This window comes from uncultured Streptococcus sp., assembly GCF_963528215.1.
Classification (GTDB): Bacteria; Bacillota; Bacilli; order Lactobacillales; family Streptococcaceae; genus Streptococcus.
In genome coordinates, this window is record NZ_CAURVL010000003.1 from 57,301 (window position 1) to 148,498 (window position 91,198).

Consider the following 91,198-nt stretch of genomic DNA (forward strand, 5'->3'; position numbering starts at 1 on the left):
CGCGAACTAAACTGCTAAAGCAAGCTCCGAGTGCTCCTCCATCATAGATGAAAGGTTGAGCACGAGGAAATAGCTTTGAGAAGTCCCCTTCAGCAGCTATTGCGGCAAGTATTACCGCTACAGCTACAAATGGGAATAAGTAGTTGGCGATAATTGCCAGTAATACAAGCCCAGTAATACCCAAGGCACTAAGAATTACTTTTGCTTTTAAGGAAAGCTGTAAAAATTTTTTAACCATTTTATTCTCCTTTTTGTTAAAAAGTACAGAGGGGGGATCGAAGAGACTCCCCTCTGTAGAACCATTAAGCGGTGATGACTGCAGCGCCTGCTTTTACAGACAAGGCGGCACGATTTCCGCTCATGTATGAAGTGATTGTGACATTGGTCAGGGTCAATTCCACTTGCTCATCAATCGATGATAGGTAATCCTCAACACTTGCACCAAGCACCTTCACACGTACTAACTGAAATTTACCGTCGGAACGGTAACCGATGTCTAAGGCAACTCCCTCGATACTATTGTTGTCATAGTTCTTCAAGGTGCTTGCTCCTAGTAATAGGACGCCTCTCAAGATTAGTTCAGCAACTTTCACGGCTCTTACCTCCTTTCTAGGACTTCTCTCTATCGTGTCATTGATAGAGGGGTATGAGGACATTTATTGAGCTCAACCTCATGCTTCTATTGTAGCTTTTAGCAAGAACTTAATCACCCTATTCTGTGACAAGGCGTGTTTATGGGGTTCTTTTGCCTTATTTTGTTTTACCCTAAATATTTTTTAGAGTATTGATTTCTTCAAAGAAATCTAGTAAGATGATTAGCAAAAACAGGAGGCAACTTGTATGAAATTAGATATTTCTGATAAGACGTTTTTAGCAATGATTACTGCCAATATGGTGGGACGACTAGAAGACTACCAGACCCAGTATGAAAAGGATACTTGGGATAATCGTAAAAAAATTTTAAGTGGACTATCGTATATAGGTGTAGATACTATAGATAATCTATTGATGGGAAAAAAGGTTTCAAATGATACCTACGAGGCGATATTCCAGAACAAGCAGCTAGAGGAATTGGCTAGGACACTTTCTGAAGAAATTACTGCTGAAAATCCTCACACATTGAAAGAAGTTACAGACTTAATTGAAAATTTAGAAAAACGAGCGTTATTAGATAATGTTAGAGAGATTGAAGTGGATTTCTTAGAAGTAGCGTTAACAAAGCTAAGAAAAGGAGATAAGCGCCGCCTCACAAGAAATGAATTACTCCTAATCTATTTATCACAGGAAGCTAATAAACTATCTGAAGATGAAAATATTGATTTCTTTAGACTGCTTTCCAATCAAGATATGCTGAAAAACATTATGACTTATTTACCGCTACTAGAAACAATATTCCAGTCAGAAGAAGCATTAGAAATTTTTTGCAACGTAGCAGATAGATTGGAACAATTTAGACTTATTCATGAAGCAGAAAAATGGGAAACAATCGACGAAGAGGCGCATAAGATTTCCCAACAATTTGGTATAAATCTATAAAACAAAAAGACAAGCTATTTTATTTTAGCTTGTCTTTTCTATTTTAGGGATTGCAGCAGTATCCTCACGCCTTTTATGAACAATTCCTTTTGCGCCGCTGGTAATTCTTCGATTTCTTCCATCAACTCATAAAGCTCAGGATTTCTGGAATCCGAGGGTGGGAAATTAAAAAATGCGGCAGGGCTGGCATCTAGCGCCTCTATCAATTTATCGATAGTATCTAAGCGAGCATTGAGACGCTTGTTCTCTAGCTTATAAAGGTGGCTGAGGCTGACCGTTTGGCTAAACTCTTAGTAGAGAAGGCTGTAGAGCTTCCTAAGTTGCAGACGGCTATCAAGGGGTATTCTGCTAAGCTTGCGGAGTTGAAAGAAACCCTAGCTCAACAGCTAGCTGACCTTAAACCACTAAAAGCCACCTCTGCTAAAGCTACAGCTCGTTACAACAAGGTTAAGGCTGAGTACGACGAGGTTGTTCGTAAGGAAACCTTGGCTCGTCAGAAGGCTGAGATTGAGCGCCGTGGGGGTACTGCCGTTGAGGTACGTGACGAGTCTGGTAAGGTAGTTGAGTATAAGGGGATTTTTCCTCAATCAGCACCTAAGAAACTCTCTACACCTGTTGTCTACCGAGGCTTATCCGTTTACAAGTCAGCTGAAAGCCAACTCCCATCTACAGGAACAGCAGAAAACGCCATGCTTCCTATGATCTGTCTAGCCCTCGCAGGGGTCGGCATGATGGGACTGAAAAAGAAAGAGGAAGAGGAAGAATAAATGAGCGATGAGAAAATTGTAGTTTATCGATTGATTCCGCAAGATGCAGACGGGGGGATCAACATCTCCGCTGAACAAGTTCTAAAAGCACATTATGAACATGCTCTTACCCATGATGGTAGGGTAGTTTTTACAGCAACTTCTTCAAAATTATACGATAAAGCGAAGCAAATTATACTATTACTGCCTCACTCAGATGTCGCTCTAAAAACCGATATTCATAGCTCAGGCAAGTTTTCAAATGATACATTTGATAGTCAATTTTCTGTTCCTGAAAAATTTCAACAAGAAACATTGGAAGACGAAATAGCTAAGGGAGTTGCTTGGTATCAACTTGAAAATACCCAACTTTTAATTAGAAAAGAGTTAAAAAACCAATATATAGTTGAGAATAACGGCAACGATATTAGTGATTATAAGGGAAATTCTCCGTTCTATGCGATACACCGTTAATAGCGTAAAACTCCGCCCATAATGGCGGAGTTTTTATACATGAACTGTTTTACAATCCAAAAATAGATATTATAATAGATTCACAGACAAGTAAAGACGGTGGCTCTTACTTTATGACTGGAGGTGGTGCGATGGACACAAGAACGTCCATACTGTGCTCAAATCTAGTGGAAAGGAGGAGCAAGACTTTTGACAGTTTATGAAGCATTATCTTTGATGATCGGCTTTGCCACTCTCATTGTAATGCTCATGAACAACAAAAAGAAATAGCCGTCCTCACTTTGGTTAGGTCGACGACTATTTCTTAGTTGTTTTCACCAGCCACCGTCTTAAACGGGTCTGTAGGGAGTTGTTGACGCAACTCCTTTTTCCATTTCTATTGTATCATTTTAAAGAATAAATGCAAGCTCCCAACTTATTATTCCTTAATGACCAATTCGGACTTTGCAGTATGCTTGTTCAAAATTTGTTCAAAAATTTAAAATCCCTTCCTACTCAGTAAATGGTAAAACCTTGATTTATCAGCGTTTTTGTTACTTATTTCTACTTATTTTAACGTCTGAGCGACTGCAGGGGGCATAGAAATAGATAAGAAAAAGCCTTGGTTTACAAGGCTTTTTTGTTTGTACTTTTATTGGTTATTCAAATCTTTCTCAATTTTAAAACGTATATCACAGCTTCCCTTCCTCTATCTCTTTTAAAAATCTTGTCATATAGATCAGGTGTCCTTTATTTGTATGTACATTAGCATCTAGGTATTCCAAGCATTTCCTAGCTCTAGGAGTGACTGAATATAGAGCCTTTACCTTTTCCCTCATTTCTAATGCCTCTAATACCAGATCTTCATCTTTCTTTGCTTCTTCTTGGGATTGCTTCAATTCTGATTGTTTTAGCTCCTTTAATACCTTTACTTTTTCAGCAATATCTGTTAAATTACTCAGCTTTTCTTCATATTCCCTTCTTATACTGTTTCCTTGTTGTTGTAGCCATTTTTTTAATTCTTCAAAGCTCTCATAAAGGTTCTTCCGTTTTAGCAGCTTTATCTCCTCTTCTCTTTGGAGCCGCTCCTCCTCTAATTTCCTTTCCTCTTCTAACTTATTTTTCCGTTCAATTTCCTCTTGTTCCCGCAACCGAGCAAGCCTCTCCTCTTCTTTTTGTTTAGCAACTCTATTCCTCTTCTCAGCCTCCTGCTCCTCTTGCTTCGCCTCCTTCCTCAACTGTTGCAATTTTTCTTTGTAGCTTTCAATATCAAATATTTCATTAAGTTCTGGATGAAGATAATCATTTATGACATAAATGATACGCTCAATCTTATTATACGCCAACTGACGTTCCTCATTTTTTCTGCTTAAAGCCATTTTAAAAAGAATATAATCGTTCCATGGATTAAACTCATTTTCTTTATCCTCTTTAAAATAACCCTTACTATAAAAATCTTCCAGCATCTCTTCATCCATCACTTCACGAAGATCTTCAAACTTTAGATTCTTTTTTAATTTATAAATTTTTTCTGCTCTCTTTATACTTTTAGTTAGTTCTTCATTTTCAAACTTCTCAATACAGGAAGAACCGATTGGAGAAAGCTCTATCCCAGAGCCATCATTCCTAGTAATAGCAAATACTTTCTTGAGGCTTTTATGACCGCATAAACAACTTTGTTTTCTATCAGCATCAATTTTTACAAGTTCGGCTTTTGTCCACTCCATTTTTGCCTCTTCCCAATTATCCGCAATACTCAGTTCAATAACTGTCTCTTTCAATAGTTCCTCTGACATTTTTATATCTCCTTATTCCAAATAATTGTTCCTCAAATTGAGTGAATCTTCTCCTCAGATTTCTAGTACAAGTATAACAGAAAAGAAGATAATTGAAAACGCATATATTTAATCCTCTAGATAATTCCCACACAAAAAATCCCCTTCCTTTAGATACAAGAAAGGAGGAGCATCGTATAGCAAAAACTACGAAAGAAGACTGAAGTAAAATAAGTTTGACGAAAACTTGATAAAGATGATCACACACCGAGCATATTCCTAAGGATGTCTTATAAATTTTTTGGTTTAGGAATTAAGAAAGATTATATATATCAAGTTTTAATGTGCTTCACGCTTACACACCCAAGCGGCCTTCCCCGTAGTTCTGAGCAACTAATCTGTTCTAGGAAACATCTTAGTTGCTTTTTATTTTAAAACAACTATATTACGGAATATCATAGTATTGATTAATAAAAGAATACAAGATAATGACCGATTGTAAAACAAAGCTTGCTTGTTCCTACTTTCTAAAAAACAACAGTTGCTGGTATAGATTTTGCCGATAAAAAATCTCTGTTCCCTTAAGGGAACAGAGATAAAAATTATTTCTTCTTCGCACGGAAGGCAATAAAGCCTACCAATCCTACTAGAGCTACTCCAGCAGCAATCATGATCCAGCTGGCATTCTCACCAGTCTTAGGAAGACCCTTCTTAGTTACAACATTATAGGCATTTCCTCCGCCACTACCATTATCTGATTCGATAATCACATCAGTGCTTCCTGTACTGCTGCTTGAGCTAGAAGTCGTGCTACTGCTACTTGAGCTAGAAGAACTACTGCTGCTGCTCTTAGAACTATTGTCCGAGCTAGGTTTCGGTGGTCTTGGAACTCCTGGAACTGGTGTATTGGTAATGTTCATACCATCAACAGTAGCTGTATAACCATAAACACGGTCTTCAGTAACTGAGTAGACAATATCTTTTCCATCTGTGCCGGTCGCTGGCAAGTCAGTAAACTCATACTTCCACTCACCCTTATCATTTGGACCGACTTCCTTAGAAGCGACTTCAACACCATTAGCATAGAGACGAACCGTAATCTTATCTGGACGTTTGCCATCTTTATCGTTGTCATCATTCCAAGTCTTGGTACCTGAAGCGGTAATCAAGGCCTGACGGTTGGTGAAGTCTTTGTAAATAATACCAGAACCATAATTCTTGAGCTGAGCAGCATTGACCTGAATCTCTTCATCTGAGAGTTGGTAGCCTGCTGGTGCCTTGGTTTCCTTAATCACATAATGCTCTTTAATCAAGTTGCTGAAAGAAGCAATCCCGTTAGCATCACTAGTTGCTTTTTGAACAACAGTCACGCCATCTTCATCGTACAATGTGAATTCAGCACCCGCCAAAGGTTTACCAGCTTCATCTTTCTTAGTCACCTGTACACCATAGACATCCCCATGTGCATATCCGTTCGCACGTTGGTAGCGGACAGCAACTGATGATTTTTGCTCTTCGATATTATCTGCTCGCATAATCGCTTCGTTCGGGAAGACAGTTCCGTCAGCCGGGATTGTTGGGAAATTAACACGGTAGCGGACATAGAAGCCTTCATTAGCACCGATATGTCCCATGTTAATGGTAAAGGAGCGCTTGTCAGCCGCAAGATTAATCGTATAGTTTCCTGTCACATCCTCACGTTGCTGACTTAGTCGGTAAGAGTTATCAGTTGGGTCAACAACCCATGAGCCTTTAAGGATTTGGAAGCTGTTGAGATCTATTTCTCCGGTATTAAAGCCCAGAGTATCTGAAATAAAAACATTATCCAGTTCTTGATTTTGTTGGTTGATATTCAGGCTGTAAGTAATGCTCTTGATATTATCCGCATTATTCCAGCCGTATTTTATGAAAGTATAAGGAGTTGCTTGGCCAGGAAGACCTTTGTAGTCAATTTTCCCATACTCAATGATCTTCTTGCCAACGATAAGTTTCAGAGGGATTGAGCCTTTATCTCGAACCACATTATGGTTAACACGAGCTAAAAGGTGAACTTTTCCTTCAATATGAGAGCGAGTCAGGACATAGTCTGTATAAGTCAGTGTAAGCTGCTTAGAGCTTGCATCAACCACAGCTGTCGCTACGAGATTACCGTCATCATCTTTGACTTCAAAATCAGCTCCCTCCAAGGCAAACTCAACAGGAAGGCCAATGGTAGTAGTATCTCCTGGCTGAACCTTGCCGTAATTGAAGGCAAAGTTTGCGTCAATTTGAAATTTTTCCCAAGGGGAAAGGCCGTCAGTCAGTTCTTCACCCTTCTGATTGTAGACATTGATTGATGTGATAACATCATCTACCGTGTTAGCTCTGGCAGATTGACTGCTAGAAAACAGGCTAAAGAGGAGCACAAAGGCTACTGAGAAAAAGCGCGCAATAGTATGAGATATTCTTTTCATAAACAATCCCTCCAATATTACTTTTTTACCAGAAATGTTGAAATTAGATTAAATCCAGCTTACTTTTCTGGTGTACTACATATATTAGCCTATCATAGGATTTTATATAAGTCAAATATTAGACCGTATTTTTGTACAAAGTTCGGAATTAGTATACAAATTGTCAACTTCTTCTAATATATTTAAGTTTTTACCTATTTTTATATATGAAATTACAATTATTTCCGGGTTTTGCTGAAATTTTAAAGTATATTTATAAAGATAATTTAAAAAGCTAAGAGAAAATCCTTCAAACGTATCTAGACGATGTAGAAAGATTAACAAAAAATTGCCCCAGTCACCATCAGACTGGGGCAATCTTCTATTTTTATCATTTAGCGTTTTGTGACTGTGGTCTACATCATACCGCCCATCATGCCTGGATCCATAGCTGGAGCTGGGCTTGCTGGTTCTGGTTGATTAGCCACTACTGCTTCAGTTGTCAAGATAAGACTGGCTACAGAAGCAGCATTTTGCAAGGCTGAACGGGTTACCTTAACTGGGTCAATGATTCCAGCCTCAATCATGTTAACCCATTCGCCAGTCGCGGCATTGAAGCCTGTACCAGCTTCAGAATTTTTCAGACGGTCAATGACGATTGAACCTTCAAAGCCTGCATTCAAAGCGATTTGACGAACAGGCTCTTCCAAGGCGCGAAGAACGATGTTACGTCCAGTTCCTTCATCCCCTGCCAACTCAAGACCTGCGACAGCGTCCAGAACGTTGATATAGGCAGTACCACCACCGGAAACGATTCCTTCTTCTACCGCTGCACGAGTTGCATTAAGGGCATCTTCGATGCGGAGTTTCATTTCTTTAAGTTCTGTTTCGGTTGCAGCTCCAACCTTAATCACAGCTACACCACCGGACAATTTAGCCAGACGTTCTTGCAGTTTTTCACGGTCAAACTCAGAAGTGCTGCTTTCAATCTGTGACTTAATAACTGCCACACGGTTAGCAATGGCTTCTGGATTGCCGGAGCCTTCCACAATCACAGTGCTGTCCTTATCAACAGTGACTTTAGAAGCTTGTCCAAGCGCTTCAATCGTAGCATCTTTGAGCTCTAGGCCAAGATCATCTGTAATCACTGTACCGCCCGTCAAGATAGCAATGTCTTCCAACATAGCCTTACGACGATCACCAAAGCCTGGTGCCTTGACAGCTACGACATTAAAGGTTCCGCGAATCTTGTTAAGAACAAGTGTTGGCAGAGCTTCTCCGTCAACATCATCTGCAACAATCAAAAGCGGACGGTTGGTTTTCAAGATATTTTCCAATAATGGCAGAATCTCTTGAATGTTAGAAATTTTCTTGTCAGTAATCAAGATGTAAGGATTGTCCAGTTCGGCTACCATTTTTTCATTGTCGGTTACCATATATTGAGACAGGTAGCCACGGTCAAACTGCATACCTTCAACCACATCCAGCTCAGTTTCCATTCCTTTGGACTCTTCGATAGTAATGACACCGTCATTTCCAACTTTTTCCATAGCTTCAGAGATATATTCACCGACTTTCTCGCTGCGGGAAGAAACGGCAGCAACCTGAGCAATAGCTTCCTTGTTAGAAACTGGAACTGAGTTAGATTTCAGGGCTTCAACAGCTGTTGCAACGGCTGCTTCAATCCCGCGGCGGATACCGATTGGATTAGCACCAGCTGTAACATTTTTAATCCCCTCGCGGACGATAGCCTGTGTCAAAACAGTTGCTGTTGTTGTTCCGTCACCAGCGATATCGTTGGTCTTTGAAGCAACTTCTGACACCAGCTTAGCGCCCATGTTTTCAAAATGGTCTTCCAGTTCGATTTCCTTGGCAATGGTTACACCGTCATTGGTGATAAGGGGTGAGCCAAAGGATTTTTCCAAAACGACATTGCGACCTTTAGGACCCAAAGTCACCTTGACAGTATTCGCTAAGATGTCAACACCACGAACCATACTGCTTCTTGCATCTGCTGAAAATTTAATATCTTTTGCCATTTTATTATTCCTCTCTTCTAATCTTACTCGACAACTGCTAGAATATTGGCTTCACTGACTAAGAGATAAGCTTCATCTCCGTCCTTAACTTCCACGCCTGCGTGATTTTCTACGAGAACTTTGTCGCCCTCTTTGACGCTCAGGGCTACCAGCTCACCGTTCAAAGTACGAATGCCTTGACCGACTGCGACAACTTCTGCTGTCTTAGTCGCTGCTTGGCCGTTGCCTGCAATGACAAATCCGCCAACTTTCTGCTCTTTTTCTTCTACTTTCAAGACCACACGGTCTCCTAATGGTTTTAACATGGTTTTCCTCCAAAAATTGAATTTTTAGCACTCTAAACTATCGAGTGCTAATCTATAGTTATTATTTTATCACTTGGTCAGAAATAGTCAAGAAAAAAACCGGCTAGATGAAAGAAAAATTTTATTTTTTTGCTTTACTTGCTCCTAAAGTCAAAAAATAAAAAACAAGTCCGAGCTAAAATCCTCTCAGACTTGTCTTTAGGTGGAAAATGTCTATCTTGCAAGTTGTAGTTTTGCTTCAAAATCATCAATCACTTTTTGCAGATTTAGGCGTCCTCTATAGATGCCATAGCCAAACAAAAGCATGGCTAAGATACCCAGTAGAGCTAGGACGATTCCTGCAATCAGCGCTAGGAGATTAGTCTCATGAAAGAGATAAATCAGAACAAGACCGATGCTGGCAATGGCAAAGAAGAGACTGAACCAGCGTCCTAGATTTTCAATCATATGCTTCTGGTAGTGAATTTCTGTTTCATAGCCTTGAATCAATTCTTGTTCTGTCATGATCTTCTCCTTTTAATATTTCAATCCTGGGTTGAAGAAACCAACTAATACACCAACAAAAGCAACTACAACGAGGATGAGCATAACTTTGATTGGAGAAAAGTTTTTCTTCGCCATCAGCCACCAACAGAAGACGATAAAGAGTGCTGTCAAGAGACCAGGGTAGACACCATCTAACTGATCTTGCATGACCAAAAATGCTTTACCAGATGAATCTTTCAATTGGAAAGCCGTTTTTACTGGAACCCAAGTAGCAGCAACTGCTCCGATAACCATACCACCAACGATAGATACTGATTTACGGATAGCCTGTCCTTGAGGACCTACCAAAAATTCAACAGCCTTATCACCTAATTCATAACCTTTGAAATAGGCAAATTTCATACCTGCATAGGCAAGTAAATTCCATACTACAATGTAGAAGATTGCACCTAGAGGTGAACCGCCATTAGAGAGTCCTAGGGCAATCCCTAGAATAATCGGAATCAAAGTACCAACAATGAGGGAATCACCAATACCTGCAACCGGTCCCATAAGACCAGCCCGCAGTCCATTTATAGTTTCATCATCAACTCCATCAGCACCATTGGCACGTGCTTCTTCAAGACCAGCTGTAATCCCAACAATCAAAGCTCCCAGCTGAGGTTCTGTATTAAAGAAAGCAGTATATGTTTGCATAGCCTTTGCCTGCTCTTCTTTATCCTTATAAAGCTCCTCCACCACTGGCAACATAGAGGCTAAATAACCAAAGGTCTGCATGTGTTCTTGTGAAAAACAGGTTAGATTCCCATAGTACCAATGATGGAAAGATTTGCCTAAAGTTTTTCTCGTTAATTTCACCATCTTAAATATCCTCCTCATCATCGTCTTCAACAAATTCTGCATTTGGTCCTGCAGTAGCTTGCGCTCTTATATTTTTAGCCATTTGAATTTCATAAAACAGAACAGCGAAAATCAGAGAAACAACAGCACAAGAAACAAGATTCAGACCCAGAGAAGCTGCCAATGTAAAACCGACAAAGAAAGGAATGAAATCAACAGCTTTTTCAACAATTTGTTTTAAAAGGATAGCGATTCCGACACATGGAAGCAGTGAGCCAACTGTAAAGAGAGTTTTCATAGGAATTCCATCCAACGGTAGGGCTGATTTCAAAGTTGTTACAGCCTCAGCACCTAGTTTACACATGATGAGTGTAGGCAGGAATGAAAAAACCAAGTGTGAAATCCAAGGGAAACCCCAATCGACTACATATAGCTTTTTAAAATCCTTTTTTTCTACTGCTTTCCAACCAATATGCTGCCAAAGCAGATTCATAGTTGCTGTACCATAGAAGAGTACTGTACCAACTGTTCCTACCAGAGTTCCCATTGATTTTGCAAGGTTTGCTGCATCAGCAGAATCTAAAGTTAAACCTTGTGTCTTAATGGCAACCATAGCGAGTGGAATCCCGATGTAAGAAACAGCTCGCACATCAGCAGAGACAGTACCACCAGGAGTTACCAAAGCGATGTAAACCAATTGCATAGCGACTCCACAAACAATACCAAGCTTAATATCACCTAAGATAAGACCAGATATTAAACCTCCTACTAAGGGACGTCCTAATGTATAGTTACCAATAGATGTACCACCCAAACCAGGCATAGATGACAGACATGCAAATAATCCCAGTAAAGCGGCTTGCAGCCAAGAAATTGTCATAATAGACTCTCCTTTTCATTATTGTAATTAAAAACCAAATTTAGACTTGAAATCGCTCCAGTAACCGATGGAAACATCTGGCAAGAGCTGGAATTTGACTTTGTAGCCAGCTTGTTCAATCGCCTCAATCGCTTCTGCCTCTTCCTGGGTGATGGACTGGTTGTTGCCCAGCTTAACAGCTCCCGGACGGTCATTAGCAGGACCGACGATAATTTCCTTAACATCCCCAGGTACAAAACCTTGGTCTACTAAGATTTCCTTCATGTCCACGGGATTTTTCGTAATGAGGAAATAGCGACTGTCTGACTCGGTGACCTTGCCTGATTTTTCCTTGAAGGCTTCCTTGGTCCAAACAAAAGTCTTCTTGTCAGAAGCTCCCTTGTAGGCCTGAATCAAAACCTTGTTTCCTGCCGCAGCATTATTAACTGCAATCAAGCCATCACATGGGTATTCCTTAGCCCAGCGAGTGACTGTTTGACCGTGGATCATGCGGTCGTCAATCCGTACAAATGATACTGTCATCTTTAAAATCTCCTTTTATCTTTTATAATGTATGCGGAAGCACTAAATATCGTCTTCATCTTCGTCGTCAGCTGCATCGCTTACGACTTCAAATTCCTGCAAAGCAGCTGTGGCCTCGGAAAGGATAGCCTGAGCCAACTCTTTTCCGTCTAAGATGTCTTTCATAACCAAGCCAGTCAGGCCCATGGTCAGGTTCAAACCTCCCAAGATAACTGCTGAGTCGAGTTTACCCATGTCGGCTAAGACGCTAGCTGCTGTCGTCAGAGGACTGCCTCCTACAATATCAGCCAGAACTAAGACACTGTCATCAGCGCTTAAGCCAGCCAAGGCCTGAGTAAAATCAACTGCAAAATCATCAACTGACTTGCCTTCCTGAAGACCAACCGCAATCACCTGGTCCGTCTTGTCTCCGGCAAACATCTTCAAGGAACTCTGCACGCCTGCAGCCAGTCCCCCATGGCTGACCAGTACAAGGTATTTCATCTTTACTGCCTCCTTTATCCTTCAACTTCTTAGCCAAGTCAGGCTTTAGATGACGAAGGATTTATTGATGATTTTATTGTACAAGATTTGTAATCGGTTTCATATTGTCAAATGTCATTTTGCCCAGATGACATTTGTTAGGAAAAATATGACAATTGTCATATTGGTCTAGTCAGCTCTGCTTTTTTCTGACTTAATTGGCAATAAAAAAGAAAGCAGATTATTTTCCGCTTTCTATTTCTCTTTGAATGCTCGGCAAGGCACTGTCAATCTCTTGATTCTGCATAGCATTTTGAATCAGATAGTCCATCCGGTCCATCGTATGACGGTCTACTTCTAGACTGATGTCAATGATAGAGCGATTCATCATGTGGTCTAGCCTCTCAGAAGTCAAGGAATCCAAGCCAAAATCATCTGCCTGTAAGATTTCTCTAGCCTGTTGACTTTTCACCACAGATGGTAAGACAGAGGTCCCCTGCGATTTTTCAAACAAGGCCTGCTGGCTTTCTTTGTCCTGTGACAGCAAGAGCATAAATTCCCAAGCTAACTTTTCTTGCTTACTATTGGAAGACATGGCAAAGAGCGAGGTCTTAACCTGTGTTCCCATCACCTGGCTGTTGGCTGTCGGCATCGGGATACAAGTCCAAGAAAAGCTAGAATACTTGGCAACATGGTATGGGTAGGGCTTGTAGGTCCGATACTGGGCCAGACTCATAGGATAGAAGGCCACCCGCCCCTCATCAAAGTCATTAGAAGTCACCTTATAGTGCTGGCTGAGCATGTCTAGCTTGCTCATAAAGGCCAAGGCTTGGTGCATCTCTGAGCTGTCTACATTGATACCGGATTTATCGGTAAGATGGCCGCCGTAAGCTACCAGAGCCTGCTGCCAAGTGTAATCCGTAATACCGTACTGATCCACCACACCATCGCCATTGGTATCCTTGGTTACTTTCTTGCAAATCTCATAGAAATCCGCCAGGGTCCAACCTGACTCAGGAATGCTAATTCCTTCTTTTTCAAGCAGGTCTTTATTGACACACATCATGATAGGATTGCTCTCAACTGGAAGAGCATAGCTGACTCCCTGATATTGCCCAGCTTCATAAGCCACCGGATAAAAGGCTGTCCGTTCATCATCCGTTAGGAGGGTATCCAAGGATTTAAGCGCGCCAGTCGAAGCCAACATGCTAAAGTCGTTTTCTGGTACCATAAAGAGATCTGGCTGCTCGCCTTTCAAGACTTGCTCTGCCAGCCAGTCAGCATAATCATTCTTGGGAATACCGCTTTCATAAACGACCTTGACATGAGGATGCGTCTTTTCAAATTTTTTAATCAGGCTGTCCAAGACCTTGTTTTCGCGGCTGTTAGGCACATCCCAGCTAGAGCCAGCATAGACCCCGATACGCAGGACTTTTTCCTGAGCTGAAGCCCAAAAGACAAAAGCCAGAGCAACAGATATGATTAGGACAACCAGCAGGGCCAAATGTCTTAGTCTCCACTTCATTTGTCGCTTTCCTTACTAAAATCTCTCTGGGTGGCTCCGGTCTGCACAGCCCAGATAGCCAGCTGGGTTCGGTCGCGCAAGTTGAGCTTGGCTAGGATACCCGACAGGTAATTTCGGACTGTCCCTTCTGATAGAAAGAGTTTGGCTGCAATTTCTTTATTAGAAATTCCAAAGCCAATCTGCTGGATAATCTTCCACTCCGTCCGGCTCATGTCCTCTATATTTTCCTCCGTCACCGTGATAGCAAAGTTGGACTGGGCCATCTGTGAAAAGATTTTGAAGACCTTGGTAGCAATATTGGGATTGATCATGGCTCCGCCCCGATAGACTGTCTGAATGGCTTCGTGAAGCTCTTCTGTCGAAACCCCTTTGAGAATATAACCAGACGCACCGTATTTGAGAGCAGAGAAGATAAATTCATCGTCATCAAAGGTCGTCAGAATGATAATCTTAACATCCGGATACTGCTCTTTGACAGCCTTAGTACAGAGAACACCGTCCATGACTGGCATGCGAATATCCATCAGAATCACATCTGGGCGTACCCGATGAAGCTTTTCCAGCACTTCCTTGCCGTCTCCGACCGTCCCGACCACCTCAATATCTGCGTGGGCTGACAGGATGATTTGCAGAGACTCGCGAATCAAGGCCTGATCGTCTGCTATTAAAACCTTAATCATGTCTTCCTCCTATTTTTGGGATTTCGATATGCGTGTAGAAACCGTCCCGATTTTCAAATCGGACGCTTCCGCCAATAATCATTAGACGCTCCTGCATCTGCTTGAGGCCATAGCCATAGTGGAGTTCATCAAAGCCAACACCATCATCCTGAATGGTCATTACATAGGACTCTTCCTCCAGTAGCTCAATCCAGATAGTCTTGGCATGCCCATGGCGGACAGAGTTGGTAATAGACTCCTGAATCACCCGGAAGACAATGTCTTCCTTGGCAATATCCAAGTCAATATTATCCCATTCGTAGCGGAGATGAATCTCCAAATTGGAGATGGCTTCATACTCACGTATAATCTTAATCAGAGCTTCCTTCAAAGTGTTATTTTCCAGAGCTCCTGGTCGCATCTTATTGAGCGAGCCTCGGACATCACGGATACCGTCTCGAACGACGACTGAAACATTATTGAGCTGCTCCTTAGCCCGATTGGTATCAATATCAACCAAGACCTTGACCGCATCAATACCCGCCGAAATTCCCGTTAGGGCATGGCCCAATGTATCGTGAATCTCTCTTGCAATCCGCTTCCGCTCTCGATCTTCTGCTATTTTTTCGGACAAGGCCAGATAAGAGTTCAACTCGCGATTGGCCTGAGAAGCCATGCGCAGCTCTTCCTCAATCCGATGACGCTCTGTAATAGCCGACAAGATATAGAAGAGCAAGGAAATCATAAAGACAACTATATTGAGGGAGTAGAGAAAGTTCTTGCCAAAAAGCAATAATAGCCGGACGGACTCTGGGTAAAAACGAATATAGGTATCTAGAGAAGGCAGCTTGATAAAGAGCGACATGAGGTCATAGTTGGACAAGAGCAGCATGCCAAAGCTCAAAATAATGAAAGAAAACCAGTACTTCTTGTCCTTGGAAGAATTGAACTCCTTAGAGCCATAGAAAATATCCGCAAACACCAAGAGAATCAAGCCATTGTAGGACGAGTGTAATACGGAAAAGATGACCAGCATGAGCAGGATTTCAATAATGGTCGCCTTGTCATAGACGGACAGCTGATTGGGGTGGCGCTCGCGATAGTACATGACCAAAAGCAGACAGGCATACAGACTAATTGATACCCAGAAAATCAAGCTGGGAGAGCCCGGAATGGCATCCAAGCGCTCTAAAAGCGAGTGACTGAAGCCCTTAGCTGCTACATAGTTGGTCGCAAAGAGATAGATAGAGGCATTATAGACAATGGCAACCAGATTAATGACCATCAGGGCTATTTTGCTGTAAAATATACTTTTTTGAGGTCTCATTATTGCCACCCTGTAACTGTGTATTGACTGATATTATCTCTATTAACCAGATGAACGGGAATCAGGTATTGGCTATCGTAGGATTTCCCCTCCTGCATCAGCTCAATTACCTGCGCCACCTTGCGTCCCATTTGAATGGGCGATTGAGCCACTGTTCCCTCTATGTCGCTAGTCGTAGCCAGAAAATTTTTGATATCTGGTGAACCATCCACGCCATAGATTGAGATTTTCTTATCAAGACCTTGATTTTTAATAGCAGCCAAGGCCCCGATGGCTGCTCGATCATTGAGCGCCATAACCACATTGAAGTCCAAACCTTCGTCTAGAGCCCCTTTGACCTGTGGCATGGTTTCCTCGGTCTGGCCTAGTGTTTCTTTCTGGGAAACAATCTTGTAGCTAGGCTGTTTTTCAATCGTATCAATAAATCCCTGAATCCGGTCCATGGCAGAGACGGCATTGCGGTGCTCTAAAAGGAGAATGTTGGCAGAAGGCAAGCGCTTCATCATGTCCTGGGCAATCAGGACGCCTGCTTGGTAGTTATCAGACACAATGGTCGTATCCACTTTTACATCCTGACTGATAGGCGCATCCACTACGATGATTTTAATACCAGCTTTCTTGGCCTTTTGAAGAGAGGAAATAATACTTGGACTATTGCTTTTCACCGGATTGATAACAATGACATCAACCTTTTCACGGACAAAAAAGTCAATCTGCTGGCTCTGCTTGCCCTCATCCAGCTCAGGATCCCGAACGTAGAGCCTGCTGCCCTGCTGGTTGGTTTTCTTCTCCAGCTCCGCATTTAAGGTCTTGTAAAAGTCATTGTTCATGGTCATGTAGGTCACCCCAATCTTGACCTGCTTCTCATCTGGCAGAACACCCTTGAAATAAACAAAAAGCAAACCCAAGATAAGCAGAATAAAAAGCGGCCAGAGAGCCTTCTTCTGATAATGCTGTATCCGTTTTTTGACCTTAGCTGATACCATTTTTCACCCCCTATGCCGTAAGCGCCTTTATGAAACATATAGGATTATTATATTACAAAGCCTCCAAAAAGCAAAATCTTTCCAGAAACGGCTATAATAAAAGAGGTGAGACAGAATCTAAAAAATCCATGATTTTTGATTCTTGGTCCCACCTCGACAATCATCATTAAACTTTTAAAAGCTGGATAGAAATAGACTTTCAGTCAAACAGATCTTGCATCCTGCAAAACTGAATGATGATTTTTTAGAGCAAGGTCATTTCCCAGTCTTTGCTCCTTGCTTAAAAGGGAAGTTCCTCTTCTTCCAACACCAAATCTGCTAAATCAGCTCCGCTATTATTTTCACGCAGAGCGCGCTGGGCCCGACTTTCCAGGAGCTGGAAGCTATGACAGAGCACTTCTGTCACATAATGAGTCGCCCCCTCCTTCTCATAGCGACGAGTCCGTAGCTCACCATCCAGAGAAATCAAGCTGCCCTTACTTGCATAGCTGGCTAAAGTCTCAGCTAGACGACCCCAGACAACCACATTTACAAAATCCGCCTCACGCTCACCGCTCTGAGATTTATAACGACGATTAACTGCGACCGTTGCACGAGCCACAGATTTTTCATTCGCAGTCTTGTGCAGTTCAGGCATAGCCGTCAGCCGGCCGATTACAATTACTTTATTATACATTTTATATCCTCCTAACTTATCATTCGTAATAGGAGGCAAAAAGTGAAAAAAATGTGGTATAGTAAAGATAAAAAAGAAAGTTGCAGTTTCTGCCCCTTTTCTACTAGATTTGTACGACGGAGGCTCCGATGACCATTAAACATTCGCCTGTGAAAAATATTCTTTTTATCTTAATCTCTCTGTGGTTCGGAGGTTTTTCTGCCTGGGCTGCCGTAGACTACCTGACTAGCTCCAACCCCTACAAAGACACTAGTTTCTTTGTCATTAGTCTGCTGGTTGCTGCTTTCTTCTTACTGCTCCTTATCTTTGCTATTCGCAGGCTAACCATTCATGCGACTATCCTCTCCTTTGACCACGACTATGTGACCTACCACTATAGCGGACTCTTATCAGCTGCCACCTACTGCATTCCTATGCAGCAGATTAGTCATGCTCGCTACAGCCGAGACAGTGAAGAATCCGAGATTAGTCTTTGGATGGAGGACGGCTTCCATGACTTTGCAGCCTTTAACCATCCCCGTCATAAGATTTATGCCTATCCTGACAGCCAGCTCATCGGCATTGTTTTCAAGAGAAAGCGCCTCAAAGCATTGGAAGACCACAACCTAAACAGCCTTATCTACCAATACAAATACAGCACTCCGAGCCAGATTCCCACAGCCACTCCTCAATCATCAACCGACTCGCAAAGCAATAGCGACAGCGTCTTCTTTTGAGACAATGTGAGGAAAAATTTTAAAATACTTACAATCATTACAGCAGTGAAGCAAATGAGAAATTAAGCTCATTTGCTTCACTGCTATTGTTAATTATGCAAATCTTCTGTAGATAAACCTAAAGTTTTCCAAGCAGCTATACCACCAGATAATTCTCTTACTTTGAAATGATTTTCCAACAAGATAATGGAAGCTTTTTTAGCCATATTGCACCAAACATCCCAACAATAAACAACAATTTCCTTATCCTTAGGCAACTCCTCTAAACAGGAAGCTAAGTTATTCAGAGGAATTTCTATCGCTCCTTGAATTTTTTCTTTCTTCAAATGCGGAGGGGCATTTCGCACATCAATTAACATGAACTCTGTTCCTGATTTAGCTTGTGCCAAATAGTCCATCGGACTAATAGTCAACTCTGTTTGCAGTTTTAAAAATTCTAATTTATCCATTGTTCTTCTCCTTTATAAATTGAGCAATATCTAAGATAACCTTCTCTTGAATAGCTGATAAGTCATTCAGCACTTCTTTCTCGACTTCTAGCATTTTTAGCCACATTGTTTCTACAAGTTCTCTACCGCTATCTGTTAGCAACACGATGTTTTGCCGGCGATCCTGTGGATTCCGCTTCCGAAAAATTAGTTCTTTCATTTCCAAGCAATCAATTAATTGTCCAATAGTTGTTCTATCAATTTTAAGCAAATCGCCAACATTTATTTGCGTTAGATCTTCCTTGTTAGATATGGCCAACAGTATCCCATAATCTCTTGAATTTATTTGATATTCTTTCAACAATTCTGAGAAACGCCAATCCATTTCCTGAGCTATTTTGCTTAATTGAAAACCCAACGATTTATTTACATCTATATTAATCACCCTTTCTGATAATCAGTTTAGCTGATTATATAACAAAAATATTCTTTTGTCAAAAAAAGAACCTGCAATTTTGCAGATTCTTATTTATCCCTGCCAATGTTTGGCTGGGTCAAAGGCGGTTCCAACTAGTTCGCTATCGGATAATTCAATGATGCCGCGTTTTTGAGGCGCATTAGGTAACTGAAGTTCCCGTGGGCTGCACATCATCCCAAAACTCTTTTCGCCTCGAAGTTCTCCCGGAAAAATCAAATTCCCTTTCGGCATCATAGCACCTGGCAGCGCTACAATCGTTTTGAGGCCGACTTTGGCATTAGGAGCACCGGCCACGATTTGAACGGTCTTATCAGCAGCTATCTGCACTTGGCAGATATTCAGGTGGTCACTATCTGGATGAGCTACCATCTCAACAATTTCTCCAACCACAAACTTAGGCTGGCTGTCATTAACCAAGTCCGCTGGGAAGCCTTCCTTGCTCAGCTCCTGATTGAGAACGGCCACTTGCTCATCTGTCAAAAAGACCTGTCCGCACTCTGCAATTTCAAAAAGGTCTGACTGCTCAAAAATATTCCAAGCTACTGTCTGGCCATTATCTTCACGGTAAACACGCACTACCCGTCCTTTGCGTTCAGCTGCCAGTTTAGCTCCTTGATTGTCCGCAGCAATAACCATCAGCACGTCGCCGACATATTCTTTATTATAGGTAAAAATCATTTTACGCTCCCTTTTTCTCTTATACTAGCTAAAAATTCATTGATTTGGCCTTTGGTCTTGCGGTCACGATTGACCAGACGGCCAATCTCCTGTCCCTTTTCCAACACTACTAAGCTGGGAATCCCGTAAACGTCCCACTCTTTGGCCAGACCCAAATAGGTATCACGGTCCACTTGGATAAAGCGATAGTCAAGATTTTCAGCTTCTATCTCTGGCAGAAAAGGTTTGATAAATCGGCAATCTCCGCACCAGTCAGCCGTGAAAAAGAAGACAGTCTTCTCCCCATCATTGACATAAGAAGCCAATTCCTCTATATTTACAGGAAAATCATGCTTCTTCCTCGTAGCTTAGCTGACCATTTTCATAGACAAAGGCAAAATGACGGTCGTCCTCTAGGACCAGACCGCCAACCAAGCGGTCATCTGTGGACTCGTAGAGCTTGACATAAAGGCAGGAAATAGTACCCTGACTGGAAAAGAAATCTCGCACAAGCTCGACGATTTCCTCCCGATTACGCAGTCGTTTCTGCTCCTGTACGACTTTGGCTGCCCCAAAAGCCAGCGCTCCAGCCCCCAAAAGGGCGGTTGTGGTTAAAATGATTTTTTTAGCTTTCATGTAGAATATTTTAACACAAAAGAGCAGAGGCGACAAACAATATTCCAGATTTTACTTAGATAAGCTGGATTCTTGAATGGGCAGTCCTGTTGATTCAGGCAAGCTATAAGATTTCCCTACTCATTTACCGTAAAAAGTGATAAAATAGAGGGCAGAAAGAAGGTAAGTTTATGACAACATTATTTTCAAAAATCAAGGAAGTAACAGAGATTTCTGCTATTTCGGGTCACGAGGCACCTGTTCGCAGCTACCTGCGGGAAAAACTCACTCCCCATGTTGATGAGGTCGTCACCGACGGTCTGGGCGGTATCTTTGGGGTTCGCCATGCAGAAGCTGAAAATGCTCCCCGTGTATTGGTAGCGGCTCACATGGACGAGGTTGGCTTTATGGTCAGCGAGATCAAAGCTGACGGAACTTTCCGCGTAGTGGAAATCGGCGGCTGGAACCCGCTGGTCGTTAGCAGCCAACGCTTCAAACTCTTTACCCGTGAAGGTCGGGAAATTCCTGTCATCTCAGGCTCTGTCCCTCCTCATCTGACGCGCGGATCTGGCGGACCAGTTATGCCACAGATTGCAGATATTGTTTTTGACGGTGGCTTTGCGGATAAGGCGGAAGCTGAAAGCTACGGCATCCGTCCAGGAGATACGATCGTGCCAGATAGCTCTGCTATTCTCACAGCTAACGGGAAAAATATCATCTCCAAAGCCTGGGACAATCGCTACGGCGTCCTTATGGTCAGCGAATTAGCTCAAGCCTTGTCTGGTCAACCACTAGACAGCCAACTCTATGTCGGTGCTAATGTTCAAGAAGAAGTTGGCCTGCGTGGTGCCCATGCTTCAACGACAAAATTTGCCCCTGAAGTCTTTCTGGCTGTGGATTGCTCCCCAGCGGGTGACATCTACGGTGGTCAAGGGGCCATCGGCGACGGAACCTTGATTCGCTTCTTTGACCCTGGTCATCTCATGCTACCAGCTATGAAGGACTTCCTCTTGACAACTGCTGAGGAAGCCGGCATCAAGTATCAATACTACTGTGGCAAGGGCGGAACCGATGCTGGTGCTGCCCATCTCCAAAGCGGCGGCGTACCATCTACTACCATTGGTGTCTGCGCCCGCTACATCCATTCCCACCAAACTCTCTATGCCATGGACGATTTCCTACAAGCACAAGCTTTCCTGCAAGCTCTGGTCAAAAAGCTGGATCGCTCAACGGTGGACACGATTACCAACTATTAATTTCAAAAAGCAGCCCGTTCTTCATTCGGGCTGCTATCTCTTTTGCCTAATACTTTCCCTTTCAACTTTCCAATTTGAAGAAAATTTTGTTATAATGCTTAGCAGAGGTGAAAATATACATGAAAAAAATTGCTTTTGATTCTGAGAAATACTTAAACCTGCAGCGCGACCATATCTTGGAGCGCATCAATCAATTTGAGGGCAAACTTTACATGGAATTCGGTGGTAAAATGCTGGAAGACTTCCATGCTGCCCGTGTCCTGCCAGGCTATGAGCCGGACAATAAAATCAGACTTCTCAAAGAGCTCAAGGACCAAGTTGAGATTGTCATTGCCATCAATGCTAATAATATTGAGCACTCTAAGGCGCGTGGCGATTTGGGCATTTCCTATGATCAGGAAGTGCTGCGACTGATTGATACCTTTAACGAGCTGGATATTTATGTAGGCTCAGTGGTCATCACCCAGTATTCCGGCCAGCCAGCAGCTGACCTCTTCCGCAGCCAGCTGGAAAAGAATGGCATCGCTTCCTACATCCACTACCCGATCAAGGGCTATCCGACCGACATGGACCATATCATCTCACCTGAAGGTATGGGGAAAAACGACTACATAAAAACTAGCCGTAATCTAGTCGTAGTAACTGCACCTGGTCCTGGTTCTGGTAAATTGGCTACTTGCCTATCCAACATGTACCACGACCAAATCAATGGCATCAAATCAGGCTACGCCAAGTTTGAAACCTTCCCAGTTTGGAATCTGCCCCTGCACCATCCAGTCAATTTAGCTTATGAGGCAGCGACGGCAGACCTGGACGATGTCAACATGATTGATCCTTTCCACCTGCAAACCTACGGAAAAACCACCGTCAACTACAATCGTGATATTGAAATTTTCCCAGTCCTCAAACGTATGCTGGAGCGCATCCTAGGCAAATCACCTTATGCTTCTCCAACGGATATGGGCGTCAACATGGTTGGCTTTGCCATTGTAGACAACGATGCAGCTATCGAGGCATCTCAACAGGAAATCATCCGTCGCTACTACCAGACCATTCTGGACTTCAAGGCGGAGCGCGTTCCTGAATCTGCTGTCAAGAAAATCGAACTTTTGATGAACGACTTGGGCATCACACCACTAGACCGTAAGGTAACAGTTGTTGCGCGCGATAAAGCTGAAACCACTGGTGAGCCAGCTCTGGCCTTGGAATTGCCAAACGGTGAAATCGTAACCGGTAAGACCTCTGAACTCTTTGGCCCTACGGCAGCTGTATTGATTAATGCCATTAAGAAATTAGCCAATATCGCCAAAGAGACCAAGCTGATCGAGCCTGAGTATGTCAAGCCAATCCAAGGCCTGAAAATCAATCATCTGGGCAGCCGAAATCCGCGACTCCACTCAAACGAAATCTTGATGGCTCTGGCAATCACAGCCATGGAAAATCAAGATGCAGCAAATGCTATGCAGCAACTCGGTAATCTCAAGGGCAGCGAGGCCCACTCCACTGTCACTCTGACTGATGAAGACAAAAACGTCCTGCGCAAACTAGGCATCCATGTGACCATGGATCCCGTTTACCAGTATGATCGACTCTATAGAAAATAAAAACAAGCTCTGTTAAAAGCTTGTTTAGAAAGCTGGCGTCGCCAGCTTTTTTCTTAATAACGCTTAGATAGGAGAAAACGCAAGAGATAGTAAAGTCCCAAAACCAGAATAATGGTCACGGTCAGAAACTGATTGAGACTTAAGATGATTGGAAAAACCATAGACAAAACACTCAAGCACGCTGCCAGCAGCAAAAGAATATTAAAAAGTAGAGTGCGAGTCTTTTCGTCAATCATGCGATTGCGCTCATCAGTCACCAGAATGTAGAGCCGCTCAAAATTTTCCTCCCGTCTTAGGGCAAGATTATACCGAATAGTCATCAAAGAAAGCCCCAGCAGTATGCCGACCATGACTCCTTCCTGCCAATCATTCAGAGAATGAAAGTGGCTCCAGGCCAGTCCTACCAAGATGATTAAGATTAAGATACGCCCCACGATAACTTTTCTTTGAAGTTTTTTTCGAAATTCTTGTTTAGTTAATGTTTCCATGTCAGCCTCCTATTTTTCATACGCTTGAAAAATTTTCAACATCACCACAATCAGGAACATTCCCACAAAAGGCAGGATTTCCTTAGGGATAAAATTGGATTGCAAATGGAGATAAGCTAAGCCAACCACCACCAAAATAGCCAATATCCATTTACACAAATAAATCCATTTCATGATTCATCCTCCTCAAAGAGAAACACTTCTTCAATCCTTAAATTGAAAAAGGATGCAATTTTATGAGCCAAAAGCAACGAGGCATTGTAGCGGCCTTTTTCCAAAGAAATAATCGTTTGTCTCGTGACCTCTAGCTTCTCAGCCAGTTCTTCTTGGCTGAGCTTTTTTCTTTTCCGTAATTCTTGAATTCGATTTTCCAAGGCTGCCTCCTTTTCACAATGTAAAACAAACTTTACTTTTCAAATATAGTATAGCTCACTTTACATATTTTGTCAAGAAGAAAGCGGCAAAAAAAGAGGCTGGGACAAAAGTCCTAGCCTCTCAATTGTCTTTGGATTGTCGAGCAAGACGCAGTGGTTGAGTGGGCTCTACTACGCTGATTTCATCAGCTTTTACAGCCCTACTCAACTGTGCGGAGGTGGGACGACGAAATCGAATTCTAACGAATTACCGATTTCTGTCCCACTCTCTTTTATCATCTTTATTGATTTCCTTTGTTATTTGCTTTCCAAAGCTACAGTCAACTCGACACAGGCTCCTCCTTGGTCTGGATTGAGCAGGGTCAGACGACCACCATGCAAGAGAGCTACCTGCTTAGAAAAGGCTAAGCCGATACCATGATGGGGATTAGCTGAATTGCGGCTTTGGTCACTCTGGTAAAAGAGCTGTTCCGCTCCCAGCAGCATCTCCTCTGAAAATGCAGGGCCATTGTTCCAGATATCAAAAACTAACTGGTCCTGTTGTATTGATACCGTCAACTTCACTTCCTTTTGGCCCTGGTCAGCATGTTCAAGCGCATTCAGTAAGATATTGAGCAAAGCCCGCTTGAGATAGTCCAAATGAATGGACAATCTCAAGCTAAGATCACAATCTTCTTGGAGATAAAAATGATAGCTTTCCTGTTTGCTGAACAGTGCCCAGTCGTCCTGTAAATCAGCCAAAAAGTCCTCCAAGGAAAGCTGACTGAACTGATTAGAATCAATCTGAAAAGTCTTAGCGTAATCAATCAAAGAGCCACAATACTCTTCCATCTTGTGACTAGCCTGCAAAATCTCAGCAGCATAGTCTGCCTGTGGCTGGCCCAACTGCGCCAACTCCAAGAGCTCAGCATTCCCCTTAATCACAGTTAGGGGCGTCTTCAAATCGTGCGATGTCGCTGATAGCTGTAAAATCAACTCCTGATTATGCTGCTGCTCTCTTTCTAGAAGACGAGCATTTTCTTGATGGCTGCTCCGTAAATCGCTATAAACTTCTAGCATTTCCTCGATCCGAAAAAGCTGGCTTTGATTTTCTTCTAAAAGCTTCTCGCTCTTTAGCATTTTTATTTCCCTGTCGATTTTTCGGAGCAATTTCAAAATATGATAAAAAGTAATCAGCAGCAAGCTCCCCGCCCAAAAGAACAAGGTGAAAAGAACGTGATTACTTCCTTGCGTAAATTCATAGCCTATAAGCACAAAAATCAAAACATGAAAAAAGACGATTTTTAAACTGGTTGTCCAGACTAGGCTTTTGAAATTTCGGGTTCTAATTGCCATCTATAGCCTACTCCTCTCACTGTTGCGATTGCTTGCAGCCCTTCTTGTTTGCATTTTTGACGAATCTGATACACGTATTCTGAGATGGAGCGAAGCTGTGTTTCTGAGCTTTCTGGGTAAAGCAAGGTATGCAGGCGTTCAGCTGAAAAGGTCTGCTTGGGATTACTAGCTAGTAAATGCAGCAACTTAAACTCTCGCTCTGAAAATTTCAAGACTTTACCAAAACAGGCAACTTCATAGCGCTCTGGATAAAATTGACAAGAAGCAATCTCAGAATAGCGCTCCTCGCGTCTTTCCTCTCGCCGAAAATGAGCCCTGACACGCGCCAGCAATTCTTTGGTCCCAAAAGGCTTGACAATATAGTCATCTGCTCCACGAAAGAGCCCTTCCACTTTGTCCGCCTCCAACTCCTTGGCCGTCAGAAAGATGATTGGACACGAAAGATGAGGACGAATGTAGGAACACAGCTCAAAACCATTAACAGGCTCCATCATCACATCCAGCAGAATCAAGTCATATCCGACAAAATGCGTCAGCTCTAGCTCTTCTATCCGATCAAGCGTCGTCACATCATAAACATCGAGCTCTAGGACATTTTTCACTAGCTTCAAAATGCTCCGGTCGTCATCAACCACCAAAATACGATACTGTCTCATAATTTCCATTATAGCATACCTCTAGCGAACATCTCGTTTCAAGCTTAAGAATATAGCAGAGCTCCAAACCAAAGCTAGCCAGAACAGCTGTATTCCCAGACCTGATAAATCTATTGAATGCTGAAGCTCTTTATACTCAAAAAGATTTAGCGTAGCCAGATCGGGCAGATATTTTGCTTCTTTGATGAAAGTCGCCAATAAACGGCTGAGACCAATCAAGAGAGGAAAGAGCACCGACACCGGCACAACCCAAGATTGAAATAGCAAAGCGAGGCCAGCAGTTAAAAAAGCCAGAAAAAGATTGCTGAGAAGACCAAAAGAGCTGTAATAGAGGAATTTCCCCAGTAAGGGCCAGCTAAAGTCTAGGTCAAATCGAGCCAGCATAACAAAGAAACAGCTGCCTATCATGACACTGTAGAGAACCAAGAGCAGAACGGCCAGAAAAAGGAATTTCCCAGCCAACCAAGCCTTTCTATTTGATACGGTTAGAAAATTCGTTCGCATCCCAGACTTGACAAACTCCTGGGCAAAATAGAGGGAAGTAAAGATGACGATGACAGGCTGCGCCAGATAGAGAGCATGCAAAGCCTCGCTCAGAGCTTTTGTCTGGCCAACTGCTGTCTGACTATAGTCAAGATTCATCAGAAAAAAAGGAACAGCTACCAGAGCCACCAAGGCTGCACCAAGAGCGAGATAGTAAGAACGGAACTTAATCCATTCACTTCTAAGCAGAGCTTTTATCATCAGTAGCGTCCTCCTAAATCCGTCTTCAAAAAGCGCAGAGAGGTCATACCGCCGATGACTAGGATCCATGCACCAAGTATCAACAGCCCTTGCAAGGGATTGTTGGCATATTGGGAAGTTGGCGTTGCAGCAAACAACTCTCCTGCTGGCTGTGGCAAATAAGCTCCCCAACTCGTGTGAACTGCCAGGTAGTTTCCTAGATTATAGATCTGTGGCACGAGAAAAAGCAGAGGAACCAGCATGGTCCGAGCCAATAAACCTAACAAAAATGAAAGGATTCCTAATAAGGTTAGAGATAAGGTTTTCCACAAAATCAAATTCCAAGCTGCCTGATTGAGCAGAATCGGATTAAGCCCTTCCTTTCCTAAAGCGAGATGCATGACCATATAACTAAAGTAGATTGATAAAAAGCTAGTAGCAAGAGAAAAGCAAGTAAAGGTCATGAGTTTCCCCACAAGCAACTTCAGACGGTTATTACAGGTCAAAAGACTGGTTCTCAAGCTATGAGACTGAAATTCCATAGCTCCCAAAATTCCAGCTAAAATGACCAAAACCATGCCCACCATAGAAGCCCCATTGAGGCCTAGATATTCCAGCGGGTCAATGGCTTCTGCCAGGCCGGGAACCGTCTCAGGCGTGGCATCCAAGCCGACAGATAAATACTGTCGGCCCTCTAGCCAGGATACGGCAGGCACCAATAGCAGCATGAAGGCCATACTCACTTTGAAAGCCTTGGTTGAGCAAATTTTCAACCATTCTGAATGCAATAAGGACATCATTTCTTTCATCTTAAACCTCCTCTGTCAAATCAAAGAAGAGATCTTCTAGACTGTCTGAATCTTGCAGCACCTCTTCCAATGGTCCCTGCTCAATAATTCGCCCATGATGAATCAAGACTACATCATCTGTCACCATTTGCACCTCTGATAGGATATGAGAAGATAGAAGTACCGTTTTCCCTAAATCAGCCTGCTGACGGATGAACTTTCTAAACCACTTAATCCCACTTGGATCCAGTCCATTGGTCGGCTCATCTAATATAAGAAACTGAGGATCTCCCAGCAAAGCTGCTGCCAAACCCAACCGCTGACCTTCCCCCAGAGACAGGCTTGACAAGAGGTCCTTCCTCTTATGAGCGATTCCAGTCATCTCTAAAACTTCATCAATCCGAGACTTGGGAATAGCATTACTCGCTGCAATAATCCTCAAGTGGTCATAGACCTTTCGATTTGGCAGACCGCCAATGCCGTCAAAGGCTGCACCTACCGTTTTGAGCGGATAGGTCATTGACTGATAGGTTTGCCCATCAAAAGTCGCAGTCCCAGACGTCGCCCGATCTAACCCCAAGAGAATCCTCAAGGTCGAACTTTTACCAGCACCATTCGGGCCTAGAAAAGCTGTAATCCGCCCGCTTCTAGCTGTAAAAGAAATATCTTCTAAAATCTGCTTGCTGCCATGCTTTTTGCAGACTCCTTCTATTTTCACCATATGTTCCATATTGAACTCCTTTTGATTTTTCTTTAGTATACAGGGGCAAGTTCAGAAAAAGTTCAGACAATAAAAAAAACTTGCCTTGCGACAAGTTTCTTTTCTCATTTTTCAACCTCATCCCAGAGTTGGCGGATGCTTTTTTTCTGTACTGGATCGACAAAGTGTGGAGCGATTTCCACCAGAGATTGCAAGACAAAAGCCCTCTCAGCTACATAAGGATGAGGAACAATCAAGTCCGGACTGTATAGCTCTTCCTGTCCTATGTAAAGAATATCCAGATCAATCACACGAGGTCCCCATTTGATCTCCCGCACGCGCCCTAGATCCGCTTCGATAGCCAAGAGCGTCTGCATTAATTCCTCAGGATTGAGCCAAGTCTCAATTTCAACAACTTGATTGAGAAACGAATCCTGCTCAACCCCACCCCAAGGCTCCGTCTGGATACGGCTTGATGCCTGCAAAATTCTTATATTTTGCTCTGCCATCTTTTCCAGAGCTGCATCCAGATTGGCAGCTGGGCTGCCTTGATTGCTCCCCAGAGCGATAAATGCTTTCCGCTTTTGACGCACTAGCTTGACTGAGCAGGTCTCTAAAGGCAGCGGAACCGGTGCCCAAGGCTTCTTGACCTCAAAGCTGACCTTTTGCACCAAAGGATGAGTCAGAAAAATCCGATTAATCAGCTTATAAGCCAGCGTCTCAATCAAGTCTTCCTTGCTTTCCTGACACCAGTGGGTCAAATCCTGAGCCAATTCTCCATAGTGGATAGAAGCTGTCAGGTCACCTGTTTTGGCAGCCCAAGTCATATCATAGTCCAAAATAAGATCCAGCACAAAACGCTGGCCCAATTCCTTCTCCGCTCCAAACAGACCGTGATAGGCATACACTTCCAAATCCTTAATGCGTAGCTGATCCATTTTCTTATCCTTTCTGATTCAAGTTTCTGCATTTCATTCTTGATAAAACTATCTAGCCTTTCCTGACATGCTTCACCACTGATATGATCAGTGTCCCATCAGTTTGTAAGCTTCATTTTTTAGGTCCTTGTCCGTCGCTAAAATGCCACGCGCCGCTGTAGTAACCGTTGCAGTGCCAGGCTTTCTGACTCCGCGCATATTCATACACATATGCTCAGCTTCCACCCAGACTAAGGCCCCTTGAGCACCCAGATAGTCCATCAAGGCCTCAGCAATCTCTACGGTCAATCGCTCTTGAATCTGCGGTTTCTTGGCATAGACCTCTACCGTCCGGGCCAGCTTGGACAGGCCTGCTACCCGACCATTAGGCACATAGGCGATGTGAACTTTTCCGTAAAATGGCAGGAAGTGGTGCTCACACATGGAATGAAAGAAAATATCCTTCTCCACTACCATATTATTGTCAATGATTTCAAAAGACTTGGCCAGATGCTCCTCAGCAGTCTCACCCAGCCCAGCAAAGATTTCCTGGTACATTTTAGCAATGCGCTGTGGCGTCTCCTGCAAGCCTTCGCGGCTTCCGTCTTCTCCAACCGCCTCAATAATCTGGGCAACAGCTGCTTCAATTTTCTTCGTGTCCATATATGCTCCTATGTTCATTTTTATTTTTTGATAATTGACTTGACTGAGAAGGACGCTCAGCAAAGTCTAACTTGCTATTCTCAAGGATTGCTTTTCTGACCTGAGCTAGAAAATAAAGAGAACCCGTAATCAGCAAAAGCTCATCTGACTCATGCTCTACTGCTAAATAATCTGCTAAATAATCCGGCCATTCTTTGTAAGACAGGCCTTGCTGCTCAGCCAAGGCTTGCATGCTCTCTTTAGAAAAACTCCGCGGATCAGCAAAGGCTGTCAAGCTTATAGCTGCTTTGGGAATCTTTTGCAGCAGCTCCACCATATCATCCAAGGCCTTGGTTTGGATACAAGCAAATAAAATGTGCTTCTTATAAGTCGGATAATGCTGGTCCAGTGTCGCAGCTAGCAACCGCAGGGCATGGGGATTATGGGCTCCATCCAGAAAGATAAGCGGCTGATCCGATATCCTTTCCAAACGCCCAGGCCACTCGGCAGCAAGCAAAGCCCTCTCAACCTCTTCTTTTGTCAATAAGGGCAGCGACTGTAGCTGACAATATAGGTCACACAAGTGCAGAGCTAGTCCAGCATTGTCCGCCTGATGCAGTCCCATCAGAGCTGTTTGATACGAGTCTTTGGCCCGATAGGCATTCGAAAAGGAAAAGCACTCCCCCTTCTCTGACTCTTGATGTTCCACTTGATAAGCTTGAGACCAAGAAGAGAGCGGAGCATCTTTTTCAGCAGCCTTCTGCTCGACTACAGCTAGAGCCTCTGGCTCCAGCCTACCGGTCACAATGGGAACTCCAAGCTTGATAATACCAGCTTTCTGCTCCGCAATGGCCTCTAGAGTGTCACCCAGCAAGGCCACATGATCCAGACCAACTGTCGTGATAGCAGTCAGTAAGGACTGACAGACATTGGTACTGTCCAAAAGCCCACCCATGCCGACCTCGATAATAGCCACATCCACCTGCTGCTGGACAAAGTAATCATAAGCTAGGGCAGTTACAATTTCAAACTCAGTCACTCCCTGTAAACTAGAGTCAGCCGCATGCTGGGCCAAAAGCTCTTGGTAAATAGAAAGTAATCTCTGAAGGTCTTGGTCGGAGATCTCATTGCCATTAATGGCAATCTGCTCATTGTAGCTGACCAGATAAGGAGAGGTAAAGGTGCCAACACGCAGGTCTCGCACCTCCAAAAGTTGGCGCAGATGGGCAATGGTTGAGCCCTTGCCATTCGTCCCTGCAATATGAATGGCTGGCAGCTGCAAATGCGGATTGCCCCGCAACTCCAGCAAAAGCTCCATCCGCTCCAAGCCAAAATGGGGACTGGCTGTCCGATAGGCTTCCAGCCAACTTAAATCAGGTAATTCTTGTTTTTTCATCTTACTTATATTGACCTAGATTGAGATCTTCTGTCTGCTGAGCTAGACGAATCGCATCGCCAACGGCAGCAGCCATCCGGTGCTTAGCCACCTCGTGCACTCTGACAACTTCAACGCCTCTGCTGGCCGCAAGGCTAGTCAGATGGGCTGAAGCTGTATCTCGGTTTTCAAAGCCTTCCTGAGTATTAGGATTGACCTCAAAGCCGTTTTCTTCTAAGATACTAACGAGAAACCGCTTACGAGAAACCCCAAGAAAAATAGGGAAACCAGCCTGATGGAGACTACCCAGCTCCTGCAAAATGAGAAGATTCTCCCGCTTGGTCAAACCGAAACCAATCCCTGGATCCAGCATGATATTATCACGCGAAAGGCCAGCATTTTCAGCCACCTTCAAAGATTTCTCAAAACACTTCCACATTAGTTCTGCAATCGGCAGCTCTGCAAAAAGAGATAACTCTTCCTTTGTGAAGGCTGAACCAAAGCCAAATTCTGGGAAAATTTTTGAGCTGGCATGTTGAGGACGAGCCATCACTGGATTAAACATGACAATGACTGGCGCGCCATATTTCGCAGCAGTCTCTGCCATCTTTTCATCACCCAAAAGACCGGTAATATCGTTAATGATATCTGCACCCGCAGACAAAGCCGCTGCAGCCACTTCAGACTTCCAAGTGTCCACAGAAATCAGAATATCACTTTCCTGACGAATAGCTTCAATGACTGGCACGACCCGCTCTATCTCTTCCTCTTCTTGAATAGCCACAAAATGACTGCCTGGCCGAGTAGACTCACCACCAATATCCAGCATGTGAGCTCCCTCAGAAATCAGCTTTCTAGCCTGAGCCAATGCCGTCTCAACCGTATTGTAGCGCCCACCATCTGAAAAGGAATCCGGCGTCGCATTGATAATGCCACAGAGGCCCGTTCGGCCATTTGGAGCAATTGCTTTTAGATTCACCATTGATTTTCATCTCATTTCTATCGACTTCCCTGCTCTTCAACAAAAAAGGCACACTCATCCAGTGTACCGCAAAGCTCTCAGCAGATGCAGCATCCAGTCCTATGAACTGCACTCGACTTCACAAGAAGACCTTATCTAGCCCCTTGTTTCATTTACCATTTTACCATAATTCTTCTATTTGACAAAACACTTTCTAAAAGCTAAAGGGTAAAAGGCTGAGAATAATCATATTTCTGAGAATATGGGCCAGCATAGACAGCTCCAAACGCTGAAAATAAGGTCTGAGGAGATGGGCAAAGACCAGTCCCAAAACCAGATAAGACAGAAAACACAGAGTTTCCTGAGGATTTTTCGCAAGGGAAAAGCAGAGCAAACCTAGTGCAATCCCCCAGCTCTTCCGATAGCGAAGAGAGGAGTCACTGTCAATAAATTTCGGTGCTGCAGGGGATAAAACGGCGATGTCAATCCCCAGAAGCAAAAGAGAAGATGACAGAAAACTCTCCGTCAGCATCTGCTCCACCGCCTGTCCTGACTGCGCCTCCTTGCCACACAGCAGAAGAACCCCCGCAGCATTGACCAAAATCATCAAAAAATACAAGAAAAGCAGGTGTCGATAGTTGCTTGACTGACGCAAAGAACCTTTGATTTCCTGCAGTTGTCTGGAAAAATAAAAGGCACAACAAAAAAGCAATCCCAGCAAGCCCACCATAAAAAGCAAATTAGCATGACTAAAGACCAAGCGATGAGGCATTGGATGAAGTATGAGCAGCAGTCCCGTCTGAGTCAACATAGCCAGCAATAACAATTGAATGATTTTCTCTAATTTCAGCATATTCTCTCCATTCTTCTCTTATCATTATAGAAAAAGTAAGAGCAAGCTGGGAGAAATCCCCTCAAATGTCCTAATTTGTGCCTCAAATGATCAAAAAAGCAGATATTCTCTGCTTTCCTACTTGTTCACCAAACCTGTCAGTATCATGATGAGTACTGCAACTCCATTTCTCAGCATGTGTGCCAAAATAGACATTTCCAAACGCTTAAATATGTAAGCAACAGTGGCTAAAACAGCACCCATACCTGCATAGATAACAAAACTGCCAATGTTGGTCGGACTATGAAAAAGACCGAAAAGAATGACTCCTACAACCAATCCCCAAACATAATGCTTGGTAAAAATCTTCTGAGGAATCAATCCGCGAAAGACCACTTCCTCCAAGATAGGGGCCTGAATCACAGCTCCTACCACTAATAAAATCTTGGGTACATGCTGAAATAAAGCGTTCAAGGCATCCTGATTAGCAGTGGATATGGCCTGACCTTCCAGTAACATAATAATTGCTCCCAACATGTTGACACCAATCATGACAACATTAGAAACAGCTAACCAGCCCAACGAAGACCATTTGAAGAAGCTAAAGTCAAGGCTCAGCAGTTCTTCTTGCTTCGCCATTCTCAGAACAAAAAAGATAATCAAAAGATATACCACCAGCACAAAGATAGTCTGGCCAGCTGAAAAACTCTTCTCAGAAGCAGTCATCTGTCGGATAAATATAAATGGTATCTGGCTGAGAAATAAGACAAACAGAGTCAGTAGGATGTACTCTAATTTTTTTAGAATTGCTTTCATATCTTCCTCCTTTTCCTTCCTAGTATAGCTTAATTTTCTCTTTTTGTATAGACAATTCTTAACTTCAAGCATTTTATATATCACGTATTGAGAGCCAATACTGATAGTGACTATGAGATCGAATCGCTCAATGTTTTCAAGACCAACAACCAAGAAAATTCTTTCTTAACGCATACAAAAAGCCCAGTCAAACTGAGCTTTTAAATTTTCTTAATTTATTGATTTTTAAAACGTTCAACTTCACGCGCAATGACCAACTCTTCGTCAGTTGGAATAACCAAAACTTTGACCTTGGCATCAGGACTGGAAATCTCGCCTTCAGCACCACGCACATTCTTTTCTGGATCCACGTTACAGCCAAACCACGAGATACCTTCAACAACCAATCTACGAATGGTCACAGAATTTTCACCGATTCCTGCGGTAAAGATGATAGCATCAGCTCCATTTAAGACAGCAAGATACTGACCAATGTATTTCTGAATCCGGTCTACAAAAATGTCGTTAGCTAATTGAGCCTTGGCATCACCTGCCCGCATCGCTTCATGGATATCGCGCATATCACTTGACTTCTCAGAAACTCCAAGCAAGCCAGATTCACGATTCAAGACGCGACTAATATCTTCTGGAGTATTAAAGTCATCTGTGTATTGCATCAGGTAAGGAATGATGGCTGGGTCAATATCCCCTGTACGTGTCCCCATCATGACGCCGCCAAGTGGTGTGAATCCCATAGAGGTATCTACAGAAACGCCCTTGTCAACTGCTGTGATGGAAGCTCCGTTACCGATATGGCAAGTGATAAGCTTGAGTTCTTCAATTGGACGTTCTAAAATTTTAGCAGCTTCCTTGGCTACATACTCATGGCTGGTCCCGTGAGCTCCGTACTTGCGAACCTTATTTTCAGTGTAATATTTAGTCGGAATCGGATAGCGATATGCTTTTTCCGGCATAGTTGTATGGAAAGAGGTGTCAAAGACTACCACGCTGGTGATATCTGGCAGAATTTCTCTAAACGCACGGATGCCTGCAGCATTGGCCGGATTATGCAATGGAGCTAGAAGAGACAACTCCTCTACCTTTTGAATCACTTCTTCATCAACGAGGGCTGAATCCTTAAAGTATTCACCGCCAGCCACAACACGATGACCCACACCGGTAATCTCATCATAAGATTCAATGATATTAAAGCGTTTCAAATCATCCAGCAAAATTTTTACGGCCTGCGTGTGATCTTCAATATCAAGAACCTGCTTCTCTGACCGACCGTCAAACTTCACTGTTGAAATAGAATCCTTGAGACCAATCCGTTCCAGCAAGCCCTTAGCCAATACTTTTTCTTCCGGCATCAAGTAGAGTTGCCATTTTAAGCTTGAGCTTCCTGCATTAATAGAAATTGTTTTCGACATTTCTTCACCTCTTTAAGCGTTTTCAAAATTATTATATCAAAATTTTGTTTGAATTTCACTATCTTTGTACCAGTTTTGAAAACTTTGACGGAATTTAAACATTTCATCATGATCCTGCAAATCCCTCAGAGGATAGATAAAAGGTTGAATGTTATTCGCTTCTTGCTTCCTCAAGACAAAGAGAGTTTTGGCATGCTTGCTGCTTGAGAAAATAGACTCTGGCAAGGTTATCATCGCAATAAACTGAGCCTTGGCTAGGAGCCATTTTTTCAGCAGAGGAGCTTGAGCGCTGGTCAAGAGATCATTTGGTGCCAGAAATATGGCATAGCCTCCCGGCTTTAGATATTTGAGCGATTGCTCCATTAGAAGATGGTGGGCATAAGTGTGCTCATCCGGACTAGCCACTTCATAGCGAGAGGCAATACTGTCGTCTGGATAATAACCGACCGGTAAATCACTGATAATGATATCACTCTCTTTCAGAACCTGAGGCCGAACTGCATCCCCCTGAGCAAAGTGAGCCTTAGAGTTCATAACTTCTGCAATGCTGGCAGAAAGGTCGATTAATAAATCATCTAGTTCCAGACCCAGATAGTCTATCTTCTTTTGAGTATGGTTGAGAATAGTCTCAGCCAAATTCCCAGTCCCACTGCCGATTTCTAATACATCAGCTTCCTCTCCGTGAGCTAGCTGGTCCAATAAGAAAGTAATCAGAAAACCAATTGTATCAGGTGTGAACTGGTGGTTGACCTGCATGGGCTCCGTCTGGGCCGCCTTCATCAGGATAAACTGATAGGCTCTCCGCCACTCTTCCTTGTTCAAATGCAGAGAGCGGATTTTTTCATCGTTGGTCAGAACTTCTTGTAAGTCCGTATCTCCATCTAGGTAAATGCCGTTCTGCTCAATCAGAGCATCATAAAAATTGGTCGCCAGAGCGTTTTGGATATTCTGGACGTTTTCGAGAATCAGAGTATAAGCTTGTTCTATCTTTTCAAAATTCATGGAATCCTCCGTTCATCCTATCATACCAAAAATAAAGCCCCTTTCCAAGATATATAAAATTACAAAGATTTTACAGTTATATTAGTCCGACTTACTAGCTTCGTCCGAAATCGCTTTCTCTTTTTTGTCAGTTGCTTTCTTGTCTTCCTTTGCTTTATCCTCATCTTTCTTAGAAATGGTAAAAGTAAAGGAATAGGAATGACCGCTGCTGATCTGACTGCTGATTTCCAGTTCCTTCCCTTTCTTACGGTAGACAGCCTTGCCCTGCTCAAACTCCATCTCACCGCTATCATCCTTGGCTGTAGCTTTTGTCAGAACTACCATTGCATAGGCTTCCGTCCTTTCCCTGTTGAAAAGCTGCAAACGCTGACTGCTGACTTGACGGTTGAGATAAAACTGCAGGAGCAGGCTAAAGACAGCAGCCATCAATAGCGCATACAGTAAAATACCAGCCTCAACTTTCTTCTTCCACACGATAGACGAACTCCCTCTCTAAGCCTTTGTCAAAGCGAAAATGAAGATGGACAAGCTTACCGTCCTGACGGACGTCAGCTGCTTCTAAACCATAAATCATGGGCTGGTAGCCGCGACCGCTCTTATCTGTTTTACGGAAATCATCGCCCTTAGATTTCCCCAATGCCAAGTCCCTGCCATCCTGTTTGACATAAATTTTATTGTCTTCAACCTTTTCAAACTGGCTACGGGAAAGCTCGGTCTCCAGCTGGTCAGCAAACAAAAGCCACTCTTGCTGTTGATTGTTCTCCTGCTGATGCAGTTCTGAAGATATGAGCTGGGTCATGGCCTGAAAGACTAACACCCCGCCACTGAGAACCAGCAAGGCTACTAAGGCCTCCAAGAGAGTAAAAGCCTTGACTTTAAGGTTTTTGGACACGGATAACTACCTCCCCTTCGTGATAGACCAGCAGCTGCTTATCTGTCTTAAGCTGACGCACAGCAATTCCGTTGATCTGAAGCTCTTCTTGTCCTGTCTGCAGAGCCATGCGAGCTACCAGAAGCACTTCTTCCTGCTGCAGAAGGACCGGCTGCTCCTTACGAGACCGGCTAATCTGTCCCAGAAGCAGACTGGCAATAGCCGCAAAAACTGCCATAGCCACCAGAGCTTCCAGCAGAATGCTAGCCTGAAGCTGTCGTCTTTTTAAACTTTCCATTGCCCATATAAAGCTGGTAAACAACTGTCCTGTCCTCCGTCTGAAAAATAATCTTGCTGAGTGATGAATTCCCACCAGCCCGGTCAAACAGAATGACCTGCTGCTCATGTTCCTGCAAAGTTTGCGGAAAATCCAGTTCTTGATAGCCATTGGAAATCTGCCGTCCTGAAATCTCCAGAGAAAGCTTCTCATGCCCAGCCAAGCTCAGCCTCTGCGTCTCCTGATAAAGCCTCTCAAATTCTAAAAAGAAGAGTTGCTCTTGAACCTGATTGAAGCCAGCCCTGACCGAGCCAGATAAGCCTAGTAGTAGAAAACTAACGACAAAAAGAACGAGGAGACTTTCCAGCAGTGTAAAAGCCTTAATTGGCAACCGCTTGAGTTTCGCCACTGTGTTTTCCATAGTAAGCCTTATAAGAATCTGCCTGCTTCTGACTGATATTTCCTGCGCTGACTAGCTTGCTCAGGCTAGCCTTTTCATTGGTATTCTTCAGTTCATACAGCTCCGCCTGGCTTTCTACCACCTTGACCACCGCTGCAGTTCCTGTATCTGAAACAGCATCTTTTTGCTTGGTCAGATTAGGCACAAAGAGCAGCAAGAGTACGCTGATAACCAGCAAGACAATCAGCATTTCCACAAGGGTGAATGCTTGAACTTTTAAGGTATTAAGTTTTTTCATTACAAATGAACCTCCATATTCTGATAAATGGGCAAGAGCATTGCCGCATAAAGTAAAACAATCACTAAGGCAACAAAAATAAATACTAGGGGCTGAATGAAATTCATGGCCCGGTTGATACGTAGGAAAAATTCCTCCCAAATCTTTTCAGCATAGACTTCCAGCTCACTGCCTAGCTTGGACTTAACCTCACCATACTCGATCATCAGGGACAATTCTTTCTTAAAGAAAGGGTAGCTTGCTACCTTGTCCGCATAGCCCTGACCACCTTGTAATGCAGCAGCCATATCTTCTCCGATTTCTTTAAAGAGCTGGGAAGGCTGGTCTTGCATAATCGCAAAAATCTGACTCAGTTCCAAGCCCTGACCAATCATATTTCCCCATTCACGAGCATAATAAGCGGTCAAGTAAGCCTGTACCAAATGTCCAAAAAAGGGCAGAGCTGCTAGTTTACTGAAAAAACGAATCTTGGATGACTTTCGATAGTAAAAGAGAGCCACTGAAACCAAGACAGCTAAAGCAAGGCTGCTCCACAAAAAGATCTGAGGCAGGTGATTAATCAGCTGAGTAGCTAGATTCTGGCTGTCCAATTGAGGCAAAAGATAGTTGCGCAATCCCAGCATGATAAGGACCAAAAATCCCAGCAGCATGAGAGGATAGGTCCCTACCTCTATCAATTTTTTCTTAACCTTGGATAGATTTTCCAGATAGGTCTCAATCTTGCCCAGACTAAGTGTCAGATTGCCATGCAGCTCAGATAAGGACAGCTGGGTTACAACACTGTCAGAAAATCCCAGTCGACTGACAATCTCTGAAAAGGACTGACCAGCTGACAAGCCTGCCCGCATTTCTGCCACATAAGCCTCCTCCAGCAAGGCACTTCGCCTCAGAAAGTCTACAATCTCTGCTAGGTGAAAACCGCTGCTGAAGAGATTATGAAAGAGCTCAATAATCTTTTTCTGCTTAGGCGTAGACAATTTTTTCGGTCTCCCTTTGCTCAGCACTGATATGTCCTTCTGCAAAAAGCTGATCAATTTGCTGATTCCAGACTTCGGCTTTGTGCTCTTGATAGTTTTGACTGACAAAATCAACGACACCTCCTCCCCCAATTAAACGCTGGTAACAAACACCTTGCAACACCATTCTTAGCTCATCCTCACTAACGCCCAATTCCAAAAGCCGCTCATAGACACCTCGAACACTCTTGGCATGAATCGTTGAAAAGACCGTAGCTCCAGTCAAACTTGCCCGAACCACTGCTCTAGCTGTCTCTCGATCACGGATTTCCCCGATAATCAAGAGATCCGGACGATGTCGCAGAGACAGCTTAATCAGACTATCATAAGTCATGCCAATGGTTTCGTTCAGCTGCAGCTGCAGCATAGCCTCTTGCTTAATCTCAACCGGATCTTCAATCGACATAACCTGCTGACCAGAAAATTTGAGCTGAGCCAAATGGTACATCAAGGTCGTCTTGCCACTGCCGACTGGGCCTGAGAATAGATAGAGGCCGCGAGACTGAATTTTCTTGCGCAGCTCTGGCAATTGCTCAAACCAAAAGCGCAGCTCCCTGTCTTCATCATGCAGGAGCCGGATGACCAGACTTTCAAAACCACGGTAATCCCCAACTGTCGACAGCCGGATTGAAACCTTGGCTTCCTCACAGTCATAATCGCAAGACCCAAGCTGACTGCGGCGCTTCTCTCCAACATTCATACCTGCGACAAACTTAAAGTGGCTGATAACAGCTGACAAAAGCTCAAAATCATAAGTCTTTATAAAGCGACGTTCATCACCAATCCTCATATAAAGCTCATAGCAAGTGCTCTTAGGAATGAGGTAAATATCCTGCGCCCCTTCTTGCCGAGCCTGCCTGATCATTTCTTTTGCAATTTCTTGAACCATACATCCTCCTCACCTTACTATTCGCAAAAAATCCAGAAAAAGAAAAAACAGCGGAAGAAACTTAACTTCTAGTAAGTCAGGTCTCTTCTGCTGCTCTATTATCAGATTTGCAAAATATATTCTGTCGATTTAAAGAGGCTTAGCGGTTTTTAGTTTAGCTGAGCAAGCTCGGTGCTTTTCAAGGCCGTTCTGCTTAGTATAGCCTGGCCGGTACTTGCTCTTAGGAATCTTGCACTCATTCTCCAGCAAAAACAGTGAGTGGTACTGCTGAACATTCTCATCACACTCCTCGCACCAGCGCTGATCCTCCGGATCCCAAAAAATTGTCATTAAATCACTGCGGCTCTTATACAAAGGTGACTGGTCTGCCATTTGCAGCCAGCGGTTTTTATAATACTTAAGGGCTTCATAATAATCATCGAACTGCTTTTTTGCAACGATATCCTCTTCCCAGCCATCCAGGAACCACCACGGTTCATAGTCCCCGTACATCTCAATTACACAATACATACTCGTCCTCTCTTTGTACCGTATATTATATATGAATTCTTTGACGAACAAAACTATTTTGCTCAAAATCAGAAAACAAGAACTTTATTGGAACGGAGACAAGCACATCACTCTTCATAATATGAAGATTAACATCACGGATAGTATTCTTAACCATGCGAACAAATAGTGTTGGTCCATTTACACATACGACAGGTTTCTCAACATCTAGAAACTGGATAAGTCCTGATTTAGCATAAATACAAGCTTTCTATTTTGACAATTTCTGAAATAAATCTCAATCTTTTTCTTCAAAAAAGGTGAGACAAATGTCATTTTGTCCCACCCTATTGTCTGCATGATCTTAAGCAAAATTTTCATCTTGCTTGTTTCTGCATTATAAAGTTTCTAAAGCAATCATCGTTGTCACAGCTGCGTCATAGTAATTATCTGACGGCAAACCTTGCATGAAGAGATATTTATTCTGCTGCACCAATTTGCGGAATTCCATATTGTTATTAGCCGCATAGAATACTGGAGCAGTAAAGCTGCCAGCCTGATTACTATTGAGAGCCTTCCCTTTCAGAGTGTAGCCCGCATAGATCTTTTCTTGACTGAGGAAGAAGTTTAACATCTTCTTCAGCATTTTTTGACTTTTTTCATCCTTGCTTTGAGCCAGGTTGTAAGGAAGTCGGCAGGCATTATAAGAATAATAGCCATCATTTGCAGATTCAACCGTATCAGCATCAGCTGCCCGAACTTTGTCGCCTTCAACCCAGATAAAGTCTGGTATCAAACCAGTCTTATTATCAGCGCTGATTGCTTCAAGTTTGCTGAGCATGTTATCCCGGATTGTCAGCCACTGCTTATCCTTTGTCAACTCATAGAAAGCTTGGAACTGCTGCGGCAATGTATCAGAAGTCCGCATGAGATTATAAAATTTCGATTCTGCATTTGCCCAGTTCCCAACCGTCAAAACGCCGTTGCTTTCATTATAGTTATATGCCAAGACATCTTTCAGAATAGCCTGAGCCTGATCTTGGTATTCTTTAGCCTTGTCCGGCCACTGCTTAGCAGCCTGAATCAAAGCATAGGCAATGTAGAGATCACCGTCTGTAGCATTGTTTTCGTCTTCATGGTTGCTCTTACCATCCTTAATCGTCTGTTTCCAAGACATGAGTTGGGTATCTTTCAGACGATGAGCTAGATAATATTGGTAGAGCTTTTCAAAATCAGCAGAACTGGCATCGCCTTGCTTAGCTGCATCCACAGCAATCACCATGCCATATCCCTGTGCCTCAGACAGCACAACATCTTCGGTCTTACTGTTTGTCGTCCTGATATAAGACAATTTGTCCTTGGTTACGACATATTCTTTAGACCATTGGCTGTATATCTTCTTTTTGATATTAGGAGTACTGCCCATGCGGGTGTACAACAGGATACCAGCCAAGACAGCCAGAATTGTCACAAACCAAATAAATCTTAATCTTGTTCTTTTCACACTTTCTCCTAACCTGCAAATCGTTTTGTTTTAACCCACTTGGTTTCTTTCCGCTTCAAAATCTTGTCCAAGATAACAGATCCTACTGCATCTAAAGAAACAACGATAAAGAGCTGAGAGTAAGTCAAATAGGACACAAGAGCCAGCCAAATCTGTTTGGTGGTCGCCTGTCCAAACTGAGAAGCCAGGGCGATATTGATCTGCAAAAGATAAAGCAAAATCATCAGAAGCCAGTTAAAGAGCATCAGCTGGACGATATAGATATTCTGAGCATCAAAAGCGAAAGGAATCCGCACATCTGGTATAAAGAGCTGGGTAATCATTGCCGCTACATTGGCAAAGAAAACCAAGTCAGATAAGACAATCGCCAAATTGAACCAGAAGAAGATACAAGAATAATTAAACACTTCCAGTTTTACGCGCCAATTACCGCCGCTAAAGAGATGCTTGAAGTTGGCAAGAACCACCTCGTAATTCCCCTTAGCCCAGCGCTTACGCTGCATGTAATAGGACTTGAGGGTCTCTGGTTCTTGCTGGAAAGCCTCTGAGTTATAAGCCAAGGCAATCAGCTTACCGCTCTGCATAATCTTAAAGGAAATTTCCGTATCCTCTGTCAAGGCACCATTTTTCCAACCACCAATACTCTTAACAAACTCAGTGTTAATCAAGAAGTTTGTACCTGGAATCCGTCCAATCTTGAAGAGATGCCACATACCTACGTGGTAAACACGCTGAGTTACAACAATCTCTTGGTTGATACAACGTGTCAGGAAGTTCTGGTTGGCATTACGGGTCTTATTACGTCCAAAGGAAGCAACGTGGCGTTCTGGATCTTCCAAAACTTTCTTGACTAGGAAGTAGAGGGCATTCTTTTCTGGCATGGCATCCGCATCATAGACACAGATATATTCACCTTTGGCCATCTTCAGGGCATCATTCAGCACCCCAGCCTTACCTCCCGTACCAGTACGGTCTGTAATTATAACATTGCGTCCAGCATACTCAGGCATAGCCTGTACTTTCAGCATTTCCTGATAAGTATCGTCCGAGCAGTTGTCCGCAAAGAGCAGAACTTCCACTCGATCATGAGGATAATCCAAATCCAGAATGGCCTTAGTTGTCTGAGCGATAACCACATCTTCATTGTGGGCTGGGACAACGACTGTAACCATAGGATAATGTTCCAATGGGCTGGTATCCACGTTGAAGTCACTGCGTTTCATCCAGAAATGCACGGAAGAGCATAGAATAACCAAAGCCCAAGCCAGAGACATCCAGATGGAGAACAGAGTGACAATCATAATAAGTTGACTAATCATGACGAGTCACCGCCCTAAAATTTTTATTGACCCGATTGTAAATAACCAGATAATAAATGAAGAGGACCAAAAAGCTAATAGCAAAAAAGATACTTAGCACCATAGAGATGATAAAAAATACTTCTGTTAAAGACATGTGTTTACCTCCTAATATTCTACGATAATGTCGGTTTCAAGCTGACGCTCCAGATTGCTCAAAGCGTCATCAAAATTATGGAATTTGTCAATATTTTGAGCGTTCAATTTTAAACTGCCGGACTGAAACTGAATTTTTTGGTCAGTTTTCTTATTCTCAAAGTGCATCATCGTTAAATCGTCACGCACTTTCTCTTGGAAATATTCCTTGACTTCCTGATCCAGATCTTCTACCAGAACGAGAAAGTTACCATTGGATACATAGTAAACTGTTTCTACATTCTGGAAGTCCCAGTTAAGCAGTCGTAAAATTCTCTTGAGCATCCGCTTGTACTCCCGAGAGTGAATTTGATAAAAATGATGATTGTGTGCCCAATGGACCAGCAAAGCCTGAAAGGCTGGAGCTTGTTTCTGATTTACTTTCTGAACCATTTCTTCATAGGCCTCAGCAGCATCTTCACTGTCATCCTGCACTAATCCCAAGCGCTGATGGAGATAGAAATTCACTCGGCTGGTCAGCCAAGCACTGACAGGGAAGACATAAAGCAAGAAGAGAACCTGATTGTCCGGTAGATAGGTTACATCAAAGAGTAAGATCAGAGTTGCGATAACCACACCCAGAATCATAGCCCATGTCACCAAGAGATCAGATAGGACAAAGACACTAAAAATACCTAATAAAATCAGCGCGATTCCGATATAAAATATGTTAGCTGCAAAATTCCAACTGTAGAAAAGAATTAGTCCAATTGCCAGTACAAAGACGGCTAATGATTTTTCTAGTCCTTTTTTCCTAAACATTTTTTACTCCTGTCTTAAATTCTTCCGGCCTAGCTGTCTGCTTAAAATAGTGGGCAATAGCTTGAGCAATCCGCTCAGAAGCCTTACCGTCACCATACGGATTGCTGGCTTGGGCCATTTCCTGATAGAGTGACTCATCTGTCAGCAGGGCTTCCATCGCCTCTGCTACTGCTTGAGTTTCTGTACCGACCAGCTTCAAGGTGCCGGCTTCAACTCCTTCTGGTCTCTCTGTTGTATCACGAAGTACCAGTACAGGCTTACCTAAGGAAGGTGCTTCCTCTTGTACTCCGCCTGAGTCTGACATGATAAAGTAGCTTTTAGCTGCGATATTATGGAAATCCAACACATCCAAAGGCTCAATCAGATGAATTTTCTCATTGTCACTCAGAATTTCTCTAGCCGCTTCCTGAACCGCTGGGCTCAGGTGAACAGGATAGACAATTTCCACATCATCATGGGCATCTACAATCTGCCGTAGAGTTCGAAAGACCCTTCTCATTGGCTCTCCTTGATTTTCCCGGCGATGCATAGTCACCAAAATCATCTTGCGAGCTGGATCAATACGGTCAAGCACCTCATGCTGATAATCAGCCTGGACGGTCAGCTTGAGAGCGTCAATAGCTGTATTTCCTGTCACAAAAACCGTTTCTGCCGGATGGTTTTCCTTGAGCAAGTTAGCCTTACTCTGATCCGTTGGTGCAAAATACAAGTCCGTCAAAGAGTCGGTCATCTGACGATTCATCTCTTCTGGGAAAGGAGAGTATTTGTTCCAAGTCCGCAAACCAGCTTCTACGTGGCCAATACGAACTTGATTATAAAATGCTGCAAGACTAGCCGCAAAGGTCGTTGTCGTATCACCGTGCACCAGCATAATATCTGGCTTGTTTTCCTTTAAGATGTCATCTAGCTTATGCAAGATCTTGACAGTAATATCTGTCAGGGTTTGATTCTGCCCCATAATATCCAAATCATAATCAGGCTTAATCTTAAAAGTTTCAAGTACCTGATCCAGCATCTGACGATGCTGAGCAGTCACAACTGTTGTTGTCTCAAACAAGTCTGCCTGCCTCTTCAGTTCAATAACCAGCGGAGCCATCTTAATTGCTTCTGGACGAGTTCCAAAAACAACCATTACCTTAATTTTCTTCATTTTTCCTCACCAAAAATCAACATTGTTATATTAACTTTTTACTAAAAAATGTTTGTTTTAAGTAACCTTAGTTATTTTACCATCAAGCGTTTCAATAATCAAAGCATGAACTATTATTTTATGCTTTCTTAATAGTAATTTACATGTTGGTAACTTATTTAAGATTATTTTAATTTTCTTAACTTAACTGTAACTTAAAATTGCTGAAATTTTTCGGTTTTCTCAAAAAAATAAATAAAAAGGAAAGAATTTATAGGCTTAAAGCCCTGATTTATGCAGAATTTTGTGTTTTTTACCTATATTTTTTAATCTTTATTCATTGTAATAAAATATTATTCTATTTGTAATCTAATTGTTTTCTATTCTTTATATTTCAAAATCCTCCCTTCATGAATGAGCTAGCTAGATAAACGCCAGCTACTGTTCTCCACAATCTTCGACCACCACCATTAAAACCAATCTCCTCTTTTTTAAAATTTCAAACCTGCCCCTCCTACTATTTTAGGATTTTTAAAATAGTATAACCTAGCGCTATCATACTACAAAAAACCAGCTACCTCCCTGATTAAAAATAAATATGGCATCTCGCATCATAGAAAAACTGAAACAGGAAATCTTGAATATTTCTTCTATAGTCGTTGATCCATAAAGGAGAACTTAAAAACAACTTTCTAAGTATATTATAGGATAATATTTAGTTGCGAGCAAAAAATTATCGGCTGCAACAAAAAATCCCTCCCGAAAATCGGGAGGGAAAGTTCTTTATTTAAGAACAATATTTTCTTCAGTTTCAAATCCACCTGGCAGTTCTGTCACTTCGTCGATAATTTCAACTTCATTGACAGCCTGAGGCTCCAAATTACGATAGCGGGCCATACCAGTACCAGCTGGGATAATCTTACCGATGATAACATTTTCCTTGAGTCCGAGCAGATGGTCTTTCTTACCACGGATAGCAGCATCTGTCAGGACACGAGTTGTTTCCTGGAAGGAAGCTGCAGACAAGAAGCTGTTTGTCTCAAGGGAAGCCTTAGTGATTCCCATGAGGACTGGACGAGCTGTCGCAGGTACACCACCTGAGATAACCACATCACGGTTAGCATCTGTAAAGTCTGTGATATCCATAAGAGTTCCCATAAGAAGATCTGTATCACCTGGATCCATGACGCGCACCTTGCGAATCATCTGACGAACCATTACTTCGATGTGTTTGTCGCCGATTTCTACCCCTTGGCTGCGGTAAACTTTTTGTACTTCGGCAAGCAGGTAAGTTTCAACAGACAAGACATCACGGACAGCCAGCAAGTGCTTAGGTTGGATAGAACCTTCAGTCAAGGCAGCACCACGGGAAACTTGGTCGCCAACTTCTACCTTCATGCGGGCTGTAAATGGTACCACATATTCACCTTCGCCAGTTTGGCCTTTAACAAAAACCTTCTTGGTACGAGTAGATGCATCTTCTTCGATAGCAGTAACTTCACCCTTGACTTCAGTTATGACCGCTTCCCCTTTCGGATTGCGGGCTTCAAAGATTTCTTGGACACGAGGAAGACCTTGTGTGATATCGGTATTAGAGGCTACACCACCCGTGTGGAAGGTCCGCATGGTCAGCTGTGTACCAGGCTCCCCGATAGATTGAGCAGCGATGGTTCCGACTGCTTCACCGACTTCAACCGCATCCCCAGTTGCCAAGTTGATACCGTAACAATGACGACAGACACCATGGCGGGTGTTACATGTAAAGACGGAGCGGATTGTAACTTCTTCAACACCAGCATTAACGATTTCGCGAGCCTTATCTTCTGTGATCAACTCATTTGGACCAATGATAACCGCACCAGTTTCTGGATGTTTTACTGTTTTCTTAGTGTAACGACCATTGAGACGCTCTTCCAGAGACTCGATCATTTCCTTGCCTTCTGTGATAGAAGTGATGAGCAAGCCGCGGTCTGTACCACAGTCATCTTCACGGATAATCACATCTTGGGCAACGTCAACCAGACGACGAGTCAGGTAACCTGAGTCGGCAGTCTTAAGGGCCGTATCTGTCATACCCTTACGAGCACCGTGGGTTGAGAAGAACATTTCCAAAACAGACAGACCTTCACGGAAGTTAGACAAGATTGGCAATTCCATGATACGTCCATTTGGCGCAGCCATCAGACCACGCATACCGGCCAACTGGGAGAAGTTAGATATGTTACCGCGGGCTCCAGAGTCCATCATCATAACGATAGGGTTCTTCGGATCCTGGTTGGCAACCAAACGTTTTTCCAATTTCTCACGAGCTGCCCGCCACTCAGCAGTAACTGCATTGTAGCGCTCGTCATCTGTAATCATACCGCGGCGGAATTGCTTGGTGATTTGGTCTACACGCTTGTGGGATTCTTCAATAATCTCAGCCTTGTCTTCCACAACTGGGATATCAGCGATACCCACCGTCAAACCAGCCAAAGTAGAATGGTGGTAACCCAAGTTCTTCAAGCGGTCAAGCAAAGCAGATGTTTCTGTTGTACGGAAGCGTTTGAAGATTTCTGCGATGATATTACCAAGATTTTTCTTCTTAAACGGAACATTGATCTCAAGTTGTTCAATAACTTCCTTGATGTCTTGCCCTGACTCCAAGAAATACTTAGCTGGCACACCTTCTGTCAAGTTAGCATTAGTCGGCTCTTGCAGATAAGGCAATTCCTCTGGCATAATCGCGTTAAAGAGAATTTTACCAACAGTTGTCATCAAAATCTTATGCTTCTGGTCTTCTGTCCAAGGCTTATTAAGACTGTCTGTTGCGATACCAACACGAGTATGCAAGTGAACATAGCCATTGCGGAGAGCCATTACAGCTTCATCCATATCTTTGAAGACCATGCCTTCGCCTTCGCGGCCAGCCTCTTCCATGGTCAGGTAGTAGTTCCCCAAGACCATATCCTGAGAAGGTGTTACAACTGGTTTACCATCTTTCGGATTCAAGATATGTTCAGCAGCCAGCATGAGGATACGAGCTTCAGCTTGGGCTTCCTCTGACAATGGTACGTGGATGGCCATTTGGTCACCGTCAAAGTCGGCATTGTAGGCTTCACAGACCAGTGGATGCAAACGAAGAGCTTTACCATCAATCAGAACTGGCTCAAAGGCCTGAATTCCCAAACGGTGAAGGGTCGGTGCCCGGTTAAGAAGCACTGGGTGTTCCTTGATTACTTCTTCAAGAATATCCCAGATACGCTCATCTCCTCGTTCTACCAAGCGTTTAGCAGCTTTCACGTTCTGCACAATATCACGGGCAACGATTTCCCGCATGACAAAGGGCTTGAAGAGCTCAATCGCCATTTCACGTGGCACCCCACATTGATACATTTTCAATGTAGGACCAACGGCGATAACGGAACGACCTGAGAAGTCAACCCGTTTACCCAGCAAGTTTTGACGGAAACGACCTTGTTTCCCTTTAAGCATGTGGCTCAGAGACTTGAGCGGACGGCTGCCTGGTCCAGTAATCGGACGGCCTCGGCGACCGTTATCAATCAAAGCATCAACCGCTTCTTGCAGCATGCGCTTCTCATTTTGAACGATGATACCAGGTGCATTGAGTTCTAGTAAACGAGCCAAACGGTTGTTCCGGTTGATAACCCGGCGATAGAGATCATTGAGGTCAGAAGCCGCAAAACGACCACCATCCAGCTGAACCATAGGGCGCAAATCTGGCGGAATAACCGGCAGGATATTGAGGACCATCCATTCTGGCTTATTGCCAGACTTGTAGAAGGCGTCCAAGACATCCAAGCGACGAACAGCTTTGATCCGTTTTTGACCTGAAGCAGTTTTCAATTCTTCTTTGAGGACAGCAATCTCAGCTTCCAAGTCCACCTGTTTCAAGAGGTCTTGAATAGCTTCTGCTCCCATTTTGGCTACAAATGAGCCTGCACCATACTCGCGTAAACGCTCACGGTACTCACGTTCCGTCATGATTGACTTGTGCTCTAGCGGTGTATCCTTAGGATCAATCACCACATAAGCCGCAAAATAAATGACTTCTTCCAAGGCACGTGGGCTCATATCCAAAGTGAGCCCCATGCGGCTTGGAATTCCTTTAAAGTACCAAATATGTGAAACAGGTGCCTTCAATTCAATGTGGCCCATACGCTCACGGCGAACCTTGGCGCGGGTTACTTCAACACCACAGCGGTCACAGACGATTCCTTTGTAACGAATCCGTTTGTACTTACCACAGGCACATTCCCAGTCCTTGGTTGGACCGAAGATCACTTCGTCAAAAAGGCCTTCGCGTTCTGGTTTCAGGGTTCGGTAATTGATTGTTTCAGGTTTCTTCACTTCCCCATAAGACCATGAACGGACCTTATTGGGAGAAGCTAGGGTGATTTGCATACTTTTAAAACGATTTACATCAACCACTATTTCTTACCTTTCTTCATTTTCTAATCAGTGTGTATTCTTATTCTTTTCCTTCAGCCTCAAAAGCTGCTTTCGCTTCTTGAGCTGCTTTTTCACGCGCTTTTTCAAGATCGTCAACGTGAATCACATCATCATCTTCACCTTCGTCTAGATCACGCAGTTCTACTTCATTATCGTCTTCATCAAGAACGCGCATGTCTAGACCAAGAGATTGCAATTCTTTGACAAGAACGCGGAAGGATTCTGGCACACCTGGTTTTGGAATTGGTTTTCCTTTGGTAATAGCTTCATAAGCCTTCAAACGTCCGTTGACATCATCTGACTTGTAAGTCAGGATTTCTTGCAGAACGTTAGAAGCACCGTAAGCTTCCAAAGCCCAAACTTCCATCTCACCAAAACGTTGTCCACCAAACTGAGCTTTACCTCCGAGTGGTTGTTGGGTAACCATTGAGTAAGGTCCTACTGAGCGGGCGTGGAGTTTATCATCTACCATGTGGTGGAGCTTGATCATGTACATGACACCGACAGATACACGGTTGTCAAACGGCTCACCGGTACGTCCGTCATAGAGAATAGTCTTGGCATCGCTGTCCATACCAGCTTCACGCACTGTATCCCAGAGGTCTTCTGAGCTTGCTCCATCAAAGACTGGTGTTGCAATATGGATGCCCAAGTTACGTGCTGCCATACCAAGGTGGAGCTCCATAACCTGACCGATGTTCATACGTGATGGTACCCCGAGTGGGTTCAGCATGATATCAACTGGTGTTCCGTCTGGCAAGTAAGGCATGTCTTCCACAGGAACGATACGGGATACAACCCCCTTGTTTCCGTGACGACCAGCCATCTTATCTCCGACCTTGATCTTACGTTTTTGAGCGATGTAGACACGAACCAGCATGTTAACACCTGATTGCAACTCATCTCCATTTGCACGTGTAAAGATCTTAACATCACGAACAACACCATCGGCACCGTGAGGTACGCGAAGTGAAGTATCGCGAACTTCACGAGATTTGTCTCCGAAGATAGCGTGCAAGAGACGTTCTTCAGCTGAAAGGTCTTTCTCACCCTTAGGTGTTACTTTACCTACAAGGATATCGCCTTCTTTAACCTCAGCACCGATACGGATAATACCCATTTCGTCAAGGTCTTTAAGGGCATCTTCACCAACGTTTGGAATTTCGCGAGTGATTTCTTCAGGCCCAAGCTTTGTATCGCGTGTTTCTGATTCGTATTCTTCAAGGTGGACAGATGTGTAGACATCGTCTTTCACCAAGCGTTCGCTCATGATAACGGCATCCTCGAAGTTGTAACCTTCCCATGTCATGTAGGCAACGATTGGGTTTTGTCCCAGGGCCATTTCTCCATTTTCCATAGAAGGTCCGTCAGCGATAAAGTTGCCTTTTTCAACGACATCGCCAACTTTCACCAAAGTACGTTGGTTGTAAGCTGTTCCTGAGTTAGAACGGCGGAATTTTTGAATTTGGTAAACATCTAGAGAACCATCTTCACGGCGGACTTCAACCTTGTCTGCATCCGCATAGGTAACCTTACCATCATGCTGGGCAATAACCGCTGCACCAGAGTCGTGGGCAGCTTGGTATTCCATACCAGTACCGACATAAGGCGCTTTTGGATCAATCAAAGGCACAGCCTGACGCTGCATGTTGGCACCCATGAGGGCACGGTTGGAGTCGTCATTTTCCAAGAAAGGAATACATGCTGTCGCTACGGCAACTACCTGCTTAGGCGATACATCCATGTAATCTACTTGGTCTGACGGGAATTCTTGGTTATTACCTTGGTGGCGTCCCATGACAATAGGCTCAGCAAAGCCGCCTTTTTCATTCAGCTTGGAGTTGGCCTGCGCTACGATAAATTCATCTTCCTCATCAGCTGTCAGCCAAACGATTTCGTTGGTTACCACGCCAGCTTCACGGTCTACCTTACGGTAAGGCGTTTGAATAAATCCGTATTTGTTAAGGTGTCCATAAGAAGACAAGTTATTGATCAAACCAATGTTCGGTCCTTCAGGCGTTTCAATCGGACACATACGGCCATAGTGAGTATAGTGTACGTCCCGCACTTCATAACCAGCGCGGTCACGTGTCAAACCACCAGGTCCTAAGGCAGAAAGACGGCGCTTGTGAGAGAGCTCAGACAGCGGATTGTGTTGGTCCATGAACTGAGACAACTGTGAAGAACCAAAGAATTCTTTAATGGCTGCAGTCACAGGGCGGATGTTGATGATTTGCTGCGGAGTCAGTACTTCATTGTCTTGTACGCTCATCCGTTCGCGAACATTACGCTCCATGCGAGAAAGTCCCAGACGAACTTGGTTGGCCAAAAGCTCACCAACTGCACGAATACGACGGTTCCCCAAGTGGTCAATATCATCGACACGGCCGATGCCTTCAGCCAAGTTGAGGAAGTAACTCATCTCAGCCAAGATATCAGCTGGTGTTACAATCCGAACCTTGTCAGATGGATTTGCGTTACCGATGATAGTCACAACACGGTCTGGATCAGTCGGTGCTACAACTTTGAATTTCTGCAACTCGACAGGGTCTGTCAAGACAGCTGAGTCGTTTGGAATATAAGTGATTTTATTCAAACCATTGTCCAGCTGCTCTGCAATGCTATCAATCACACTGCGGGTCATAACTGTACCAGCTTCAACCAAGATTTCTCCTGTTTCAGCATCTACCAATGGCTCTGCAATGGTTTGGTTCAGCAAGCGCGTCTTAACGCTGAGTTTTTTATTAATCTTGTAGCGACCAACTGCTGCCAAGTCATAACGATGCGGATCAAAGAAACGCGCATCAAGGAGAGAGCGAGAGCTTTCAGCTGTCTTAGGCTCACCTGGACGAAGACGCTCATAGATTTCTTTCAGAGCTTCATCTGTACGAGAGTCCATTGGGTTCTTGTGGATATCTTTTTCAATGGTATTGCGCACCAAGTCGCTGTCACCAAAGATGTCCAAGATCTCATCATCACCTGAGAAACCAAGCGCACGCACCAGAGTGGTAAATGGAATCTTCCGTGTCCGATCAATACGAGTGTAGGCAATGTCTTTTGAGTCTGTTTCCAACTCTAACCAAGCACCGCGGTTAGGAATAACCGTTGAACCGTAGCCAACTTTTCCGTTTTTGTCAACTTTATCGTTAAAGTAAACCCCTGGAGAACGCACCAACTGGGATACGATAATCCGCTCACCACCATTGATGATGAAGGTTCCCATTTCAGTCATGATTGGGAAATCACCAAAGAAGACTTCCTGAGTCTTGATTTCACCAGTTTCCTTGTTAATCAGACGGAAAGTCACAAAGATTGGTGCTGAATAGCTAGCATCATGGATACGTGCTTCTTCCAGCGTATATTTAGGCTCACGGATTTCATAGCCGACAAATTCCAATTCCATGGTGTCGGTAAAGTTTGAAATAGGAAGTACATCTTCAAAGACTTCCTTCAGACCATGATCCAAGAAATCTTGGAACGAATCCGTTTGGATTTCAATCAAATTTGGTAAATCAAGAACTTCCTTAATTCTTGAGAAACTACGACGGGTACGGTGTTTACCGTATCGAACTTCATGTCCTGCCAAGTTTTTACTCCTTTATGATAAGATACTGAGCCCTTGATAAAGCGAGAAGAAAGGTATCTTTTTCTCAACGCTTTGAGGGCGAGTTCTGTGAAATGTTTTCAGAGAAAAATCCTCTGTCATTTACAATGCTGCAAAACAGCCACAATCAGTCCCTTTTGTTTAATTTTCAGAAAAATTAAATTATGGTTACATAATCCATTTTTCCTAAAAATAGGCACAAAAAGAGCAGCTAAATCTGACTTATTCAAGTTTGATTTAACTGCTGTAAGCTTCTATTTGGACAATATTTCAAATAAAGCACACGACAAATTATTGCTATCATTATACCTTATTTAGCTAGAAATTGCAAGAATTTCATCCGCTTTCTGAAAAGTTAAAACTGTTCTTGATGCGCTAATTCCCCTGCCGATTATTGTTAGAATTGGAGTTGGAATTAGAATTAGAGGTGGAACCGCCCAGTATAGCTGACCAAGCCTTCTGATAATCCGCATCTGATGCCCCGATACCAAAGCGGTAGGTCGTGGTCGGAGCACCGTTTTTGGCCCAATAGCTAGGCACTGTCGGACCACTGAGATTAACAGAACGGCCATTTACCGTTACTGTACCTGGCTTTTCCCCTGTGGACTTGAGTACATCAGACTTAATCACACTCGGATCAAGAGTGAACTTATCACCAACACCCCAGGCATTCGGATCTGCCTGATAGATGGCATCTACCATATAGGCCATGTAGGAGGCATTATTATTATAACCAGTCAACGCTGCCATAGAGCTATTATCATCATGGCCAATCCAGCCTCCCAAAGTCATCTTTGGAGTAGAAAGCATCAGCCACATATCACCGTTGGTGTTGGTCGTTCCAGTCTTACCAATCCAATCGGCTCCAGCCAAGGTTCCATTGACCTGACTGATTCTGGATTTGTAGGTCGTAGTAGCCCCAGAATTGATAACTCCCCGCATGAGCTCCTGCATAATCGTAGCTGCTGCTGGACTGTAAATCTGAACAGGATTGGCCTTATGCTGGTAAATCATCTTGCCATCTCGGTCTGTGATTTTTTCAACCATGTATTTTTTCTGGTAGGTTCCATTATTGGCCAAGGTTTGGAAACCATTGGTATGCTGGGCTACAGATACTTCAATTCCCCCGCCCATTGGGAGACTCTCAATGCTGTAGTCATCAATGTAATAGCCCATTTTTTCCATATAGCCACGGACATTGACACCTTTTTCGCGTAATCCGCGGTAAGTCCAATAAGCAGGGATATTCCAAGAAGTATTGAGAGCTTCTTGCAGGTCCATCATTGCTGTACCACGGCTGTCCACGTGCATAATCGGGTCACCGCTTGAAAAGTTAGTCGGATAATTGGAAAGAACACTGGCACTGCCCATCAGGCCTTGGTCAATAGCAATCCCATAAGCCAAAATTGGCTTAATAGTTGAACCCGGTGACCGTTCCGTATCAAAGGCGTGATTGTTCTGATTGGAAGCATAGTCTCTGCCGCCGACAAAGCCAATCACAGCACCGGTTTTATTATCCAAGAGGACATTTCCCACTTCAACTGCACCAGTTCCGTCATCCAAGACACCGCCATAGTTGGCTACTGCATTTTGCATAGCGGTGTGAATGTTCTTGTTAATCGTGGTGGTGACAGTATAGCCGCCATCACTTAGTTCTTTAGCAGCCAATTCCTTGTAGGCCTTGACAGTGTCATTGTTTTTCAGCTCTTGCTGGGAAACATTGTCCCGCTGGACCAAGTACTCGTACATGGTCTGCTGGGCTTCTTCGACCGCTGTGTAATAAAGGTAGCCATGTGAAGATTTTTCCGAGCTTTCAGAAGGCTTGAAATCCTTGGTCAGGTTGTAGTCTTTATACTCCTTGTACTCTTTCTCGCTTAGCTGGCCCGTCCGATACATATTATAGAGCACATCCTTGGCACGTTCCAAGCCCAGAGCCATGTCACCTGCACTCTTGAGACTGCCATCCGCAGCATAAGGCGAATAAACAATCGGGCTCTGTGGCAAGCCAGCAATAAAAGCAGATTGGGGCACTGTCAAATCCTTAGCAGAAACACCAAAAATCCCTTGAGCAGCTTCTTCCACACCAGCGATATTCTGCCCCTTATTATTGCGCCCGAACGGCGAAACGTTCAAGTAGGTCGTCAAAATATCATCCTTGGACATGTAGCGCTCCAAAGCCAGCGCATCAACAATCTCCGCTGCTTTCCGCTTGAAGGTTGGCGCATCGCCCACTACCTGCTGCTTGATCAACTGCTGGGTAATGGTTGACCCACCGCTAGAAGAGCCAACTCCAACAACTGAACCGAGCGTAGCCCGAAGCACAGCCTTGGGCACCACTCCGTTATGCGTCTCAAAATTCTCATCTTCTGTAGCGATAACAGCTTTTTTTACATTTTCAGAGATAGCGTCACTCTTAACCGGAATGCGGAGCAAATCATTGTCAACATCTGAAATCAAGCTGCCATCGGAATAGGTAAGCTTAGAAATACCAGAGATATTATTCACCTGCTTGACCAACTCTTCCTGCTTGGGCACTTCCACCTTGCTGAAAAGACTAGCTGCATAGCCTATCCCAATCCCAGCACCGATTACGCCACCGAAGAAGATAAACACAAAAGCCATATTCATCAGAAGCTTAAAAGTCCGCAAGAAAACAGCAAAAACATCACCGATAGACCAGCCATTGTTGCCACTAACGATCTTCTTGCTCCATTCTGGAAGATGTATTTTTTTGATAAACTGCTGGGCTTTTCCCCAGAACTCTTTTAATTTCTCTATTAATTGTTCCAAGTTTGATTCTCCTTGTTATCTTCCCATTATACCAAATATCTATGATTTATTTCAAGGAAACATTGCTATTTAAAAGCTTTATGATACAATAGAGTAACATAAATTTAAAATATAGATAAGCCAATTTCTTGGCTTTTAGAATAGGAGAGACATGATGCACATTTTTGATGAGCTAAAAGAACGTGGCTTGGTATTCCAAACCACTGATGAAGAAGCTTTACGCAAGGCCTTAGAAGAAGGACAAGTCTCTTATTATACCGGATACGATCCAACCGCTGACAGCCTGCACCTAGGCCACTTGGTAGCCATTCTGACCAGCCGCCGCCTGCAACTAGCTGGCCATAAACCCTACGCTCTGGTCGGAGGAGCAACTGGATTGATTGGCGATCCATCTTTTAAGGATGCAGAGCGCAGTCTCCAAACCAAGGAAACCGTGGAAGGCTGGGTGAAATCTATCCAAAATCAGCTTTCTCGCTTTCTGGACTTTGAAAAGGGCGATAATAAAGCTGAAATGGTCAACAATTATGACTGGTTCAGCAGCATCAGCTTTATCGACTTCCTGCGTGACGTCGGCAAATACTTCACAGTCAACTACATGATGAGCAAAGATTCTGTCAAGAGCCGGATTGAGACAGGGATTTCCTATACAGAATTCGCCTACCAGATCATGCAAGGATATGACTTCTATATCCTCAATCAAAACCACGGCGTAACCCTGCAAATCGGTGGTTCTGACCAGTGGGGCAATATGACAGCAGGTACAGAACTCCTGCGCCGCAAAGCTGACAAGACTGGCCATGTGATGACCGTTCCGCTCATTACCGACGCTACTGGCAAAAAATTCGGCAAGTCAGAAGGTAATGCTGTCTGGCTCAATCCTGATAAGACTTCTCCTTACGAAATGTACCAATTCTGGATGAATGTCATGGACGCAGACGCTATCCGCTTCCTGAAAATTTTTACCTTCCTGTCCTTGGATGAGATCGAAGAGATTCGCCAACAATTTGAAGCAGCACCACACGAACGCTTGGCGCAGAAAGTCCTAGCTCGCGAAGTGGTCAGTCTGGTCCACGGTCAAGAAGCTTACCAGGAAGCTCTCAATATCACTGAGCAACTCTTTGCTGGAAATATCAAGAACCTATCCGTCAAGGAACTCAAACAAGGTCTTAGCGGTGTACCTAACTATCAGGTCCAAGCTGACGAAAATCTTAACATCGTGGAAATCCTCGTGTCATCTGGTGTGGTCAACTCAAAACGTCAAGCCCGCGAGGATGTCCAAAACGGTGCTATCTACCTCAATGGCGAGCGCATCCAAGATTTAGACTATGTCCTTAGCGCCTCAGATAAACTGGAAGACGAGCTGACAGTTATCCGCCGCGGTAAGAAGAAATACTTTGTCCTGACCTACTAAAGATAAAAATCCGATTACCTGAATCGGATTTTTCTATGCCTTACCAAAAAGAAGTTATTCAGCTATATAAAAACAATAGAAAGAGAGCGACTATGAAACCAAAACTTGCCCGATTTGCCCAAGCTCCGGCTCTGGCCTGCCCACTCTGCCAGCAAAGATTAGCTATGGAAGAAAGCAGCCTCAAGTGTCCTAATCGCCATTCCTACGACATCGCCAAATTCGGTTATGTCAATCTAGCTCCTCAGGCCAAACAAGATAAAGACTATGACAAAACGAGCTTTCAAAATAGGCAAGTCATCTTGGAAGCCGGCTTTTATCAGCATATCCTAGACGAGTTGCAGGATCTGCTGCAGGCCCTGCCTGAAGAACAGACCATTCTAGACGTCGCTTGCGGAGAGGGGTATTATGCTCGAAAAATTCAGGAAAAATTCCCCAACAAAGAAATTTATGCTTTTGATCTATCCAAAGATTCCATCCAGTTAGCTGCAAAAAGTGATCAGAGCTTTGCTGTAAGATGGTTCGTAGGTGATTTGGCACACTTGCCCGTTCAGGATCAAAGCATGGATGTCTTGCTAGACATCTTCTCACCAGCTAACTACCATGAATTTCAGCGAGTATTGAAAAAAGAGGGACTCATCATTAAAGTCATCCCAACAGAAAACCATCTGAAAGAAATTCGTCAAAAAGCTGCTCAGTATCTGGACAAGAAAGATTATTCTAATCAAGATATCATCCAGCACTTCCAGAAACACTTTACTATCCTATCTAGAAAGACTGTAGAATCCACACATGCACTGCATTCTAAGGAGAAAACTGCCCTGCTGCAGATGACTCCATTACTCTTTCATGTTGAAAAAAATCTAATCAACTGGGAGCAGCTTACACATGCCACAATTTCAGCTGAGATTCTTATCGGAAAACTAAAACAAGCAAAAATCTGAGTACTTTTCAGTAAAAAATGAAGTTATAGCAGCCATTTTAATAACGCAGACAGGCCTGTCTGCGTTATTTATTTATCTACTGATTAATAGACCGTCTTCTCTGTCTCTGGATCAAAGAAGTGCGCTTTATTGAGGTCAAAGCCTAGGTCAATACCTGCACCAGTTTCTAGGTAATCCCGTGAATCTACACGCGCTACAAACTCACTAGAACCCACTTGGCAGTAGAGATGAGACTCTGCTCCCAGCAATTCTGAAACAGAAATCTTAGCATGCACAACTGAATTCGGGAAAGTTTCCAAGAAAGCAGCTTCTGCATTAACATCCTCTGGACGAATACCGAAGATCAGCTCCTTGCCCTCGTAACCTTTCTCCCGCAGAACCTTGAGAGCTCCTTCTGGAACTGTCAAGCGCAGCCCTTCTGCGACAATCTCATTCCCTTCAAGCTTAACTGGGATGAAGTTCATAGCTGGGCTGCCAATGAAGCCAGCAACGAACTTATTAACTGGGTTGTTATAGACTTCCTGCGGCGTACCAATCTGCTCCACTCGTCCAATCGTACCAGTTCCAGCAGGATTCTTGGTCGCTGACATGATAACGATACGATCCGCCAAGGTCATAGCTTCAGTCTGGTCGTGCGTTACGTAGATAGTTGTTGCTCCGATACGACGGTGAATTTTAGCGATTTCAGCACGCATGGATACACGAAGTTTTGCATCCAAGTTAGACAAAGGCTCATCCATAAGGAAAACCTTTGCATCACGAACGATAGCGCGTCCCATAGCTACCCGCTGACGCTGACCACCAGACAAATCAGCTGGCTTGCGCTGCAAGAATTCTTTCAAGCCTAGGATTTCTGCTGCTTCGTTGACCCGTTTGTCAATATCTTCCTTGCTGTACTTGCGCAACTTGAGACCAAAGGCCATGTTATCGTAGACAGTCATGTGCGGATAAAGGGCATAGTTCTGGAAGACCATGGCGATGTCCCGGTCTTTTGGAGCCACATCATTGACCACCGTACCGTCAATAGAGGCAGTTCCTTCAGTGATGTCTTCAAGACCTGCAATCATACGCAGCGTAGTTGATTTTCCGCAACCGGACGGACCGACAAAGACGATAAATTCCTTGTCCTTGATATCTAGATTAAAGTCTTCCACTGAGTAGTGGTCGCTGTTGGGATATTTTTTATAGATATTTTTCAGATTTAATTCGACCATAATAAGCCCCTTCTTTTGATTAAAAATATTTTCTTTTAAGCTCTCGTTTGCAAAGCGCTTTCACATTGTCCATTATATCGTTTTTTTTTTACTTTTTCAAGCACTTTTAGTAAAACGTTTGCATAATTTTTAAAAATTTTCTCCATCAAGAAAGAGGCCAAGTGGCCTCTTTAAAATTTATTCTTCTTTTTTTCTACTACGGAATGTCAATCCAGCTGCGCTTAAAATGCTGATAACTCCTGTGACTGTGAGAAGAGCATTAGAAGCTTGCCCCGTATGCGGCAAGACTGACGCTCCACTCCTACTTTCCTTGTTTTTAAGCTGAGCTAGCTGGGTGACCTTAGCTGATGAAGACTGCTCTTGTACTGATTTGGTCCCATCAACTGCTGGCAAAATACCGCTAGTTACTTGGTAAGCAGGTAAAGCATCAGCTACTGTCGCGTCAGCAGCATTGACACCACCATTAAATTCCGGAAGAGCCGCCATCTGAGGAGCGCTGTCTGGATGGGCACTCCTGACTGATGGCTGAACACCAGCATCATAGGTTTTATGTTCTGTCATAGTTGGCTCAGAATCATTGACGCCTCCACTAAATTCAGGCCGTGTTACGGTTGCCGCTTCTGAATCATTAACATTGCCACTGAATTCTGGTTGTGCAGTTGCCTGTGGAGCTGTATCAGGATGAGTTCCAACCCCATGGCTAGACAAATCATATTCCGACGCCGTTGCTGTTGCTGGCTCAGAGTCGCTGACGCCTCCACTAAATTCTTTCCTGGTTTCTTGTGGTGAATCACTTGGAACAGAAGAAGCTGTCTCAGCTTTAGCAGCATTCTTGACAATCGCTTCGAGATTTTCAAGAGCTTTTGTCTGCTCAGCAGCAATCTGTTCCTGCAGCTTTTCTGCTTTTTCTGCACTGTCTACACTATCATCTAGCTGAGCAATCGCATCTGTCACTGCCTTTAATACTGCTCGAATCTTTTCTTTAGCTTTCTTTTTATCAAGTTCTGAAAGTGTTTGATGACGTTCAATTTCTTCAAGCTGTTTGTCAGCTTCTTCTTCAAGCTCATCTAAAACCAAATCTTTGCCAACTGGATGAATCGTGTCCAAGCTAGCAATGCCAGCTTCCTCAATTCTCTCTAATTCCTCTTCGGTATCAGCCTTTTCAAGCGCCGTTTTTGCATCTGCTAGAGTTGCTTCCGCTTCAGCTTTAGCCGTAGCCTGTTCTGCCTCTGACAGATTCGGGTTGCTCCGCAAGTCGGCTAGCTTATCAGACAGAGCAAGATCTAGTTTCAGTCCAGTCGTAACTTTTAACAAACTTTGCTTCTCTGCAGCTACTTGCTCTTGAATTTTTTCAGCATCATCAGGACTTTCAACCCAAGCATTATAAGCTGCAATTGCTGTTTGAGCTATGGCTGCTGCATCTTCAATTTTCTTTTTAGCTGCATTTTTTTCCTCAGCAGAAAGACTTTGACTCTTCTCAACAGCCTCGATAGTAGCTGTTCTTTCTTCCTGAATTTCTTTTAAAAACTGCTCTTTTCCAATAGGATGAATCTTGGCTAAGTGGGCTATAGCTGTTTCTTTTGCCTGATCATAGACTTCCTGAGAATCTGCTCCTTCAATAGCCTTCTTGGCCGCTTCCACAACCTGCTCTATCTCGCCTCTAACTGCTTTCTTTTCTGCTTCAGAAAGATTAGGATTTGCTTCCAAGTCAGCTAACTTGGCAGCCAGAGTGAAATCTACGGTTGAACTTGCTATAAATTTGAAAAACTTATCTTCCTCGGTTACTGCTTGCTCTTGAATCACTTCCGCCTGCTCTGCTGTTGCTGCATTAACATCTAATTTCTGAATTGCATCTTCTGCTTCTGCAGCCTTCCTCCTTACAGACTCTTGGAAGCTTTTCTTTTGCTCCTCAGGCAGCAAATCGCTACTATCTACAAGTTTGTCAAACTCTGCTTTCCCATTTTGGATTTCATCTAGAAGTAAATCTTTGCCGACTGGATTGATAGAGTTGATGTCTGCCAATCCATCTTCTTTAGCTTGATCAATCCTTTCTTTATCCTCAGCTGCGGCAATTTCATTCTGAGCCTTTGCAGCTGTTTGATTGACTTCGTCCTTAGCTGCTGCAAGCTCCTCATCTGACAAATTTGGATTATTCCCAAGATCTGCCACTTTCTCAGCCAGAAACGTACCTACTTCCGTATTAGCAGCCTCCCTGACCGTTGTCAAATCCTGATTTACTGGCGATGCAGCGACTGGAGTCTCTACTGCATTTGCCACTGGCTGCTCATCATCTGCCGCCACCAAACTGTGACCCAAAAACAGAGCGCAAATAAGGACTGACCCAACACCTAAAACAGACTTCCGAATAGAATATCGCAAAACTTTTTCTGTTCTTTTCATCTTTTTCTCCTCTGAACATATTTCATTATCCCGATCAGTAACCCTTAATAAAAAGTCCAGTCAAACCTCCCATAAATCTTTCAGATTAGGTAATCTTTAAACTACACTTTCTATTTGACTTCTGATAAGATTTTTATTATTTTATCATATTAACTTGTTAAAATAAAAGAATTGTCGGCTTGATTTATGTACATTTTTTGTGAAATCGTCCAGTTTTTAAACAGACATGATGTCCAGAAATTAAACTAAAAATTTTTCCATTTAACAATGTGTAAACTTTTTTAGTAAAAATTCCGGGCTATTTTCTAGCTTATTTCAGACAGAAAAAGTAAAATGGTATAGGAGGGATAAAATTATGGCTCTTAATACACGAGATAGGATTTTAGATGCATTTTTTGAATTAGCAGATAAACAGCCAGACAGGTCGCGTTTTACCTTTACAGAAATCGCTAAAGAAGCCGGTTTGTCAAGACAAGCTATTTACAAACGACACTTTAATAACACTACTGAAATTATCGAATACATTCGCCAAGATATGGTAAAGCAAGCCTTTGCCCCCAACTGGAATAGCAACAATGCTGAAGCGGACTTAGATCCTTTCACTTTTTTGGCTCAAACGATTCTTCCCGCTATTTATGAGCAACGCCAACGCATTAAAATATTATATACTAGTTCTGTCGATCCCTTGTGGAGCGATTTTATTACTGCCAGTTACAAGGACTGGATCGAGCAGAATTTAAATCTTGACCACCAAAAATTAGGTATTCCTGAAGACCTGGCCAATCAACTGCTGGCCGGCTGGATTAGTTCTCTTATCGAGAATTGGATCACTCAGGATGACCCCGTTCCTTGCAAGCAGTTCTCTAAGACATTTCTCAACCTTGTATCTTCACCCCTAACCAGCTTTGCTGCCTATGATAGTCCAGCTGGTTCTTCAAATAAAATTGTTATCGCATAACCAACTAGAAGAAAAACAGAGAAATGACAGAACCGGTCCTTGTAAGGGAAGACTGGTTTTTTAATATTTTTATATTAAATTTTAAAAATAATTGGACATTTCCTCTATAAAGTGTTATCATTTTAGTTGACAAGCGGTAAACTATTTTGTTGGAATTTGCTCTGTTTTTAGACAAACCAGCAAGAACTTAATAAAAAAGAAGGAAGGTACTTATGCCCCAAGATACTCGAGACAAAGTCGTTAATGCCTTAATTGAGCTGGCAGAGCAAAATCCTGAAAAGTCTTATTTTACTTTTTCAGAGATTGCAAAACAAGCTGGTCTATCGCGCCAGGCTATCTATAAAAAGCATTTTAGTAATGTTGAAGACATTATCCAATACATCCGCCAGACAATTATGACTCCGTTTTTGCCCCTGTATGAAAGCTACGAAGAAGGAAATGGAGAAAATCCGTTCTGTTTCTTTGCCCAACATATGATTCCTACCCTTTATGAACATAGGAAATGGATGAAGGTGCTCTATACTACAGCTATCGATCCTTTCTGGAGTGACTATCTATCTACCTTCTTCACTCAGTGGGTCGTGCAAAATTTAGAAATTGACTCTAAAAAATTGGGAATTCCAAAAGAAATGGCTACGGAAATTGTTGTTAGATGGATTAACTCCCTCATTGAAATTTGGATTATCAAAGAAGATCCTATGCCAGCAGAGGATTTCGCCAAGCTCTTCCTGAATGTGATTTCAACCCCTATGGATCAGTTTATAACACCTCACAGTGAATCCTAATTCAACTCAAAATTATGAAGCCCACCTAATTTAGGCAGGCTTTTTTTGTCTGTAAAATTTCTTACTCTCCCAAAGAAAAGAGAGCAGATAGTCTTCTGCTCTCGTCAACATATAAGCTATAAAATTAAGCTCCAAGCTTCGTTTAATCTACTTGATAATAGAAGCTGCCTTGTTCGTCAAAGCTATTCAGGCCAACTCCTGTCCAGATTCTGTCTTGACCAACATCTGAATTATCTGTAAAGTTTTCCTTGTCTGCGACCTTAACTCCCTTGGGAAGAAACTCAATCAGAAAACCTCCGCTTTCTCCGCCGTAGACACCGCCAGCAGCAGTACCATAGTCTGTCAGAGAAGCTCCGTACAATTCATAAACACTTGAAACCAAGCCCTTGTCATCAAAAACAAGCTGGTTGCCAGAAGCATCCTGCCAGGTTCCTTTAACGCTGGCATAACTGCCATTTGCAAGTGCTGAAATGTCCATCGCTTCCTTCTTTTCCTTGTTTTTTTCTGTGCTCGCACTCTCTGAGCTAGTGCTGCTAGCCGCTGAAGATGCTGACACAGTTGATTGACTGGATACCTGCTCCACAGAACTTGTTACTGAGCCAGTACTGCTAGTAGGCGTCTCTGATTGATTCGTAGCACTGCCGTTTGAGCAAGCTGTCATAGATAATAAAGCAGCTCCTGCTAATAAAAAAGGTAAAACTTTTTTCTTCATTTTTCTCCTCTTTCTCACGGTAAGATAAATCATGTGATTAGTAACATTATAGATTATTTTATCGCTTTTTACAAGAAGAATTCTAACGGCTAGGCAGGCGTAAAGCTACTGACCTTACTCACTCAGCTTCTGCCACATCCAGAACCCTGTAGATTGTTTTTGCCAGAGCTGCTTCATAATCAGATGCACCGTAAGGCTTATCAGTCGTGACTTGGGCTGTCTGCTTTTCTAAGTCCACAACCACATCTGACACTCCCTCCATAGATAGGAAGTGCTGGGTGACGTGTTTGACACAATTTTGACAAGATAAATTTTCTAATTGAACTGTTTGTTTCATAGATTTATTCCTCCGTATATTTAGTTCATTTTAAAGTTTAAAGCGTCCTAGACGCAGAGCATTGGCCACAACTGACACTGAGCTCAAGCTCATGGCCAGACCAGCCAACATAGGATTGAGCAAGGGACCGCCGAAAAGATGCAATAGCCCCATAGCAATCGGAATACCTAGTGTATTGTAGGCAAAAGCCCAGAAGAGATTTTCCTTGATATTACGGATGGTCGCTTGGCTGAGCTTGATAGCCTTGACTACATCCTGCAAATCACTATGCATGAGCACTACATCTGCTGACTCAATAGCCACATCGGCGCCAGAGCCGATGGCAATTCCAACATCGGCCTGGACCAGAGCCGGCGCATCATTGATACCGTCTCCTACCATAGCCAGTTTTTTCCCAGCTTCCTGTAAGTTCTTGATAGCAGCGGCCTTCCCATCTGGCAATACACCTGCGATGACTTTTTGGATGCCAGCTTTCTGGGCAATAGCTGTCGCTGTTTCTTCACGATCTCCTGTCAGCATGATGACTTCCAGCCCCATAGACTGGAGCTCCTGCACTGCCTTCAGGCTGCTAGACTTCATCTCATCTGCTACCGCTAAAATACCAGCTAGCTGTCCATCTACTGCGACAAACATGGCTGTCTTCCCTTCTTGGGAAAGCTCCAACAACTGTTCTTGAAAGACACTGCTGTCAATGTTCTTGTCTTTCATCAATGACTCATTTCCCACCAGAAGCTGTCTGCCCTCAACCTGAGCGGATAAGCCTCGTCCAACCATAGCCTCAAAATGACTGACAGGCAGTAAGTCAAGCCCCTCCTCTTCAGCTGCTTCTAAGATAGCCTGAGCCAAAGGATGCTCAGAATGCTGCTCAGCACTGGCTATTAGCTGCAATAAGTCAGAGCGATTAAAATCACTCAAAGGTAACAAATCCGTCAGACTGGGCTTACCAACCGTAATCGTCCCAGTCTTATCAAGAACAATAGTATCCAGCTGATAAGCTGCTTCCAAAGCTTGCCCAGACTTAATCAGAATCCCATTTTCAGCTCCTTTACCAGTCCCGACCATGATGGCTGTCGGAGTAGCTAACCCCAGCGCACAAGGGCAGGCAATGACCAGAACTGCGATAAAGATTGACAGAGAAAAGCTAAGACTCTCACCATCCAGAAAATACCAGCCAAGCGCGGACAAAGTAGCCAAGCTCAGCACGATTGGGACAAAATAGAGCGAAATCTTATCGGCCAAAGCCGCTATCGGAGCCTTAGACCCTTGCGCTTCCTCCACTAATCTAACAATCTGAGCTAAGGTCGTATCCGAACCCACCCTAGTTGCTTGGTAATCAATACTACCATTTTGATTGATTGTGGCACTGGTAATGGTGTCGCCAACCTTTTTTTCAATTGGGACACTTTCTCCAGTCATCATGGACTCATCCACAAAGGTCTGCCCCTCCGTCACAAGGCCATCTACTGGCATACGCTCCCCTGGCTTGATACGGATAATGTCTCCAACTCGGATATCCTCCGTATCAATGGTCACAGCCTCACCATAGCGAATCACTGTCGCCTGACTAGGCACTAGCTCAAGCAGAGACTGAATTGCCTGAGACGTTTTCCCCTTGGCTGAACTTTCCAGATATTTTCCCAGAAGAACCAAGGCAATAATCACTGCAACAGACTCAAAATAAAGCTGATGAACAAAGGGATGATGACCTAGAAAAACCTGACTGACTGAGTAGAGGCTGTAGAAAAATGCTGCGCTGGTCCCCACCGCAATCAAACTATCCATATTGGGATGTTGCTTGATAAGATTGCGAAATCCCCTCTGATAGAAACCACGACCAATCCACACAGCAGGCAGAGTCAAAAGTAGTTGTGACATAACGAAGACCAAAGGGTGCGCCATATGGTCCAAGAAGCTAGGCAGAGGAAGACCGACCATACTTCCCATAGAGATATAAAGTAAAGGCAGAGCCGTAATCAAAAGAATTAGTAATTGTTGTTTCTTTTTCCGCAATTCCTGAGCTTTCATTGCAGCCTCTTCGCTCACATGGGACGGTCGGTCTTTTCCTTTTTCTTCTGCCTGATAACCAGCCTCGGCTACAGCATCCAGCACTTGCTTGCTGTCAAATCCTGCCTTAGGAAGCAAACTGAGACGTTCTGTCGCCAGATTGACACTGACGTCCTCAACCGTTTCTAAATCTTTGACCGCCATCTCCACTGTCATAGCACAAGATGCACAGGTCATTCCTGATAGCTTGTATTCTTTTTTCTCACTCATCAATGCGTCTCCTTTCCATGCCCGCACCGACACTGACCTTGCGGACAGTGGCATTTAATTTCCAGCGGAGCCGAAGCTCTTTTCTTATCAATGACTTGGCTGAGCCGCTCCAAGTCCCCTTGACTGAACTGACTTCTCTCAATCATCGAAATCAAAAGATCTCCGTGTTTAGTATTACAGATATTGTCAAAAAGAGCCTGCCAAGTACTTTCCAGATGGTCCGCTTCTAAAATCCGAGCATCGTAGTAAAACTTGCCCTCGATCTTTTCCATAGCGATAAATTCTTTGGTCTTCAGACGATTCAAAAGAGTCTTGATGGTTGCCGGTTTCCAGGAAAAATCGGCTTCCAAACGAGCTATAATCTCTGTACTGCGACTGTGTGGATAGGCCCATAGCACACGCATCACTTGCCATTCTGCTTGGCTAATATTTTGCTGTTCCATTGTTTAACACTCCCTTATCATTTACATTTGTAATCTAACTCTTTATTAGTTTACATTTGTAATCGTAATTTGTCAAGTGTTTTTATCATCATTTTCCGATATACAAAAAAGAAGACGGGCTAGTCCCGTCTTCTTACTTTATTTATATTAGTGCGCCAACATCTCTTGGGCAATTTCTTGACCGGTCAACTTGCTTGGATAGTAGGTTGGCCAGTTTTCCAGCTCGTCAAAGAGGGCCTCCTGGCTCTCACCACCATAGAAAATATGGAAATGAGCTGCCTTGGTCGGTGCAATGTTATGGTCGCTAAACTGAACATACTTGTACTCCCCAGCATCCTCGTCTGTCGCTTCAAACATGAAGCGAACTCCACGATTTCCCTTAGAGTAAGTCAGAGTATGCTTGCCAACGTATTTATACGTATATTTCTTGGATTTTCCATCTACCACAAATTCCATGGTCTTGTCTGTGATATTGATATTGGAAACATCTGTTTTGTAGCCCTTGTCATAGTAGTCCTTGTATTCAGCTGCCGTCATTTTTCCAGTCAGCTTAGCCTTGTAGTCAAAGACTTGGTCCAAGGTCCCATCTTTCAGATAAGGGTAAACAGACTGCCACTCGCCAGCATAATCAGACAAGGTCCGATCCTTGACGGCACTATCTTCAAAGTAGCCGTTTTGGACTGTCTTATCGTCTTCTTCTTTCTCGGCTGCAATCTCCGCTCCCTCTTGGTCAGTTGTCTTCTTGAGAGCCTTTAGATTGGCCTGCATGATAGAAATATAGTCTGCTCCGTCCTTGGTCTGCTCTTCAGTTAAGCTTTCCAGCGGATTCAAGACATCAAGTTCTACTCCTGTTTCCTTAGCCAGAGTAGAAGCCAGAGCCTGAGAGGCATTCTCTTCAAAGTAGATATACTTGATTTTATTTTTCTTGATATACTCGGTCAATTCAGCCAAGCGTGAAGCGGATGGCTCACTGTCTGGCGAAAGTCCAGAAATTGGCACCTGCTTCAAGCCATAGTCCAATGCCAGATAGTTAAAGGCTGCGTGCTGAGTGACAAAGCTCTTTTGCTTGGCATTGGCCAAACCATCTTCATATTCTTTATCCAAGTCTTCCAGCTTCTTGATATAAGCCGCTGCATTTTTCTCAAAAGCAGCTTTCTTGTCAGGATAAGACTTGCTCAGACTATCACGGATGTGCTCCACCATTTTAATAGCCCGCTTCGGAGATAGCCAGACATGAGGATCATAGGCATGATGATGACCCTCTTCCCCATGGTCGTGTTCTTCTTCCTCTTCGCCACCAGGCAGCAAGAGCATATTCCCTGTCGCCTTGATAACCGTTTCTTCCTTATTTTTCAAAGTTTTTAACAGTTCAGGAACCCAAGTCTCCATATTTTCATTTTCATAGACAAAGGCATCTGCATCCTGAATAGTCGCAACTGCCTTAGCTGAAGGCTCATAATCATGCGGCTCTGTACCAGCCCCGATTAGAAGTTCAACATTGGCCTCATCTCCAGCCACCTGCTTAGTAAACTCATAAACCGGATAAAAAGTTGTGACAATATTGAGCTTGCCATCTGCATTTTTTTGATTGGAACAAGCTACTAAGAAAATACTCAGTAAGCCTGCTAATAGTAAGCTAATTTTTTTCATTTTCTGCTCCTATTTCATAAATTTTTTGACTAGATTGACCAGCAAGAACAAGCTGACGAAGATAATCGTAATGCTGGCACTAGCTGGTGTCTCTGCATAGTAAGAAATATAAAGTCCGGCAATCATACCAAAGAAGCCGATGGCATTTGCCAGCAAAATGACCGACTTGAAATTTTTTCCAATCCGCAGCGCAATACTAGCTGGCAAGACCATAATGGTCGAAACTAGCAAGGCTCCTGCAGCTGGAATCATGAGGGCAATCGCAACACCCGTCACGATATTAAAGAGAATGGACATGGTCCGCACTGGCAACCCATCCACAAAGGCCGTATCCTCATCAAAGGTCAAGATGTACATGGGGCGAATGAAGAGGAAGGTCAAGACAAGCACTACAGCAGCAATGACAAAGAGAGAAATCACCTGCTCCCTACTGATAGTCACAATGGAGCCAAATAGATACTGGTCCAGACTCATTGAGCTAGAACTCTTGCCCTTACTCATAACAATCAAGGAAATGGCTAAGCCAGTTGACATGAGAATGGCTGTCCCGATTTCCATGAAATTCTTATAGATAGTCCGCAGGTACTCTAAAAATACTGCTGCGATAATGACGACAAGCACCGTTGTGAGAGTCGGTGACAGCCCAAGAACCAAACCAAAAGCTACACCTGCCAGTGAAACGTGGCTGAGCGTGTCACTCATAAGGCTCTGCCGGCGTAAAATCAGGAAGGTCCCCAGAATCGGTGAGAAGAGGCTCATGGCAATAACTGCCAAGAAGGCTCGCTGCATAAAATCATAGGAAAATAGATTAAGCATGACTCACCTCCTGTCCATTGTCGCTTTCATGCACATTGAAACAGCGCCAAGGCGAGTCCTGATTACGAACCAGATGAATGTTGCGGTCGGCATATTTACGAACTTCTTCCGGATCGTGTGTAATCATCAAGACAGCTTTCCCATGCTGATGAGCACTATGGTGCATGAGCTTGTAAAATTCATCCTTGCTGCCTGCATCCATCCCTGTTGTCGGCTCATCTAGGACAAAAATATCCGGGTCCGAAGCAAACATCCGAGCAATCACAGCCCTCTGCTTCTGCCCGCCAGAGAGAGAACCAATCCGCTTATCTCGATGTTCCCACATTCCAACCGACTCCAGACTTACCTTGATATGCTCCTCATCATGCTCATTCAAACGGCGAAACCAACCCTTGCGCGGATAACGTCCCGACTTGACAAACTCATACACCGTACTAGGAAAACCAGCATTAAAACTAGCAATCTGCTGAGGAAGGTAGGCAATCCGCAATTTCTTGCCTCGCACATTGGTCTTGGAAATCTTCACTTCCCCATGCTTAGGCTGCAAAATACCCAAACTAGCCTTGATAAGCGTCGTCTTTGCAGCCCCGTTTTCCCCTGTCAAAGTTACAAACTCACCACTGTCTAGAAAATAGTGAATATGCTCCAGTACAGGCTCCTTGTCATAGTAAAAGGAAAGATTATCAACTGTGATATATCTCATTTGCCGATCTCTCCCACCAAGGCTTCCAAAAACTTCGCGATTGTCGCCTGTTCACTAGCAGAAAACTGCTCTGCCAATTTTTGATAGGTCTCCAAAGTATGTGCGTGATGATGCTGATGTTCCTTTGCAATCGGCTGAGCTAACTCAGTCAAACGGTAAAAGGTAACCCGTGCATCTCTCTTATCTTTAAAAGCTTGCAGCATCTCTTGCCGAACCAAAGATTTCACAGCCTTAGTCACAGCAGCTTGACTCACATTCAGTTTTTTTGCCAAATCAGAATTTGTCAAAGATTCCTCAGACAAAAGCATCAAAATATGCTCCTGCGTATTGGTTAAAGGCACATCACTCGTGCAAGAACCAATCAGAATCTCATGCTGATTTTCTGCTTTCAAAATAACTTCATTTAAAAATTGATCGATCTTCTGCGCTAAATGAGTCATTTCTTCCCTCCTTCTCTTAACCAGTTAAAGCTTTACTGGTTAATTATACCAGAAAACAGAAAAGAGTCAAGAATTTTCAGTAAAGGTCAGATGCTTTTCACAAAAAATATTTAATCATACAATTAGATTCTTAAGCCCTAAATAAAACTCAATCAGAGAATAAAAGGAACAAACCAAGCTGACTCTTATTAGCATTCTAAATCTTATAAGCCATTTAATAGTAAAAGTCTTCAATATCCATCACACTAATTGAGTATAAATTTACAAACAAAATCAAAATTCAACCTTCCGCTTTAGCTTGAAAATAAATACTAAAGAGACAACAAAAAAACGAAGCTAAAATGCTTCGCTAAACTTAAGCTATACCGGCGGCCGGTAAAAATTACTTAAAAATAAGCAAATACAAAAGAAGGAAACTAGATAAATCAAGGTTTTGTCACTTATTTAGTAGTATATAAATTTTAAAGGTTGACCAAATGGGTGACCAAATTTTTCAAAATGGATAAAATAAGATGCAATAGTTTTGGGATTATACATTTTATTTTATCTATTTTATGGTATAATATCTATAGAAAACATGGAGGTGGAGAGATGGAAGAAAAATTATTTAATAAAAAATTTGTTTGGAGTATTCTTGGAGGTATTGCAGCTGTAGCTCTTGTTGTGTATTTGATTATCATTAATAGTACTGGCGGGGTAACCAATTTGGGCAATAGCTTAGATGGTACTTACTACGTTTATCACCGTAATAGCAACACAGTCATTGAAGATAATATCTTGAAAGTTGATGGGAAAATGGCTCTATTTAAAGATGCTTATTGGGTAAAAAACGGTGACGAAAATGAGGGGGATATGTGGCGTGTAGATACTGAAAAACAGGTGATTGAAGTTCAAGAAACAAATTTACATGAATATCCTTATGTTTTAAAAGATGGTGTTTTAACATTTAATAACGATTCATACGTGAAGGAAGGTTCAGAGATTTATAAGAAGGCTAAAAAAATGTCTGAATGGGATTATGAAAACGACTAGTAAAGATTAGTCGTTTTTATTTTGTAGATCATATAAGGCAAAATTGACAGCTCGTTGAACTTCTTTTTCAGTCATTTTTTTGCTATTCCAGGCATACCAGAGAGTTTTACCTCGGTCATATTTGGACCAGGTCTTAATATCGGGGAATATTCTTCTTACTTTTTGGCAAAAGGATTGATCTTTAAGCTCTGGTAATTCTTTGTGAGTAATAAAGTCTTTTTTATCTAACAATAGTTTTAGTCTGTCCGTGGCAGCTACTTGAATTTTTTCATAGTTGCTGATGATATTGTCTTTGATAACATCCAAAAGTGTTAAAAGCTTTTGTTTAGCGGCTGTGCCAGCTCTAAAGCTTGTGACAAGTCCTTTAGCTTTAGGATAGGTTATATCTGTATAGTACTGAAATAATTGAGTTAATCGAACTTCTAGGGCCTTGTTTGAAACAGATAGGTCGTGCATGACTTCTTGATAAGATTTTTTTTGGTAGAAAATTTTAGTCAGGAGCACAATGTCTGGCATTAAAATAATAGAAGCAAAGTAATCTGCTTCTAGTTCCTGAGTGGTTTTATTTGCTAAACTTTCGGTAAAAAAATTTCCATTATGCTTTAAAACAAGATGGCCTAATTCATGACACTTTGTGAAATTCTGTCTCTCTTGGATGCAATCTTCTTCATAAGAGATAGAAATTCCTTGGGAATCAATCATAGTAATGCCTGAGATTAGATCATTTTCAATATGATGTTCTAAAACCTTGAAATTGTATTTTTCTTTCATTGCTTGAAAGTACGTTTCAAAGGAATAGCTGAGCAAAGAAATATTATGTAGTTTGATGAATTGATAAATTTCTTTTCTGGCGAAGTCAGCAATATTTCTATAAATGGGATTCATTTTTGATTTTTATCTTCTTCAAAGGCTTTTCTGCGCATTTCAATAAAATTGTTAATGTCAATTTTAAATTGCTCTTGTTGTTCTTTTGTCAGATTAAAGTCATCTACAGTTTTTCTAAACATGAATTCTGCAGACTCTAAAGTTGACTCCGGCTGTTTTTTTACATCAGTATTCCCTAAAAGATAGTCCACAGAAACATTAAAAAGTTCGGCGAACTTTTGGAGTGTTTCTTTGGAAGGTTCACGTCCACCTTTTTCCCATCTAGCATATTGTGGCTGATTTATTCCAAGGGTTTCAGATATTTGTTTCTGTGTAAGTCCTGCCTCTAAACGCAGGGCTTTCAGTCTTTCTGGAAACATGAGATAACCTCTTTTAAAAATATTTTAAATTTTTTCAAAAAATTCTTGACATTATATCCGAAAGGTTATATAATATAAATATATCCAATAGGATATAAAATCTAATCAAAGTTTACTCAACGTTATTATTGGATAAGTAAAAAATTGAGCAGTAAGGTTTGATATATAGATTCATTTAGATCTTTGAAAATTTTAAAAAAGTGCGTCGGACAGTTCCCACTGAAACCAACCAACACACTTAACTGTAGCAAGTTAATTATATCTTAAAATTGACGATATGTCAAACTTAAGTTTTGGGGGTTAAAAGCGAGGGAGGCTGGAGTTGTTCTAGATTCTGAAAATCTAAGAGCACACGCACCAGCTTTTGCCTGATGAGCTGGCTTGGATGAATCATCAGGAACTGCTGGCCCTGGTGGGTCGGAGACGCAGGCAGAGGCTCTGTTGGAGTGAGACATCAACCTTTATGCTGCGTGGGCGGTAGCCAGAGTATGACTTCTGGTGAAGAATGAATATGCGAAGATAGGAGCATATCCTAAACAGATTAGTCATCTGTTTAGGAAAATGGAAAATTTATAAATAAAATTATAGGCAAATTGCTTTCGTAGTAATTTGCTTTTTCTGTTTTCTTAAGCAGATGATTGCTGATTATCTTAATAGAAAGGAGGCTTATCCATGAGTAAGTGGTTTTTAAATTGGTATCGAAAGCAATTGTTATTAAGTGTATTGAAAAATCGTAGTAAAAACAATGATGTGGCTTTATTTTTTTCTGATCGTGGCTTTATCATTGTGAAAATGGAAAAGAAAGCAAATATTTGTTTTGCTGCTGATTTACCCGAATTTGACCAGGAATATTTGAAAATGTATATTGAAGATGGTCAATTTATTATCTATGGTGGCCAAGTGCAAACAGGAATGATGCGGTTTTTGCTGAAAACAAAAGCTAAATGGACCAATATTGTAATGTGGAAAGATTGAGGTGAGAACATGCTAAAGAAAGTATTATGGTTTATGTTTGGAACGTTACTACTAGCTATTTCTCTTTCTGTTTTTGTTTTTTTGCTGATGATTATGATAATTTTTAAATTTGTGAAAGGGGGATAGATGAAAGTGATATGATGTATTTCGGTTGGAAAGGTGGTAGAAAGGTGAGGGAAGATGAATTTTTTAGTTATCTTTTTATTTTCGCATTAGCTATTGAGTTTATTTGGATAGTTGTTTTCGTTTTGACGGATCCAGATTATATTAGAAATGTTTTTTGTCAGTTCATGCAGTTGTTTAAGTAAAGGAGGATGAAATGGATTTATTTGAAGAAATAAAAAATGAGACTTTTGTAGCTTTGGTTGTAGATGGGGATGATCAAGTCCTAAAACTTTATGACAACTATGCAAACACTGAGTTTTCAGGAAGTGTGACAAAAACAGAAGACGGGTATGTGCTCAGACTACAAGATTCTTTCTTTAAAGAAAGCCGCACGATTAGAACAGCTAATGCACAAAGAATTTATGACGAACTCTGGCAGTTAGAAGCAGGCTTGTGTAAAGTTCATGCAGCGATGCCGGACTATCTGATTTGTTTTGAGTAAAGAGAAAGGAAACTGGATGAACAGGAATGAATCATAGTAAAGTTGTCATCGCTTATTATCAATCGGGTTATCGTAGAATCTACGATAACTTTTTATTTTCTTTTAAAATTTATAAAAATGATAGGCTGATGTTAAAACGACTCTGTAAAAGCAGCTTAGAGGCCTTGGAACGATTAAGCAAACAATCCATAGAAAGAGATAAAATCGTGACACAGTCTCTCATGCTGCCATACAAGAGACAGATTGAAAAACAGTATCGAAAGCTGCAGAGAGGAGTTTGAAATGCGTTATTTTGAAAATCGATTTGAAGGAATATTGGAAAGGTTTAGATTTTCCCTGCGGATGTACAAGGGGGATCCAGCGCACTGTGAGCAGTGCTATCAGGAGAGCATGGGAGAGATGGATGCAATTTTTCACCGTCACGATAGCCATGACGCTTTTTCTAAGCAGCTGATGGACTGTCGAAACAGCTATAAGCGTCAGTTGAAAAAGGAATATTTGGGAATCTAGGAATGAGGTGGATAGATGATAATGGCTCGTGCTCCTGCGGCTGCTTTCTAAGTAAAAGCAAACAGAACAAATAAAAGAAAGAAATGAGGAATACACATGGCAGATTTGCAAGTGCTCCCTGTGGGGCAAGAAGTGATTGGAAAGACAGGACTCTTTGTCCTACCAAACTTTACGGAACGACCAGCGACTACTTATAATGACGCATACCGTGACTTTGAAGTCAGCGGAGATGTGCAAAATGGTGTCCGGATTCGGGTTTATGGCCTGGAAAACTCTGATATTCCCAAAGATAAGGGAATGCAGAAAATTGAGAGCCTGACTGGTCTTGTGATGACCGTTGGGTCCGTCCGTTCTCGTGGGAAGTCTAAAGATGAAATCGTCTTTGAAGCAAAGAAAATGAAATTGGCGAAATAAGGAGGCAACTATGACTTTTGTAGTAGAAAAATTTAATACCAGTACCGATCCTTACAATCTGGCAAACCTTGGCAAGCTGACCTTTGTTGGTTTCCGGGAAGCATTTGATATTTCCGAAGACGGGGAGCGAGAGGCTCATGCTACCCACATTGAGGTCTTCTCAGATAAGCTCAATGATGTTATTGGCCTGAAATTGCCGGATGGCTACCATCCCGAAGAAGTTCCTTTCATGTCTGAGATTGAGGTGATTGGCAAAGCTAGTCCCTTTATCTATAACTTTAACCGGACAGTCAACCAGCGAAATGCGGATCCTTATGAAGTCCGCTCCTATGGTTTCGCTTTGCGGGTAGATGGCTTTAAGAAGGCAGCTGCTCCAAAAGCAGACAAAGCACCTGAAAATAAGGGGTAAGACTGAATCAACCAGATTCGGTCTTTTTTTATTGGACTAGGAAGGAGAGGAAATGTCTGTTTTACACTCCATTTTCCGCTATAAGGGGGTGCGAATTCGGCCTTGGATGATGAAAATCCCCTTACTCTTGTATGGCCTTCTGCTGCTTCCTGTATGGCTGGCCTTGGGCTTCCTGCTCTACATTCGCAGAGAAGATGTTCAAGCTCTGAATCAGACTTTACTGTTAATGGTGGGAGCCGGATTGTTGCTGAACTTTTTCTTAGCTGCTTTTCTCAATCGCTTCCTGGAGGAGCGGCTGCTCTTCTGGAAAAAACTATTTCGCATGAGTATCCTAGCTCGTTATCTTTATGAGCGAGGCTACTACTACGAGAAAAAGAAGAAAGATGCGGGCGAGAAAAGGACCATCAAGTTCCCAAGAATTTACCTCAAGCAAGGCCGTTATGAGCTGGAGGTCATGCTGGAGCTGTCCGGCTCTAAGTTTCAAGACCAGTTTCTGAAACTAGGCGGAGACTTTGAAACAACTTTTTTCATGGATTATATTGAGGATAACTACGAAGAAAAATTTATCGTTTACAAATTGGCCTATTCTGCTTATCTGAACCGAATCCATGCGAAGGATGTAAAAGTTGTTAAAGGCAAAGGACTAAAACTGTCTAAATCTGTGTACTGGAATTATGTCGAAAATCCTAATTTGCTTCTTGCTGGGGGAATTGGCGGCGGGAAGACAGTCTTTTTGCGTTCTCTTTTGGTTGGAGCAGGAAAGGAAGGAGCGGCTTATCTGTGTGATCCAAAACATGCCGATTTTGTTCCCTTAGCCCGACTAGAGGTCTTTAAAGACCGAGTTTTTTATACCAAAGAAGACATTGTCGCCATGTATGAGCGGTTCGAACAAATAATGGAGGCTCGCTATGCCTACATGAATCAACTCATGGAGGAGCGAGGCGAGAAAGAGTTGGGGAATTTTGAAAAATATAATCTAAAGCCCGTTTTTCTGATTCATGATGAAGTGAATTCCTTCATGTCTTCTCTTGATGGGAATGCTTCTTATGGTTTGTGGGAACGGTATCGAAAGGCGGATGATAATGTGACGTTAAAGGGCCGTCAGGCGGGTTGTTATATCATTAAAGCCTTTCAGCGTCCTGGTCATGACGACCTGCCGCTGAAAATCCGCTCTAATATGATGTTCCATGTCACAATGGGCCGCCTAGATGAATATGCTTATGCGGCTATGTTCGGGGAAGAAAACAAGCATAAGAACTTTCGTAATGTGTCTTATTTAGCAGGAAAGCGTGTCTATGGTCGAGGCTACTGTGCCAATTTTGGCGACCAGGCTCAAGAATTCTATGCTCCCTTGATTGACAAAGATTTCAATTTTTATGATCTCTTTGAGAAATATGAACGGATTGAAAATCCTTTTGATCCTCTGGAGGCAGGCAGCCAACAACAGCCTGCTTCACCTGTATCAGAGAATCAGGTTTTAACTCGTAAAGAGGCTTTACAGGCTCTGCAGGAAGAATTTTCCAACCTGACAGACCGAAATATCCGAACGGTCTTTGATCTCTTAAAAGATGGATTCTATCCCTTTGAAACTGGAGAGTCCGGCAGTCCAGTCATCAAACAAAAAGACTTGGCGGCCTTTCGTCAGGTCTTTGAAGAGAGGGAACGCTCTGATAAGTCTTATAAACAGATTGTTCAGGAACAATTTGGCTAGGGCAGACAAGCGAACAGCGCCAGCTTAAGCGGTGAGGCGCTGGGCGCTTCTGCCTAGCTGAAAGCGGCCGGCCGTGAGGCGGGCTGCTTTCATGTAACCCCCTGTATGTTAATAAGGGGGTTACGGTGAATCACAAAATCATGAATGCCTTGAGACTCTAGCTTTCAAGGCGATTTTAAAAATTGCTGAAAGAAAGACTTTCAGCGGTTTTTAAAGTCGAAAGACTGACAAATTAAAAAAGGAAGGTGAATCTATGCTATATGAAAGGGATTGAAACAAAGGACATGGAGAGGCTGCGTCTCTACTTGGGTTTTTCCAAGAAAGAGTTTAGTCGGCTCTTAACCATTTCACCAGCGACCTATAACCGCTACTTGGGAAAGGACACGGTGTCTTTTAAAAAGGTCGGTCTGCCTCTGCAGGAGCTGCTGTCGCTGAACTCAACATCTAGTGTCCGCTTAACTGGCCGGATTGACTATATCCGCTTCCGCTTTCGAACTTTGGATTGGTTAGGAGTGATAGATAAAGTCTTTGGACTGAAAAAGAAGCCCTTTATCCAGTATGACTTTGGTCGCTACGGCTACAGTATGCTGGAAAATTTCAATTTTATCAATGTCTATCACTCGGAGAAAGACGAGAACATGGGGACGTTAGTTGAAATGACCGGGCGGGGCTGTCGGGAGTTCGAATGGTACTTGAAAAATGAGCAAGGGGGCCGAACCTGGCAGGAGGTTGTAGAGGTAGCTCTGGCTTATGCCAAGAGGAAAACCCAGTCCCGGGAAGAGGCGGCCGATTTTCTCAAAATCACCCGCCTGGATGTTTCCCTAGATGAAACCTATAACAAGGATGGGAACTATAACTTATACAAGCTCAAGGTAAAAAAAGAGCAGGGCTTGATTCAGTCTAAAATGCGCTCTTTCAAGTTCATTGATGGGGAAACGCAGAACCAGGCAGACGGCTGCTCAGTTTATTTTGGCTCTAGGCAGTCATCTGTCCTGTTGAACTTCTATGAAAAGGACTTTGAACAGGCTCACCAGTCCAAGGTGTCGCTGGAAACCATTCGGGAGCTGTACGGCTATAAAAACCGCTATGAGGTCCGCATGTTCGGTGATAAATCTCATGATTTCCTCCTGGAGTGGTACTATCAGCGGGAGGATATGGCCAAAAAGGCGGTAGGCGTTATCAATGACAAGCTTCATGTCTATGCCAAAAAAGGCAAGCGCCTGATTCTGGATCCAGACTGGTACAAGCTCATGGGGAGCTTAAAAGCCTGTCAGTTTGTGACGGCTCCTCAAGAGGTGGCTATAGCAGAAAAACAATACCGATGGTATGAGCGGGTCGTAGCTGGGACCAGAAAGTTTCTGGAGGAAGTGGAGGCTGTTACGGGTTCGGGTCGACTTGCAGAGATAGAGGAATATGCGGAGATTCCAGAAAAACGGTTGAAAGAACTGGAATGGCTACAAAAAGGAAGCAAGGAGGCAGCAGGTTGAAAAAGATTGAAAGAATTACTCCAGATTCGATGGCAGTTGTGGACCGTGAACGCTTATTTGTTCAAGTAGAGGGAAAAGCAGATTTAGTCTTTGCCAGTCAGTATTTTCCTACCTATCGGGGGTCTTACCGCTTATTGCAGATTCCCGTTATCCCATCCGAGATCCAACCTCGCTTTCTGCGGGACTGTTCGATTGATTGGGACCGGATGCCGGAGGGAATTACGGCTTTAGTAGAAACTAGTAAGCAAAGGAGGGGAGATGGCAAATCTTAGTCTGTTATTGAAAAGTCAGTTGCAGGAGAAAGAAGATTTGACTCTTGTCATAAAGAATTTAGTTCATTTGATTCCAGCTCATTCCTTCTACTATCCAGAAGTGCGCCATCATCCGACCTACCGAGATTACCAAATGGACATCCATTGCCTGGTTCAAGACGTGAGAAAGTACAAGCGTCCCTCTGATAAGGAAATGCTTGGCTCGCTGATTCAGCAGTATGAGGAAGAATTAAGAAACTTAGTAAAGGATAAGCGCCGCTGGCTGGAAGAAAATTTGTTGCGGCTGGAGAAAGACCAGCAGATTCAAGATATTTTGTTCTTTGCGGCTAAATACCACAAAGAAAAGTTTTTATTGGAAACTAAGGCAAGGAGGTAGGCCATGCTTTATAGATTTTGGGAACCGCCTGGTATTGTGGAATGGGTAGGCCTGACCTTTCCAGATAAGCTGATACAAGAAAAATCTAAGAGCTTATTCTGGAAGCAGGTAGAACAAAGAAAATCCCGTCCTCCTCCTGCCGTCTACACCAGTGAATACTAGAGAACTTGAAAGAAATGAGGAAAAACAGATGGTACAAACACGTAACGAAACAGATAAGAAGGTCTTGGCTCTTGCGAAAGAGGCAGGGACATTGCTGGTCAATCATAAATATGATGAAGTCTGGCCGGTGATGGGACAGTTAAATAGTTTGATCAAGAAGAAAGACGATTTGACCTTGCCGGGTTACATGGTTGAAGTTTTGGAAAAGTATACCAGGGACTACTACCATCAAAATGGTATTGTGACCCAAGCTCACAAAGCCATGACCGCTATTGGCGGGAAACTGTCGCAGGTGGAATAAGGGAGAGGCAAATGCCTCTTTTTTTTGTTTGGAAGGAGACCAGAATGACACAACATGCAACGATTACCAATACCCGGACCGGTCAAAAGCCTGAGTGGCTGACTTGGGAAGAAATTTTACAGTATGAAAGGAGAATGACCGAGGAGGACAAATGATTGCAAATATTCGAGTGCTGACAGATGGCAATAGCCGGGCCTTATGCCAGTTGGATCTGATGAAATTCAGTAAAGAGGCGGTATTGGCCAGAATGGATGAAAAAGGAATCACCGAAGATTCCTTTTTTATTTGTGGTTTTCTGGATTGGGAGGTTGATTCAATCATGTCTCTGCAGGAAGCCTATTTTTTAAAAAAAGTGATTCTGGAGTTGTACGATGGGGATGATTTTTTGGTACAACACATGTTAAAACATCATCAATCTCCCAGCTTTATCATGACCCACTACTACCGCTTTGTCTCTAAAGATGAGACTGCTTTGATGAAGCAGCTCCTGGAGGGGGCTGAGATGGATAGCGTAGTGGAATTTTTCTTCCAGGCTTCCAGCTGGGTTAGGGCCATCCAGGCTTATATAGATCAGGGAGTGGTACTTAATACCAGCAAAGGGTTCTATGTATTATGTGAATGAAGAAAGGAGGTAAGCATGTCTGTTTACACTATTCATAAGGATTTTTCGAAAGAAGAAAATCCTTACTCAGTTTGGCGTGATGACGGGGAATTGATTGAGGATGACTTATCGTACGGCGAAGCGGTTTATTGGTGTTTTAGGGAGCTACAGAAGTATGTAGATCAAGCTAAGCTGACGAAGCAACAGATGGATGCCGTGATGGGTGATATTGAGGCTTATGATGAGCTTGTTCTTAAACTGTTTCCGGCATAACGTTAGAAAACTTTCTGTTTTATCGGACAATTTTAAAAATGTCCGCTTTGGTGGAAAATATATGTAAAGGAGAATAAATTTGAATGTAAAAAAATGGTTTTTTCAACTAAAAAAGGAAGTTGGGAAAGTAAAGTTTCCCAAACCAAACAAAAGCAAGGTAGAGCTGAAACCTCGGAAAATCAGCCAGAAGACAGCTAATCGTTTGCTTCTGGGCTTTGTGGCTGGGGTTGTACTCTTATCGGCTCTAACCATTGTTTCTAACACTTTTCGTAGTTTGAGGAATGATAAAAACCAAATTCAGGTAACAAACAAAAACACTCGAACCTATTCTAACCAGGTCAGTCTCTTTATGACGGACTTTTTAAATGTCTATTTCTCAGAAAATAATGCTGAAAATCAAGCTAGACTCAAGGAATACTACGGTTCAGGCATTGATATTAAAAATACAGAAAACAACCGAATGGATAGTCAGCTAACAGGTGCTACTCTGGTAGAGGTAACAGATAATCTAGCGACTTATCGGGTAACTTATTCTGTTAAGAAAGGGGAGGAATGGCAACCAAACTATGGCTTGCTTCATATCCCTTATGCCGTTAAGGATAATAAATTCTATGTTTCAGACTTGCCTTATTTCACTAAGGAAAATTCTTATGCGGCCAAATATGTAAAAGCTGGTATCCACTTGCAGGACCAGCAGGATAGTAAACAAGAGTTTGACAAAGCCAAAGAGTATGTCAAAGCTCTATTTACAGCTTATACCAGCGGTGATAAAACACAGCTAACCCCTTTTTCAAAGGATATTCAGCCCTTGGAAGGTTACCAGCTGACATCTATTGATTATTCTTACTTTATTACGGATAAGGACCATAAAGATAAGCTAGTGGATGTACTGCAAGTTACCTTTACGGACGGTTTGGGGCTGTCCCATCAAGAAAATTTTGTGGTCACTTTGAAAGTAGATAAAGAAAATGATACGTTCCGTGTTCAAAGTTTTGAGCATGGGATTGCTGAAAAATACCAAAAACAAATGAAGTAAAGGAGAGTAGGTAACGAATGAAAGAAGTTATCCTTTTATTGTTGAAAGACGTAGGGGCTTGGGGTGCCCTTGGAATTGGTGCAGGAGCTGGTATTGTTACGTTTTTAACAGATCGGTCCGGCGGAAAAATTTTGAAGTCTATTGGAATTGGTTTGGCCGTCGCTTTTTTCTGCTACCAACCAGAATTGGTGTTGAACAAAGTCTCTGAAATCTTGTCTACACTGGTCAATCTTTTCAAGATTGGTGGGTGAGGCAATGGCATTTGAGAAAAAAGATAAGCGATTATATCACTATCGCTCTGCTTTTGAGCAGCCAACCTGGATTCAAAAATTTTCCGATCGTTTTTCTCTGCCTAACGCAATCAAGCTGTCTACACTTGGCTGGACGGCTTTTTTGTTTTTGGCTTATTATTGGCTGTTTTCAAATTTTGTAACGAAAGTTATTCCAATTCCTATGCCGTTTTGGATTGGGGTTGGGACACCTATCATTTGGAGTTCAGGGATTGTCCTATCTGATTTTACGATTGAGCAGCAGAAAATCAGTCGTTTTATCCGTGACTATCTAAAATTTTATCGGGTTTATGGCCGAAAACGTAAGCTGAAATATCTGAATGATGGTATTTTGTATTACAAACCAGATTATATCTTAAAGAAAGAGGGGAAATTGAGTGAAACTAACGAATGAAATTGTAGATATTGTTGATAACCTGATGTTAAAAAAAGATGGCAGTGTCTTTGCCTTGTATGAGGTTAATCCCCAAGACATTAATCCAGTAGACTTTACCAAAAAGGAAAAATTTAAGGCATCTGTTGAAGCCTGGTTAACTAATATTAAAAACTATGGCGACGTGGATATTGTCATGCTTCCTTTTCAAAAAGACCTACTAAAAAAATTTCAGAAGCTTTCTCAAAACTTTGCGATCGATACCGAAGCTATGGCCTATTCAGTCCTTGAAAAGTCCTATGATTATCTGTTGTCATCTAAAGAATTATGCGACTATCATTACTTTATCAGTATTCCTCTGAAATCTTTTACTATTTCCGTGGACTTAAAAGAAGTAATCAAGGATTCTATCAATACAGCTTCTGATTTTCTGGTAGAGAGCTTGGGGCTTCAAAAAAGCATAATGGAAGGGTGGGAATTAAAGTACGAAAAACAACGGGCAGAACTGGAAAAAGATTTGTCCCTGCTCGATTATCGCCGGCTGTCAACTCGAGAGACGATTTTTGTTAATCGCTATTCATATTTACATTCTTTGAACGTTGATAAAGAATATGAAGTGAATTTGGTTGAAAATTGGATTGATAACCTGGGAGACAAGAATATTGATTACAAGCGTATTAATGTTCTGGAGTTCCAAAATGAAGAAGGCTCTCAATATGTTGCTTTTCTTCCAGTGGCTTATAAGCCAGAAAATGCCTCCTATCTGCATTTTATCGAAAAAGCGCAGTCATTAGGGTTTCCGGTAGAAGTTTGGACCAAGGCTAAGTTTGCCAAGGTCAAGGGGCTGCCCTTTAACAATATCCGGACCAAGGCCCGCAATGTCCGCTTGAAATTGAAAGGGGCTCAGACAGAATCTGCAGAAGCAGATAGTGTACAGAAAAATTCTGTTGGTCAGAGTAAATATCTGGTAGAGGATATTGAATCTAAAATTGAAGATGGTATTCCTATTCTTAACTACCTGCAGACTTTGGTCGTTTTTGATAGCGATTTGAGGGTTTTAAAGCAGAAAATTAACTTGCTGATGGAAGAAATGAAAAGTCGTAAAATCAAAATCTCTCGGGCCACTCCTTACCAATTATATCTGTTTGCCAAAAATCGCTTTGGAGAACTGCTTCAATCCGAGGATAAAAACTTTATCCAAATTGATGAAGTCGGAGCTTTAGCAGAAGACTTGTTTTTTGTCACTCAAAAAGTTGGTCAAGATACTGGCTTTTACTTTGGGATGATTGACAGTCAGCTGAGCTCTTGGCACGGTCGTTATGAAGAGGCTATAGCCGTTTCTGACAAACCGGTCTTTGTCAATATTCTGGAGGCGAATGAAAAGGTAGAGGGAAAAAGTACCGATAATCCGCATATCTCTGTTACAGGTGATACTGGTCAGGGGAAAACTTTTGCCATTTCTTACATTTTCTATTATGCTAGTTTGCTGAACTGCCAAACGCTCTACATTGATCCGAAAATGGAAAAGCGCTACTGGTATAACAAACTTTTGAAGGAGCTGGAAGAAAAGGATATCTATCCAGAAATTCAGGATTATATCCGGAGCATCCACTTTGTGACTTTGGATTATACAAAACCTGAAAATCATGGAGTGCTGGATCCATTGGTCTTTTTAAGCGGGGAGCAGGCAAAGGACCTGATTCTTTCAATGGTCAACGAATTCATGCCTCTGGATGGTAAGGATAAATTTGAGACTGAACTTTCTAAGATGATTCGGGTCTTTGCGGCCAAACGGGCCAATGGTGAAAAAGTAGGAACCTTGTCCGTCATTCAAGAATTGATGAAATCTGATGTTGAGAAAGTCCGAGAGACAGCTGAGAATCTATTGGAAAAAGTGACTGCTTCTGTATTGAGTTTGGTCTTTTCAGACGGTACCAATTCAGCCGTTGACCTGACTGCTCGTAATACGATTCTGGAAATTGCGCATTTGGATTTACCAGCAGATGAACACTCAGAATTGACCTTACAAAATAGAAAAGCTATGGCGGTGCTCTATGCTTTGGGTGATTTTTGTATTAAATTTGGTGAACGAGATTACGGACAAAAAACTGTAATTGGTCAAGATGAAGCCTGGGTATTGAGTATCACAGCTTATGGCCGAGGCCTCCAGGACCGGATCAAACGGGTTGGCCGCTCTCAAAATAATTTCTATGTTTTTACTTCTCAACTGCCGGAAGATTCCAACCGAGCAGACGGAGAAGCAACATCATTTGGAACTTATCTTTGTTTCCATAATGATACTCCTGGATCTGCTGAAAAGGTCCTCTCTCGTCTCAAAGTGGAGGTGACAGAAGATAGTAAGGCCTGGTTTGATAATTTGACCAAGGCCCAATGTCTCATGAAAGATACGCACGGTCGGGTAGAACGGATTACCGTTGATGGCCTATTCTTCCCAGAAGTTAGCAAACTTTTCAGAACAGTTCGCAACCAAGAAAATCAAAAAGAGGAGGTAGCTTAATGAACAAGAAACGGATGAAATGGATTTTCTTCATTCTTATCTTGACTTGTTTTCCCGTAGTTCTTGTATATGCCAACGGTGCTCCGATGCCAGGTGCAAATAATTTTAATACAAATACTCCTGCTTCTAATACTGGAACTGGAGCTCCTCAACCAGGAGCCAACGGATTTAATACGAACACTTCACAGAATAATTCCAATACTGGATATGCTCCTCCTAATATACAGGAAGCGCAGTCTAGAGAGGCTCAGAATAAAAAGAAAAAGGAGGAAAAAAAGAAAAAAGACGAAAAAAAAATCGAAAAAGATGACGATTATCAATCTATTCAAAAGAAAGCTGAAAATGTTGACAAAACCCTTAAGAACAAAAATGCTTCTACCAAGGATATTAAAAAAGCTGGGGAAGATATAGAAGATATTAATAAGTATATTGAACAGAACAAGGACAAGGAAGATGCGTCTCAAATTCAGGGGCTGAAAACAACTCAAAATAACTACAATGAACAAGTGGGAAGTAAGCTAGATGATGCCAAAGCACGGGAGGAAGCTCAGGAATACCTGGACAATGCCAGAGAAACAGTCAATCCAGCAGATATGTCTAAGCTGACTTCTTACATTTATGTAGAAGGTGGCTTCTTTAATTCTGATGATCTTTTTCCTAAAGCCGTCAATGCAATTGCTCAAGGAATCTTTTTCTTGGTCAAAGCAATCTATTGCTTAGTTATCATCATTTTGGAACAGGTTTTTACAGCGAACACTTATAAAGAACTAGATAAGGTTGTTGGTTTCTCGGCTAACTTTTTCAATACTTTCATGACGGACTATAAATATCTGGTTTATGGATTGGCTCTTTTTGGTGGCCTGACAGAATTTTTCAAAACTCGCCGGTTTCCTATTTGGTCTTTCCGCTTTCTTTTGGTCTGGTTTGTGGCGGCCTTACTTTATCAGCCAGCATACTTTCAGCCTAATTATGGTGATTCCCAGGTACCTGCAAGTTATAATCTTTCAGTCCTAGTTAAGATGGCAGACGGACTGGGACAAGATATGACTTCTACTGCTATAAAAGGATTTGATACTATTGATGCAGATAATGCAACCTTGTCTAGTCAAAATGGCAAAAATAATATTGATTCTGTTAAAAATGCAATTTTCGACAAGCTTGTTTATGAACCGTTTCTTGCCCTTAACTTCACATCATCAAATAAAGATGACATTCCAGTAGACAAGGTCAAAGATCTATTTACAACAAAAGGTGACCCAAAGAAAGTTGAAGATTTTGCAAAGGGAAATGAAAAAATTGAACAAGTTTCCTTTGGTTCGGTTGGTGTCAAGATTTTCACAGCCTTTGCGGCCTTTATAAAAGCGCTGGTTATTGGCTTTGCTTTAATTGTCATTGGGTTAATCTCAATTGTCTTTAAATATCTTGCTTTACTTATTATTGTTTGTTCGGTTATTTTGCTCTTTATTGCTATGATTCCAGGTTTTGAACAAGTTCTTGGCAACGCAAGTAAGAAACTGATGCAGTTTGCCTTATTAGGCGGTCTTGGTCTCTTCTTTGTGCGAGCTTTTCTGTATGTCAATGGCTTGGTCGAAGGTGCCGCTGGCGGTATGAACGATATTTATTTTTGGTCTGCTATTATTCAAGGGCTGATTTGGATTGTTCTCTATCGTTGCCGTCACCTGTTGGGCGGTCTCTTTGTCAAGGGGACCATTTCCGCTCAGGAGTTGGCTCAGAAAGCTCAGTTTAACTTTGATCGCTTTTCTATGCCAAAACTTTCTACAGCTACAGAAAGCTATGGACCTAGTCAAACTGTTCGACCGGCTAACTTTTCCTCTGATACTATTCCTGTGGCATCCCCTCAGGCAAGTTTTAAAAAGTCCCTAGCTACCTTGTTTAGGGCCGGTAAAAATGGAACAGTGCAAGTCTATGACCGCTTAAGATATGGCAAGGAAGACACATTGGATAAGCAACTGTCTCAACAACGGAGGGCAGATTTCAAGCGTCAGTTGCAAGATCGAGCAGAAGGCTTACAGGACTTGTTTGCAGCTGCAAAAGGTGAGTCTCTCAGAGCTAAGGTCCATGACTTGGCTGGCGATACAGATACACCTGTCCAGTTAGCTCATCAAGAGCGGCAATACCGTAGACAAGAGCGCTTGGAGCGTACAGAGAAGCGGCGACAAGATTCTATCAATTTTGACCGTTTCCGAGATGAAAGGCGTAGAAATATGGAACCAGGATTTAAGAATGATTGGAAAGAGCGTTTGTCAGCACCGAAGTTGAAACGAGAATGGCAAAAGCAGCAATACCAAAATAATCCAGCGGATGAATTATTTGAGAAAGGGGTAAAATGAAAGCAATTAAGCGAGGACTAATCGGGTTAGGGACTGTTTCAGTCCTTTTCTTTACTCTTGTTTTTCTGGTGATTGGCAGTGGTTCAGTTGATTCTCAAACTTATTCGGCTACTTCTGGAGGGATTTCTGTTTCTGCCCAAGAGTTTGCCCAGAAATTTACAGAGAAGACGGGCCGTCAGTTGAGTGAAGAAAATGCACAGACTGCTTTAGATTTTGGAGCCCGGCTAATGAACCAGCACCACTTCACCTTACAGGGGACAAGTGGCAGTCTGGCTGTAGCTTATCGGGAATGCGGCTTTGATCATACAGCCGTTAATCCTAGTGGTGGTGTTGCCGGTTTCTATCAGTGGTCTGGGTGGTCCAGTACCATTAATGGTGATCGCTGGGCCCAAGCCAAAGAAAAAAAGCTAGATAAGCAAATCCAAATAGACCTGATGAGTGCTGAATTAGAGGGGCATTATGCCCAAGTGGTCGAAAAGGTTGGACCTAGCACAGATCCTAAGCAAGCAGCCCGAGATTGGTCGCAATATTATGAGGGAGTAGCAATCAGTGATTCTCAGACCAAAGTCAGTGATATTGAACAATGGGCGGAGGTTATCTATGATATTTTAAAGGATGCCCAAGCAACCTTTAATCAGGATAATAATACAGGTTCTAGCTCGGTAGCTGTACCAGAGGGCTGGGGGAATATCAGCCAGTATGACGGTCATGCTTATGATGGTAGTGGCTCTTATCCAGCAGGCCAGTGTACATGGTACGTGTTTAACAGGGCAAAACAGCTCGATATCCAGTTTGATTCTTACATGGGAAATGGCGGTCAGTGGTGGCAAAAAGCTGGTTATAAATCTAGTCATACGCCCAAGAAGCATACTGCTGTCTCGTTTGTCCAGGGGCAGGCTGGCTCTGATCCTACTTATGGCCACGTGGCATTTTGTGAGGAGGTTAGGTCTGACGGTTCAGTCTTGATTTCTGAAATGAATGTTGTTGGGGTGCCAGCTATGACAGTGGGCTACAGGGTTTTCGATGCCAATACGGCTAAGCAGTTTTGGTATGTAGAGGGACATTAATAAGCAAGTCTAAGAAATAGGCTTGCTTATTATTTTGTGAAAGGTGAGACAAACTATGAATAAATTGATTGTTAATTTAGAAAATATTACTATTGCTCTTCCAGAAGATAAAGTCATTATTGAAAAGGGAGAGTATGAGGAGCTGAAAAAGAATGCTAACAAAGGGAAATATATGACCATGAGTGAGCTTTTGGAGCTGCTTTCAGTTAGTCGTCCTTGGTTAATTGAACATATCCTTTATCGGCCATCGATTAAACAGGAAATTGATATTGAACAAAATCCCAAAGGTTTTGTTAAGTATCCAAGCGCTCAGGGTGGGAAATATTTGTTTTTAGCTTCAAAAACAAAGGAATACTTTGAAAAGAATTTTCGGGAAATTCTTATTGGAGCATGATATAATAGTCGAGACAAAGTCTTGATTATCGCTTTTTTAGGAAGGGGTAAATATGGCTATATCATATAGACAGCGAGGTAAGAAGAAATTATGGGACTATAGGGTCTTTGACAGTAAAAAGAAAGTGATTGCATCTAATTCTGGTTTTCGAACAAAGAAAGAAGCTCAGATTGAAGCTCTTGCTTTTGAGATGAAAGTAAAAAATGGAGTAGTCGTTGATAGAGAAGTTACTCTGTATCAGTTATGGGAGCGTTGGTTTGAATTACAGATTCTACCTTTAGGAAAATCAGAATCTGCTTTAAACAAACATAGATTCCGTGGGAAGATTATACAGAAGTATTTCCAGGATAAGCCGGTATGTGATATTCGATCAAGTGAATACCAGGAAATTATAAATGTTTATGCTAGAACAAATAGTCGGGATAATGTTAGCCGTTTAAACTCTGAAATTAAGAAAGTCATTATTTTTGCAAAAAGGGATAAGATTAATATTCATGATTTTGCTGAAGGAGTTATATTGTCTGGGCGACCTTCTCCTAAAGGGAAGAAAGATAGGTATATCCATAGTCTAAAAGATTATGCACGCTTAGCAGTTTATCTTGAAGAACAATTGGATTATAGAAAATCTGTAGTTCCTTTCCAGCTATATGTGCAACTAAAAACAGGGCTGCGGGCTGGTGAAGTTTCGGGATTGAGTTGGGATTGTGTTCTCTGGGAGCGTCAAGGTATCCGTACCTATCGTCGTTATGATACAGTAAGAAGACGATGGACAAAGCCTAAAACTGAGGACTCTATCCGATTTATTCCAGTTGACTTTAAAGTTATAGAAATCCTTAGAAATTTGAAAAATATCCAAGAAGAATTATTGCCATTCTATGGACTAGAGAATCCAGACAATGTAGTTTTTTTTGATATATTCAATGGTATAAGTAGCAATAATACGGTGAATAAATGGCTTAAAAATATACTCCAGGAGTTGAATATTAAACCATTAAATATGACAAGTACAGGGTTAAGGCATAGCTATTGCAGTTCTCTTCTAGCAATGGGGATTGATATTTGGGCTGTTTCAAAGCTTATGGGTCATAAGGATATAACTGAAATAACAGAAACTTATGGACATTTAATCAAAGAAAAAGCAGATGAAGAGAATAATAAAGTAAGAAATCTATTGTCTCGGCTAAATGAAAAAGTGCAAAGTTGACCAAAAGTTGACCAAAAATAAAAGAAACGCTGATAAACCAACGTTTCTAAAACTTAAGCTATACCGGCGGCCGGGGTCGAACCGGCACGTCCTTGCGGACACTGGATTTTGA

At 42.7% G+C, this 91,198-nt stretch carries 100 protein-coding genes (1 of these 100 cut by a window edge); 35 read left to right on the plus strand and 65 right to left on the minus strand.

The genetic code is table 11. The annotated features are described in order from the left end of the window. Positions 1 to 238 carry the start of a hypothetical protein gene (locus RWS24_RS02030; protein WP_111676689.1) on the minus strand. The gene continues 389 nt to the left of window position 1, outside the view, so 238 of the gene's 627 nt are visible here — the first part of the coding sequence; its start codon is at positions 236 to 238; its stop codon lies off the left edge, out of view. Positions 239 to 302: 64 nt separating this feature from the next. Next, positions 303 to 656 (minus strand): hypothetical protein, encoded by a 354-nt coding sequence (locus tag RWS24_RS02035; RefSeq protein ID WP_145980190.1) that lies wholly within the window; start codon positions 654 to 656, stop codon positions 303 to 305. 184 nt (positions 657 to 840) lie between these two features. Here RWS24_RS02035 and RWS24_RS02040 point away from each other — a divergent pair, with 184 nt between their 5' ends. The 4 genes from RWS24_RS02040 to RWS24_RS02055 all read left to right on the plus strand — a co-directional run bounded on the left by RWS24_RS02040 (position 841) and on the right by RWS24_RS02055 (position 3,026). Beyond that, positions 841 to 1,536: a hypothetical protein gene (locus tag RWS24_RS02040; RefSeq protein WP_111676693.1), complete on the plus strand. Its 696-nt coding sequence runs from the start codon at positions 841 to 843 to the stop codon at positions 1,534 to 1,536. A gap of 278 nt (positions 1,537 to 1,814) precedes the next feature. After that, the gene (locus RWS24_RS02045; RefSeq protein WP_172454769.1) at positions 1,815 to 2,303 is read left to right on the plus strand and encodes an LPXTG cell wall anchor domain-containing protein; all 489 of its coding nucleotides are present in this window, start codon (positions 1,815 to 1,817) and stop codon (positions 2,301 to 2,303) included. Further along, positions 2,304 to 2,756, plus strand: a complete 453-nt coding sequence (locus tag RWS24_RS02050; RefSeq protein WP_111676697.1) for a hypothetical protein — start codon at positions 2,304 to 2,306, stop codon at positions 2,754 to 2,756. A 189-nt stretch (positions 2,757 to 2,945) separates the two neighbouring features. Next, positions 2,946 to 3,026: a putative holin-like toxin gene (locus RWS24_RS02055; protein WP_376739449.1), complete on the plus strand. Its 81-nt coding sequence runs from the start codon at positions 2,946 to 2,948 to the stop codon at positions 3,024 to 3,026. 401 nt (positions 3,027 to 3,427) lie between these two features. Here RWS24_RS02055 and RWS24_RS02060 read toward each other — a convergent pair whose 3' ends face one another. The 14 genes from RWS24_RS02060 to RWS24_RS02125 all read right to left on the minus strand — a co-directional run bounded on the left by RWS24_RS02060 (position 3,428) and on the right by RWS24_RS02125 (position 17,649). After that, positions 3,428 to 4,531: a hypothetical protein gene (locus RWS24_RS02060; protein ID WP_314364947.1), complete on the minus strand. Its 1,104-nt coding sequence runs from the start codon at positions 4,529 to 4,531 to the stop codon at positions 3,428 to 3,430. A 581-nt stretch (positions 4,532 to 5,112) separates the two neighbouring features. Then, positions 5,113 to 6,963 carry a Cna B-type domain-containing protein gene (locus RWS24_RS02065; protein ID WP_314364949.1) on the minus strand — a complete coding sequence of 617 codons (1,851 nt, stop codon included), beginning with the start codon at positions 6,961 to 6,963 and terminating at the stop codon, positions 5,113 to 5,115. A 395-nt stretch (positions 6,964 to 7,358) separates the two neighbouring features. Continuing rightward, a complete protein-coding gene (gene groL / locus RWS24_RS02070; protein ID WP_002898576.1) occupies positions 7,359 to 8,981 on the minus strand; it encodes a chaperonin GroEL in 1,623 nt (540 codons plus the stop codon). A 23-nt stretch (positions 8,982 to 9,004) separates the two neighbouring features. Next, positions 9,005 to 9,286, minus strand: a complete 282-nt coding sequence (gene groES / locus RWS24_RS02075; protein ID WP_002898579.1) for a co-chaperone GroES — start codon at positions 9,284 to 9,286, stop codon at positions 9,005 to 9,007. 213 nt (positions 9,287 to 9,499) lie between these two features. Continuing rightward, positions 9,500 to 9,790 (minus strand): DUF202 domain-containing protein, encoded by a 291-nt coding sequence (locus RWS24_RS02080; RefSeq protein WP_314364953.1) that lies wholly within the window; start codon positions 9,788 to 9,790, stop codon positions 9,500 to 9,502. Positions 9,791 to 9,802: 12 nt separating this feature from the next. Then, the gene (locus tag RWS24_RS02085) at positions 9,803 to 10,633 is read right to left on the minus strand and encodes a PTS system mannose/fructose/sorbose family transporter subunit IID (RefSeq protein WP_002923061.1); all 831 of its coding nucleotides are present in this window, start codon (positions 10,631 to 10,633) and stop codon (positions 9,803 to 9,805) included. Between the two features lies 1 nt (position 10,634). Continuing rightward, positions 10,635 to 11,492, minus strand: a complete 858-nt coding sequence (locus RWS24_RS02090) for a PTS sugar transporter subunit IIC (RefSeq protein WP_314364955.1) — start codon at positions 11,490 to 11,492, stop codon at positions 10,635 to 10,637. A 27-nt stretch (positions 11,493 to 11,519) separates the two neighbouring features. Beyond that, positions 11,520 to 12,014: a PTS sugar transporter subunit IIB gene (locus tag RWS24_RS02095; protein ID WP_314364956.1), complete on the minus strand. Its 495-nt coding sequence runs from the start codon at positions 12,012 to 12,014 to the stop codon at positions 11,520 to 11,522. Between the two features lie 42 nt (positions 12,015 to 12,056). Next, the gene (locus RWS24_RS02100; RefSeq protein ID WP_314364958.1) at positions 12,057 to 12,497 is read right to left on the minus strand and encodes a PTS fructose transporter subunit IIA; all 441 of its coding nucleotides are present in this window, start codon (positions 12,495 to 12,497) and stop codon (positions 12,057 to 12,059) included. 220 nt (positions 12,498 to 12,717) lie between these two features. Next, positions 12,718 to 14,001, minus strand: coding sequence for a sugar ABC transporter substrate-binding protein (locus RWS24_RS02105; protein WP_314364959.1), 1,284 nt, complete (start codon positions 13,999 to 14,001; stop codon positions 12,718 to 12,720). After that, the gene (locus RWS24_RS02110; RefSeq protein ID WP_125445446.1) at positions 13,998 to 14,681 is read right to left on the minus strand and encodes a response regulator transcription factor; all 684 of its coding nucleotides are present in this window, start codon (positions 14,679 to 14,681) and stop codon (positions 13,998 to 14,000) included. The genes RWS24_RS02105 and RWS24_RS02110 overlap by 4 nt, the downstream gene beginning before the upstream one ends. After that, on the minus strand, positions 14,674 to 15,987 hold the full coding sequence (locus RWS24_RS02115) for a sensor histidine kinase (RefSeq protein WP_002907421.1): 1,314 nt from the start codon (positions 15,985 to 15,987) through the stop codon (positions 14,674 to 14,676). Before RWS24_RS02115 ends, RWS24_RS02110 begins: the two co-directional genes overlap by 8 nt. Continuing rightward, the gene (locus RWS24_RS02120; RefSeq protein WP_314364964.1) at positions 15,987 to 16,973 is read right to left on the minus strand and encodes a substrate-binding domain-containing protein; all 987 of its coding nucleotides are present in this window, start codon (positions 16,971 to 16,973) and stop codon (positions 15,987 to 15,989) included. The genes RWS24_RS02115 and RWS24_RS02120 overlap by 1 nt, the downstream gene beginning before the upstream one ends. Before the next feature lie 280 nt (positions 16,974 to 17,253). Next, entirely contained in the window at positions 17,254 to 17,649 is a 396-nt protein-coding gene (locus tag RWS24_RS02125) for a single-stranded DNA-binding protein (RefSeq protein ID WP_002903597.1), read from the minus strand. 128 nt (positions 17,650 to 17,777) lie between these two features. On the opposite strand from RWS24_RS02125, the gene RWS24_RS02130 reads away from it, so the two are divergent. Beyond that, positions 17,778 to 18,365 carry a hypothetical protein gene (locus RWS24_RS02130; protein ID WP_314364966.1) on the plus strand — a complete coding sequence of 196 codons (588 nt, stop codon included), beginning with the start codon at positions 17,778 to 17,780 and terminating at the stop codon, positions 18,363 to 18,365. A gap of 89 nt (positions 18,366 to 18,454) precedes the next feature. On the opposite strand, the gene RWS24_RS02135 is transcribed toward RWS24_RS02130, so the two are convergent. From RWS24_RS02135 to RWS24_RS02155, 5 genes are all read right to left on the minus strand, one after another. Next, on the minus strand, positions 18,455 to 18,814 hold the full coding sequence (locus RWS24_RS02135; RefSeq protein WP_002910814.1) for a rhodanese-like domain-containing protein: 360 nt from the start codon (positions 18,812 to 18,814) through the stop codon (positions 18,455 to 18,457). Then, positions 18,807 to 19,238, minus strand: a complete 432-nt coding sequence (locus RWS24_RS02140; protein ID WP_314364969.1) for a transcriptional regulator, SarA/Rot family — start codon at positions 19,236 to 19,238, stop codon at positions 18,807 to 18,809. Before RWS24_RS02140 ends, RWS24_RS02135 begins: the two co-directional genes overlap by 8 nt. 84 nt (positions 19,239 to 19,322) lie before the next feature. Then, positions 19,323 to 19,949 (minus strand): YtpR family tRNA-binding protein, encoded by a 627-nt coding sequence (ytpR, locus tag RWS24_RS02145; RefSeq protein WP_314364972.1) that lies wholly within the window; start codon positions 19,947 to 19,949, stop codon positions 19,323 to 19,325. Beyond that, positions 19,946 to 20,263 carry a thioredoxin family protein gene (locus RWS24_RS02150; RefSeq protein WP_314365087.1) on the minus strand — a complete coding sequence of 106 codons (318 nt, stop codon included), beginning with the start codon at positions 20,261 to 20,263 and terminating at the stop codon, positions 19,946 to 19,948. The genes ytpR and RWS24_RS02150 overlap by 4 nt, the downstream gene beginning before the upstream one ends. A gap of 13 nt (positions 20,264 to 20,276) precedes the next feature. Further along, a complete protein-coding gene (locus RWS24_RS02155) occupies positions 20,277 to 20,564 on the minus strand; it encodes a DUF4651 domain-containing protein (protein ID WP_002903480.1) in 288 nt (95 codons plus the stop codon). A gap of 170 nt (positions 20,565 to 20,734) precedes the next feature. Here RWS24_RS02155 and pepA point away from each other — a divergent pair, with 170 nt between their 5' ends. Next, on the plus strand, positions 20,735 to 21,799 hold the full coding sequence (pepA, locus tag RWS24_RS02160) for a glutamyl aminopeptidase (RefSeq protein WP_314364975.1): 1,065 nt from the start codon (positions 20,735 to 20,737) through the stop codon (positions 21,797 to 21,799). A 119-nt stretch (positions 21,800 to 21,918) separates the two neighbouring features. After that, positions 21,919 to 23,403, plus strand: a complete 1,485-nt coding sequence (locus tag RWS24_RS02165) for a DUF1846 domain-containing protein (protein WP_314364977.1) — start codon at positions 21,919 to 21,921, stop codon at positions 23,401 to 23,403. Positions 23,404 to 23,456: 53 nt separating this feature from the next. Here RWS24_RS02165 and RWS24_RS02170 read toward each other — a convergent pair whose 3' ends face one another. The 32 genes from RWS24_RS02170 to pbp1b form a co-directional block, all read right to left on the minus strand. Continuing rightward, positions 23,457 to 23,891, minus strand: coding sequence for a hypothetical protein (locus RWS24_RS02170; protein WP_314364979.1), 435 nt, complete (start codon positions 23,889 to 23,891; stop codon positions 23,457 to 23,459). 9 nt (positions 23,892 to 23,900) lie between these two features. After that, positions 23,901 to 24,065 (minus strand): hypothetical protein, encoded by a 165-nt coding sequence (locus tag RWS24_RS02175; RefSeq protein ID WP_111676719.1) that lies wholly within the window; start codon positions 24,063 to 24,065, stop codon positions 23,901 to 23,903. Next, positions 24,062 to 24,265 (minus strand): helix-turn-helix transcriptional regulator, encoded by a 204-nt coding sequence (locus RWS24_RS02180; RefSeq protein WP_002896748.1) that lies wholly within the window; start codon positions 24,263 to 24,265, stop codon positions 24,062 to 24,064. Before RWS24_RS02180 ends, RWS24_RS02175 begins: the two co-directional genes overlap by 4 nt. Positions 24,266 to 24,562: 297 nt before the next feature. Further along, a complete protein-coding gene (locus RWS24_RS02185; RefSeq protein ID WP_314364983.1) occupies positions 24,563 to 25,600 on the minus strand; it encodes a HAMP domain-containing sensor histidine kinase in 1,038 nt (345 codons plus the stop codon). Then, the gene (locus RWS24_RS02190) at positions 25,567 to 26,265 is read right to left on the minus strand and encodes a response regulator transcription factor (protein WP_004189040.1); all 699 of its coding nucleotides are present in this window, start codon (positions 26,263 to 26,265) and stop codon (positions 25,567 to 25,569) included. Before RWS24_RS02190 ends, RWS24_RS02185 begins: the two co-directional genes overlap by 34 nt. A 12-nt stretch (positions 26,266 to 26,277) precedes the next feature. Further along, on the minus strand, positions 26,278 to 27,000 hold the full coding sequence (locus RWS24_RS02195) for a lantibiotic ABC transporter permease (RefSeq protein WP_314364985.1): 723 nt from the start codon (positions 26,998 to 27,000) through the stop codon (positions 26,278 to 26,280). Then, positions 27,000 to 27,788, minus strand: a complete 789-nt coding sequence (locus tag RWS24_RS02200; protein ID WP_314364986.1) for a lantibiotic ABC transporter permease — start codon at positions 27,786 to 27,788, stop codon at positions 27,000 to 27,002. Before RWS24_RS02200 ends, RWS24_RS02195 begins: the two co-directional genes overlap by 1 nt. Before the next feature lies 1 nt (position 27,789). Continuing rightward, complete coding sequence (locus RWS24_RS02205) at positions 27,790 to 28,497, minus strand: ATP-binding cassette domain-containing protein (protein ID WP_314364988.1); 708 nt, start codon at positions 28,495 to 28,497, stop codon at positions 27,790 to 27,792. A gap of 95 nt (positions 28,498 to 28,592) precedes the next feature. After that, the gene (gene folK / locus RWS24_RS02210) at positions 28,593 to 29,405 is read right to left on the minus strand and encodes a 2-amino-4-hydroxy-6-hydroxymethyldihydropteridine diphosphokinase (protein WP_314364990.1); all 813 of its coding nucleotides are present in this window, start codon (positions 29,403 to 29,405) and stop codon (positions 28,593 to 28,595) included. 87 nt (positions 29,406 to 29,492) lie between these two features. After that, a complete protein-coding gene (folE, locus tag RWS24_RS02215) occupies positions 29,493 to 30,047 on the minus strand; it encodes a GTP cyclohydrolase I FolE (protein ID WP_002903492.1) in 555 nt (184 codons plus the stop codon). Next, entirely contained in the window at positions 30,028 to 31,422 is a 1,395-nt protein-coding gene (locus tag RWS24_RS02220) for a folylpolyglutamate synthase/dihydrofolate synthase family protein (protein WP_314364993.1), read from the minus strand. The genes folE and RWS24_RS02220 overlap by 20 nt, the downstream gene beginning before the upstream one ends. 1 nt (position 31,423) lies before the next feature. Continuing rightward, entirely contained in the window at positions 31,424 to 32,383 is a 960-nt protein-coding gene (gene folP / locus RWS24_RS02225; RefSeq protein ID WP_314364995.1) for a dihydropteroate synthase, read from the minus strand. Positions 32,384 to 32,576: 193 nt separating this feature from the next. Beyond that, positions 32,577 to 33,215, minus strand: coding sequence for a type II CAAX prenyl endopeptidase Rce1 family protein (locus RWS24_RS02230; RefSeq protein WP_314364998.1), 639 nt, complete (start codon positions 33,213 to 33,215; stop codon positions 32,577 to 32,579). A gap of 117 nt (positions 33,216 to 33,332) precedes the next feature. Next, a complete protein-coding gene (locus RWS24_RS02235) occupies positions 33,333 to 34,082 on the minus strand; it encodes a CPBP family intramembrane glutamic endopeptidase (protein WP_032912210.1) in 750 nt (249 codons plus the stop codon). Positions 34,083 to 34,225: 143 nt separating this feature from the next. Beyond that, on the minus strand, positions 34,226 to 35,419 hold the full coding sequence (locus RWS24_RS02240) for an acetate kinase (RefSeq protein WP_004189068.1): 1,194 nt from the start codon (positions 35,417 to 35,419) through the stop codon (positions 34,226 to 34,228). 36 nt (positions 35,420 to 35,455) lie between these two features. After that, positions 35,456 to 36,421, minus strand: coding sequence for a class I SAM-dependent methyltransferase (locus RWS24_RS02245; protein WP_004189071.1), 966 nt, complete (start codon positions 36,419 to 36,421; stop codon positions 35,456 to 35,458). A gap of 81 nt (positions 36,422 to 36,502) precedes the next feature. Further along, complete coding sequence (gene comGG, locus RWS24_RS02250; RefSeq protein ID WP_004189075.1) at positions 36,503 to 36,895, minus strand: competence type IV pilus minor pilin ComGG; 393 nt, start codon at positions 36,893 to 36,895, stop codon at positions 36,503 to 36,505. Then, entirely contained in the window at positions 36,876 to 37,313 is a 438-nt protein-coding gene (gene comGF / locus RWS24_RS02255; RefSeq protein WP_004189078.1) for a competence type IV pilus minor pilin ComGF, read from the minus strand. The genes comGG and comGF overlap by 20 nt, the downstream gene beginning before the upstream one ends. After that, complete coding sequence (gene comGE, locus RWS24_RS02260; RefSeq protein WP_004189080.1) at positions 37,297 to 37,590, minus strand: competence type IV pilus minor pilin ComGE; 294 nt, start codon at positions 37,588 to 37,590, stop codon at positions 37,297 to 37,299. The genes comGF and comGE overlap by 17 nt, the downstream gene beginning before the upstream one ends. Beyond that, positions 37,556 to 37,990, minus strand: a complete 435-nt coding sequence (gene comGD / locus RWS24_RS02265) for a competence type IV pilus minor pilin ComGD (RefSeq protein ID WP_004189083.1) — start codon at positions 37,988 to 37,990, stop codon at positions 37,556 to 37,558. The genes comGE and comGD overlap by 35 nt, the downstream gene beginning before the upstream one ends. Further along, positions 37,950 to 38,267, minus strand: a complete 318-nt coding sequence (gene comGC / locus RWS24_RS02270; RefSeq protein WP_002896769.1) for a competence type IV pilus major pilin ComGC — start codon at positions 38,265 to 38,267, stop codon at positions 37,950 to 37,952. The genes comGD and comGC overlap by 41 nt, the downstream gene beginning before the upstream one ends. Continuing rightward, positions 38,267 to 39,301, minus strand: a complete 1,035-nt coding sequence (gene comGB, locus RWS24_RS02275) for a competence type IV pilus assembly protein ComGB (protein WP_268869606.1) — start codon at positions 39,299 to 39,301, stop codon at positions 38,267 to 38,269. Before comGB ends, comGC begins: the two co-directional genes overlap by 1 nt. Beyond that, positions 39,231 to 40,172 carry a competence type IV pilus ATPase ComGA gene (comGA, locus tag RWS24_RS02280; RefSeq protein ID WP_314365008.1) on the minus strand — a complete coding sequence of 314 codons (942 nt, stop codon included), beginning with the start codon at positions 40,170 to 40,172 and terminating at the stop codon, positions 39,231 to 39,233. The genes comGB and comGA overlap by 71 nt, the downstream gene beginning before the upstream one ends. A gap of 129 nt (positions 40,173 to 40,301) precedes the next feature. Then, the gene (locus tag RWS24_RS02285; RefSeq protein ID WP_314365011.1) at positions 40,302 to 40,682 is read right to left on the minus strand and encodes a DUF1033 family protein; all 381 of its coding nucleotides are present in this window, start codon (positions 40,680 to 40,682) and stop codon (positions 40,302 to 40,304) included. 376 nt (positions 40,683 to 41,058) lie between these two features. After that, positions 41,059 to 42,165, minus strand: coding sequence for a glycosyl hydrolase family 8 (locus RWS24_RS02290; protein ID WP_002896776.1), 1,107 nt, complete (start codon positions 42,163 to 42,165; stop codon positions 41,059 to 41,061). An 8-nt stretch (positions 42,166 to 42,173) separates the two neighbouring features. Then, on the minus strand, positions 42,174 to 43,484 hold the full coding sequence (locus tag RWS24_RS02295) for a glycosyltransferase (RefSeq protein WP_223322256.1): 1,311 nt from the start codon (positions 43,482 to 43,484) through the stop codon (positions 42,174 to 42,176). Beyond that, the gene (locus RWS24_RS02300) at positions 43,477 to 43,620 is read right to left on the minus strand and encodes a hypothetical protein (RefSeq protein ID WP_002896778.1); all 144 of its coding nucleotides are present in this window, start codon (positions 43,618 to 43,620) and stop codon (positions 43,477 to 43,479) included. The genes RWS24_RS02295 and RWS24_RS02300 overlap by 8 nt, the downstream gene beginning before the upstream one ends. Positions 43,621 to 43,631: 11 nt before the next feature. Continuing rightward, the gene (locus RWS24_RS02305) at positions 43,632 to 44,420 is read right to left on the minus strand and encodes a hypothetical protein (protein ID WP_002896779.1); all 789 of its coding nucleotides are present in this window, start codon (positions 44,418 to 44,420) and stop codon (positions 43,632 to 43,634) included. Then, on the minus strand, positions 44,413 to 45,570 hold the full coding sequence (gene wecB, locus RWS24_RS02310; RefSeq protein WP_314365016.1) for a non-hydrolyzing UDP-N-acetylglucosamine 2-epimerase: 1,158 nt from the start codon (positions 45,568 to 45,570) through the stop codon (positions 44,413 to 44,415). Before wecB ends, RWS24_RS02305 begins: the two co-directional genes overlap by 8 nt. A gap of 762 nt (positions 45,571 to 46,332) precedes the next feature. Continuing rightward, positions 46,333 to 49,980, minus strand: coding sequence for a DNA-directed RNA polymerase subunit beta' (rpoC, locus tag RWS24_RS02315; protein ID WP_314365018.1), 3,648 nt, complete (start codon positions 49,978 to 49,980; stop codon positions 46,333 to 46,335). 40 nt (positions 49,981 to 50,020) lie between these two features. Next, positions 50,021 to 53,587 carry a DNA-directed RNA polymerase subunit beta gene (gene rpoB / locus RWS24_RS02320; protein ID WP_314365021.1) on the minus strand — a complete coding sequence of 1,189 codons (3,567 nt, stop codon included), beginning with the start codon at positions 53,585 to 53,587 and terminating at the stop codon, positions 50,021 to 50,023. Positions 53,588 to 53,980: 393 nt separating this feature from the next. Then, the gene (gene pbp1b, locus RWS24_RS02325; RefSeq protein WP_314365023.1) at positions 53,981 to 56,395 is read right to left on the minus strand and encodes a penicillin-binding protein PBP1B; all 2,415 of its coding nucleotides are present in this window, start codon (positions 56,393 to 56,395) and stop codon (positions 53,981 to 53,983) included. Positions 56,396 to 56,549: 154 nt separating this feature from the next. Between pbp1b and tyrS the strand changes: the two genes are divergently transcribed. Next, positions 56,550 to 57,806, plus strand: a complete 1,257-nt coding sequence (gene tyrS, locus RWS24_RS02330; protein WP_314365090.1) for a tyrosine--tRNA ligase — start codon at positions 56,550 to 56,552, stop codon at positions 57,804 to 57,806. A gap of 92 nt (positions 57,807 to 57,898) precedes the next feature. Beyond that, a complete protein-coding gene (locus RWS24_RS02335) occupies positions 57,899 to 58,747 on the plus strand; it encodes a putative RNA methyltransferase (RefSeq protein WP_314365025.1) in 849 nt (282 codons plus the stop codon). 83 nt (positions 58,748 to 58,830) lie between these two features. On the opposite strand, the gene RWS24_RS02340 is transcribed toward RWS24_RS02335, so the two are convergent. Both RWS24_RS02340 and RWS24_RS02345 read right to left on the minus strand, forming a co-directional pair. Then, a complete protein-coding gene (locus RWS24_RS02340) occupies positions 58,831 to 59,961 on the minus strand; it encodes an ABC transporter ATP-binding protein (protein WP_002903507.1) in 1,131 nt (376 codons plus the stop codon). A 177-nt stretch (positions 59,962 to 60,138) separates the two neighbouring features. Continuing rightward, on the minus strand, positions 60,139 to 62,361 hold the full coding sequence (locus tag RWS24_RS02345; RefSeq protein WP_314365028.1) for an SIALI-17 repeat-containing surface protein: 2,223 nt from the start codon (positions 62,359 to 62,361) through the stop codon (positions 60,139 to 60,141). Between the two features lie 355 nt (positions 62,362 to 62,716). Between RWS24_RS02345 and RWS24_RS02350 the strand changes: the two genes are divergently transcribed. Both RWS24_RS02350 and RWS24_RS02355 read left to right on the plus strand, forming a co-directional pair. Then, positions 62,717 to 63,319 carry a TetR/AcrR family transcriptional regulator gene (locus RWS24_RS02350; protein WP_268681957.1) on the plus strand — a complete coding sequence of 201 codons (603 nt, stop codon included), beginning with the start codon at positions 62,717 to 62,719 and terminating at the stop codon, positions 63,317 to 63,319. A 212-nt stretch (positions 63,320 to 63,531) separates the two neighbouring features. Then, the gene (locus tag RWS24_RS02355) at positions 63,532 to 64,104 is read left to right on the plus strand and encodes a TetR/AcrR family transcriptional regulator (protein WP_002896832.1); all 573 of its coding nucleotides are present in this window, start codon (positions 63,532 to 63,534) and stop codon (positions 64,102 to 64,104) included. Positions 64,105 to 64,246: 142 nt separating this feature from the next. On the opposite strand, the gene RWS24_RS02360 is transcribed toward RWS24_RS02355, so the two are convergent. The 8 genes from RWS24_RS02360 to RWS24_RS02395 form a co-directional block, all read right to left on the minus strand. Continuing rightward, on the minus strand, positions 64,247 to 64,849 hold the full coding sequence (locus RWS24_RS02360) for a DUF6287 domain-containing protein (protein ID WP_314365035.1): 603 nt from the start codon (positions 64,847 to 64,849) through the stop codon (positions 64,247 to 64,249). An 85-nt stretch (positions 64,850 to 64,934) separates the two neighbouring features. After that, positions 64,935 to 65,153 carry a heavy-metal-associated domain-containing protein gene (locus RWS24_RS02365; protein WP_002910875.1) on the minus strand — a complete coding sequence of 73 codons (219 nt, stop codon included), beginning with the start codon at positions 65,151 to 65,153 and terminating at the stop codon, positions 64,935 to 64,937. Positions 65,154 to 65,183: 30 nt separating this feature from the next. Next, positions 65,184 to 67,427, minus strand: a complete 2,244-nt coding sequence (locus RWS24_RS02370) for a heavy metal translocating P-type ATPase (protein ID WP_314365038.1) — start codon at positions 67,425 to 67,427, stop codon at positions 65,184 to 65,186. Continuing rightward, positions 67,427 to 67,870 carry a CopY/TcrY family copper transport repressor gene (locus RWS24_RS02375; protein WP_011836340.1) on the minus strand — a complete coding sequence of 148 codons (444 nt, stop codon included), beginning with the start codon at positions 67,868 to 67,870 and terminating at the stop codon, positions 67,427 to 67,429. Before RWS24_RS02375 ends, RWS24_RS02370 begins: the two co-directional genes overlap by 1 nt. 147 nt (positions 67,871 to 68,017) lie before the next feature. Further along, a complete protein-coding gene (locus RWS24_RS02380) occupies positions 68,018 to 69,520 on the minus strand; it encodes a zinc ABC transporter substrate-binding protein AdcA (RefSeq protein ID WP_314365041.1) in 1,503 nt (500 codons plus the stop codon). A 9-nt stretch (positions 69,521 to 69,529) separates the two neighbouring features. Then, positions 69,530 to 70,336, minus strand: a complete 807-nt coding sequence (locus RWS24_RS02385; RefSeq protein WP_004189713.1) for a metal ABC transporter permease — start codon at positions 70,334 to 70,336, stop codon at positions 69,530 to 69,532. Continuing rightward, positions 70,329 to 71,039 carry a metal ABC transporter ATP-binding protein gene (locus RWS24_RS02390; protein ID WP_125434554.1) on the minus strand — a complete coding sequence of 237 codons (711 nt, stop codon included), beginning with the start codon at positions 71,037 to 71,039 and terminating at the stop codon, positions 70,329 to 70,331. Before RWS24_RS02390 ends, RWS24_RS02385 begins: the two co-directional genes overlap by 8 nt. Further along, a complete protein-coding gene (locus RWS24_RS02395) occupies positions 71,036 to 71,479 on the minus strand; it encodes a zinc-dependent MarR family transcriptional regulator (RefSeq protein ID WP_168956676.1) in 444 nt (147 codons plus the stop codon). Before RWS24_RS02395 ends, RWS24_RS02390 begins: the two co-directional genes overlap by 4 nt. A gap of 498 nt (positions 71,480 to 71,977) precedes the next feature. On the opposite strand from RWS24_RS02395, the gene RWS24_RS02400 reads away from it, so the two are divergent. Then, entirely contained in the window at positions 71,978 to 72,511 is a 534-nt protein-coding gene (locus RWS24_RS02400; protein WP_314365052.1) for a hypothetical protein, read from the plus strand. 6 nt (positions 72,512 to 72,517) lie between these two features. Here RWS24_RS02400 and RWS24_RS02405 read toward each other — a convergent pair whose 3' ends face one another. Both RWS24_RS02405 and RWS24_RS02410 read right to left on the minus strand, forming a co-directional pair. After that, positions 72,518 to 73,396: an ImmA/IrrE family metallo-endopeptidase gene (locus RWS24_RS02405; RefSeq protein WP_125402092.1), complete on the minus strand. Its 879-nt coding sequence runs from the start codon at positions 73,394 to 73,396 to the stop codon at positions 72,518 to 72,520. Next, the gene (locus RWS24_RS02410) at positions 73,393 to 73,755 is read right to left on the minus strand and encodes a helix-turn-helix domain-containing protein (RefSeq protein WP_125402090.1); all 363 of its coding nucleotides are present in this window, start codon (positions 73,753 to 73,755) and stop codon (positions 73,393 to 73,395) included. The genes RWS24_RS02405 and RWS24_RS02410 overlap by 4 nt, the downstream gene beginning before the upstream one ends. Before the next feature lie 672 nt (positions 73,756 to 74,427). On the opposite strand from RWS24_RS02410, the gene RWS24_RS02415 reads away from it, so the two are divergent. The 23 genes from RWS24_RS02415 (at position 74,428) to RWS24_RS02525 (ending at position 91,086) form a co-directional block, all read left to right on the plus strand. Continuing rightward, positions 74,428 to 74,730 (plus strand): hypothetical protein, encoded by a 303-nt coding sequence (locus tag RWS24_RS02415; RefSeq protein ID WP_125402088.1) that lies wholly within the window; start codon positions 74,428 to 74,430, stop codon positions 74,728 to 74,730. 319 nt (positions 74,731 to 75,049) lie between these two features. Next, positions 75,050 to 75,337, plus strand: a complete 288-nt coding sequence (locus RWS24_RS02420; protein ID WP_002918291.1) for a hypothetical protein — start codon at positions 75,050 to 75,052, stop codon at positions 75,335 to 75,337. 26 nt (positions 75,338 to 75,363) lie between these two features. Next, complete coding sequence (locus tag RWS24_RS02425; RefSeq protein WP_002918288.1) at positions 75,364 to 75,618, plus strand: hypothetical protein; 255 nt, start codon at positions 75,364 to 75,366, stop codon at positions 75,616 to 75,618. A 1-nt stretch (position 75,619) separates the two neighbouring features. Further along, the gene (locus tag RWS24_RS02430; protein ID WP_002916228.1) at positions 75,620 to 75,847 is read left to right on the plus strand and encodes a hypothetical protein; all 228 of its coding nucleotides are present in this window, start codon (positions 75,620 to 75,622) and stop codon (positions 75,845 to 75,847) included. Between the two features lie 96 nt (positions 75,848 to 75,943). Beyond that, positions 75,944 to 76,261 carry a hypothetical protein gene (locus RWS24_RS02435; protein WP_002916227.1) on the plus strand — a complete coding sequence of 106 codons (318 nt, stop codon included), beginning with the start codon at positions 75,944 to 75,946 and terminating at the stop codon, positions 76,259 to 76,261. A gap of 10 nt (positions 76,262 to 76,271) precedes the next feature. Beyond that, positions 76,272 to 76,670, plus strand: coding sequence for a hypothetical protein (locus RWS24_RS02440; protein WP_314365059.1), 399 nt, complete (start codon positions 76,272 to 76,274; stop codon positions 76,668 to 76,670). A gap of 52 nt (positions 76,671 to 76,722) precedes the next feature. Continuing rightward, positions 76,723 to 78,381 carry an FtsK/SpoIIIE domain-containing protein gene (locus tag RWS24_RS02445; protein WP_314365062.1) on the plus strand — a complete coding sequence of 553 codons (1,659 nt, stop codon included), beginning with the start codon at positions 76,723 to 76,725 and terminating at the stop codon, positions 78,379 to 78,381. Between the two features lie 260 nt (positions 78,382 to 78,641). After that, positions 78,642 to 79,868 carry a replication initiation factor domain-containing protein gene (locus tag RWS24_RS02450; protein ID WP_314365063.1) on the plus strand — a complete coding sequence of 409 codons (1,227 nt, stop codon included), beginning with the start codon at positions 78,642 to 78,644 and terminating at the stop codon, positions 79,866 to 79,868. Then, positions 79,865 to 80,140, plus strand: a complete 276-nt coding sequence (locus RWS24_RS02455; RefSeq protein WP_314365064.1) for a hypothetical protein — start codon at positions 79,865 to 79,867, stop codon at positions 80,138 to 80,140. The genes RWS24_RS02450 and RWS24_RS02455 overlap by 4 nt, the downstream gene beginning before the upstream one ends. Continuing rightward, positions 80,127 to 80,516, plus strand: coding sequence for a hypothetical protein (locus tag RWS24_RS02460; RefSeq protein ID WP_314365065.1), 390 nt, complete (start codon positions 80,127 to 80,129; stop codon positions 80,514 to 80,516). Before RWS24_RS02455 ends, RWS24_RS02460 begins: the two co-directional genes overlap by 14 nt. Before the next feature lie 3 nt (positions 80,517 to 80,519). Further along, complete coding sequence (locus RWS24_RS02465; RefSeq protein ID WP_314365066.1) at positions 80,520 to 80,678, plus strand: hypothetical protein; 159 nt, start codon at positions 80,520 to 80,522, stop codon at positions 80,676 to 80,678. A 28-nt stretch (positions 80,679 to 80,706) separates the two neighbouring features. Next, positions 80,707 to 80,979 carry a hypothetical protein gene (locus RWS24_RS02470; protein ID WP_032908048.1) on the plus strand — a complete coding sequence of 91 codons (273 nt, stop codon included), beginning with the start codon at positions 80,707 to 80,709 and terminating at the stop codon, positions 80,977 to 80,979. 44 nt (positions 80,980 to 81,023) lie between these two features. Next, entirely contained in the window at positions 81,024 to 81,134 is a 111-nt protein-coding gene (locus RWS24_RS02475) for an LPD11 domain-containing protein (RefSeq protein ID WP_312022644.1), read from the plus strand. Next, the gene (locus RWS24_RS02480; protein ID WP_125402076.1) at positions 81,131 to 81,601 is read left to right on the plus strand and encodes a hypothetical protein; all 471 of its coding nucleotides are present in this window, start codon (positions 81,131 to 81,133) and stop codon (positions 81,599 to 81,601) included. The genes RWS24_RS02475 and RWS24_RS02480 overlap by 4 nt, the downstream gene beginning before the upstream one ends. A 15-nt stretch (positions 81,602 to 81,616) precedes the next feature. After that, entirely contained in the window at positions 81,617 to 81,853 is a 237-nt protein-coding gene (locus RWS24_RS02485; protein WP_002927205.1) for a hypothetical protein, read from the plus strand. A gap of 79 nt (positions 81,854 to 81,932) precedes the next feature. Then, entirely contained in the window at positions 81,933 to 82,889 is a 957-nt protein-coding gene (locus RWS24_RS02490) for a conjugal transfer protein (RefSeq protein ID WP_314365069.1), read from the plus strand. 17 nt (positions 82,890 to 82,906) lie between these two features. Then, on the plus strand, positions 82,907 to 83,140 hold the full coding sequence (locus RWS24_RS02495; protein WP_002927209.1) for a TcpD family membrane protein: 234 nt from the start codon (positions 82,907 to 82,909) through the stop codon (positions 83,138 to 83,140). 4 nt (positions 83,141 to 83,144) lie between these two features. Further along, positions 83,145 to 83,573: a TcpE family conjugal transfer membrane protein gene (locus tag RWS24_RS02500; protein ID WP_032908047.1), complete on the plus strand. Its 429-nt coding sequence runs from the start codon at positions 83,145 to 83,147 to the stop codon at positions 83,571 to 83,573. Beyond that, complete coding sequence (locus RWS24_RS02505; protein ID WP_002927214.1) at positions 83,557 to 86,070, plus strand: ATP-binding protein; 2,514 nt, start codon at positions 83,557 to 83,559, stop codon at positions 86,068 to 86,070. The genes RWS24_RS02500 and RWS24_RS02505 overlap by 17 nt, the downstream gene beginning before the upstream one ends. Continuing rightward, a complete protein-coding gene (locus tag RWS24_RS02510; protein WP_314365073.1) occupies positions 86,070 to 88,421 on the plus strand; it encodes a hypothetical protein in 2,352 nt (783 codons plus the stop codon). The genes RWS24_RS02505 and RWS24_RS02510 overlap by 1 nt, the downstream gene beginning before the upstream one ends. Next, positions 88,418 to 89,488, plus strand: a complete 1,071-nt coding sequence (locus RWS24_RS02515) for a phage tail tip lysozyme (protein ID WP_314365074.1) — start codon at positions 88,418 to 88,420, stop codon at positions 89,486 to 89,488. Before RWS24_RS02510 ends, RWS24_RS02515 begins: the two co-directional genes overlap by 4 nt. A gap of 55 nt (positions 89,489 to 89,543) precedes the next feature. Then, a complete protein-coding gene (locus RWS24_RS02520; protein ID WP_002927224.1) occupies positions 89,544 to 89,882 on the plus strand; it encodes a DUF771 domain-containing protein in 339 nt (112 codons plus the stop codon). Between the two features lie 52 nt (positions 89,883 to 89,934). Next, on the plus strand, positions 89,935 to 91,086 hold the full coding sequence (locus RWS24_RS02525; RefSeq protein ID WP_314365075.1) for a site-specific integrase: 1,152 nt from the start codon (positions 89,935 to 89,937) through the stop codon (positions 91,084 to 91,086). Positions 91,087 to 91,198: the final 112 nt, after the last annotated feature.

Bases quoted from the DNA above. Each gene is read 5' to 3' on its own strand.
- RWS24_RS02035 (WP_145980190.1), bottom strand. From the start codon at position 656: ATGTCCTCATACCCCTCTATCAATGACACGATAGAGAGAAGTCCTAGA.
- RWS24_RS02040 (WP_111676693.1), top strand. From the start codon at position 841: ATGAAATTAGATATTTCTGATAAGACGTTTTTAGCAATGATTACTGCC.
- RWS24_RS02050 (WP_111676697.1), top strand. From the start codon at position 2,304: ATGAGCGATGAGAAAATTGTAGTTTATCGATTGATTCCGCAAGATGCA.
- RWS24_RS02060 (WP_314364947.1), bottom strand. From the start codon at position 4,531: ATGTCAGAGGAACTATTGAAAGAGACAGTTATTGAACTGAGTATTGCG.
- RWS24_RS02065 (WP_314364949.1), bottom strand. From the start codon at position 6,963: ATGAAAAGAATATCTCATACTATTGCGCGCTTTTTCTCAGTAGCCTTT.
- groL (WP_002898576.1), bottom strand. From the start codon at position 8,981: ATGGCAAAAGATATTAAATTTTCAGCAGATGCAAGAAGCAGTATGGTT.
- groES (WP_002898579.1), bottom strand. From the start codon at position 9,286: ATGTTAAAACCATTAGGAGACCGTGTGGTCTTGAAAGTAGAAGAAAAA.
- RWS24_RS02080 (WP_314364953.1), bottom strand. From the start codon at position 9,790: ATGACAGAACAAGAATTGATTCAAGGCTATGAAACAGAAATTCACTAC.
- RWS24_RS02085 (WP_002923061.1), bottom strand. From the start codon at position 10,633: ATGGTGAAATTAACGAGAAAAACTTTAGGCAAATCTTTCCATCATTGG.
- RWS24_RS02090 (WP_314364955.1), bottom strand. From the start codon at position 11,492: ATGACAATTTCTTGGCTGCAAGCCGCTTTACTGGGATTATTTGCATGT.
- RWS24_RS02095 (WP_314364956.1), bottom strand. From the start codon at position 12,014: ATGACAGTATCATTTGTACGGATTGACGACCGCATGATCCACGGTCAA.
- RWS24_RS02100 (WP_314364958.1), bottom strand. From the start codon at position 12,497: ATGAAATACCTTGTACTGGTCAGCCATGGGGGACTGGCTGCAGGCGTG.
- RWS24_RS02105 (WP_314364959.1), bottom strand. From the start codon at position 14,001: ATGAAGTGGAGACTAAGACATTTGGCCCTGCTGGTTGTCCTAATCATA.
- RWS24_RS02110 (WP_125445446.1), bottom strand. From the start codon at position 14,681: ATGATTAAGGTTTTAATAGCAGACGATCAGGCCTTGATTCGCGAGTCT.
- RWS24_RS02115 (WP_002907421.1), bottom strand. From the start codon at position 15,987: ATGAGACCTCAAAAAAGTATATTTTACAGCAAAATAGCCCTGATGGTC.
- RWS24_RS02120 (WP_314364964.1), bottom strand. From the start codon at position 16,973: ATGGTATCAGCTAAGGTCAAAAAACGGATACAGCATTATCAGAAGAAG.
- RWS24_RS02125 (WP_002903597.1), bottom strand. From the start codon at position 17,649: ATGTATAATAAAGTAATTGTAATCGGCCGGCTGACGGCTATGCCTGAA.
- RWS24_RS02130 (WP_314364966.1), top strand. From the start codon at position 17,778: ATGACCATTAAACATTCGCCTGTGAAAAATATTCTTTTTATCTTAATC.
- RWS24_RS02135 (WP_002910814.1), bottom strand. From the start codon at position 18,814: ATGGATAAATTAGAATTTTTAAAACTGCAAACAGAGTTGACTATTAGT.
- ytpR (WP_314364972.1), bottom strand. From the start codon at position 19,949: ATGATTTTTACCTATAATAAAGAATATGTCGGCGACGTGCTGATGGTT.
- RWS24_RS02155 (WP_002903480.1), bottom strand. From the start codon at position 20,564: ATGAAAGCTAAAAAAATCATTTTAACCACAACCGCCCTTTTGGGGGCT.
- pepA (WP_314364975.1), top strand. From the start codon at position 20,735: ATGACAACATTATTTTCAAAAATCAAGGAAGTAACAGAGATTTCTGCT.
- RWS24_RS02165 (WP_314364977.1), top strand. From the start codon at position 21,919: ATGAAAAAAATTGCTTTTGATTCTGAGAAATACTTAAACCTGCAGCGC.
- RWS24_RS02170 (WP_314364979.1), bottom strand. From the start codon at position 23,891: ATGGAAACATTAACTAAACAAGAATTTCGAAAAAAACTTCAAAGAAAA.
- RWS24_RS02175 (WP_111676719.1), bottom strand. From the start codon at position 24,065: ATGAAATGGATTTATTTGTGTAAATGGATATTGGCTATTTTGGTGGTG.
- RWS24_RS02185 (WP_314364983.1), bottom strand. From the start codon at position 25,600: ATGGCAATTAGAACCCGAAATTTCAAAAGCCTAGTCTGGACAACCAGT.
- RWS24_RS02190 (WP_004189040.1), bottom strand. From the start codon at position 26,265: ATGGAAATTATGAGACAGTATCGTATTTTGGTGGTTGATGACGACCGG.
- RWS24_RS02195 (WP_314364985.1), bottom strand. From the start codon at position 27,000: ATGATAAAAGCTCTGCTTAGAAGTGAATGGATTAAGTTCCGTTCTTAC.
- RWS24_RS02200 (WP_314364986.1), bottom strand. From the start codon at position 27,788: ATGAAAGAAATGATGTCCTTATTGCATTCAGAATGGTTGAAAATTTGC.
- RWS24_RS02205 (WP_314364988.1), bottom strand. From the start codon at position 28,497: ATGGAACATATGGTGAAAATAGAAGGAGTCTGCAAAAAGCATGGCAGC.
- folK (WP_314364990.1), bottom strand. From the start codon at position 29,405: ATGGATCAGCTACGCATTAAGGATTTGGAAGTGTATGCCTATCACGGT.
- folE (WP_002903492.1), bottom strand. From the start codon at position 30,047: ATGGACACGAAGAAAATTGAAGCAGCTGTTGCCCAGATTATTGAGGCG.
- RWS24_RS02220 (WP_314364993.1), bottom strand. From the start codon at position 31,422: ATGAAAAAACAAGAATTACCTGATTTAAGTTGGCTGGAAGCCTATCGG.
- folP (WP_314364995.1), bottom strand. From the start codon at position 32,383: ATGGTGAATCTAAAAGCAATTGCTCCAAATGGCCGAACGGGCCTCTGT.
- RWS24_RS02230 (WP_314364998.1), bottom strand. From the start codon at position 33,215: ATGCTGAAATTAGAGAAAATCATTCAATTGTTATTGCTGGCTATGTTG.
- RWS24_RS02235 (WP_032912210.1), bottom strand. From the start codon at position 34,082: ATGCTTGAAGTTAAGAATTGTCTATACAAAAAGAGAAAATTAAGCTAT.
- RWS24_RS02240 (WP_004189068.1), bottom strand. From the start codon at position 35,419: ATGTCGAAAACAATTTCTATTAATGCAGGAAGCTCAAGCTTAAAATGG.
- RWS24_RS02245 (WP_004189071.1), bottom strand. From the start codon at position 36,421: ATGAATTTTGAAAAGATAGAACAAGCTTATACTCTGATTCTCGAAAAC.
- comGE (WP_004189080.1), bottom strand. From the start codon at position 37,590: ATGGAAAGTTTAAAAAGACGACAGCTTCAGGCTAGCATTCTGCTGGAA.
- comGD (WP_004189083.1), bottom strand. From the start codon at position 37,990: ATGGAAAACACAGTGGCGAAACTCAAGCGGTTGCCAATTAAGGCTTTT.
- comGC (WP_002896769.1), bottom strand. From the start codon at position 38,267: ATGAAAAAACTTAATACCTTAAAAGTTCAAGCATTCACCCTTGTGGAA.
- comGA (WP_314365008.1), bottom strand. From the start codon at position 40,172: ATGGTTCAAGAAATTGCAAAAGAAATGATCAGGCAGGCTCGGCAAGAA.
- RWS24_RS02285 (WP_314365011.1), bottom strand. From the start codon at position 40,682: ATGTATTGTGTAATTGAGATGTACGGGGACTATGAACCGTGGTGGTTC.
- RWS24_RS02295 (WP_223322256.1), bottom strand. From the start codon at position 43,484: ATGATTAGTCAACTTATTATGATTGTCACTCTGTTCTCCATCTGGATG.
- RWS24_RS02300 (WP_002896778.1), bottom strand. From the start codon at position 43,620: ATGTCTTTAACAGAAGTATTTTTTATCATCTCTATGGTGCTAAGTATC.
- RWS24_RS02305 (WP_002896779.1), bottom strand. From the start codon at position 44,420: ATGTTTAGGAAAAAAGGACTAGAAAAATCATTAGCCGTCTTTGTACTG.
- wecB (WP_314365016.1), bottom strand. From the start codon at position 45,570: ATGAAGAAAATTAAGGTAATGGTTGTTTTTGGAACTCGTCCAGAAGCA.
- tyrS (WP_314365090.1), top strand. From the start codon at position 56,550: ATGCACATTTTTGATGAGCTAAAAGAACGTGGCTTGGTATTCCAAACC.
- RWS24_RS02335 (WP_314365025.1), top strand. From the start codon at position 57,899: ATGAAACCAAAACTTGCCCGATTTGCCCAAGCTCCGGCTCTGGCCTGC.
- RWS24_RS02340 (WP_002903507.1), bottom strand. From the start codon at position 59,961: ATGGTCGAATTAAATCTGAAAAATATCTATAAAAAATATCCCAACAGC.
- RWS24_RS02345 (WP_314365028.1), bottom strand. From the start codon at position 62,361: ATGAAAAGAACAGAAAAAGTTTTGCGATATTCTATTCGGAAGTCTGTT.
- RWS24_RS02350 (WP_268681957.1), top strand. From the start codon at position 62,717: ATGGCTCTTAATACACGAGATAGGATTTTAGATGCATTTTTTGAATTA.
- RWS24_RS02355 (WP_002896832.1), top strand. From the start codon at position 63,532: ATGCCCCAAGATACTCGAGACAAAGTCGTTAATGCCTTAATTGAGCTG.
- RWS24_RS02360 (WP_314365035.1), bottom strand. From the start codon at position 64,849: ATGATTTATCTTACCGTGAGAAAGAGGAGAAAAATGAAGAAAAAAGTT.
- RWS24_RS02365 (WP_002910875.1), bottom strand. From the start codon at position 65,153: ATGAAACAAACAGTTCAATTAGAAAATTTATCTTGTCAAAATTGTGTC.
- RWS24_RS02370 (WP_314365038.1), bottom strand. From the start codon at position 67,427: ATGAGTGAGAAAAAAGAATACAAGCTATCAGGAATGACCTGTGCATCT.
- RWS24_RS02375 (WP_011836340.1), bottom strand. From the start codon at position 67,870: ATGGAACAGCAAAATATTAGCCAAGCAGAATGGCAAGTGATGCGTGTG.
- RWS24_RS02380 (WP_314365041.1), bottom strand. From the start codon at position 69,520: ATGAAAAAAATTAGCTTACTATTAGCAGGCTTACTGAGTATTTTCTTA.
- RWS24_RS02385 (WP_004189713.1), bottom strand. From the start codon at position 70,336: ATGCTTAATCTATTTTCCTATGATTTTATGCAGCGAGCCTTCTTGGCA.
- RWS24_RS02390 (WP_125434554.1), bottom strand. From the start codon at position 71,039: ATGAGATATATCACAGTTGATAATCTTTCCTTTTACTATGACAAGGAG.
- RWS24_RS02395 (WP_168956676.1), bottom strand. From the start codon at position 71,479: ATGACTCATTTAGCGCAGAAGATCGATCAATTTTTAAATGAAGTTATT.
- RWS24_RS02400 (WP_314365052.1), top strand. From the start codon at position 71,978: ATGGATAAAATAAGATGCAATAGTTTTGGGATTATACATTTTATTTTA.
- RWS24_RS02405 (WP_125402092.1), bottom strand. From the start codon at position 73,396: ATGAATCCCATTTATAGAAATATTGCTGACTTCGCCAGAAAAGAAATT.
- RWS24_RS02410 (WP_125402090.1), bottom strand. From the start codon at position 73,755: ATGTTTCCAGAAAGACTGAAAGCCCTGCGTTTAGAGGCAGGACTTACA.
- RWS24_RS02415 (WP_125402088.1), top strand. From the start codon at position 74,428: ATGAGTAAGTGGTTTTTAAATTGGTATCGAAAGCAATTGTTATTAAGT.
- RWS24_RS02420 (WP_002918291.1), top strand. From the start codon at position 75,050: ATGGATTTATTTGAAGAAATAAAAAATGAGACTTTTGTAGCTTTGGTT.
- RWS24_RS02425 (WP_002918288.1), top strand. From the start codon at position 75,364: ATGAATCATAGTAAAGTTGTCATCGCTTATTATCAATCGGGTTATCGT.
- RWS24_RS02430 (WP_002916228.1), top strand. From the start codon at position 75,620: ATGCGTTATTTTGAAAATCGATTTGAAGGAATATTGGAAAGGTTTAGA.
- RWS24_RS02435 (WP_002916227.1), top strand. From the start codon at position 75,944: ATGGCAGATTTGCAAGTGCTCCCTGTGGGGCAAGAAGTGATTGGAAAG.
- RWS24_RS02440 (WP_314365059.1), top strand. From the start codon at position 76,272: ATGACTTTTGTAGTAGAAAAATTTAATACCAGTACCGATCCTTACAAT.
- RWS24_RS02445 (WP_314365062.1), top strand. From the start codon at position 76,723: ATGTCTGTTTTACACTCCATTTTCCGCTATAAGGGGGTGCGAATTCGG.
- RWS24_RS02450 (WP_314365063.1), top strand. From the start codon at position 78,642: ATGAAAGGGATTGAAACAAAGGACATGGAGAGGCTGCGTCTCTACTTG.
- RWS24_RS02460 (WP_314365065.1), top strand. From the start codon at position 80,127: ATGGCAAATCTTAGTCTGTTATTGAAAAGTCAGTTGCAGGAGAAAGAA.
- RWS24_RS02465 (WP_314365066.1), top strand. From the start codon at position 80,520: ATGCTTTATAGATTTTGGGAACCGCCTGGTATTGTGGAATGGGTAGGC.
- RWS24_RS02470 (WP_032908048.1), top strand. From the start codon at position 80,707: ATGGTACAAACACGTAACGAAACAGATAAGAAGGTCTTGGCTCTTGCG.
- RWS24_RS02475 (WP_312022644.1), top strand. From the start codon at position 81,024: ATGACACAACATGCAACGATTACCAATACCCGGACCGGTCAAAAGCCT.
- RWS24_RS02480 (WP_125402076.1), top strand. From the start codon at position 81,131: ATGATTGCAAATATTCGAGTGCTGACAGATGGCAATAGCCGGGCCTTA.
- RWS24_RS02485 (WP_002927205.1), top strand. From the start codon at position 81,617: ATGTCTGTTTACACTATTCATAAGGATTTTTCGAAAGAAGAAAATCCT.
- RWS24_RS02495 (WP_002927209.1), top strand. From the start codon at position 82,907: ATGAAAGAAGTTATCCTTTTATTGTTGAAAGACGTAGGGGCTTGGGGT.
- RWS24_RS02500 (WP_032908047.1), top strand. From the start codon at position 83,145: ATGGCATTTGAGAAAAAAGATAAGCGATTATATCACTATCGCTCTGCT.
- RWS24_RS02510 (WP_314365073.1), top strand. From the start codon at position 86,070: ATGAACAAGAAACGGATGAAATGGATTTTCTTCATTCTTATCTTGACT.
- RWS24_RS02515 (WP_314365074.1), top strand. From the start codon at position 88,418: ATGAAAGCAATTAAGCGAGGACTAATCGGGTTAGGGACTGTTTCAGTC.
- RWS24_RS02520 (WP_002927224.1), top strand. From the start codon at position 89,544: ATGAATAAATTGATTGTTAATTTAGAAAATATTACTATTGCTCTTCCA.
- RWS24_RS02525 (WP_314365075.1), top strand. From the start codon at position 89,935: ATGGCTATATCATATAGACAGCGAGGTAAGAAGAAATTATGGGACTAT.